This is a genomic window from Enterobacter cloacae complex sp. 6730903 (genome assembly GCF_048283985.1).
GTDB classification, from domain to species: domain Bacteria; phylum Pseudomonadota; class Gammaproteobacteria; order Enterobacterales; family Enterobacteriaceae; genus Enterobacter; species Enterobacter hormaechei_C.
Genome location: NZ_JBLVXX010000007.1, coordinates 1 through 115343, shown reverse-complemented (window position 1 = coordinate 115343; position 115343 = coordinate 1). Strand labels below are relative to the sequence as shown.

Annotated in this window: 101 protein-coding genes, 1 pseudogene, 1 riboswitch and 1 other annotated feature (1 of these 104 running past the window's edge); of the genes and pseudogenes, 37 read left to right on the top strand and 65 right to left on the bottom strand. The window is 56.0% G+C overall.

Going from position 1 to position 115343, the window contains the following annotated elements; all coding sequences use genetic code 11:
- A protein-coding gene (gspE, locus tag ACNQ0W_RS05620) for a type II secretion system protein GspE (RefSeq protein ID WP_047051308.1) crosses the window boundary here: on the top strand, window positions 1–1056 show its 3' portion. The gene continues 324 nt to the left of window position 1, outside the view; only the last 1056 of its 1380 coding nucleotides appear in the window; its start codon lies off the left edge, out of view; the stop codon is at window positions 1054–1056.
- Window positions 1046–2230, top strand: coding sequence for a protein transport protein HofC (gene hofC / locus ACNQ0W_RS05615; protein WP_062932354.1), 1185 nt, complete (start codon window positions 1046–1048; stop codon window positions 2228–2230). Before gspE ends, hofC begins: the two co-directional genes overlap by 11 nt.
- 33 nt (window positions 2231–2263) lie before the next feature.
- On the opposite strand, the gene ACNQ0W_RS05610 is transcribed toward hofC, so the two are convergent.
- Window positions 2264–3307 (bottom strand): GMP reductase, encoded by a 1044-nt coding sequence (locus tag ACNQ0W_RS05610; RefSeq protein WP_062932355.1) that lies wholly within the window; start codon window positions 3305–3307, stop codon window positions 2264–2266.
- Window positions 3308–3535: 228 nt separating this feature from the next.
- Here ACNQ0W_RS05610 and coaE point away from each other — a divergent pair, with 228 nt between their 5' ends.
- From coaE to yacG, 3 genes are read left to right on the top strand one after another with little or no spacing between them, the layout of a single operon-like run.
- Window positions 3536–4156, top strand: coding sequence for a dephospho-CoA kinase (coaE, locus tag ACNQ0W_RS05605; protein ID WP_017694512.1), 621 nt, complete (start codon window positions 3536–3538; stop codon window positions 4154–4156).
- The gene (gene zapD / locus ACNQ0W_RS05600) at window positions 4156–4899 is read left to right on the top strand and encodes a cell division protein ZapD (protein WP_015572676.1); all 744 of its coding nucleotides are present in this window, start codon (window positions 4156–4158) and stop codon (window positions 4897–4899) included. The genes coaE and zapD overlap by 1 nt, the downstream gene beginning before the upstream one ends.
- 9 nt (window positions 4900–4908) lie before the next feature.
- Entirely contained in the window at window positions 4909–5103 is a 195-nt protein-coding gene (yacG, locus tag ACNQ0W_RS05595; protein WP_003856332.1) for a DNA gyrase inhibitor YacG, read from the top strand.
- Between the two features lie 34 nt (window positions 5104–5137).
- Here the strand turns inward: yacG and mutT are convergent, their stop codons facing one another.
- The 23 genes from mutT to leuO form a co-directional block, all read right to left on the bottom strand.
- Complete coding sequence (mutT, locus tag ACNQ0W_RS05590; protein ID WP_062932496.1) at window positions 5138–5530, bottom strand: 8-oxo-dGTP diphosphatase MutT; 393 nt, start codon at window positions 5528–5530, stop codon at window positions 5138–5140.
- A 57-nt stretch (window positions 5531–5587) separates the two neighbouring features.
- Window positions 5588–8293: a preprotein translocase subunit SecA gene (gene secA, locus ACNQ0W_RS05585; RefSeq protein ID WP_015572673.1), complete on the bottom strand. Its 2706-nt coding sequence runs from the start codon at window positions 8291–8293 to the stop codon at window positions 5588–5590.
- Window positions 8294–8351: 58 nt separating this feature from the next.
- Window positions 8352–8855: a secA translation cis-regulator SecM gene (secM, locus tag ACNQ0W_RS05580; RefSeq protein WP_047051373.1), complete on the bottom strand. Its 504-nt coding sequence runs from the start codon at window positions 8853–8855 to the stop codon at window positions 8352–8354.
- 280 nt (window positions 8856–9135) lie between these two features.
- Window positions 9136–10053, bottom strand: coding sequence for a UDP-3-O-acyl-N-acetylglucosamine deacetylase (gene lpxC / locus ACNQ0W_RS05575; RefSeq protein WP_003856337.1), 918 nt, complete (start codon window positions 10051–10053; stop codon window positions 9136–9138).
- 101 nt (window positions 10054–10154) lie between these two features.
- Complete coding sequence (gene ftsZ / locus ACNQ0W_RS05570; protein WP_062932356.1) at window positions 10155–11306, bottom strand: cell division protein FtsZ; 1152 nt, start codon at window positions 11304–11306, stop codon at window positions 10155–10157.
- Window positions 11307–11369: 63 nt separating this feature from the next.
- A complete protein-coding gene (gene ftsA, locus ACNQ0W_RS05565) occupies window positions 11370–12626 on the bottom strand; it encodes a cell division protein FtsA (RefSeq protein ID WP_003856340.1) in 1257 nt (418 codons plus the stop codon).
- Complete coding sequence (gene ftsQ, locus ACNQ0W_RS05560; RefSeq protein ID WP_047051312.1) at window positions 12623–13465, bottom strand: cell division protein FtsQ; 843 nt, start codon at window positions 13463–13465, stop codon at window positions 12623–12625. Before ftsQ ends, ftsA begins: the two co-directional genes overlap by 4 nt.
- Window position 13466: 1 nt before the next feature.
- The gene (locus ACNQ0W_RS05555; RefSeq protein WP_062932358.1) at window positions 13467–14387 is read right to left on the bottom strand and encodes a D-alanine--D-alanine ligase; all 921 of its coding nucleotides are present in this window, start codon (window positions 14385–14387) and stop codon (window positions 13467–13469) included.
- Window positions 14380–15855: a UDP-N-acetylmuramate--L-alanine ligase gene (gene murC / locus ACNQ0W_RS05550; RefSeq protein ID WP_003856345.1), complete on the bottom strand. Its 1476-nt coding sequence runs from the start codon at window positions 15853–15855 to the stop codon at window positions 14380–14382. Before murC ends, ACNQ0W_RS05555 begins: the two co-directional genes overlap by 8 nt.
- Before the next feature lie 59 nt (window positions 15856–15914).
- Window positions 15915–16979, bottom strand: a complete 1065-nt coding sequence (gene murG, locus ACNQ0W_RS05545; RefSeq protein ID WP_062932359.1) for an undecaprenyldiphospho-muramoylpentapeptide beta-N-acetylglucosaminyltransferase — start codon at window positions 16977–16979, stop codon at window positions 15915–15917.
- On the bottom strand, window positions 16976–18220 hold the full coding sequence (gene ftsW, locus ACNQ0W_RS05540) for a cell division protein FtsW (protein WP_003856348.1): 1245 nt from the start codon (window positions 18218–18220) through the stop codon (window positions 16976–16978). Before ftsW ends, murG begins: the two co-directional genes overlap by 4 nt.
- A complete protein-coding gene (gene murD, locus ACNQ0W_RS05535; protein ID WP_062932360.1) occupies window positions 18220–19536 on the bottom strand; it encodes a UDP-N-acetylmuramoyl-L-alanine--D-glutamate ligase in 1317 nt (438 codons plus the stop codon). The genes ftsW and murD overlap by 1 nt, the downstream gene beginning before the upstream one ends.
- A 2-nt stretch (window positions 19537–19538) precedes the next feature.
- Window positions 19539–20621, bottom strand: a complete 1083-nt coding sequence (gene mraY, locus ACNQ0W_RS05530; protein ID WP_003856353.1) for a phospho-N-acetylmuramoyl-pentapeptide-transferase — start codon at window positions 20619–20621, stop codon at window positions 19539–19541.
- Entirely contained in the window at window positions 20615–21973 is a 1359-nt protein-coding gene (gene murF, locus ACNQ0W_RS05525; protein ID WP_062932361.1) for a UDP-N-acetylmuramoyl-tripeptide--D-alanyl-D-alanine ligase, read from the bottom strand. Before murF ends, mraY begins: the two co-directional genes overlap by 7 nt.
- Window positions 21970–23457: a UDP-N-acetylmuramoyl-L-alanyl-D-glutamate--2,6-diaminopimelate ligase gene (gene murE / locus ACNQ0W_RS05520; protein ID WP_062932362.1), complete on the bottom strand. Its 1488-nt coding sequence runs from the start codon at window positions 23455–23457 to the stop codon at window positions 21970–21972. The genes murF and murE overlap by 4 nt, the downstream gene beginning before the upstream one ends.
- Window positions 23444–25210: a peptidoglycan glycosyltransferase FtsI gene (ftsI, locus tag ACNQ0W_RS05515; RefSeq protein ID WP_003856361.1), complete on the bottom strand. Its 1767-nt coding sequence runs from the start codon at window positions 25208–25210 to the stop codon at window positions 23444–23446. Before ftsI ends, murE begins: the two co-directional genes overlap by 14 nt.
- Before the next feature lie 15 nt (window positions 25211–25225).
- Window positions 25226–25591, bottom strand: a complete 366-nt coding sequence (gene ftsL, locus ACNQ0W_RS05510; protein ID WP_003856363.1) for a cell division protein FtsL — start codon at window positions 25589–25591, stop codon at window positions 25226–25228.
- On the bottom strand, window positions 25588–26529 hold the full coding sequence (gene rsmH / locus ACNQ0W_RS05505) for a 16S rRNA (cytosine(1402)-N(4))-methyltransferase RsmH (protein ID WP_062932363.1): 942 nt from the start codon (window positions 26527–26529) through the stop codon (window positions 25588–25590). Before rsmH ends, ftsL begins: the two co-directional genes overlap by 4 nt.
- A gap of 2 nt (window positions 26530–26531) precedes the next feature.
- Window positions 26532–26990, bottom strand: a complete 459-nt coding sequence (gene mraZ, locus ACNQ0W_RS05500; protein WP_014830641.1) for a division/cell wall cluster transcriptional repressor MraZ — start codon at window positions 26988–26990, stop codon at window positions 26532–26534.
- A gap of 591 nt (window positions 26991–27581) precedes the next feature.
- Window positions 27582–28586 (bottom strand): catabolite repressor/activator, encoded by a 1005-nt coding sequence (gene cra / locus ACNQ0W_RS05495; protein ID WP_003856369.1) that lies wholly within the window; start codon window positions 28584–28586, stop codon window positions 27582–27584.
- A 179-nt stretch (window positions 28587–28765) separates the two neighbouring features.
- Window positions 28766–29257: an acetolactate synthase small subunit gene (ilvN, locus tag ACNQ0W_RS05490; RefSeq protein ID WP_003856371.1), complete on the bottom strand. Its 492-nt coding sequence runs from the start codon at window positions 29255–29257 to the stop codon at window positions 28766–28768.
- Window position 29258: 1 nt separating this feature from the next.
- Window positions 29259–30983, bottom strand: a complete 1725-nt coding sequence (gene ilvI / locus ACNQ0W_RS05485; protein ID WP_062932364.1) for an acetolactate synthase 3 large subunit — start codon at window positions 30981–30983, stop codon at window positions 29259–29261.
- Between the two features lie 376 nt (window positions 30984–31359).
- Window positions 31360–32304: a transcriptional regulator LeuO gene (leuO, locus tag ACNQ0W_RS05480; RefSeq protein WP_047051322.1), complete on the bottom strand. Its 945-nt coding sequence runs from the start codon at window positions 32302–32304 to the stop codon at window positions 31360–31362.
- A 628-nt stretch (window positions 32305–32932) separates the two neighbouring features.
- On the opposite strand from leuO, the gene leuL reads away from it, so the two are divergent.
- The 5 genes from leuL (at window position 32933) to leuD (ending at window position 37792) form a co-directional block, all read left to right on the top strand.
- Entirely contained in the window at window positions 32933–33019 is an 87-nt protein-coding gene (leuL, locus tag ACNQ0W_RS05475; protein ID WP_057979999.1) for a leu operon leader peptide, read from the top strand.
- 91 nt (window positions 33020–33110) lie between these two features.
- Window positions 33111–34682: a 2-isopropylmalate synthase gene (leuA, locus tag ACNQ0W_RS05470; RefSeq protein ID WP_047051323.1), complete on the top strand. Its 1572-nt coding sequence runs from the start codon at window positions 33111–33113 to the stop codon at window positions 34680–34682.
- Window positions 34682–35773, top strand: coding sequence for a 3-isopropylmalate dehydrogenase (leuB, locus tag ACNQ0W_RS05465; RefSeq protein ID WP_116329839.1), 1092 nt, complete (start codon window positions 34682–34684; stop codon window positions 35771–35773). The genes leuA and leuB overlap by 1 nt, the downstream gene beginning before the upstream one ends.
- 2 nt (window positions 35774–35775) lie before the next feature.
- Window positions 35776–37176: a 3-isopropylmalate dehydratase large subunit gene (gene leuC / locus ACNQ0W_RS05460; RefSeq protein WP_062932365.1), complete on the top strand. Its 1401-nt coding sequence runs from the start codon at window positions 35776–35778 to the stop codon at window positions 37174–37176.
- A gap of 10 nt (window positions 37177–37186) precedes the next feature.
- Entirely contained in the window at window positions 37187–37792 is a 606-nt protein-coding gene (gene leuD / locus ACNQ0W_RS05455) for a 3-isopropylmalate dehydratase small subunit (RefSeq protein WP_032670569.1), read from the top strand.
- Window positions 37793–37884: 92 nt separating this feature from the next.
- Here leuD and ACNQ0W_RS05450 read toward each other — a convergent pair whose 3' ends face one another.
- From ACNQ0W_RS05450 to sgrT, 3 genes are all read right to left on the bottom strand, one after another.
- Window positions 37885–38037: a Hok/Gef family protein gene (locus ACNQ0W_RS05450; RefSeq protein ID WP_010427008.1), complete on the bottom strand. Its 153-nt coding sequence runs from the start codon at window positions 38035–38037 to the stop codon at window positions 37885–37887.
- A 217-nt stretch (window positions 38038–38254) separates the two neighbouring features.
- Entirely contained in the window at window positions 38255–39433 is a 1179-nt protein-coding gene (locus ACNQ0W_RS05445; protein ID WP_062932366.1) for a sugar efflux transporter, read from the bottom strand.
- Window positions 39434–39554: 121 nt separating this feature from the next.
- The gene (sgrT, locus tag ACNQ0W_RS05440) at window positions 39555–39707 is read right to left on the bottom strand and encodes a glucose uptake inhibitor SgrT (protein WP_023303076.1); all 153 of its coding nucleotides are present in this window, start codon (window positions 39705–39707) and stop codon (window positions 39555–39557) included.
- An 88-nt stretch (window positions 39708–39795) separates the two neighbouring features.
- Between sgrT and sgrR the strand changes: the two genes are divergently transcribed.
- From sgrR to thiQ, 4 genes are all read left to right on the top strand, one after another.
- A complete protein-coding gene (sgrR, locus tag ACNQ0W_RS05435) occupies window positions 39796–41451 on the top strand; it encodes an HTH-type transcriptional regulator SgrR (protein ID WP_048982950.1) in 1656 nt (551 codons plus the stop codon).
- Between the two features lie 36 nt (window positions 41452–41487).
- Window positions 41488–41588: riboswitch (TPP riboswitch) on the top strand.
- Window positions 41589–41619: 31 nt separating this feature from the next.
- A complete protein-coding gene (gene thiB / locus ACNQ0W_RS05430; protein ID WP_062932367.1) occupies window positions 41620–42603 on the top strand; it encodes a thiamine ABC transporter substrate binding subunit in 984 nt (327 codons plus the stop codon).
- Window positions 42579–44189: a thiamine/thiamine pyrophosphate ABC transporter permease ThiP gene (gene thiP, locus ACNQ0W_RS05425; protein ID WP_062932368.1), complete on the top strand. Its 1611-nt coding sequence runs from the start codon at window positions 42579–42581 to the stop codon at window positions 44187–44189. The genes thiB and thiP overlap by 25 nt, the downstream gene beginning before the upstream one ends.
- A complete protein-coding gene (thiQ, locus tag ACNQ0W_RS05420; protein ID WP_047055968.1) occupies window positions 44173–44874 on the top strand; it encodes a thiamine ABC transporter ATP-binding protein ThiQ in 702 nt (233 codons plus the stop codon). The genes thiP and thiQ overlap by 17 nt, the downstream gene beginning before the upstream one ends.
- 43 nt (window positions 44875–44917) lie before the next feature.
- On the opposite strand, the gene ACNQ0W_RS05415 is transcribed toward thiQ, so the two are convergent.
- Window positions 44918–45685, bottom strand: a complete 768-nt coding sequence (locus ACNQ0W_RS05415; RefSeq protein WP_015572658.1) for a DedA family protein — start codon at window positions 45683–45685, stop codon at window positions 44918–44920.
- A gap of 118 nt (window positions 45686–45803) precedes the next feature.
- On the bottom strand, window positions 45804–46649 hold the full coding sequence (gene araC, locus ACNQ0W_RS05410; RefSeq protein ID WP_003856402.1) for an arabinose operon transcriptional regulator AraC: 846 nt from the start codon (window positions 46647–46649) through the stop codon (window positions 45804–45806).
- Window positions 46650–46986: 337 nt separating this feature from the next.
- Between araC and araB the strand changes: the two genes are divergently transcribed.
- The 6 genes from araB to rluA all read left to right on the top strand — a co-directional run bounded on the left by araB (window position 46987) and on the right by rluA (window position 57171).
- Complete coding sequence (gene araB / locus ACNQ0W_RS05405; RefSeq protein ID WP_047051335.1) at window positions 46987–48696, top strand: ribulokinase; 1710 nt, start codon at window positions 46987–46989, stop codon at window positions 48694–48696.
- A gap of 10 nt (window positions 48697–48706) precedes the next feature.
- Window positions 48707–50209: an L-arabinose isomerase gene (gene araA, locus ACNQ0W_RS05400; RefSeq protein WP_062932369.1), complete on the top strand. Its 1503-nt coding sequence runs from the start codon at window positions 48707–48709 to the stop codon at window positions 50207–50209.
- Between the two features lie 86 nt (window positions 50210–50295).
- The gene (gene araD, locus ACNQ0W_RS05395) at window positions 50296–50991 is read left to right on the top strand and encodes an L-ribulose-5-phosphate 4-epimerase (RefSeq protein WP_061856021.1); all 696 of its coding nucleotides are present in this window, start codon (window positions 50296–50298) and stop codon (window positions 50989–50991) included.
- Window positions 50992–51107: 116 nt separating this feature from the next.
- A complete protein-coding gene (gene polB, locus ACNQ0W_RS05390) occupies window positions 51108–53465 on the top strand; it encodes a DNA polymerase II (RefSeq protein ID WP_116329840.1) in 2358 nt (785 codons plus the stop codon).
- A 127-nt stretch (window positions 53466–53592) separates the two neighbouring features.
- A complete protein-coding gene (rapA, locus tag ACNQ0W_RS05385; RefSeq protein WP_032652548.1) occupies window positions 53593–56499 on the top strand; it encodes an RNA polymerase-associated protein RapA in 2907 nt (968 codons plus the stop codon).
- Window positions 56500–56511: 12 nt separating this feature from the next.
- Window positions 56512–57171 carry a bifunctional tRNA pseudouridine(32) synthase/23S rRNA pseudouridine(746) synthase RluA gene (gene rluA / locus ACNQ0W_RS05380; protein ID WP_062932371.1) on the top strand — a complete coding sequence of 220 codons (660 nt, stop codon included), beginning with the start codon at window positions 56512–56514 and terminating at the stop codon, window positions 57169–57171.
- 31 nt (window positions 57172–57202) lie between these two features.
- Here the strand turns inward: rluA and djlA are convergent, their stop codons facing one another.
- A complete protein-coding gene (djlA, locus tag ACNQ0W_RS05375) occupies window positions 57203–58018 on the bottom strand; it encodes a co-chaperone DjlA (protein WP_015572652.1) in 816 nt (271 codons plus the stop codon).
- A 239-nt stretch (window positions 58019–58257) separates the two neighbouring features.
- Between djlA and lptD the strand changes: the two genes are divergently transcribed.
- Genes lptD through apaH form a run of 6 tightly spaced genes read left to right on the top strand, consistent with a single transcriptional unit; the run spans window position 58258 to window position 64993 of the window.
- Window positions 58258–60615, top strand: a complete 2358-nt coding sequence (gene lptD / locus ACNQ0W_RS05370) for an LPS assembly protein LptD (protein ID WP_062932372.1) — start codon at window positions 58258–58260, stop codon at window positions 60613–60615.
- A 53-nt stretch (window positions 60616–60668) separates the two neighbouring features.
- Complete coding sequence (surA, locus tag ACNQ0W_RS05365) at window positions 60669–61955, top strand: peptidylprolyl isomerase SurA (protein ID WP_047051347.1); 1287 nt, start codon at window positions 60669–60671, stop codon at window positions 61953–61955.
- Entirely contained in the window at window positions 61955–62941 is a 987-nt protein-coding gene (gene pdxA, locus ACNQ0W_RS05360) for a 4-hydroxythreonine-4-phosphate dehydrogenase PdxA (RefSeq protein WP_017694531.1), read from the top strand. Before surA ends, pdxA begins: the two co-directional genes overlap by 1 nt.
- The gene (gene rsmA / locus ACNQ0W_RS05355) at window positions 62938–63759 is read left to right on the top strand and encodes a 16S rRNA (adenine(1518)-N(6)/adenine(1519)-N(6))-dimethyltransferase RsmA (protein ID WP_003856423.1); all 822 of its coding nucleotides are present in this window, start codon (window positions 62938–62940) and stop codon (window positions 63757–63759) included. The genes pdxA and rsmA overlap by 4 nt, the downstream gene beginning before the upstream one ends.
- 3 nt (window positions 63760–63762) lie before the next feature.
- A complete protein-coding gene (gene apaG, locus ACNQ0W_RS05350) occupies window positions 63763–64140 on the top strand; it encodes a Co2+/Mg2+ efflux protein ApaG (protein WP_003856425.1) in 378 nt (125 codons plus the stop codon).
- 4 nt (window positions 64141–64144) lie between these two features.
- Window positions 64145–64993, top strand: a complete 849-nt coding sequence (apaH, locus tag ACNQ0W_RS05345; protein ID WP_116329841.1) for a bis(5'-nucleosyl)-tetraphosphatase (symmetrical) ApaH — start codon at window positions 64145–64147, stop codon at window positions 64991–64993.
- A gap of 38 nt (window positions 64994–65031) precedes the next feature.
- Here apaH and folA read toward each other — a convergent pair whose 3' ends face one another.
- The 13 genes and pseudogenes from folA to ACNQ0W_RS05280 form a co-directional block, all read right to left on the bottom strand.
- Window positions 65032–65511 carry a type 3 dihydrofolate reductase gene (folA, locus tag ACNQ0W_RS05340; protein ID WP_003856431.1) on the bottom strand — a complete coding sequence of 160 codons (480 nt, stop codon included), beginning with the start codon at window positions 65509–65511 and terminating at the stop codon, window positions 65032–65034.
- Between the two features lie 114 nt (window positions 65512–65625).
- Window positions 65626–67491 carry a glutathione-regulated potassium-efflux system protein KefC gene (kefC, locus tag ACNQ0W_RS05335; protein WP_417933174.1) on the bottom strand — a complete coding sequence of 622 codons (1866 nt, stop codon included), beginning with the start codon at window positions 67489–67491 and terminating at the stop codon, window positions 65626–65628.
- Window positions 67484–68014 (bottom strand): glutathione-regulated potassium-efflux system oxidoreductase KefF, encoded by a 531-nt coding sequence (gene kefF, locus ACNQ0W_RS05330; protein ID WP_062932375.1) that lies wholly within the window; start codon window positions 68012–68014, stop codon window positions 67484–67486. Before kefF ends, kefC begins: the two co-directional genes overlap by 8 nt.
- Before the next feature lie 105 nt (window positions 68015–68119).
- Window positions 68120–68353, bottom strand: a complete 234-nt coding sequence (locus ACNQ0W_RS05325) for a YgdI/YgdR family lipoprotein (RefSeq protein WP_003856439.1) — start codon at window positions 68351–68353, stop codon at window positions 68120–68122.
- Window positions 68354–68535: 182 nt separating this feature from the next.
- Window positions 68536–71760, bottom strand: coding sequence for a carbamoyl-phosphate synthase large subunit (gene carB / locus ACNQ0W_RS05320; protein ID WP_023315370.1), 3225 nt, complete (start codon window positions 71758–71760; stop codon window positions 68536–68538).
- 18 nt (window positions 71761–71778) lie between these two features.
- On the bottom strand, window positions 71779–72927 hold the full coding sequence (gene carA / locus ACNQ0W_RS05315; protein WP_062932376.1) for a glutamine-hydrolyzing carbamoyl-phosphate synthase small subunit: 1149 nt from the start codon (window positions 72925–72927) through the stop codon (window positions 71779–71781).
- Between the two features lie 454 nt (window positions 72928–73381).
- Window positions 73382–74203, bottom strand: a complete 822-nt coding sequence (gene dapB / locus ACNQ0W_RS05310) for a 4-hydroxy-tetrahydrodipicolinate reductase (RefSeq protein WP_062932377.1) — start codon at window positions 74201–74203, stop codon at window positions 73382–73384.
- Window positions 74204–74408: 205 nt separating this feature from the next.
- Window positions 74409–75359 carry a 4-hydroxy-3-methylbut-2-enyl diphosphate reductase gene (gene ispH / locus ACNQ0W_RS05305; RefSeq protein ID WP_028015471.1) on the bottom strand — a complete coding sequence of 317 codons (951 nt, stop codon included), beginning with the start codon at window positions 75357–75359 and terminating at the stop codon, window positions 74409–74411.
- 1 nt (window position 75360) lies between these two features.
- Entirely contained in the window at window positions 75361–75810 is a 450-nt protein-coding gene (gene fkpB, locus ACNQ0W_RS05300; protein ID WP_003856450.1) for an FKBP-type peptidyl-prolyl cis-trans isomerase, read from the bottom strand.
- 116 nt (window positions 75811–75926) lie between these two features.
- Entirely contained in the window at window positions 75927–76427 is a 501-nt protein-coding gene (lspA, locus tag ACNQ0W_RS05295) for a signal peptidase II (RefSeq protein ID WP_013095527.1), read from the bottom strand.
- Window positions 76427–79243 carry an isoleucine--tRNA ligase gene (gene ileS, locus ACNQ0W_RS05290; RefSeq protein ID WP_062932378.1) on the bottom strand — a complete coding sequence of 939 codons (2817 nt, stop codon included), beginning with the start codon at window positions 79241–79243 and terminating at the stop codon, window positions 76427–76429. The genes lspA and ileS overlap by 1 nt, the downstream gene beginning before the upstream one ends.
- A 45-nt stretch (window positions 79244–79288) precedes the next feature.
- Window positions 79289–80215 carry a bifunctional riboflavin kinase/FAD synthetase gene (ribF, locus tag ACNQ0W_RS05285; protein WP_003856456.1) on the bottom strand — a complete coding sequence of 309 codons (927 nt, stop codon included), beginning with the start codon at window positions 80213–80215 and terminating at the stop codon, window positions 79289–79291.
- Between the two features lie 7 nt (window positions 80216–80222).
- A pseudogene (locus ACNQ0W_RS05280) lies at window positions 80223–80428 on the bottom strand (DUF2575 domain-containing protein); the annotation flags it as partial.
- Between the two features lie 115 nt (window positions 80429–80543).
- Between ACNQ0W_RS05280 and rpsT the strand changes: the two are divergent.
- A complete protein-coding gene (gene rpsT, locus ACNQ0W_RS05275) occupies window positions 80544–80807 on the top strand; it encodes a 30S ribosomal protein S20 (RefSeq protein ID WP_003856458.1) in 264 nt (87 codons plus the stop codon).
- Between the two features lie 58 nt (window positions 80808–80865).
- Here rpsT and nhaR read toward each other — a convergent pair whose 3' ends face one another.
- From nhaR to dnaK, 4 genes are all read right to left on the bottom strand, one after another.
- Window positions 80866–81765 (bottom strand): transcriptional activator NhaR, encoded by a 900-nt coding sequence (gene nhaR / locus ACNQ0W_RS05270; RefSeq protein ID WP_003856462.1) that lies wholly within the window; start codon window positions 81763–81765, stop codon window positions 80866–80868.
- 59 nt (window positions 81766–81824) lie between these two features.
- The gene (nhaA, locus tag ACNQ0W_RS05265) at window positions 81825–83000 is read right to left on the bottom strand and encodes a Na+/H+ antiporter NhaA (protein WP_062932379.1); all 1176 of its coding nucleotides are present in this window, start codon (window positions 82998–83000) and stop codon (window positions 81825–81827) included.
- A gap of 173 nt (window positions 83001–83173) precedes the next feature.
- The gene (gene dnaJ / locus ACNQ0W_RS05260) at window positions 83174–84319 is read right to left on the bottom strand and encodes a molecular chaperone DnaJ (protein ID WP_008502040.1); all 1146 of its coding nucleotides are present in this window, start codon (window positions 84317–84319) and stop codon (window positions 83174–83176) included.
- An 87-nt stretch (window positions 84320–84406) separates the two neighbouring features.
- Window positions 84407–86320 (bottom strand): molecular chaperone DnaK, encoded by a 1914-nt coding sequence (gene dnaK / locus ACNQ0W_RS05255; protein WP_006810169.1) that lies wholly within the window; start codon window positions 86318–86320, stop codon window positions 84407–84409.
- Window positions 86321–86615: 295 nt separating this feature from the next.
- Between dnaK and satP the strand changes: the two genes are divergently transcribed.
- Window positions 86616–87182, top strand: coding sequence for an acetate uptake transporter (satP, locus tag ACNQ0W_RS05250; protein ID WP_003856474.1), 567 nt, complete (start codon window positions 86616–86618; stop codon window positions 87180–87182).
- Here the strand turns inward: satP and ACNQ0W_RS05245 are convergent.
- From ACNQ0W_RS05245 to tal, 3 genes are all read right to left on the bottom strand, one after another.
- Entirely contained in the window at window positions 87159–88481 is a 1323-nt protein-coding gene (locus tag ACNQ0W_RS05245; protein ID WP_417933173.1) for an MFS transporter, read from the bottom strand. The genes satP and ACNQ0W_RS05245 overlap by 24 nt on opposite strands.
- Window positions 88482–88603: 122 nt before the next feature.
- Window positions 88604–89191 (bottom strand): molybdopterin adenylyltransferase, encoded by a 588-nt coding sequence (gene mog, locus ACNQ0W_RS05240; RefSeq protein WP_047052506.1) that lies wholly within the window; start codon window positions 89189–89191, stop codon window positions 88604–88606.
- Window positions 89192–89301: 110 nt separating this feature from the next.
- A complete protein-coding gene (gene tal, locus ACNQ0W_RS05235; RefSeq protein WP_003856481.1) occupies window positions 89302–90255 on the bottom strand; it encodes a transaldolase in 954 nt (317 codons plus the stop codon).
- Window positions 90256–90517: 262 nt separating this feature from the next.
- On the opposite strand from tal, the gene ACNQ0W_RS05230 reads away from it, so the two are divergent.
- Both ACNQ0W_RS05230 and yaaA read left to right on the top strand, forming a co-directional pair.
- Window positions 90518–91951: an alanine/glycine:cation symporter family protein gene (locus ACNQ0W_RS05230; protein WP_062932381.1), complete on the top strand. Its 1434-nt coding sequence runs from the start codon at window positions 90518–90520 to the stop codon at window positions 91949–91951.
- A gap of 66 nt (window positions 91952–92017) precedes the next feature.
- Window positions 92018–92791: a peroxide stress protein YaaA gene (yaaA, locus tag ACNQ0W_RS05225; RefSeq protein ID WP_022650381.1), complete on the top strand. Its 774-nt coding sequence runs from the start codon at window positions 92018–92020 to the stop codon at window positions 92789–92791.
- Window positions 92792–92822: 31 nt separating this feature from the next.
- Here yaaA and ACNQ0W_RS05220 read toward each other — a convergent pair whose 3' ends face one another.
- From ACNQ0W_RS05220 to yjjY, 7 genes are all read right to left on the bottom strand, one after another.
- Complete coding sequence (locus tag ACNQ0W_RS05220) at window positions 92823–93110, bottom strand: DUF2502 domain-containing protein (protein WP_062932382.1); 288 nt, start codon at window positions 93108–93110, stop codon at window positions 92823–92825.
- Between the two features lie 246 nt (window positions 93111–93356).
- Window positions 93357–94643 (bottom strand): threonine synthase, encoded by a 1287-nt coding sequence (gene thrC / locus ACNQ0W_RS05215; RefSeq protein WP_047727834.1) that lies wholly within the window; start codon window positions 94641–94643, stop codon window positions 93357–93359.
- 3 nt (window positions 94644–94646) lie between these two features.
- Complete coding sequence (gene thrB / locus ACNQ0W_RS05210; protein ID WP_022650380.1) at window positions 94647–95576, bottom strand: homoserine kinase; 930 nt, start codon at window positions 95574–95576, stop codon at window positions 94647–94649.
- Between the two features lies 1 nt (window position 95577).
- Complete coding sequence (thrA, locus tag ACNQ0W_RS05205; RefSeq protein WP_062932383.1) at window positions 95578–98040, bottom strand: bifunctional aspartate kinase/homoserine dehydrogenase I; 2463 nt, start codon at window positions 98038–98040, stop codon at window positions 95578–95580.
- 24 nt (window positions 98041–98064) lie between these two features.
- Window positions 98065–98182, bottom strand: a sequence feature (Thr leader region).
- The gene (thrL, locus tag ACNQ0W_RS05200) at window positions 98121–98189 is read right to left on the bottom strand and encodes a thr operon leader peptide (RefSeq protein WP_015572623.1); all 69 of its coding nucleotides are present in this window, start codon (window positions 98187–98189) and stop codon (window positions 98121–98123) included. It overlaps the preceding feature by 62 nt.
- Before the next feature lie 211 nt (window positions 98190–98400).
- Window positions 98401–99087, bottom strand: a complete 687-nt coding sequence (locus ACNQ0W_RS05195) for a tRNA/rRNA methyltransferase (RefSeq protein WP_062932384.1) — start codon at window positions 99085–99087, stop codon at window positions 98401–98403.
- Between the two features lie 399 nt (window positions 99088–99486).
- A complete protein-coding gene (gene yjjY / locus ACNQ0W_RS05190) occupies window positions 99487–99627 on the bottom strand; it encodes a protein YjjY (RefSeq protein ID WP_001541509.1) in 141 nt (46 codons plus the stop codon).
- A gap of 95 nt (window positions 99628–99722) precedes the next feature.
- Here yjjY and arcA point away from each other — a divergent pair, with 95 nt between their 5' ends.
- Window positions 99723–100439, top strand: a complete 717-nt coding sequence (gene arcA / locus ACNQ0W_RS05185; RefSeq protein ID WP_003856501.1) for a two-component system response regulator ArcA — start codon at window positions 99723–99725, stop codon at window positions 100437–100439.
- A gap of 48 nt (window positions 100440–100487) precedes the next feature.
- On the opposite strand, the gene creA is transcribed toward arcA, so the two are convergent.
- The gene (gene creA, locus ACNQ0W_RS05180) at window positions 100488–100958 is read right to left on the bottom strand and encodes a protein CreA (RefSeq protein WP_003856503.1); all 471 of its coding nucleotides are present in this window, start codon (window positions 100956–100958) and stop codon (window positions 100488–100490) included.
- Window positions 100959–101173: 215 nt separating this feature from the next.
- Here creA and robA point away from each other — a divergent pair, with 215 nt between their 5' ends.
- Window positions 101174–102043, top strand: coding sequence for an MDR efflux pump AcrAB transcriptional activator RobA (gene robA, locus ACNQ0W_RS05175; protein ID WP_062932385.1), 870 nt, complete (start codon window positions 101174–101176; stop codon window positions 102041–102043).
- Here the strand turns inward: robA and gpmB are convergent.
- Window positions 102040–102687, bottom strand: coding sequence for a 2,3-diphosphoglycerate-dependent phosphoglycerate mutase GpmB (gene gpmB, locus ACNQ0W_RS05170; RefSeq protein ID WP_047052512.1), 648 nt, complete (start codon window positions 102685–102687; stop codon window positions 102040–102042). The genes robA and gpmB overlap by 4 nt on opposite strands.
- A gap of 48 nt (window positions 102688–102735) precedes the next feature.
- On the opposite strand from gpmB, the gene yjjX reads away from it, so the two are divergent.
- On the top strand, window positions 102736–103251 hold the full coding sequence (gene yjjX / locus ACNQ0W_RS05165; RefSeq protein ID WP_015572619.1) for an inosine/xanthosine triphosphatase: 516 nt from the start codon (window positions 102736–102738) through the stop codon (window positions 103249–103251).
- 27 nt (window positions 103252–103278) lie between these two features.
- On the opposite strand, the gene trpR is transcribed toward yjjX, so the two are convergent.
- Both trpR and sltY read right to left on the bottom strand, forming a co-directional pair.
- Window positions 103279–103608: a trp operon repressor gene (gene trpR / locus ACNQ0W_RS05160; protein ID WP_003856511.1), complete on the bottom strand. Its 330-nt coding sequence runs from the start codon at window positions 103606–103608 to the stop codon at window positions 103279–103281.
- 55 nt (window positions 103609–103663) lie between these two features.
- Window positions 103664–105601, bottom strand: coding sequence for a murein transglycosylase (sltY, locus tag ACNQ0W_RS05155; RefSeq protein WP_062932386.1), 1938 nt, complete (start codon window positions 105599–105601; stop codon window positions 103664–103666).
- 226 nt (window positions 105602–105827) lie between these two features.
- Between sltY and ettA the strand changes: the two genes are divergently transcribed.
- A complete protein-coding gene (ettA, locus tag ACNQ0W_RS05150; protein WP_003856515.1) occupies window positions 105828–107495 on the top strand; it encodes an energy-dependent translational throttle protein EttA in 1668 nt (555 codons plus the stop codon).
- 128 nt (window positions 107496–107623) lie between these two features.
- Here the strand turns inward: ettA and ACNQ0W_RS05145 are convergent, their stop codons facing one another.
- Window positions 107624–108523, bottom strand: coding sequence for a LysR family transcriptional regulator (locus ACNQ0W_RS05145; RefSeq protein ID WP_015572618.1), 900 nt, complete (start codon window positions 108521–108523; stop codon window positions 107624–107626).
- Window positions 108524–108631: 108 nt separating this feature from the next.
- On the opposite strand from ACNQ0W_RS05145, the gene ACNQ0W_RS05140 reads away from it, so the two are divergent.
- Window positions 108632–109633 (top strand): zinc-binding alcohol dehydrogenase family protein, encoded by a 1002-nt coding sequence (locus ACNQ0W_RS05140; RefSeq protein ID WP_062932387.1) that lies wholly within the window; start codon window positions 108632–108634, stop codon window positions 109631–109633.
- 83 nt (window positions 109634–109716) lie between these two features.
- Here the strand turns inward: ACNQ0W_RS05140 and nadR are convergent, their stop codons facing one another.
- The 3 genes from nadR to serB form a co-directional block, all read right to left on the bottom strand.
- The gene (nadR, locus tag ACNQ0W_RS05135; protein ID WP_062932388.1) at window positions 109717–110949 is read right to left on the bottom strand and encodes a multifunctional transcriptional regulator/nicotinamide-nucleotide adenylyltransferase/ribosylnicotinamide kinase NadR; all 1233 of its coding nucleotides are present in this window, start codon (window positions 110947–110949) and stop codon (window positions 109717–109719) included.
- A 35-nt stretch (window positions 110950–110984) separates the two neighbouring features.
- Window positions 110985–112370 carry a DNA repair protein RadA gene (gene radA, locus ACNQ0W_RS05130; RefSeq protein ID WP_047052516.1) on the bottom strand — a complete coding sequence of 462 codons (1386 nt, stop codon included), beginning with the start codon at window positions 112368–112370 and terminating at the stop codon, window positions 110985–110987.
- Window positions 112371–112445: 75 nt separating this feature from the next.
- Window positions 112446–113414 carry a phosphoserine phosphatase gene (gene serB / locus ACNQ0W_RS05125; protein WP_032647175.1) on the bottom strand — a complete coding sequence of 323 codons (969 nt, stop codon included), beginning with the start codon at window positions 113412–113414 and terminating at the stop codon, window positions 112446–112448.
- A gap of 117 nt (window positions 113415–113531) precedes the next feature.
- On the opposite strand from serB, the gene ACNQ0W_RS05120 reads away from it, so the two are divergent.
- Both ACNQ0W_RS05120 and lplA read left to right on the top strand, forming a co-directional pair.
- Complete coding sequence (locus ACNQ0W_RS05120; protein ID WP_015572615.1) at window positions 113532–114176, top strand: YtjB family periplasmic protein; 645 nt, start codon at window positions 113532–113534, stop codon at window positions 114174–114176.
- 39 nt (window positions 114177–114215) lie between these two features.
- Complete coding sequence (gene lplA / locus ACNQ0W_RS05115) at window positions 114216–115232, top strand: lipoate--protein ligase LplA (protein WP_062932390.1); 1017 nt, start codon at window positions 114216–114218, stop codon at window positions 115230–115232.
- Window positions 115233–115343 lie beyond the last annotated feature (111 nt).

Below are 115343 nucleotides of genomic sequence, written 5' to 3'. Positions count from 1 at the left end.
ATCCGTTTGCGAATCGACGGTGTTCTCTACCCGCAACCGCCGATTTCCACCGCCCTCGGAACGACGCTTGCCGCACGCCTGAAGGTGCTGGGCCAGCTGGATATTGCGGAGCGCCGCCTGCCGCAGGACGGTCAGTTTACGGTGGAGCTGGCAAGCGTCCCCGTCTCTTTTCGTATCGCAACCCTTCCCTGTAGCGGTGGAGAAAAAATCGTGCTTCGTCTGCTTCACCAGGTACAGCAGGCGCTGGAGCTTGAACAGCTGGGGATGAGCGCAGACCAGCAGGCCCGTTTTGCCGCGGCGCTTAACAGCCCTCAGGGGTTGATTCTGGTCACCGGCCCGACCGGTAGCGGGAAAACGGTGACGCTGTACAGCGCGTTACAGGCGCGAAATACCCCTGACGTCAATATTTGCAGCGTGGAAGATCCCGTTGAAATCCCGCTTGCTGGCTTAAACCAGACGCAGATTAATCCGCGCGCGGGGCTGACCTTCCAGAGCGTGCTGCGTGCCCTGCTCAGGCAGGATCCTGACATCATTATGGTGGGTGAAATTCGTGACGGCGAAACGGCAGAAATTGCCATTAAGGCGGCGCAAACCGGGCATCTGGTGCTGTCCACCCTGCATACTAATTCGACGACTGAAACGCTGGTGCGGTTGCAACAGATGGGCGTCGCGCGCTGGATGATCTCGTCGGCGCTCTCGATGGTGATTGCCCAGCGGCTGGTGCGCCGTTTATGCCCGTACTGCCGACAGGAAGCCAGCCGCCACACCGAATTACCCCGCACGCTGTGGCCCCGGCCGCTTCCTCGCTGGCAACCCACCGGCTGCGATCGCTGCTACCACGGTTTTTATGGTCGCGTAGCCATTTTTGAAGTGCTCGTCATCGACGACACGCTGCGGCAGGCCATCGCCAGCGGAGCAAGCACGGAGGTGATTGGGTCCAGCGCTCGTCAGGCGGGAATGACCTCTTTGTTTGAGCATGGCTGCATGGCCGTAGAGCAAGGGCTGACTACGCTCGAAGAGCTGTTGCGCGTCCTGGGAATGCCCGATGGCTGTTAATTCGCTCTGGCGCTGGCGTGCCCTGACCACCGAGGGGGAGGTGCAAACCGGCACCCTCTGGGCCATCGACCGTAACGCAGCTTACACGGCTCTGGTGCTTAAACAGCTGCACCCGCTGGCGCTGAAACGCTGCCAGCAGCGCCACCGATGGCAGGTGCAGCACTGCTACGATATTTTTCGCCAGCTCGCCACGCTGCTACAGGCCGGACTCACGCTGTCCCAAAGCCTGCACATGCTGGCGGAACAGCATCCTTTGCAGCACTGGCAGGCCCTGCTGCACAGTCTTGCTGATGACCTGAGCGAAGGTTGCGCCCTGTCAGAGGCCATGAAGAAATGGCCAGAGGTGTTTAGCCCCCTTTATGTCTCAATGGTGAAGACGGGTGAGCTGACGGGTAAGCTCGAAGCCTGCTGCCGTCAGCTTGCGCAGCAACAAAAATCCCAGCAGCAGCTCAGTGCGAAGGTGAAGAAAGCGCTGCGCTATCCGCTGATCATCCTGACGCTGGCCGTTTTCGTGGTGCTGGCGATGGTCACGCTGGTTTTGCCTGAGTTTGCTGCAATCTACAAAACGTTCAACACCCCGCTCCCTTTGCTCACGCAGGCAGTCATGGGGCTGGCGGCCCTGGTTCAGGCGCATATCCTCACCCTTTTGACCCTGCTCGTGGCAATGGTTGTCATCGCCTGTAAGCTGCGGCGGCATCCACGCTGGCAGTATGTCTTGTTACACGTACCGGTGATGGGCACGCTGACGCGCGGGCAAAAACTGGGGCAGATTTTTACCGTGCTGTCATTAACCCAGCAGGCCGGAATTGCCTTTTTACAAGGACTGGAGAGTGTGGAGGAGACCGTTGAGAGGGGCTACTGGCAGGAGAAAATCCGTGAGATACGCAGCGATATCAAACAGGGGACGCCCGTGTGGTCCTCCTTCCAGAAGGCCTCTGTTTTTACGCCACTGTGTATTCAGCTCATTCGCACCGGAGAAGTGTCGGGTTCACTGGATGTGATGCTGATGAATCTGGCCCGCCACCATACGGAACAGACATTTCAGCAGGCAGACAATCTGGCGGCGCTTCTTGAGCCTTTGCTACTGGTCGTGACGGGACTGATTATCGGCACGCTGGTGGTGGCAATGTATCTGCCGATTTTCCATCTGGGAGATGCAATGAGCGCGGGGTAATGCTGGCGCACGGGCGCGCGCCAGCTGTAGCCGTCAGAGGCTATTGAATACGCGGTTTTCCTGCTCCTGAACGCGGATAAACGTCGTGCGTTTCGTCAGCTCTTTCAGGCGGTAAGCACCAACGTAGGTGCAGGCAGAACGCAGACCGCCGAGGATATCGCGCGCGGTGTTTTCGACCGGACCACGCAGTGGCAGCTTAACGGTTTTGCCTTCCGCCGCACGGTATTTTGCGACACCACCCACGTGACGGGTCATCGCAGATTCAGAGCTCATTCCGTAGAACAGCATGAATTTCTCGCCGTTCTCTTCCACCACGGTACCGCCGCTCTCTTCGTGGCCTGCCAGCATGCCGCCGAGCATCACGAAGTCCGCGCCGCCGCCGAAGGCTTTCGCGACATCACCTGGCATAGTGCAGCCACCGTCGCTGATGATCTGGCCGCCCAGACCGTGTGCAGCGTCAGCGCATTCAATTACCGCAGACAGCTGCGGATAACCCACACCGGTTTTCACGCGCGTGGTGCAAACGGACCCCGGGCCAATGCCCACTTTCACAATGTCGGCCCCGGAGAGGATCAGCTCTTCACACATTTCACCGGTCACCACGTTGCCCGCGATGATGGTTTTGGTTGGCCAGGCCTCACGTGCCTTGCTGACGAACTGAACGAAATGCTCGGAATAACCATTTGCCACGTCAATGCAGACAAAATTCAGCGCCGGATTGGCGTTCAGGATCTGTTTGGTTTTCTCGAAATCTGCATCAGACGTACCGGTCGAGACCATCACATGCTTCACCACGTCGGCCGAGGCGGAGGCGACAAACGCATCCCACTCTTCAGCGCTGTAGTGTTTGTGTACCGCAGTAAGGATGTCGAATTGCGCCAGTGCGGTCGCCATCTCGAAGGTCCCGACGGTGTCCATGTTGGCCGCGATAATCGGCACGCCAGACCACGTCTGACCGGAATGCTTAAAGGTGAATTGACGTTCGAGTTCAACGTCTGAGCGACTTTTCAGTGTAGAGCGTTTAGGGCGGATAAGAACGTCTTTGAAACCTAACTTCAGATCTTCTTCGATACGCATGTGCGGATTCCTGGGGTTAGAGGCAAATATATTAAAAGCACAACTCCAGTGACGCTATCATACGCACTAATACCTGCTCCGCAAGACTGCGAAATTCTCTTTTTTTACGCTACAATCCTATAAATTTACCTGGTAAAAAGCGGGTAAAGAGAGCTAAACATTGGCTGTTGTAAGTTTGAATTTTAAGCAACTGATTTTAAAACTGAATAATTCCCAGGATCTGATTTAATGGGGTATATCGTCGCATTAACCGGCGGCATCGGTAGTGGTAAAAGCACCGTTGCGCACGCGTTTGCTCGTCTCGGCATCACGATTATCGACGCCGATATCATTGCCCGTCAGGTGGTAGAACCCAATACACCCGCCTTAAACGCCATCGAAGCGCATTTTGGTCGCCGTGTGATACAGGCTGACGGCACCCTGAATCGTCGGCAACTGCGTGAGTGCATATTTTCTGATTCTTCGGAAAAAGCCTGGCTTAATGCCCTGCTCCACCCCATTATCCACCAGGAAACTCAGCGTCAGATTGCCGCAGCCCGCTCGCCCTATGTGTTGTGGGTGGTCCCGTTACTGGTGGAAAATCAGCTTCAGCATAAAGCAGACAGAACGCTGGTGATTGACGTTTCCCGCGAAACGCAAATCCAGAGAACCATGGCGCGTGACCATGTTTCACGCGAGCATGCTGAACAAATTCTTGCCGCACAGGCCACGCGCGAAGCGCGCCTCGCCGTTGCGGATGATGTTATTGATAATAACGGCGCACCAGATGCCATTGCATCGGATGTTGCTCGTCTGCACGCGCAGTATCTGACCTTCGCCGCGCAGGCCGTTGCACAGGAAAAACCATAATGTCGACTCATATCCTTTTTGAGCACCCGCTTAACGAAAAAATGCGTACCTGGCTACGCATAGAATTTCTTATTCAACAGCTTTCACAACATCTGCCTGTCAACGATCACGCCACCGCGCTGCATTTTTTCCGCAACGTGGGCGATCTGCTTGATGTGATTGAACGCGGCGACGTCCGCACTGAGCTGTTGAAAGAGCTGGAGCGCCAGCAACGAAAATTACAGGCCTGGGCCGAAGTACCGGGCGTGGATCAAAGTCGAATTGACGCTTTACGCCAGCAGCTGAAAAACAGCAGCACGACCCTGATGGCCGCGCCGCGCGTTGGCCAGTTTTTACGAGAGGATCGTCTGATTGCGCTGGTGCGCCAGCGCCTGAGCATACCGGGCGGATGCTGTAGCTTTGACCTGCCGACGCTGCATATGTGGCTGCACATGCCGCAGGAACAGCGCGATCGCCAGGTGAACAGCTGGCTGGGCAGCCTGGAGCCGATGAATCAGACGTTATCGCTGATCCTCGATCTTGTGCGTAACTCGGCCCCGTTCCGCAAACAAACCAGTCTCAACGGTTTCTATCAGGATAACGGCGACGACGCCGATCTTCTGCGCCTGAACCTGTCTCTTGGCGAGCAGCTTTACCCGCAAATTTCCGGACATAAAAGCCGTTTCGCGATCCGCTTTATGCCGCTGGACAGTGAACATGGCACCGTGCCGGAACGCCTCGATTTTGAACTGGCCTGTTGTTAAGGAGTGCCAATGTCTGACGTAACCACCGTAAACTGCCCAACCTGTGGGAAAACTGTCGTCTGGGGAGAAGTGAGTCCATTTCGCCCATTCTGCTGCAAGCGCTGTCAGCTTATAGACCTGGGCGAATGGGCGGCGGAAGAGAAACGCATTCCGAGCGAAGGCGATCTCTCGGATAGCGATGACTGGAGCGAAAACCAGCAGTAACGTTCAAAGCCTGCTGGCGCTTCGCTTAGCAGGCCTACGGTTGTGCGACCAGCCGGAGGATCACAGGCTCATTGGCAGGCGGGAATTTTTCCGCATCGCTGGCCTGAAGCTCAATCCAGTTACCCGGCTGCCCCTCTTTTCCCCACGGCTCACCTTCCCAGCTTTCCACCAGCCAGAACCACAGCGTTATATGACGATCCGGAAACTGGTACTCCAGCTTATCGAACAGCGTTGCGCCAATCGGGGTGATCCCCACCTCTTCCTGAAGCTCACGCACCAGCGCCTGTTCCGGCGTTTCACCTGATTCGATTTTCCCGCCGGGGAATTCCCATTTGTTGGCCATATGCGCATCGGCGGCACGTTGGGTTATAAAGATCTGGTTTTGCGGGTTGCGAATGATCCCGACAGCAATTTGCAGTGTTTTCATCATGTCACTTCCATAAAAAAGGCGCAGATATCTGCGCCTTTTCAGTTTGTTATGTTCTTAGCTCAGGCGGCCGTGGCACGCCTTGTATTTTTTGCCGGAACCGCATGGGCACGGATCGTTACGACCGACTTTACGATCGCCCGTCTGCGCTGCGATTGCCGCTGCGGCTTCGCTTTCATCGGTCTGATGGCTCAGCTGCTGCATCTGTGCCAGACGCTCAGCTTCTTCACGACGCTGCTGCTCCATCGCTTCCACTTCTTCCGGCATACGCACCTGAACTTTGCTCAGGGTGCTGATGACTTCATACTTCAGCGACTCCAGCATGGCAGCAAACATGGAGAAGGATTCACGCTTGTACTCCTGCTTCGGATCTTTCTGCGCATAACCACGCAGGTGGATACCCTGACGCAGGTAGTCCATTGCCGCCAGGTGCTCTTTCCACAGGGAGTCCAGGGTCTGCAACATTACGCCTTTTTCGAAGTGACGCATCATCTCTGCGCCAACCACTTCTTCCTTACGCTTGTAGACGTCCAGCGCAGTTTCGTAGATACGCTCGCGCAGGGTCTCTTCGTGCAGCTCAGGCTCTTTGTCCAGCCACTCTTTGATTGGCAGTTCGAGATCGAAGTCGTTTTTCAGACGTTCCTGCAAACCTTCGATATCCCACATCTCTTCCAGAGACTGCGGTGGAATGTGCGCGTCGATAGTGGCCTTGAACACATCTTCGCGAATGCTGTTGATGGTTTCGCTCACGTCGGACACGTCCAGCAGTTCGTTACGCTGGGTGTAGATCGCACGACGCTGGTCGTTGGCAACGTCATCATATTCCAGCAGCTGCTTACGAATATCAAAGTTGCGGCTTTCCACTTTACGCTGGGCGTTGGCAATCGCTTTGGTAACCCACGGGTGCTCGATCGCTTCGCCAGGTTTCATGCCCAGTTTACGCATCATGCCGGACACACGGTCAGAGGCGAAAATACGCATCAGCGCATCTTCCATAGACAGATAGAAGCGGGAAGAACCGGCATCACCCTGACGACCTGCACGACCGCGCAGCTGGTTATCGATACGACGAGATTCATGACGCTCGGTACCAATGATGTGCAGACCACCGGATGCCAGCACCGCGTCGTGACGCACCTGCCAGTCGGCTTTGATCTGCGCGATTTGCTCTGGGGTTGGGTTTTCCAGCTCTGCCACTTCGGCCTGCCAGCTACCGCCGAGCATAATATCGGTACCACGACCCGCCATGTTGGTGGCGATGGTTACGGCAGCCGGGTAACCCGCCTGCGCAACGATATCTGCTTCTTTAGCGTGGAACTTGGCGTTCAGAACGTTGTGTTTGATGCCTGCTTTGGTCAGCTCGTTAGATACCACTTCGGATTTCTCGATGGAGATGGTCCCCACCAGTACCGGCTGGCCCTTCGCGGTACGTTCGCGAATATCTTCAATGATCGCCTGAATTTTTTCCGCTTCGGTCATGTATACCAGGTCCGGCATATCCTTACGGATCATCGGACGGTTGGTAGGTACTACCACGGTATCCAGCTTATAGATGGAGCTGAACTCAAACGCTTCGGTATCGGCGGTACCGGTCATCCCTGCCAGCTTCTCGTACAGACGGAAGTAGTTCTGGAAGGTGATGGATGCCAGCGTCTGGTTTTCATTTTGAATATCCACGCCTTCTTTCGCTTCCACGGCCTGGTGCAGGCCATCGGACCAGCGACGCCCCTGCATGGTACGGCCGGTGTGTTCATCGACGATGATGACTTCGCCGTCTTTAACGATGTAGTCAACGTCGCGGGTGAACAGGGCGTGCGCGCGCAGTGCAGCCGTTACGTGGTGCATCAGCATGATGTTGCTCGGGGAGTACAGAGACTCGCCCTCTTCCATAATGCCTTCAGCCACCAGCAGCTCTTCGATTTTCACCAGGCCGCGTTCGGTCAGGTTGACCTGACGCGCTTTTTCATCCACGGAGAAGTGACCTTCACCCTGGAAGGTATCGGAGTCTTCTTTCTCCTGACGCAGCAGGTGAGGAATGATTTTGTCAACTTTACGGTACATCTCGGAGCTGTCTTCAGCCGGGCCGGAGATGATCAGCGGGGTACGCGCTTCATCGATCAGAATGGAGTCAACCTCATCCACCAGCGCATAGTGCAGCTTACGCTGCACACGCTCTTCCGGGCTGAACGCCATGTTGTCACGCAGGTAGTCGAAGCCGTATTCGTTGTTGGTGCCGTAGGTGATATCCGCGTTATACGCTTCACGCTTGGCAGGTGCCGGCAGGCCGGACATGTTAATGCCCACGGTCATGCCGAGGAATTCGAACAGCGGACGGTTGTTTTCGGCGTCGCGCTGCGCCAGATAGTCGTTGACGGTAACAACGTGAACGCCCTTACCCGTCAGCGCATTCAGGTAAGCCGGCAGCGTTGCAGTCAGGGTTTTACCTTCACCGGTACGCATTTCCGCGATGCAGCGCTCGTTGAGCACCATCCCGCCCAGCAGCTGCACGTCGAAGTGACGCATGCCGAACACGCGTTTACTGGCCTCACGTACAACGGCGAAGGCTTCCGGGATCAGGCTTTCTAAGGTTTCACCTTTCTCCAGACGCGCACGGAACTCCGCGGTTTTCGCTTTCAGCTCATCATCAGTGAGCTTTTCCATCGCCGGTTCCATACCGTTGATGACGTTCACAGCTTTGCGCATGCGGCGCAGGGTACGATCGTTACGACTACCAAAAACTTTGGTTAACAATTTGATTAGCATAATAAATTCTCAAACGCCCCAGTCGGGCAGATAAATTAAGGTATTGAAAAAGGTTAATTTAGCTGAGGCGTTGAGGCCCGGCACGGATGCCGTGAACCTGGCTAATCCATGTCGAAACAGAGAAGGATGCAGGGGAAACAAAATCCGTTTTCGCCGTCTGATTCACGGTCACTGGCGGCTGGTTGTCCTGCGTCAGCAGCGCATTAAGCGTATCGAGCAGGGCAAGATGCTGCGCCTGGACCGGCAGAGTTTCCTCCGCAACAGGCATCGTCTGCGGCGCCATCGCGAACGACAGATGGCGGATAACCGTGCGAATCGCGTGTTGCTGCCAGTAATCAACGGAGAAATTGGGACGACGGCTGGCTTCAAGCCATGCGAGATTAGTGAAGTTAACCCGCGTGGTGAGATCGTGTTTGGTCGTCGTGGAACGTGCTGGCGTGGCCGCGTCTGCGCTGTTGCTGAGCACAGGCAAGCCGAAACTCGCCGCGACCATCCCCAATAAGAGATGCGGCCAGAAGTAACGTCTGCCAAATTGTCGCCAGCGCGTCAGTATTCCGCTCACTTGCTCCACCACGTTCGCCCGCCAGTGCAGGCTGAGTTCAGTTATTCTTTTTTAGCGCCCAGATATTACCACTAAAGCCAATACACGACAGCAGGAATGACACCTTGCAGCAGGTAAAAACGGTCAATAATGCAGCGAACACACCGTTATTCGGCACCCGACACAAGCCAGGGGTGAGAGGGACAAATTAAAGAAGGGCAGAAATAAAAACGACTGGCTTCCCTGGTCGGAGAGAGTACCAGGTGAACCAGTCGCTTTTCTTACGAAACGGCTTTAACCGTTACGCCAGGACCATAGTCGGGGCTTTGAACGCCAGCGGCAGTTCAGCCTCGTCTTCGAAGGTCACATATTCCCAGGCTTCCTGTTTTGCCAGGACGGCCTGCAACAGTTTGTTATTCAGTGCATGACCGGATTTAAACGCGGTAAATGCACCAATGATGTTGTGACCACACATGAAGAGGTCGCCGATCGCGTCCAGCATTTTGTGACGAACAAATTCATCTTCAAAACGCAGGCCGTCTTCGTTCAGTACGCGATAATCGTCAACAACGATGGCACAATCGAAGCTGCCGCCCAGGCACAGGCCGCGGGATTGCAGATATTCGATATCACGCATAAAGCCGAAGGTACGTGCTCGGCTGATCTGACGCATGAACGCATCCGCAGAGAAGTTCATCGCATAGCGCTGGGTGCTGGAGTCAATCGCCGGATGGTTAAAATCGATGGTGAAGTCCAACGAGAAACCATTGTACGGTTTGAATTCAGCCCATTTGTCGCCATCTTCGACGCGAACGGTCTCTTTAATGCGAACAAATTTCTTCGCGCAGTTCAGTTCTTCGATGCCGGCATCCAGCAACAAATAAACGAACGGAGCAGCACTCCCGTCCATGATCGGGATTTCTGGCGCATCGACTTCAACCATAATGTTGTCGATACCCAGACCGGCCAAGGCGGCGTTCAGGTGCTCTACGGTAGAAATCCGCACGTCATGCTCGTTCACCAGACAAGTACAGAGCATAGTATCACGCACAGATTTGGCATCGGCCGGAAAATCTACCGGTGGATTCAAGTCGGTGCGACGATAGATGACCCCGGTATTGGCCGGCGCAGGGCGTAACGTCAGTGTGACTTTCTTGCCGGTATGTAAACCGACACCCGTCGCCTGAACGATACGTTTAAGTGTCCTTTGTTTGATCATCGTATAATCTCGCCAAATTAACTATCCAACCGAGAGTGTATATCACTAACGGTGGGCCAGTTTAGCACAAAGAGCGCAAATCCCCAAATTCCAGCCAATTCTTAGTCAGCTTGCTTACGCAGGAACGCCGGGATATCCAGATAATCTGGCTCTTTTGCCGTTTGTGGAGTCGAGTCGTTCACCACTTTCGCAGCGGGTTTTTGCTCCTGAGTCAGAGGCGCCATACCGTGCTGCTGGTAACGATCCATCACCGGCTGCTGAGTCTGTTTGTTGGTTACCAGGGTGATCTCAGGACGCTTGTCCATACCGATACCGGTGGCCACAACGGTCACACGCAGTTCGTCGTTCATTTCCGGGTCAAGGGACGTACCGATAACGACGGTCGCGTTGTCAGAGGCGAATGCACGGATGGTGTTACCCACGGTTTCGAACTCATCCAGACGCAGATCAAAGCCAGCGGTAATGTTGACCAGCACGCCGCGCGCGCCAGACAGATCGATATCTTCCAGCAGCGGAGAAGAGATCGCCATTTCAGCGGCTTCTTCCGCGCGGTCTTCACCGCTCGCCACGCCAGAGCCCATCATCGCGTAGCCCATCTCGGACATCACGGTGCGAACGTCTGCAAAGTCAACGTTCATCAGGCCAGGACGGGTAATCAGTTCAGCGATACCCTGAACCGCGCCTTTCAGCACGTCGTTTGCCGCGCCAAAAGCGTCCAGCAGAGAGATACCGCGACCCAGTACTTTCAGCAGCTTGTCGTTCGGGATGGTAATCAGAGAGTCCACGTGCTTGGACAGCTCGGTGATACCCTGCTCCGCGAAAGCCATACGCTTCTTACCTTCAAAGTTGAAGGGCTTGGTCACGACAGCAACGGTCAGAATACCTAAATCTTTAGCGACTTCCGCCACAACGGGTGCTGCACCGGTACCTGTACCGCCGCCCATACCCGCTGCGATGAAGACCATGTCTGCACCGTCCAGTGCAGCGCGCAGCGCTTCACGATCTTCTTCAGCCGCGTTGCGGCCCACTTCCGGGTTAGCCCCTGCTCCCAGACCTTTAGTGATGCCACCACCGATCTGAATCGTCTGGCCAACAGCCGTTTTACGCAGTGCCTGCGCATCGGTGTTCACCGCGAAGAATTCAACACCTTCGATGCGCTCGCGCACCATGTGCTCTACGGCGTTACCGCCGCCGCCACCGACGCCGATGACTTTAATCACCGCGTCGTTGGTTAATTCCATAGGTTCAAACATAATCTCTCTCTCCGTTGTGCCTGTCGCCCGAGACCGCTAATTCTCTCCGGTCTCTTAAAAAAATTAAAATTCTTTTCGCAGCCAGGTGTTAAGTCGTTTGACCCACGACCCCACCGAGACGCGTTTTTCCACTTCTGCCTCACCACTTAAATGGGACTCTTTCCCGTAGTGCAGCAGGCCCACCGCCGTTGAATAGTACGGCTCCTGAGCATAATCCGTTAAACCGGTGATATTCAGCGGCGCACCAATACGCACCTGCGTATGGAACACGCGCTGAGCGCAGGCCGCAAGACCTTCAATTTGCGCTGCCCCGCCGGTTAATACAATCCCCGCCGCGAGATGATGTTTCACACCCTGCTGGCGAAGCTGTTCCTGTAACTGCAAAATCTCTTCGTTGACCAGGTTAAGCAGCTCGGTATAACGCGGCTCAATTACCTCTGCCAGCGTCTGGCGTTGCAGGCTGCGCGGCGGTCGCCCGCCTACGCTCGGCACTTCAACGCTCTCGTCTTTGCCGACGATAGAGCCCAGCGCGCAACCATGGCGCACTTTAATCGCCTCTGCATCGCTCGGTGGCGTACCAAAGGCGTAAGCGATATCGCTGGTCACCACATTCCCGGCGTACGGGATTACTTTGGTGTGGCGTAACGCACCGCCGGTATAGACAGCCATGTCCATTGTACCACCACCAATATCGACCACACAGACGCCCAGTTCACGTTCGTCTTCGGTCAGCACGGAATAGCTCGCGGCAAGACCGGCGAAAATAAGTTGGTCAACTTTCAGGCCACAACGTTCAACGGCTTTTACAATGTTCTTCGCCATATCGTTGTGACATGTGATCAGGTGCACTTTTGCCTGCATACGCACGCCCGACAGGCCGACCGGATTCTTGATACCTTCCTGGTAGTCGATCGCGTATTCCTGCGGGATCACATGCAGCACACGGTGCTCGTCGCGAACACGCACGGATTTCGCCGTGTGGACAACGTTCTCAACGTCTTCCTGCGTCACCTCTTCTTCGGAAATCGGCACCATACCGATTTCATTCTGGCAGCTGATATGCTTACCAGAAAGGGCCAGATAGACAGAGGAAATCTGGCAATCTGCCATCAATTCAGCCTGGTCGATGGCGCGCTGAACGCATTTCACCACCGACTCAAGGTCGTTTACCCCACCTTTATCCATACCACGGGAGGGGCAGCTGCCCACGCCAATGATATTGACCATACCGTCGGGCAGAACTTCCCCTACCAAAGCGGCAACCTTCGCGGTGCCAATCTCCAGTCCTACTACCAATTTTCTGTCCGTCGACTTGATCATTGTTGTTCTGCCTGTACCTGTGCCTGATTTTGTTGCTGATTAGGTTCCTCGACCGGAGCCGGCTCCCAACCGACTGCTGCGCCTGAGTCATAGCGCAAATCAACGTAGCTTATCCGTTTGCCATCCGTCTGCGCCTGCTGCTGTAAAACCGGGTAAAGTTCTACAAAACGCGCCAGACGTTTCATTGTGTCGCCGCGGCCAAGATTGAGCTTAATGCCATTCGTTAAGGTCAACTGCCAGGAACGGCGCGCCGTCATCGCAGCATCTTTTAACGTAAAGCGATTCTTAGCCAGCACCTGCCCCATCTCACGAAAACCCTGCAATACTTCGTTTTCGCTGCCTTCCGGGCCATACAACATCGGTAAATTCTGCTTGTTGACACGATCGCTCGGGACGCTGAACGAATTTCCGTCTACGTCAACCATATGCTGATCATTCCAACGCGCAATCGGCACATATTCAACCAGATGAATCTTCAATTCATCAGGCCATTGCTTTCTGACACTCGCCTGTTTTATCCACGGCAGACGTTCAATCTGACTCTGAATAATGTTGACGTCCTGCGTCATAAAGGTGCCAGGCGACCCAAGCGCCAGAATCGACTGGCGAATGTCATCGTTACGCGTGTAGTGTCGCTCCCCGGTCACCACCAGCTTCGACAGCGGCAACCGCTGCGCGTCTTCCATCCAGCCCAGCACCATCCAGCCGCTGATAAACACGGTGCACAGCACCCCGAGCAGGAAGATGATCCCTGCAAGACGCGTTCCATTACTCCGGCGCGAAGAGGAATATTCTTCTTCGTCATCGCGGTTGCGCGTGTTCAATGCAGCCTGAGACATATCAGCCCGCCTGGTCCAGAATACGTACGACTAATTGCGAGAAGCTCATTCCCGCCTGACGCGCCGCCATCGGCACAAGACTATGGCTGGTCATACCCGGAGACGTGTTTGCTTCCAGCAGATAAAATTGCCCGTCACCGTCAAGCATCACGTCAATGCGTCCCCAGCCACGACATCCCAGAACATTCCAGGCTTTAAGCACCAGAGACTGTAATTCGGCTTCACGCTCTGCTTCAAGACCCGCTGGGCAGAAATATTGCGTCTCATCAGAGAGATACTTCGCCTCATAATCATAGAAGACTCCGGCGGGTTGGATGCGAATTGACGGTAAAATTTCTTCGCCAAGCATCGCGACGGTAAATTCCGGCCCGCTAAGCCATTTTTCAATCAGAACTTCTTCATCATGTTGAAATGCCAGTGCTAAAGCGTCAGCCAAATCTACAGCATTATCGACTTTGGACATTCCCACGCTCGACCCTTCACGGCTCGGCTTAACAATAACCGGTAAGCCCAGTGCCGCAATGCGTGTATTAACGCTGTCCGACAGGCCCAATTCATATTCACGACGCGTCAGTGCAACCCATGGCGCAACGGGCAGACCCGCCCCCTGCCACAGCAGTTTGCTGCGCAGTTTATCCATGGAGATGGCGGATGCCATCACGCCGCTGCCGGTGTATGGCATGCCGATCAGCTCCAGCAGCCCCTGCAACGTGCCGTCTTCACCGCCGCGACCGTGCAACGCGATAAAGGCTTTATCGAAGCCCATCGCTTTCAGCTGCGTGACGTCCACCTCTTTCGGATCAACCGGATGCGCGTCCACGCCGCCTTCACGCAGGCCTGCCAGCACGGCAGCGCCCGAATTCAGAGAAACCTCGCGTTCGGCGGAAGTGCCGCCAAACAGGACAGCAATCTTATCAGCCATGACGCTCGTCCTCCTGAGTTTGCGGCTTCAGTTTGATTTCAGCTAAGGTACGGGCGATTTTGCCGATATTTCCCGCGCCCTGAATCAGGATCAGATCGTTACCCGTCAGGACCGGGGCAAGCATCTCAGCTACCTGCGCCGGGTCGGGAACCAGAATAGGATCCACTTTACCGCGTCCACGGATGGTACGACATAAAGAACGACTGTCCGCACCCGGAATCGGCGTTTCACCCGCAGCATACACATCCAGCATCAGCAGGGTATCGACCTGCGAAAGGACGTTGGCAAAATCGTCATACAGATCGCGGGTACGCGTGTAACGGTGCGGCTGGAAAATCATGACCAGATTCTTTTCCGGCCAACCCGCGCGTGCCGCTTTAATGGTTGCGTCCACTTCCGTCGGATGGTGACCGTAGTCGTCCACCAGCATCGCTGACCCTGGCTTACCGTTTACCGGCTCCAGTGGGAATTCACCGAGGAAGTCGAAGCGACGACCCGTCCCCTGGAAGCTCTCCAGTGCGCGCAGGATCGCCTCATCGTCAATGCCTTCTTCTGTCGCTACAGCCACCGCCGCCGCCGCATTCAGGGCGTTGTGACGTCCCGGCGCGTTCAGGGTGACATGCAGCAGGTCTTTATCCTGACGCGCCAGGGTGAAATGCCCCTGCGCACCAATCTGCTTGTAATCTTCTACGCGTACATCCGCGTCTTCGCTGAAGCCGTAGGTCGTAATTTGACGCCCGACGCGCGGCAGCAGTTCGCGAATAACCGGATCGTCCACGCACATCACCGCACGGCCATAGAACGGCAGGTTGTGCAGGAAGTTAATAAAGGTCTGCTTTAAGTTCTCGAAGTCGCCCTGGTAAGTGTCCATATGGTCAGCTTCGATGTTGGTGACGATCGCCACCATCGGCTGTAGATGCAGGAACGACGCATCGCTCTCATCCGCTTCCGCAATCAGATAACGGCTGTGGCCCAGACGCGCATGCACGCCAGCGGCTTTCACCAGACCACCGTTAACGAACGTCGGGTCGAGACCCGCTTCCGCATAAATGCTGGAGACCATCGCTGTTGTGGTGGTTTTACCGTGCGTACCGGCCACCGCAATGCCGTGACGGAAACGCATCAGTTCCGCCAGCATTTCCGCGCGACGGATCACCGGAATGCGCGCCTCATGCGCCGCAACGATTTCCGGGTTATCTGCGGAGATAGCGCTGGACACCACAACCACGCTCGCATCGCTCACGTTTTCCGGGCGATGATTGAAATAGATAGTCGCCCCCAGCGACGCCAGCTGCTGCGTAACAGGGTTTGGCGCCAGGTCAGACCCGCTGATCTGATAGCCTTCGTTAGCTAACACTTCGGCAATACCGCCCATGCCAGCACCACCGATGCCGACAAAGTGAATGTGCCGGACGCGACGCATCTCGGGCACGATAGAACGCAGTTTTGCCAGTTGTTGTGTATTCATTCTCTAAACGCCATCGACTTCTTCAAAAAAATCGTGCAGCGCAACACGCGCTGCGAGAGTTATGCCTGGGCTGCCAGGCTCACTTCTTTTGCCACCCGTTCCGTTGCATCCGGGATAGCGGTCGCGCGTGCGCGTTGCGCCATCTCCAGTAATACATCCCGGTTCCAGCCCGCCAGGGTAGTGGCGACCGCATCAGCGGTAAATTGTGGCTGCTCAAAAATCTTCGCGGCCCCCGCTTTCTCAAGCGGCAGCGCATTCCAGTACTGCTGTCGGTCTTTGTGCTGGAACGGCACAAACAGCGCCGGCAAACCGGCGGCGGCGATTTCGCTCACCGTCAGCGCGCCCGAACGACAGACCACGACATCGGCCCAGGCATAGGCTGCGGCCATATCATCAATAAATTCAGTCACTTTATGCTGAGGCTGACCTTCCTGCGCGTAGGCCTGCTCAACGGTCTGCTGAGCGCCCTTCCCGCTCTGGTGCCAGATGGTCACCGAATCACCCAGTTTTGCCGCAACCTGCGGCATCGTCTGGTTTAAAATACGTGCGCCCTGGGAACCGCCGACGACCAGCACGCGCACCGGCCCTTCGCGACCCGCCAGACGCGTACCTGGCAGCGGCAGCGCCAGCACGTCCACACGTACCGGATTCCCTACGACATCCGCTTTCGGGAATGCCCCGGGGAAGGCCTGCATAACTTTGGTGGCGATTTTTGCCAGCCATTTGTTGGTCAACCCGGCAATACCGTTCTGCTCATGCAGAACAACGGGGATGCCCAGTGACCACGCCGCCAGTCCGCCAGGACCGGAAACGTAACCGCCCATGCCCAGAACGACGTCAGGCTTAAAACGCTTCATAATGGCGCGCGCCTGACGCCAGGCATTGAAAATGCGCACCGGCGCCAGCAGCAGCGCCTTGATCCCTTTGCCACGAAGGCCAGAAATACGAATAAAGTCGATCTCGATACCGTGTTTAGGTACCAGGTCGGCTTCCATGCGATCTGCGGTTCCCAGCCAGCGTACCTGCCAGCCCTGTTCCATTAAATGGTGCGCAACCGCCAGTCCCGGGAACACGTGTCCGCCGGTACCGCCTGCCATCACCATTAACCGCTTCGGTTGATTCATCGTGAACCTCGTGTAAACGCCTGAGCTTTCTCCAGACGCGTTTCATAATCTATGCGTAACAAAAACATGATGGCCGTCGACATGATCAACAGACTCGAACCACCATAACTGATCAACGGCAACGTCAGACCTTTGGTCGGCAGCATACCCGCTGCCGCCCCAACGTTTACCAGCGCCTGGAAGCTAAACCAGATACCAATTGAGCAGGCCAGGAAACCGGAGAAGCGGTGATCGATCTCCAGCGCTTTCCGGCCAATCGACATGGCGCGGAAAGCGACGAAGAATACCATTAATAGCGCCAATACCACACCGATATAACCCAGTTCTTCCCCAATAATGGAGAAGATGAAGTCGGTGTGCGCCTCCGGTAAATACTCCAGTTTTTGCACCGAGTTGCCCAGGCCTTGACCCCAGACTTCGCCGCGGCCAAACGCCATCAGCGACTGCGTCAGCTGGTAACCGCTGCCGAACGGATCTTCCCATGGGTTCCAGAACGAGGTCACACGGCGGATACGGTAGGGTTCGGCGAGGATCAGCAGCACCACCGCCGAAATCCCCATCCCGATGATGGCAATGAACTGCCACAGTTTTGCGCCCGCCAGGAACAGCATCGCCAGCGTAGTGACAAACAGTACGACTACCGTACCGAGGTCGGGCTGCGCCAGCAGCAGGATGGCGAGGACCAGAATCACGCCCATCGGTTTTAAGAAGCCGCGAAGGTTGTTACGAACTTCGTCAACTTTACGCACCAGGTAGTTAGCCAGGTAGCAGAACAACGACAGTTTGGTGAACTCCGCCGGCTGAATACGCAGTGGGCCAAAGGCAATCCAGCGTGATGCCCCGTTAACGGAGCTACCGACGACCAGCACGATCAACAGCATGATGATTGAGGCGATGAGCATGGCCGTACTGTGCCGCTGCCAGAACGACATCGGCAGGCGTAAGGTGATCAGCGCCAGGCAGAACGCGAGAATGATGTACAGCCCGTCACGCTTGGCAAACAGGAACGGGTCGTTTGCCAGACGCTGTCCGACAGGCATTGACGCCGAGGTGACCATAATAAAGCCGATCGCTGCCAGCCCCAGCGTGAGCCAGAACAGCGTGCGGTCGTACATGATCAGGCTGTCGGAATCTTTATCCCGTGAAGCCATCACCCAGCCTTTCAGCGCCGTAAACAGCCATACCAGGATACCAAATCCTGGCAGGCGCGGCATTTTCAGGCGAGGGAGAGATAAACGCATCAGCCTAACTCCTTCGCCAGGCGGGTAAAGACATCACCCCGCTGTTCGAAATTCTTGAATTGATCGAGGCTGGCACAGGCTGGCGAGAGCAGCACCATATCGCCGGGCTTCACGCGTGGGGCGATGAGGCGCATCGCCTGCTCCATGGTCTCGGTTTGTTCGGCGACCTCAGGACGCAACGCTGCCAGCTCGCTGCCATCGCGGCCAAAGCAATACAGGCGCACGTTATCACCGTTGAGGTACTGCTTCAGCGAGGAGAAGTCAGCCGATTTACCGTCGCCGCCCAGCAGCAGGTATAGCGTGCCATCAACGTGCAAACCGTTCAGTGCCGCCTCGGTGCTACCCACGTTGGTCGCTTTGGAATCGTTAATCCAGCGTACGCCGTTGTGCTCCAGCGCCAGCTGGAAGCGGTGCGCCAGGCCGGTAAAGGTGGTGAGCGCCTTCAGGCTTGAAGATCGCGGCAGGCCAACGGCATCCGCCAGCGCCAGCGCCGCCAGAGCATTGGTGTAGTTATGCTGGCCGGAGAGCATCATCTCTTTCACGTTCAGCACTTTCTCACCTTTCACGCGTAGCCAGGTTTCGCCCTGCTGACGATTAAGGTGATAGTCACCCATATTAATACCGAAGCTAATGCAGCGATCGTCTGCGCCGCGCACCGGCATGGTAAGTGCATCATCGGCATTTACTACGCAAACTTTGGCATTTTCATAAACGCGCAGTTTGGCCGCACGGTACTGCTGCAAGCCGAACGGGTATCTGTCCATATGATCTTCGGTGACGTTTAGGATCGTCGCCGCCGCCGCTTGCAGGCTTGAAGTGGTTTCCAGCTGGAAGCTGGAAAGCTCAAGGACGTACAGCTCACACCCTTTATCAAGCAGCATCAGAGCGGGCAGACCAATGTTACCGCCCACGCCGACATTTTTGCCCGCCGCCTTCGCCATTTCCCCCACCAGCGTGGTGACGGTGCTTTTACCGTTTGAACCGGTAATGGCGACGATCGGGGCCTGCGCCTCCCGGCAGAACAGTTCGATATCGCCGACAATCTCAACGCCTGCATCCGCGGCGGCGCTCAGGGAAGGATGCGCCAGCGCCATACCGGGGCTGGCAACAATCAGATCGGCGGCCAGCAGCCACTCATCATTCAGACCACCCAGGTGGCGTTCAACCTGCTCCGGCAGCTTGTCCAGACCCGGCGGAGAGACGCGCGTATCCATCACGCGCGGCGTCACGCCACGCGCAAGGAAAAAGTCCACGCAGGAGAGGCCGGTGAGGCCCAACCCGATGATAACGACTTTTTTGCCCTGGTAATCTGCCATGATTAACGTACCTTCAGCGTTGCCAGGCCAATCAGCACCAGCATCAGCGAAATAATCCAGAAGCGCACAATGACGCGCGGCTCCGGCCAGCCTTTCAGTTCATAGTGGTGGTGAATCGGTGCCATACGGAAGATGCGCTGACCGCGCAGCTTGAAGGAACCGACCTGCAAAATCACAGACAGCGTCTCAACCACAAACACACCGCCCATGATCACCAGCAGGAACTCCTGACGCAGCAGCACGGCGATAATGCCCAGCGCGCCGCCCAGCGCCAGTGAACCGACGTCGCCCATAAAGACCTGCGCCGGATAGGTGTTGAACCACAGGAAGCCCAGCCCCGCCCCGACAATCGCCGTACAGACGATCACCAGTTCACCCGCGTGTCGCAGGTACGGAATGTGCAGGTAGTTTGCAAAGTTCATGTTACCGGTTGCCCACGCCACCAGCGCGAAACCGCCCGCGACAAACACGGTTGGCATAATCGCCAGGCCATCCAGACCATCGGTCAGGTTGACGGCGTTGCCGGTGCCGACGATCACAAAGTAAGCCAGCAAAATGTAGAACAGCCCCAGTTGCGGCATCACGTCCTTGAAGAACGGCACCACCAGTTCGGTGGCCGGGGTGTCTTTTCCTGCCAGGTAAAGGGCGAAGGCCACCCCCAGCGCAATCACCGACATCCAGAAATACTTCCAGCGGGCGATCAACCCTTTAGTGTCTTTGCGCACGACTTTGCGGTAGTCATCAACAAAACCGATGATCCCGTAGCCAACCAGAACGGTCAGCACGCACCAGACGTAGGGGTTAGACGGATACGCCCACAGCAGAACGGACACCACAATCGCGGTCAGGATCATGATCCCGCCCATGGTCGGCGTACCGCGCTTGCTGAAGTGCGATTCCGGACCATCGTTGCGTACAACCTGGCCGAAAGAGAGTTTTTGCAGACGGGCAATCATGCGCGGGCCCATCCACAGCGAGATGAACAGCGCAGTCAGCAGGCTGACGATGGCGCGAAACGTCAGATAGGAAAAGACGTTAAAGCCTGAGTAATATTTGACCAAATGTTCGGCCAGCCAAACTAACATGTCCCGTTCTCCTGTAATGCGTGCACAACCTCTTCCATGGCGGCACTACGTGAACCTTTAACTAAAACAGTCACAATCTGTTTTTCTGTAATCAATGCCTTCAGGCGTTCGATCAGTGCAGATTTATCGGCAAAATGTTCGCCAACTTCACTGGCATCGGAAATAGCCTTGCTCAGCGTGCCTGCGCTCAACACGCGGTCAAGCCCGGCGGCTTTCGCCGCTTCACCCACCTGAACATGGCAGGCTTCGCTTTCATCACCCAGCTCAGCCATATCGCCCACAACCATCACGCGATAGCCCGGCATCTCAGACAAGACCTGCACCGCCGCCGTCATGGAGCCGACGTTAGCGTTGTAGGAGTCATCCAGCAGAAGTTTGTTTTCAGCCAGCTGGATCGGGAAAAGACGCCCCGGCACGGCTTTTAAATTTGCCAGACCTGCTTTGATCGCCGCGTGTGAGGCACCTACCGCCATTGAGAGCGCTGCCGCAGCAAGCGCATTGGCGATGTTATGTCGACCGGGCAGGGGCAGCAGCACCTCGATATTGCCCGTTGGGGTCGTGAGGGTGAACTCGGTGCCGTGTGACGTCACATGAATGTTGGTCGCCGAAAAATCACTGTTTGCCGCATTCGGTGAGAAGCGCCAGGTTTTGCGTGAACCAATGATGCTCTGCCAGTTCAGCCAGTCGTTGTTATCGGCGTTCATAATGGCGATGCCGTCATCCGGCAGGCCGGTATAAATTTCACCTTTCGCTTTCGCCACACCGGCCAGAGAACCAAAACCTTCAAGATGTGCCGCCGCCAGGTTATTCACCAGCGCCGCTTCCGGACGCGTCAGGCTCACGGTCCAGGCGATTTCGCCCTGATGGTTGGCCCCTAACTCAATCACCGCATATTCATGCTCGTGGGTCAGGCGCAGCAGCGTCATCGGCACACCGATGTCATTATTAAGGTTGCCCGCCGTATAAAGCGTGTTACCGCACTGGCTAAGGATCGCCGCCGTCATCTCTTTAACGGAGGTTTTGCCCGACGAGCCCGTCAGCGCTACGACGCGTGTTGGCACCTGCTGGCGAACCCATGCCGCCAGCTCGCCAAACGCCAGGCGCGTATCTTTCACCACAATCTGCGGCAAATCGATATCGAGCTTACGGCTGACCAGTAGCGCGCCCGCGCCGTTATCTTTAGCCTGTTGCGCAAAATCGTGGGCGTCAAAACGTTCACCCTTCAGCGCCACAAACAGGCAGCCCGCCGTCACCTTACGGGTGTCGGTGGTCACAGCCTCAATGGTCAGATCCTGACCATGCAGCATCCCCTGCAATACCGCAGCGGCCTGGCTTAACGTAATGCTAATCATGCCACCACTCCCAGCAGACGCGCTGCCGTCACGCGGTCGGAGTAATCCAGACGACGATTGCCGACGATCTGATAATCTTCATGACCTTTACCGGCCAGCAGAACCACATCGTTCTCCTGCGCCTGCATAATGGCGTTAGTCACGGCCTCCGCGCGGCCTTCGACTACGCGCGCACGACCCGCATCCAGCATGCCCGCCAGAATGTCATTGATAATGGCGCGCGGCTCTTCGGTACGCGGGTTGTCATCGGTTACCACGGGAATATCCGCGAACTGCTCAGCGATGGCGCCCATCAGCGGACGTTTGCCCTTGTCGCGATCGCCACCGCAGCCAAATACGCACCAGAGCTTGCCTGCGCAGTGCAGACGCGCCGCTTCCAGCGCTTTTTCCAGCGCATCCGGCGTGTGGGCGTAATCCACAACCACCGTCGGCTTGCCCGGCGCGCTGAACACTTCCATGCGGCCACAGACCGGTTGCAAACGCTCAGCCGTTTTCAGCAGATCCGCCATCGGGTAGCCCAGCGCCAGCAGCGTCGCCAGCGCCAGCAGCAGGTTACTGACGTTAAAGGCCCCCATCAGGCGGCTTTCAATCTCACCTTCGCCCCAGGTGGAAGCAAAGCGGATCGTCGCCCCGCTATCGTGGTAGTTCACCTCGACCGCCTTCAGCCAGCGGCCACGGCAGTTCGGATTAATGCGATCTTCCATCGACACCGCCACCGCATCCGGCAGTTTTTCCAGCCAGCGGCGACCGACTTCGTCGTCGGCGTTAATGATCGCCTGTCCGTGGTGGTGAGTGGAATAAAGCAGCCATTTCGCCGCTTCGTAGTGTTCCATATCTCCATGATAATCAAGGTGATCGCGGCTCAGGTTAGTAAAGACAGAGGCAGCAAATTTCAGGGCCGCCACGCGATGTTGTACCAGACCATGGGAAGAGACTTCCATCGCAGCGAAGGTCGCCCCCTGCTCAGCGAGGCCCGCCAGCACACGCTGCACGTCAACCGCCGAGCCTGTGGTGTTTTCCGTCGGGCTTACTTTGCCCAGAAGACCGTTCCCCACCGTGCCCATGACGGCACCGGTTTCGCCCAGCAGTTGCGCCCACTGCGCCATCAGCTGAGTGGTGGTGGTTTTTCCGTTGGTTCCTGTCACGCCAACCAGCTTTAACTGGTCGGAAGGTTCATTGTAAAAACGTCCTGCCAGCGCGGAGAGACGCTCATTCAGTTGGCTGAGATAGATGACCGGCACGCCGTGCATTTCACGGATCTCACCGTCTGTTGCCTCATCTTTAGCCTCAGCAATAATGGCAGCAACACCTTGCGCAATCGCCTGCGGGATATAACGACGCCCGTCCGCCTGATGACCCACCACTGCCACAAAAAGATCGCCAGCAGCCGCTACGCGGCTGTCCAGTACCATCTCTCGCAGTGCTCGCGCAGGTAGCATAGGCACCCACGGAGCAAGAAGGTCGCGCAAATTACGATCTGCCACCTGTTCCCTCGCCTTGATTAATTACAAATTCACTTTTTTCGCCCGTCGCCAGCGCATCCGGTTCAATGTTCATGGTGCGCAACACGCCGCCCATAATAGCCCCGAACACAGGCGCGGAGACGGCGCCGCCGTAGTATTTACCCGCCTGCGGATCGTTGATGACGACCACCAGTGCAAAACGCGGATTGCTTGCAGGCGCTACGCCTGCGGTATAGGCAATGTATTTGTTGATATAGCGGCCGTCCGGCCCCACTTTTTTCGCTGTACCGGTTTTAATGGCGATACGATAGCCCTTAATCGCGGCCTTCACGCCGCCACCGCCAGGTAACGCGACGCTTTCCATCATATGCACGACGGTCCGAACGATAGATTCCGGGAAAACGCGTTCCCCCGGAACCGGTGGATCAACTTTGGTGATCGACAGCGGGCGATAAATGCCATAGCTGCCAATCGTTGCGTAGACTCGCGCTAACTGTAACGGGGTTACCATTAGCCCGTAGCCGAAAGAGAAGGTGGCCCTCTCTATGTCAGACCACCGTTGTTTTTGAGGATATAAGCCACTGCGTTCTCCGACCAACCCCAAATTGGTCGCCTTTCCCAGCCCAAAACGTGAGTAAGTATCTACTAACGCTGAGGACGGCATCGCTAACGCCAGTTTTGACACACCGACGTTACTCGACTTCTGCAAGACCCCGGTCAGGGTCAGTTCGCTGTAACGTGCCACGTCTTTGATTTCGTGACCGTTAATTCGATAAGGGATCGTATTCAGAACGGTATTTTCGTTGACGATGCCTCGCTGTAGAGCCGTCATCACCACCATAGGTTTTACGGTTGAGCCGGGTTCAAACACATCGGTGATGGAGCGGTTACGCATTGCATCTTTTGCTGTACCGGCAAAATTATTCGGGTTGTATGAGGGGCTACTGGCCATCGCCAGCACTTCACCTGTTGCCACATCCACCAGCACGGCGCTGCCCGATTCCGCCTTGTTAAACGCGACGGCGTTGTTCAGCTCACGATAGACCAGCGCCTGCAAGCGCTCATCAATACTCAGGGCCAGGTTGTGCGCGGCCTGGCTGTCTGTCGAGGAAATGTCTTCAATAACGCGACCATAGCGGTCTTTACGCACGATTCGCTCGCCAGGCTGGCCGGTAAGCCACTTGTCGAAGCTTTTTTCAACGCCCTCAATCCCCTGGCTATCCACGTTGGTAAAACCAATCAGGTGCGCGGTGACTTCGCCCGAAGGATAGTAACGGCGGGATTCTTCCCGCAGATGAATGCCCGGCAGCTTCAGTTTCTTAATGTAGTCAGCCATGTCAGGATTCACCTGACGGGCAAGGTAGATGAAGCGCCCTTTCGGGTTGGCGTTAACGCGTGACGCCAGCTGATCCAGCGGCATTTTCAACGCGTCTGACAGCGCCTTCCAGCGGTTATCAAGGGTGATCCCGCCTGCGTCGTGTAACTCTTTCGGATCGGCCCAGATCGCCTTCACCGGCACGCTCACCGCCAGCGGACGGCCGGAACGATCGGTGATCATCCCACGAGAGGTGGAAACTTCCTGCACGCGCAGAGAACGCATATCACCCTGACGCACCAGCATGTCAGGCGCGATGATTTGCAGCCACGCCACGCGTCCCAGCAGGAAACCCAGCGCCAGTAAAATGCAGCCGCAAAGCAACGCAAAACGCCAACTGACAAAGTTGGCCTGTTCTTCCTGGCGTTTTGGTTTTAGCGTTTTTGCCGCTGCTTTCATGCGTCGCGTTTTCCCTTATTTTTGTACTACGATATTTTCCTGCGAAGGATCAACATGCTGTAATTGCAGTTTTTCCGTTGCGATCCGTTCAACCCGGCTGTGATCGCCGAGCGCGTTTTCTTCAAGGATCAGATTTCGCCATTCAATATCCAGCGCATCGCGTTCCAGTACCATCTGTTCGCGCTGCGCAGTTAATAAACGGGTATGGTGAGCGGTGGTGACCACCATAACTGCCGTCACAATGATGCAAATGAACAAGCAGAGTGGCAGCTTCCCAAACCGCAAAAGATCGTCGCCGATCACGCCAGGCAAGGCATGGCGCTCGTTGCTTCCTAACGATCCCTTAACTTTGCTTAGGGTCTCTGTCACTCTGCTGATCATGCGTTCGTCCTCTCTGCAATACGCAGCACTGAACTACGGGCACGTGGATTCTCTGCCACCTCTTCTTCGCCCGGCATCAACTTGCCTAATGCTCGCAACTGACGGCCTCCCAGCTTTCTGAGTTGTTCTTCCGTCATCGGCAGCCCAGCTGGAACCTGCGGACCGCGGCTCTGTTCACGCATAAAGCGTTTTACGATGCGATCTTCCAGCGAATGGAAGCTGATGATGGATAACCGCCCACCCGGGGCCAGCACGTCGAGCGAGCTTTTTAGCGCCAGCTCTATTTCCTCCAGTTCACTGTTTACCCAAATACGAACCGCCTGGAAGGTACGGGTCGCAGGATGTTTGTGCTTGTCCTTCACCGGCGTTGCCGCCGCGATGACTTCTGCCAGCTCTTTGGTGCGGGTCATTGGCTCAACGCGGTTGCGCTCCACGATGGCGCGCGCAATACGTTTGCCAAAGCGTTCTTCACCGAAGGTTTTGATTACCCAGGCGATATCCGCTTCGTCAGCAGTTTGTAACCATTCAGCGGCAGACTGGCCGCGAGTGGGGTCCATACGCATATCCAGCGGTCCATCTCGCATAAAGGAGAAGCCGCGTTCTGCATCATCAAGCTGTGGTGAAGAGACGCCAAGATCGAGGAGAATCCCGTCGATCTTGCCGGTCAGGCCGCGCTCAGCGACATACTCCGCAAGCGCAGAGAAAGGTCCATGGACGATGGAAAAGCGAGGATCATCGATGGTTTGCGCAACGGCAATCGCCTGCGGATCGCGGTCAATTGCCAGCAGGCGTCCTTCCGCTCCAAGCTGGGAGAGGATCAAACGCGAGTGACCACCGCGACCAAAAGTGCCATCAATATAGATGCCGTCTAGACGAATATTCAGGCCGTTAACGGCCTCATCCAGCAGCACCGTTGTATGTTTATAATTTTCCATCATATTTATAGAGACAAGTCCTGCAGCCGTTCCGATAATGTTGCGGAATCAGACTGCTCAGCGTCGATATCTTCCTTGACCTGTTGATACCAGGTCGTTTCGTCCCACAGTTCAAACTTGTTGAACTGCCCGACCAGCATCACTTCTTTAGTCAGACCGGCATGTTGTCGCAACACAGGCGCAATCAATAATCGCCCGGCGCTATCCATCTGACATTCACTGGCATGTCCCAATAACAACCGCTGCACGCGGCGTTCTTGCGGATTCATGCTCGACAGTCGCGACAGCTTTTGCTCAATGATTTCCCATTCAGGCAAAGGGTAAAGCAGCAGGCAGGGGGAGTTGATGTCAATGGTGCAAACCAGTTGACCCGAAGCGTTCTCAATCAGCTGGTCGCGGTATCGGGTTGGTACCGATAAACGCCCTTTGCTGTCGAGATTGACTAACGTTGCTCCACGGAACATGCCAGCCTCACCCCTCCTCACCACTTTAACCCACAAATTCCCACCTGAAGGAGTTTACGGAGCGAGGGAAAAGCTTGTCAAGCCAGGACTCTCTCTATACCGGCGCGAAAGCACCGTATTTACAGAGCAAGAGTGACCTGGCTAATAACTACACAACTGGCGAGGCAAAATTAACGTTATGAATATTTGTAAGAAAAAAACCGAATATGCACACGAGCGTTAAGACTCACTCAATATCATCGCAGGGAAATATAAAGTGTCAGTTTGCGACGCGGGCAGCATTTTAAGGCATATCGCCGGGGGATAACAGCACCAGATTAAGCGCAAGGCAATATGGATTCGTTCGTGTACATTGAGGGCTGAAGGGGAGTGTAAAAAATGGCTGAATATTCATCGGCTGGCGGCTGTTTGTAACAAAACAATACAAAAGAATGCCCGTTAAAAATTATAATTGCGCTTTTTAACGCCAAAACGGATTCAGAAAAATAGCCAGCTAAGAATCTTAGAGATAAATCCTAATTTTTATCCGGGAATTATTTCCCGCAATAAATGCACCGCAAAAGGGGCAGTTTTACCGCCCCTGTGGAAATATTAATGGCGACTCAAAATTCCGCGCCGATAGAGATTACGTTTGATACGCGTAAGCCCGGGTTTCGGTTTGCGGGGTTCATCCAGGCTTGCGAGAACAATCTCAAGCACGCGCTCGGCGACGTCGCGGTGGCGCTGGGCCACGGCCAGCACCGGACATTGCAGGAAGTCGAGCAGTTCGTTATCGCCGAAGGTCGCAATCGCCAGATCGGATGGCAGTTTGCCATCGCGACGTAACGTCACATCCATCACTCCCTGCAACAGGGCAAACGAGGTGGTAAACAACGCCTGCGGCATCGGGTGCGTTTCCAGCCATTTCTCGAACAGCTGAGCAGCCGCTTCGCGCTCATAGCTGTTGGCATACAGATAATGAACGTCACGCGGATCGTCTTTCCACGCCGTACGGAACCCTTGTTCACGCAGGAAGCTTACGGACAGTTCAGGCAACGCGCCAAGATAGAGCACCGTTTCCGCCGGGAAGGTACGCAGCTCGGCAGCCAGCATTTCTGCATCGTCCTGATCGGCACCGACGACGCTGGTGAAATGTTCACGATCCAGCGCACGATCCAGCGCCACAATCGGGAACGGATCGTTCGCCCAGCGCTGATAGAAAGGATGCTCGGGTGGTAAAGAGGTCGACACGATGATGGCGTCAACCTGACGTTGCAGCAGATGCTCAATACAGCGCATCTCGTTGTCGGGCTGATCCTCGGAGCAGGCAATCAACAGCTGATAGCCCCGCTGACGCGCCTGACGTTCCAGATAGTTGGCGATGCGGGTATAGCTGGTGTTTTCCAGGTCCGGGATCACCAGGCCAATCGAGCGGGTGCGCCCGGCACGTAAACCAGCGGCGACAGCATTCGGATGGTAATTATGCTCACGAACGACTGCCATCACTTTCTCAACGGTCTTATCGCTGACACGATACTGCTTTGCTTTACCGTTAATCACATAGCTGGCCGTGGTTCTCGACACGCCGGCGAGCCGGGCGATTTCATCCAGTTTCACAATTGCCCCTCAAAAAAAGAAAAAAGTCCATGGCCCTGTCAAGGTTATGGTTAAATATTTTAACATCTAAACGCAGAATAGCTTTCACGGCAACCGCTTTTGTCCGCGTTGTCGGTGAATTACGCAAAAAAAAGCCCGGCTTTGGCTACCGGGCTGAAAGAGGCGAACCTTTTGCGCAACTAACGCATGATTTTATCGCCGCGCGAGAGGCCAACAACGCCAGAGCGCGCAACTTCAACAATTTTTGCCACATCCCTGACGGAGGCCAGGAACGCATCCAGCTTATCGCTCGTTCCGGCAAGCTGCACAGTATATATAGAAGGCGTGACGTCGATGATCTGCCCACGGAAGATATCCGTGTTGCGCTTGACCTCTTCCCGACCGTAACCGCTCGCCTGAATCTTCACCAGCATCACTTCACGTTCAACGTAAGCCCCCTGCCCCAGCTCGCTGACGCGCAACACGTCCACCAGCTTGTGCAACTGCTTTTCGATCTGCTCAAGCACTTTCGCATCGCCGACGGTCTGGATCGTCATGCGGGAGAGCGTCGGGTCATCGGTCGGCGCAACGGTCAGGCTTTCAATGTTATAGCCGCGCTGCGCAAAAAGCCCAATGACGCGTGACAGTGCGCCCGACTCATTTTCCAGTAATACAGATAATATCCGGCGCATATCAGGTTCTCTCCGTTTTGCTTAACCACATTTCATCCATACCGCCGCCACGGATATGCATCGGATAAACGTGCTCTGTGCCGTCGACGATGACGTCCATGAAGACGAGGCGATTGTTTTTAACGTGCTCAAGCGCTTCGCCGAGCTTCGCTTCCAGCTCTGACGGATCGGTTACCCGCATGCCAATATGACCATAGGCTTCAGCCAGACGGACAAAGTCCGGAAGTGACTTCATATAAGACTGAGAGTGTCGGCCAGAATAAATCATATCCTGCCACTGCTTCACCATACCGAGGTAACCGTTATTCAGGTTCAGCACCAGCACTGGCAACTCATATTGCAGCGCAGTAGAAAGCTCCTGAATATTCATCTGTATGCTGCCATCACCCGTCACGCAGATAACCGTTTCGTTCGGCAACGCCAGCTTCACCCCCAGCGCGGCGGGCAGACCAAAGCCCATCGTGCCGAGCCCGCCAGAGTTGATCCAGCGACGCGGTTTATCAAACGGGTAGTACAGCGCAGCGAACATCTGATGCTGGCCCACGTCAGAAGTGACATACGCATCGCCATTGGTCAGACGCCAGATCGTCTCGATCACCGCCTGCGGCTTGATGTTCTCACTCTGCGTGTCGTATTTAAGGCACTGACGGCCACGCCATTGTTCGATTTGCTGCCACCAGTCGCGGATCTCGTCCAGCGGTTGAGACGCGGTCTCCTGCGCCAGCAGATCCAACATTTGATCCAGCACCTGTCGTGCATCCCCCACGATCGGCACATCCGCCGGCACCGTTTTAGAGATTGAAGTCGGATCGATATCAATGTGCAGCACCGTCGCATTCGGACAGTATTTCGCCAGGTTATTGGTGGTACGATCGTCAAAACGCACGCCGACGGCAAAAATCACATCAGAATGGTGCATCGTCATATTGGCTTCATAGGTGCCGTGCATACCCAGCATGCCCAGCGCCTGACGGTGGGTAGCCGGAAATGCCCCCAGCCCCATCAGCGATGACGCGACAGGAAGATTCAGCTTCTCAATCAGTTCACGCAGTTGCGTTTCACAGGCTGCATTGACGGCGCCGCCCCCTACATAGACTACGGGCTTTTTCGCAGCCAGCAGCGTTTGCAGCGCACGCTTAATCTGGCCTTTGTGCCCTTGCGTCGTCGGATTATATGAACGCATGCTCACCGACTCAGGCCACAGGTAAGGCAGTTTATTTGCGGAATTGAGAATATCTTTTGGCAGATCGACAACCACAGGCCCAGGACGACCGCTGGCGGCCAGCCAGAAGGCTTTTTTCAGTACGCCCGGAATGTCTTCCGTTTGCTTAACCAGAAAGCTGTGCTTCACCACGGGGCGTGAGATCCCCACCATGTCGCATTCCTGAAACGCATCATAGCCAATCAGTGACGTCGCCACCTGTCCGGAGAGAATGACCAGTGGAATGGAGTCCATATACGCAGTCGCAATGCCGGTGATGGCATTGGTCGCTCCCGGTCCGGAAGTGACCAGCACAACACCCACCTCGCCCGTGGCGCGGGCCAGGCCGTCAGCCATATGCACAGCAGCCTGTTCATGACGAACCAGAACATGATCAATACCGCCTACCGTGTGCAGCGCGTCATAAATATCAAGAACCGCGCCTCCGGGATAGCCGAACACTTGCTTCACGCCCTGATCGATAAGCGATCGGACGACCATTTCCGCGCCAGACAACATCTCCATGCTTTGCCTCCAGGCTTTTGTTATAGACGGACAGCAGAATTCATTTCCGCGCCGTCTTCTGACAGGGTGAACCCATCTTATAATGTGCAGAGTGATGAATACCTTAACCGCTCGTTATGAGGCAGGCAATTATCAAACGGAATGCGGGAATGGGTAATAAAAGCAGAAAAAACAGCTGTCAGACACGAATATGGTGAATTCGTCTGGTATGAGGGGAGACGCTAATAATTCATCTCTTAAAAAGAGGATGGATCAGGAAATCATCTATTTTTAAGCCGCCCTGAGCGTCTGGAAAAATTAGAACAGAACAAAATATTGCCCACATAAAAAATCACAGAATAAACCGCATGGCGCCATGCGGTTTATTCACCCTGACTTATCGACGACAAATATTGATCAGCAGCTCTTCCATCCACTGATGCCCTTTATCACGACCCGCGGCTTCATGCCAGGAAAGATAACAGGTACGGCTGTTCAGCTTGAGCGGCAGAGGTAAAATTTGCAGGCTCAGCGATTCGGAGAACTCTTCAGCAAGCCAGCGCGGTGCAATAGCGACTAGCTGCGTCTGAGAGACGACATTTAATACGCTGACCATCGCCATTCCCTGATAGGCCACGCTGGCTTGTTTATCGGCTGTGTCATACCACGGCTGACTGAACGAAGCATATCTGTCCAGAGCAACAACGGCATGCTGCTCGCTGTAAACATCGCTTTCACGCAGCGGTGAATTCATGCGTGGATGTTTTTTGCTGGCGACTAGCACCATTTCATCTTTAAACAACGGAACACAGGCAAACTCTGGACGGCGAAACTCTTCATAGCCCAGAACGAACTCCGTTTCCTGATAACGTAGCTGGTGCTCGGTATTTTGATTTAATGATGATTTAAAAACGAGATGAATATTAGGGGCAATCTGTTCAACTTTATTATATATAACAGACGTCAAATAATTGTCTAACGGACTGCAAACACAGAGATGGAAAACTCGTTCACTGCTTAAAGGTTCAAAACCCGAGCCGGGAAGCTCATTTTGTACCAGCTGTAGCGCCTGACGAATCGAACCGAATAGCTGGAATGCACGCGCCGTGGGCTGGATACCTCTTCCATACCGGACGAATAACTCGTCGTTAAACATCACCTTAAGTCTGGCTACGGCATTACTCACGGCAGGTTGAGACATTCCCAGAGATTGCGCTGCTCGCGTAATATTCTGCTCCTGCATAACGGCATCAAATACAGTTAACAGGTTGAGATCCACTGTGCGTAACTGAGGCTTAACCCCATCATAAGGCTGTGGTTGGTTAATATTATTTTCTGGCATTTCTGACTCCACTGTCACGCTAAATTCCCTTTGCCAAAGTACAGTAATAACTTCGAAAAATATGATTTACCATGCATATACAACAAGCGAAAGGGAATTATTTAAAATTCGGAATATATAAAGAACCCCCATTTAAGAGATGGCATTTCGCATCCCATAAATGAAGAGCTAAAAATCGTTCAAATGATATCTATAACTTTAATGTAGGCATGAAACCATAAACCAGGGAAATATACAATCACCGCCTTCGTTAATAATAACTTAAGTATTATTAAACTATGAAGGGCAGACACCGCGATTTCATTAACAAAATGATATCAATATTGATAACTTTCCCACTCGCGACTCATTCATGAAACTTATAACTCAATGAAATGAAACACATTCCGTTTCACGGCATATCGGTAAAAATACTGTGTTCAATTGCTACCAATTATATTCAAATTATTCCAGAGATGAATCGCCAGTCCAATAATAGACAATTAAAGCGGTTAGCTACGTAAAAACCAGCACAATTAGCTAATGTGTTTATCCTGTGCTGAGTGGCCGTTTTGCCTGAGAGGGGTTGACATGCGCCAGCGTATCCAGTACCACTAAAAGCATATCGCATTCACCTGGAGCACGATTCATGATTCGCACCCTTCGTTTCACCGGTCTACTACTACTAAACGCATCCACTGTGCGCGGTAGACTGGCGGGCGAAATTCAGCGTTGAATCGTCTTCAGTAAAACTAAAAACCCGCGCCACTGCGCGGGTTTTTTTATGCTCGTAGCAAGGCGCCCTAAGACTGACAAGGACCTAACCCATGAGCCAGCAAGTCGTTATTTTCGATACTACTTTACGTGACGGTGAACAGGCATTACAGGCGAGCCTGAGTGTTAAAGAAAAACTGCAAATTGCGCTGGCCCTCGAACGCATGGGTGTAGACGTAATGGAAGTCGGTTTTCCCGTCTCCTCGCCGGGTGATTTCGAGTCAGTACAGACCATCGCCCGCACCATCAAAAACAGCCGCGTGTGCGGTCTGGCTCGCTGCGTAGAGAAAGATATTGATGTGGCCGCGGAATCCCTGAAAGTTGCAGAAGCTTTCCGTATCCATACATTCATTGCCACCTCCCCCATGCACATTGCGACCAAGCTGCGCAGTACGCTGGATGAAGTGATCGAACGTGCGGTGTATATGGTCAAACGCGCGCGTAACTACACTGATGACGTCGAATTCTCCTGTGAAGATGCAGGCCGCACGCCGATTGACGATTTGGCCCGTGTAGTGGAAGCCGCGATTAATGCCGGAGCCAGAACCATCAACATCCCGGACACCGTCGGCTACACCATGCCGTTTGAGTTCTCCAGCATCATCACCGGTCTGTACGATCGCGTGCCAAATATTGATAAAGCCATCATCTCCGTGCATACCCATGACGATTTGGGCCTGGCTGTGGGCAATGCCATCGCCGCCGTCCACGCCGGCGCGCGTCAGGTAGAAGGGGCAATGAATGGCATTGGTGAACGTGCCGGCAACTGCTCGCTGGAAGAAGTGATCATGGCGATCAAAGTGCGCAAAGACATTATGAACGTGCACACTCGCATCAATCACAACGAAATCTGGCGCACCAGCCAGACCGTGAGCCAGATTTGCAACATGCCGATCCCGGCGAACAAGGCGATTGTTGGGGCTGGCGCGTTCGCTCACTCCTCCGGTATTCACCAGGATGGCGTGCTGAAGAACCGTGAAAACTACGAAATCATGACTCCGGAATCCATCGGTCTGAACCAGGTTCAGCTGAACCTGACCTCACGCTCTGGCCGCGCGGCGGTAAAACACCGTATGGAAGAGATGGGTTATAAGGACAGCGATTACAACATGGATCAGCTGTACGACGCATTCCTGAAGCTGGCTGACAAAAAAGGCCAGGTCTTCGATTACGACCTGGAAGCGCTGGCATTCATCAATAAACAGCAGGAAGAGCCAGAGCACTTCCGTCTGGACTACTTCACCGTTCAGTCAGGTTCAAGCGATATCGCTACCGCCTCCGTCAAGCTGGCCTGCGGCGATGAAATTAAAGCGGAAGCCGCCAACGGTAACGGCCCTGTGGATGCCATTTACCAGGCGATTAACCGCGTCACTGAGTACGACGTAGAGCTGGTGAAATACGACCTGACGGCAAAAGGGCACGGTAAAGACGCCCTGGGCCAGGTTGATATCGTCGTCAACTACAACGGTCGCCGCTTCCACGGTGTGGGTCTGGCGACAGATATCGTCGAATCCTCCGCGAAAGCGATGGTGCATGTCCTGAATAACATCTGGCGCGCCGCCGAAGTCGAAAAAGAGTTGCAACGCAAAGCTCAGAATAAAGAGAACAACAAGGAAACCGTGTGATGTCGAAGAATTACCATATTGCTGTGTTGCCGGGTGACGGTATTGGCCCGGAAGTGATGGCACAGGCGCTGAAAGTACTGGAAGCTGTTCGTTCGCGTTTTGCGATGAAAATTACCACCAGCTACTACGACGTGGGTGGTATTGCGATTGATAACCACGGTACTCCCCTGCCGAAAGGGACTGTAGAAGGCTGCGAAAATGCCGATGCCGTTCTGTTTGGCTCCGTGGGCGGCCCAAAGTGGGAACACCTGCCGCCAGCAGAGCAGCCGGAGCGCGGTGCGCTGCTGCCGCTGCGTAAACACTTCAAACTGTTCAGCAACCTGCGTCCGGCGAAGCTGTACCCGGGGCTGGAAGAATTTTGCCCGCTGCGCGCGGATATCGCGGCCAACGGTTTCGACATCCTGTGCGTGCGTGAGCTGACCGGCGGCATCTACTTCGGTCAGCCAAAAGGTCGCGAAGGCAGCGGTCAGCATGAGAAAGCATTTGATACCGAGGTTTATCACCGTTTTGAAATTGAACGTATCGCCCATATCGCGTTTGAGTCAGCGCGCAAACGCCGCCGTAAAGTGACCTCGATTGATAAAGCAAACGTGCTCCAGTCGTCCATTTTGTGGCGCGAAATCGTCAGTGAAGTCGCTAAGCAGTACCCGGACGTTGCGCTGTCGCATATGTATATCGACAACGCAACGATGCAGTTGATCAAAGATCCGTCCCAGTTTGACGTGCTGCTGTGCTCCAACCTGTTCGGCGATATTCTCTCGGATGAATGCGCGATGATCACCGGCTCCATGGGCATGCTGCCATCCGCCAGCCTGAACGAAGAAGGCTTTGGTCTGTATGAGCCTGCGGGCGGCTCCGCGCCGGATATCGCAGGCAAGAACATCGCCAACCCGATTGCGCAGATCCTCTCCCTGGCTCTGCTGCTGCGCTACAGCCTGGATGCAGGCGAAGCAGCAACCGCAATTGAAAACGCCATTAACCGGGCGTTAGAAGAAGGCGTCCGTACCGGTGATTTAGCACGCGGCACGGCGGCAGTCAGTACCGATGAAATGGGCGACATCATTGCCCGCTATGTCGCTGAAGGGGTGTAATCATGGCTAAGACGTTATATGAGAAGTTGTTTGATGCGCACGTTGTCTACGAAGCACCAAACGAAACCCCACTGTTGTATATCGACCGTCATCTGGTACACGAAGTGACCTCTCCTCAGGCATTTGACGGCCTGCGCGCGCATAAGCGCCCGGTGCGTCAGCCGGGTAAAACCTTTGCCACGATGGATCACAACGTATCCACTCAGACCAAAGACATCAATGCATCTGGCGAGATGGCGCGTATCCAGATGCAGGAGCTGATTAAGAACTGTAACGAGTTTGGCGTGGAGCTGTACGATCTGAACCATCCCTATCAGGGCATCGTCCACGTAATGGGGCCTGAGCAGGGGATTACGCTGCCGGGCATGACCATCGTCTGCGGCGACTCCCACACCGCGACGCACGGCGCATTTGGCGCCCTGGCGTTCGGGATTGGCACCTCTGAGGTTGAACACGTTCTGGCGACACAGACCCTGAAGCAGGGCCGCGCCAAAACCATGAAGATTGAAGTGAAGGGTAAAGCCGCGCCGGGTATCACCGCGAAAGATATCGTGCTGGCGATTATCGGCAAAACCGGCAGCGCAGGCGGCACTGGTCACGTCGTTGAGTTCTGCGGTGACGCTATCCAGGCGCTGAGCATGGAAGGTCGTATGACCCTGTGCAACATGGCCATAGAGATGGGCGCCAAAGCAGGCCTGGTGGCCCCAGACGAAACCACCTTCAACTATGTGAAGGGCCGTCTGCATGCGCCGAAAGGTCAGGATTTTGACGACGCGGTAGCGTACTGGAAAACCCTGAAAACGGACGAGGGGGCAGTTTTTGATACCGTTGTGACGTTGCAGGCGGAAGAGATCGCCCCGCAGGTCACCTGGGGAACCAACCCGGGTCAGGTGATGTCCGTCAACGACGCCATTCCCGATCCGGCTTCCTTCGCCGATCCGGTCGAGCGCGCCAGTGCGGAAAAAGCGCTGGCTTACATGGGGCTGAAACCCGGCATACCGCTGACCGACGTGAGCATTGATAAAGTATTCATCGGCTCCTGTACCAACTCCCGTATTGAAGATTTACGCGCTGCGGCAGAAATCGCTAAAGGCCGCAAAGTGGCGCCGGGCGTGCAGGCGCTGGTTGTGCCAGGCTCCGGTCCGGTGAAAGCCCAGGCGGAAGCCGAGGGTCTGGATAAGATCTTTATCGACGCAGGCTTCGAGTGGCGCCTGCCGGGTTGCTCCATGTGCCTGGCGATGAACAACGACCGCCTGAATCCGGGTGAGCGCTGTGCTTCCACCAGCAACCGTAACTTTGAAGGCCGTCAGGGCCGCGGTGGGCGCACCCACCTGGTCAGCCCGGCAATGGCCGCCGCTGCGGCAGTCACCGGTCATTTCGCCGATATTCGCAGCCTGAAATAAGGAGACAATCATGGCAGAGAAATTTACCCAACATACGGGCCGGGTTGTCCCGCTGGACGCCGCTAACGTCGATACCGACGCGATCATTCCTAAGCAGTTTTTGCAGAAAGTGACGCGCACGGGTTTTGGTGCGCATCTGTTCAACGACTGGCGTTTCCTCGACGATAAAGGCGAAGTGCCGAACCCGGAATTCGTCCTGAACTTTCCGGAATACAAAGGCGCCTCCATTTTGCTGGCGCGGGAAAACTTTGGCTGCGGATCGTCGCGTGAACATGCGCCATGGGCATTGACCGACTACGGCTTTAAGGTGGTTATCGCCCCAAGCTTCGCGGATATCTTCTACGGCAACAGCTTCAACAACCAGCTGCTGCCGGTGACGCTGAGTGACGAACAGGTCGATGAACTGTTTGCGCTAGTGCAGGCAAATCCGGGGATTTCATTTGAGGTGGATCTGGAAGCAGAAGTGGTGAAAGCCGGTGACAAGTCCTACCGCTTCAGCATTGATGCGTTCCGTCGCCACTGCATGCTGAACGGTCTGGACAGCATTGGCCTGACGCTGCAACACGAAGAGGCTATCTCCGCCTACGAGAAAAAACAGCCTGCGTTTATGGGCTAAAGGCAATGGCCCGCAGGGCGCGGGCCATTGATAAGGGTGCGTTGAGGCTCAACCACTCTGGAGAGGCGGGGAAACTTTCCCCGCCAATACCGCTAACGTTTCGCTTCGTAAGCCAACACTGCCGCCAGCTCTGTTTTCTCCTGTCTGAAGTGCAGCTCACACAGCGAGTCGCGCACCATCCAGGTGAAGATCAACAGCGTCGTACAGATCAGAAACAAACCTAACAGCAGAGTACGTTTTGGCATTCCAGCCTCCTTATTGCTTTTCGGCAATGAAGAGACTAACCTCGCAATGTGGGTTGTGAAGTTAATCTCCCCATCAGTTTTTTTGATGTGGGACTCTCCACTGTTTGCCTCTTGCGAAAGCCTGAGGCAAACAGCCTCAAGCACCCGTCACGCACTCTATGCGCCTTCTCGGCGCCTGTCAGAAAGTCGTTTCATTTCGTGAAGCCGCCTTCCAGAATCAAACGTCTTTTACCCGGCACGTCAGTATCAGCGTGACAAGCGAAATCGCTGCGATCACCCAGTACACGGATGGATGCCCATAGCTTTGCGACAGCGCCCCCTGAATTACCCCTGCCAGAATCACGCCGGTAGAGATACTGTTGGTAAACAGCGTGGTCGCGGAGCCTGCGCGCCCCGGCATTAAATCCTGGAACCAGAGCATGCCTATCCCGGCAACGATGCCGATAAATACCGCGTTAAACAGCTGTAACGCCAGCAAAGCTTCACGCGAATGGAACAGGATCAGCCCCGCGTAGAACGCCACCCCAGCCGCCACGGCGACGACCATCATCCGACGCTTTCCGAAACGTTTTACGTAGTAACCCGCCAGAATCATCGCCGGGATCTCCAGCCCGGCAGCGGTGCCCATCAGGATCCCCGCGAGCTTGTCGGGCAGCCCCAGATCGCTGCTGATCCACAGCGGCATATCGATGATGTACATGGTGTTGCATGTCCACATCAGCGTGGAGGCGATAAACAACATGCGGACGTTTTTATCCTGCCAGCCGCTCACCTGGGTGATGGGCTTGTCCGTCACCTGCTCTACGCGCGCCACCGATGGCAGCGCAAAGGCTATCAGCGCCAGGCTGATGACAAAAATCCCCGCCGCGATGGAAAACATGGTGGTGAAGCCGTAGTTCAGCGCCAGCATAAACGCCAGCGGCGGACCGATGACCCACGCGAGAGAGAGCTGCGCACGCATCACCGAGCTGAACATCACCACTTCCCTCGCCGAGCTGTCGGCGTACTCCCGGGCCAGGGCGAACAGTTGCGGCATGGCGGTGTTCGCCAGAGAGGCCAGCAGCACGCCGCAGGTAATGAGCGTCAGGTAATGGCGGTTGAAGGCAAACAATAACGCGTTGCCCACGGCCATGGCGCAACAAAAGAGGATCAGCTTGCGGCGATCGCCCTGGCTGTCGGATCGTTTCGCCAGCCACAGGCTGACGAGGATCCCGGCAATGGCGTTGACGGTGTAGAACAGGCCCACCCAAAACGGCTGCGCCCCCACCTCGCGGCTGAGAAACAGGCTCAGCGTCGGCGCCTGTAGCGCGCCGGCTACGCCCATCATGAAGGCCACCAGCATAAAAGCGGCGTACACGCCGTTCAGGCGTCGCCCCATCGTCATCAACCAGAGCATGCGCAAGTCCTTATGAAAGCGAATCGAAATTGGGTGAAATAGTAAACGAAAAAAGCCAGCAAAAAACATTTTGCTGGCGGGTGATTAGCACCAATACTCAGTCACACATGATCGAGGCGAGTTAGCGAGAAGAGGTCGATTTCGTAACGTCCCACTGCATCAGATCTTCCAGTATTCTCAGCCGCTGCTCTGCGCACTGGCGGGCCAGCCAGGACACTCCCTTTGTCGCTGAAAAATAGTGCTGATAAAACTGACGTGCGGTAGACCTCTTCATAATTTACCTCCTCGCTTCATCGATAAGGATTATTGGCTTAATATAGGGATTAATAAATTGCTGATTTTTTGTCAGGAGTTCCCCTTTTATGCCTTCCGGTCGTCTGCAACAACAATTTATCCGCCTCTGGCAGTGCTGCGAGGGGCAATCGCAGGAGACCACGCTGAACGAGCTGGCTGAGCTCCTCAACTGCTCCCGGCGTCATATGCGCACGCTCCTTAATACCATGCAGCAGCAGGGCTGGTTAAACTGGGAGGCCGAAGCCGGACGCGGCAAGCGTTCGCGCCTGACTTTCCTTTATACCGGCCTGGCGCTACAGCAACAGCGGGCGGAGGATCTGCTGGAGCAGGACCGCATCGATCAGCTGGTCCAGCTGGTGGGCGACAAAGCCGCCGTGCGCCAGATGCTGGTCTCGCATCTGGGACGCAGCTTTCGTCAGGGACGCCACATTCTGCGGGTGCTTTACTACCGCCCAATGAAAAATCTGTTGCCCGGTACGGCGTTACGTCGCTCTGAAACCCACATGGCCCGGCAGATTTTCAGCGGCCTGACGCGGATAAATGAGGAAAACGGGGAACTGGAAGCGGATATTGCCCATCACTGGCAGCAGGTATCCCCGCTGCACTGGCGCTTCTTTTTACGCCCCGGCATTCATTTCCACCATGGACGCGAGCTGGAGATGCGCGACGTTATCGATTCTTTAGAGCGCGCCCGCACGCTGCCGCTCTATTCGCATATCGCGCGGATCCACTCCCCAACGGCCTGGACGCTGGATATTGAGCTATCGCAGCCGGACAAATGGCTTCCGTGGCTTCTGGGCTACGTCCCCTCAATGATCCTGCCTGCCGAGTGGCGATCCCTGAACAATTTTTCCAGCCAGCCGATTGGTACGGGCCCCTACTCCGTTACACGAAATAACAGTAATCAACTGAAGATCCGCGCCTTTGATGACTATTTTGGCTATCGGGCGTTGATCGACGAAGTGAACGTCTGGGTGTTACCGGATCTCAACGAAGAGCTGAGCGCAGGCCTGACCCTGGAAGGGCCAACAGCCGGTGAAAAGGCGTTCGAAAGCCGCCTGGAGGAGGGTTGCTACTACCTGCTCTTTGATAGCCGCAGCCATCGCGGCGCAAACCACGACGTCCGCAGGTGGATAAGCCATATTCTGGCGCCCGCTAACCTGATTTATCACGCAGAGGAGCAATACCAGACCTGGTGGTTCCCGGCCTATGGCCTGCTCCCACGCTGGCACCATGCGCAGCCCGTCCGCAGCGAAAAGCCTGCCGGACTGGAGACCATCACCCTCAGCTACTATCGCGACCACATTGAGCACCGTTTTCTGGCGAGGATCATGAGCACGCTGCTGGCAGCCGAAGGCGTGACGCTGGCGATACAGGAAGTCGATTATGATGAATGGCATCGCGGAGACGTCATCAGCGATATCTGGCTCAACAGCGCGAATTTTACGCTGCCGCTGGATTTCTCGCTCTTTTCTCACCTGTACGAAGTGCCCCTGATTCAGCACTGTATCAACCGGGACTGGCAACAGGACGCCGCGCGGTGGCGGGCGGGAGAAATGGATCTGGCCGCCTGGTGTCAGGAATTACTGACCGGGCAGACGATCGTACCGCTGATTCACCACTGGCTGCTGATCCAGGGGCAGCGCAGCATGCGCGGTCTGCGGATGAATACCCTCGGCTGGTTTGATTTTAAATCCGCCTGGTTTGCGCCGCCGGAGCCATAACCCTTTCGTAATATTCACCAAATCATTACAATAGCGCCGTTCTCAACGGGGTGCTGCATCACTGATGTGCGCTGAGATAATACCCGTCGAACCTGATCCGGATAACGCCGGCGAAGGGATTTGAGGCTGTCTCTCAAAATCCTTTGCCACTCAACCCTGAGGTGCAAAGTGTTAAAGAACGTTCTTCCTCTGCTGGCGCTGGTTGCGCTGCCTGTTTTTGCAAAGCCTGTTCTGACGGTCTACACCTACGACTCCTTCTCCGCCGACTGGGGCCCCGGCCCGGTGGTAAAAAAAGCCTTTGAAGCCGACTGCAACTGCGAGCTGAAATTCGTGGCGCTGGAAGATGGCGTCTCGCTGCTCAACCGTCTGCGCATGGAAGGCAAAAACAGCAAAGCCGACGTGGTGCTCGGGCTGGATAACAACCTGCTGGAAGCCGCCACCCAAACCAGACTGTTCGCCAAAAGCGGCGTGGCGGCAGATGCCGTCAACGTACCGGGCGGCTGGAAGAACGACACCTTCGTTCCCTTTGATTACGGTTACTTTGCGTTTGTCTACGATAAAAACAAGCTGAAGAATCCGCCTAAAAGCCTGAAAGATCTGGTTGAAAGTGACCAGAAGTGGCGCGTGATTTACGAAGATCCGCGCACCAGCACGCCGGGTCTGGGGCTGCTGCTGTGGATGCAGAAAGTCTACGGGGATAAAGCGCCGGAAGCGTGGCAGAAGCTGGCCGCCAAAACCGTTACCGTCACCAAAGGCTGGAGCGAAGCCTACGGCCTGTTCCTGAAAGGCGAAAGCGATCTGGTGCTGAGCTACACGACCTCTCCGGCCTACCACATTATCGCCGAGAAGAAAGACAACTACGCCGCCGCGAACTTTGCTGAAGGGCATTATTTGCAGGTGGAAGTGGCCGCCCGCACCGCTGCGAGCAAACAGCCGGAGCTTGCCGAAAAATTCCTGAAATTTATGATCTCCCCGGCTTTCCAGAACGCTATTCCGACAGGCAACTGGATGTACCCGGTCACTGACGTTGCGCTGCCGGCGGGCTTTGAGCAGCTAAACAAACCGCAAACCTCTCTGGAATTTACGCCGCAGCAGGTTGCCGCCCAGCGTGCCGCATGGATAAGTGAATGGCAACGCGCCGTCAGCCGCTGATCCCCGGCTGGTTAATTCCCGGGCTGCTCGCCGCCATACTGATGGTGGTCGTCAGCCTGGGTGCATTCCTTGCGCTGTGGTTTAACGCGCCCGAGAGCGATCTGCTTGCCCTCTGGCACGACAGCTATCTCTGGCACGTCATCCGTTTCTCCTTCTGGCAGGCGTTTCTCTCCGCGCTGCTGTCGGCGATCCCGGCCATTTTCCTCGCGCGCGCCCTCTATCGCAGACGTTTCCCCGGCAGGCTTGCCCTGCTGCGGCTGTGCGCGATGACGCTGATCCTGCCCGTACTGGTGGCGGTGTTCGGCATTCTGAGCGTCTACGGTCGGCAGGGCTGGCTGGCATCCCTCTTCAACCTGCTTGGTCTGGAATGGACCTTCTCCCCTTACGGCCTGAAAGGCATTCTGCTGGCGCATATTTTTTTCAATATGCCGATGGCGACGCGCCTCTTTTTACAGGCGCTGGAAAACATTCCCGGTGAGCAGCGCCAGATTGCCGCCCAGCTTGGCATGCGCGGCTGGTCGTTCTTCCGCTTTGTCGAATGGCCGTGGCTGCGACGCCAGATTGCCCCGGTGGCCGCGCTAATCTTTATGCTCTGCTTCGCCAGCTTCGCGACCGTGCTTTCTCTCGGCGGCGGGCCGCAGGCTACCACCATTGAGCTGGCGATCTATCAGGCCTTAAGTTACGACTATGATCCGGGCCGCGCCGCGCTGCTGGCGATGGTGCAGATGGTCTGCTGTCTGGCGCTGGTGTTACTCAGCCAGCGGCTAAGTAAAGCGATCCCCACAGGCAGCAACAACTTGACGGGCTGGCGCGATCCGCAGGACAGCCTGCACAGCCGCATCGCGGATTTTATGCTAATCGCACTGGCACTCCTGCTTCTGTTGCCCCCGCTGCTGGCCGTTATCGTTGATGGCCTGAATCGCAATGTGTTGTCGGTACTGCAACAGCCTGTCCTGTGGCAGGCGACGTGGACCTCATTGCGCATCGCGCTGGCAGCCGGGATCCTGTGCGTGATCCTGACCATGATGCTGCTCTGGAGCAGCCGCGAGCTGTACGCGCGTCATGCCCGTAAAGCCGCACACGCGCTGGAGCTGACGGGTATGCTGATCCTGGCGATGCCGGGCATTGTGCTGGCGACCGGATTCTTTTTACTGTTCAACAGCACCATCGGCCTGCCGGAAAGCGCCGACGGCATCGTCATTTTTACCAACGCACTGATGGCCATCCCTTACGCGCTCAAGGTGCTGGAAAACCCGATGCGCGACGTCAACAGCCGCTACAGTTTGCTGTGTCAGTCGCTGGGCATGCAGGGCTGGCAGCGTCTGAAGGTGGTCGAACTGCGCGCGCTAAAGCGTCCGCTGGCCCAGGCGCTGGCGTTTGCCTGCGTGCTGTCGATTGGCGATTTTGGCGTTGTGGCCCTCTTTGGCAACGAGGATTTCCGCACGCTGCCGTTCTGGCTTTATCAGCAAATTGGCTCCTATCGTAGCCAGGACGGCGCCGTCACGGCACTTTTACTGCTGGTGCTGTGCTTTGCGTTATTTACCGTTATCGAAAAACTTCCGGGGCGTGATGTTAAAACTGACTGATGTAACCTGGCTTTATGAGCACCTGCCAATGCGTTTTACCCTCTCCGTTCGTCAGGGAGAGCGAATCGCAGTGCTTGGCCCCAGCGGGGCCGGAAAAAGTACCCTGCTCAATCTGATTGCCGGTTTTTTGCAGCCTGCCAGCGGGTCGATCGTCATTGATAATGGCGAATATACCTACGCTCCGCCGGCTAAGCGCCCGGTGTCGATGCTGTTTCAGGAAAACAATCTGTTCAATCATCTTACGGTGTGGCAGAACATCGCGCTGGGTATGGATCCGGGGTTAAAACTCAGTGTTGCGCAGCGTCAGACGCTGGAGGCGATCGCCGAACAAATGGGCCTGGCTGCGTTTATCAACAGACTACCGGGTGAGCTTTCCGGCGGCCAGCGCCAGCGCGTGGCGCTGGCGCGCTGTCTGGTGCGCAAGCAGCCGCTGCTGCTGCTCGACGAACCCTTTTCGGCGCTCGACCCGGCCCTGCGTCAGGAGATGCTCTCGCTGGTTGAGGAGGTTTGCGAGCGCGAGCAACTGACGATGCTGATGGTTTCGCATAGCATCGAAGATGCCGCACGCATCGCGCCGCGATCGGTGGTGATCGCGGAGGGACGTATTTTGTGGGATGGGGAAACAGAAGAACTTCTGAGTGGTAAGGCGGGGGCGTCTTCATTGTTGGGTATTCGTGCGGTCTGATGCCCTCACCCTGGCCCTCTCCCACAGGGAGAGGGAAAACACCTTAACGGCTCACCACCTTCAACAGGATCTCACCGTACACCGGCATCAGCGGGTGGCGAATCAGCGCCACCAGCGCCACGACAGCCACCCCCAGCGTCAGCGGGGCCAGCCAGAGCAGGCGAGAGCGCGGAAGATAGCGCGTCAGGCGATCAACACTGGCTTTCGCGCTGCGCCACAGGCGCCAGCAGAGCCAGACCGCCAGCCACAGCAGCACCGCCGTGCCCAGCAGCAGCCACTTGAACTCACCGCTTTGCATACCGTCAGGAATATCGATGGCCGCGCCTGCGAGGATCCCCGGCAGGAAGTAGAACGGCGGCCAGAAGACACAGCCGATGATGTTCGGCACCACAAACTTCGCGACGGGCAGATCCAGCATCCCGGCCACCATCGGCACCAGCGGGCGTGTTGGGCCAACAAAGCGCCCCACAAGGATAGTGAACATGCTGTGCTGGTGCAGCGCGTGCTCGGTTTTATCCAGCAGTGCTTTGTTCTTTTTCATGAACGACCAGCGGTGCAGCGGCTTCTTAAAGCGCCAGCCCAGCCAGAAGGAGATCCAGTCCCCAAGCAAACAACCGATGATACCGGCCATCCACGCCTGCCAGAAATTGACCTCTCCGCTGCCGATAAGCGCCCCAAGCCCCGCCATCATCACGGTGCCGGGCAGGATCAGCCCGACCAGCGCCAGCGACTCCAGAAACGCCACCAGCGCCACGGCGATGAGCGAATACATAACGGACTGGGTAATAAAATGTTCCAGCAATGCCTGCATAACTATTCCGGTCAGAAAACGAATCAGCGATTCTGCTTAGCGCCCTGCACCGCGTCAAGGCATCAATTGTCTGAATAGTTTACAAGATGCGCCTGAAGTTCACCTGAATGTTTACCGATTATTCACATCCCGCACGGAATTCGCTCGGGCTGGCACCGGTGCACTTCTTAAACACGCGAGAGAAATAGAGCTGATCTTCAAAGCCGACGTTACGCCCGACGGTGGCGATAGGCATTCGGGTGGTGCTGAGCAGCAGTTTCGCCTGGCTGATGCGCTGATCCTCACGCCAGCTGAGTACGCTCACGCCAAGCTGCTGGCGGAACAGATGAGAGAGCCGTGACGGCGACAGGCACACATGCTGGGCGACGCTGGCAATATCAAACTGGCTGTCGGCAAGGTGGTCGCTGATGTACTGGCAGGCGTCGCGGACGCGGTTGTCCAGCGGCGGATTAAGCGACTCGTTAATGGCCTCCATGCGGCGCAGCAGCACCTGTTCAAGCAGGTTGATCGCCAGCAGTTCGGCGTAGCGCCCGCCCGCCTGCCCTGCCTCAATAATCTGTGCGAACAGCTCACGGAACTGCGCCAGATGCGCCTCATCCGGGCGATATAAACCGGTATGGGCGAAAATGGCCGGCCACGAGAGCCACTCCTGCCAGTAGGCGCGCGGACGGAAATAGACCCACTGGTGATACCACTCTTTGGCATCCGGGTGGCGCCCGTAGTGGTGGATCTCCCCCGGCGGGAACAGCAGCATATCACCGGGGCGGCAGATAAACTGCTGATCCCCGTTTTTGACGACCCCTTCTCCGCGTACGGTCAGGTTCAGGATATATCCCTTCATGCCAAGAGGGCGATCGACGTAAAAATCGAGATATCCCTCGGCCTCAATTGGCGTCAGCCCCGCCACCAGATGGGCGTTAAATGAGTAGCCCGGCAGTAAGGGATCGTTTTGCGGTTCGGCCATAGATTCAGTTCTCCCAAGGGTCCTGAAGGAAACCAATTGTCCATATCGATAAAAGCAGTATAAAAATGGCTCGTGAAAAGATCCAAAAAGCAACACGCCTCTTTTACGTCCGCCATGTTTCAGCCTTTTCCCCTGATTTCTCCGCCAGTACTGGCAGATAAGCAGTAACAAAAGTGTCTATAAGTGCGGCAGAAATGTCCACATAGAATATTTGCACGGCGTCACACTTTGCGTGGCTACAGCAATTTAGTCCATAAGATTAGCGGATCCTGCCTGACGATTTTTGTCCCCAGTCTCTAATGTTCTTCCATACCTGTTTTTTGGATGGAGCAACACCATGGCAATTGCAATTGGCCTCGATTTTGGCAGCGACTCAGTTCGCGCGCTGGCAGTGGACTGTACGACTGGCCAGGAGATAGCAACCAGCGTTGAGTGGTATCCGCGCTGGCAAGAGGGGCGCTACTGCGATGCGCCGAACAACCAGTTCCGCCACCACCCGCGTGATTACATTGAATCAATGGAAGCGGCGATCAAAACCGTGCTGGCAGAGCTGACGGACGCCCAGCGGGCCGATGTCGTGGGGATTGGCGTCGACAGCACTGGCTCAACGCCTGCCCCTGTCGATGCCGAAGGCCGCGTATTGGCGCTGCGACCGGAGTTTGCCGACAACCCGAACGCCATGTTTGTGCTGTGGAAAGACCATACCGCCGTGGAAGAGGCGGAAGCCATCACCCGCTTATGCCATCAGCCGGGCAAAACTGACTACTCACGGTATATCGGCGGGATTTACTCCAGCGAGTGGTTCTGGGCCAAGATCCTGCACGTTACCCGCGCGGATGCGTCGGTCGCACAGGCAGCGGCGTCATGGATTGAGCTGTGCGACTGGGTTCCAGCTCTGCTCTCCGGCACCACGCGTCCGCAGGATATTCGCCGGGGCCGTTGCAGCGCCGGGCATAAATCGCTGTGGCATGAAAGCTGGGGCGGTCTGCCTCCGGCAGCGTTCTTCGATGAACTCGACCCGATCATCAACAAAAACCTGACATACCCGCTGTTTACCGACACCTTCACCGCCGATATTCCGGTCGGCACGCTCTGCGAAGAGTGGGCGAAACGCCTCGGTCTGCCGCAAAACGTGACCATTTCCGGCGGCGCGTTCGACTGCCATATGGGGGCCGTGGGCGCGGGTGCGCAGCCCAACACGCTGGTAAAAGTTATCGGCACCTCCACCTGTGACATTCTGACGGCAGATAAAGCCAGCGTCGGCGACCGCGCGGTGAAAGGCATCTGCGGTCAGGTTGACGGCAGCGTGGTGCCTGATTTTATCGGCCTCGAAGCGGGCCAGTCTGCCTTCGGCGATATCTACGCCTGGTTTGGCCGCGTGCTCGGCTGGCCGCTGGATCAGCTGGCTGCCGCGCATCCTGAACTGAAAACGCAGATTACGGCGAGCAAAAAACAGCTCCTGCCGCAGCTCACCGACGCCTGGGCAAAAAATCCGTCTCTCGACCACCTGCCGGTGGTGCTGGACTGGTTCAACGGGCGTCGTACGCCGTTTGCCAACCAGCGTCTGAAAGGAGTGATTACCGATCTCAACCTGGCGACCGACGCGCCCGCGCTGTTTGGCGGCCTGATCGCTGCCACCGCGTTCGGCGCGCGCGCCATCATGGAGTGCTTCATCGACCAGGGCATTGACGTGAACAACGTGATGGCGCTGGGTGGGATCGCCCGTAAAAACCCGGTGATTATGCAGGCCTGCTGCGACGTGCTGAACCGGCCGCTGCAAATTGTGGCCTCCGATCAGTGCTGTGCGCTGGGCGCCGCGATTTTCGCTGCCGTGGCCGCAGGCGTCCATGCAGATATCCCGACCGCGCAACAGCATATGGCGAGCGCCGTCGAAAGTACGCTCCATCCGCAGACTCAGCAGGCACAACGCTTTGAACAGCTTTATCAGCGCTACCAGCAATGGGCAAAAAGCGCCGAACTTCACTATCTCCCTGTCGCCGCCCCGGCCAAAAGCACCGCGGACACTACGGCAACCCTGACACATTAAGGACACGATAATGACCATTTTTAATAATTATGAAGTGTGGTTTGTGATTGGCAGCCAGCATCTGTACGGACCGGAAGCGTTGCAGCAGGTGACGAAACACGCGGAGCACGTTGTGAATGCGCTGAACGCGGAAGCCAAACTGCCGTGCAAACTGGTGCTGAAGCCGCTGGGTACCACCCCGGACGAAATCACTAACATCTGCCGCGATGCCAATTACGATGACAAATGCGCTGGCCTGGTGGTGTGGCTGCACACCTTCTCGCCAGCAAAAATGTGGATCAACGGCCTGGCTATCCTCAACAAACCGCTGCTGCAATTCCACACGCAGTTCAACGCCTCCCTGCCGTGGGACAGCATCGACATGGACTTCATGAACCTGAACCAGACCGCGCACGGCGGCCGCGAGTTCGGCTTCATCGGCGCGCGCATGCGTCAACAGCATGCCGTGGTGACCGGCCACTGGCAGGACGGCCAGGCACAAAAACGCATTGGCTCCTGGATGCGTCAGGCGGTCTCTAAGCAGGACACCCGCTACCTGAAAGTGGTGCGTTTCGGCGACAACATGCGCGAAGTGGCAGTCACCGACGGTGATAAAGTGGCCGCGCAGATTAAATTTGGCTTCTCCGTCAACACCTGGGCGGTGGGCGATCTGGTGCAGGTGGTGAATGACATCAGCGATGGCGACGTTAACGCGCTGGTGGACGAGTACGAAAGCAGCTACCGCCTGACGCCTGCGGCACAGGTCAACGGCGACAAGCGCCAGAACGTGCTGGATGCCGCACGTATTGAGCTGGGCATGAAGCGTTTTCTGGAACAGGGCGGCTTCCATGCCTTCACCACCACCTTTGAAGATCTCCACGGCCTGAAACAGCTCCCGGGTCTGGCGGTACAACGTCTGATGCAGCAGGGCTACGGCTTTGCGGGCGAAGGCGACTGGAAAACTGCCGCTCTGCTTCGCATCATGAAGGTGATGTCGACCGGTCTACAGGGCGGCACCTCTTTTATGGAGGACTACACCTACCACTTCGAGAACGGCAACGATCTGGTGCTCGGCTCGCACATGCTGGAAGTGTGTCCATCCATCGCGGTGGAAGAGAAACCGATCCTCGACGTGCAGTACCTCGGCATTGGCGGCAAAGCGGATCCGGCCCGTCTGATCTTCAACACCCGTACCGGCCCGGCCATTAACGCCAGCCTGATCGACCTCGGCGACCGGTTCCGCCTGCTGGTGAACTGCGTCGATGCGGTTGAAACCCCGCATTCTCTGCCGAAGCTGCCGGTCGCCAACGCTTTGTGGAAAGCGCAGCCTGACCTGCCAACCGCGTCGGAAGCCTGGATCCTGGCCGGCGGCGCGCACCACACCGTATTCAGCCACGCGCTTGACCTGAACGATATGCGCCAGTTCGCCGAGCTGCACGACATCGAACTGACCGTGATTGATAACGACACCCGTCTGCCAGCCTTTAAAGACGGGCTGCGCTGGAACGAAGTCTATTACGGTTCAAAACGCTAAGCCCTGAATGCCCGGTGGCACTTCGTTTACCGGGCCTACGGTTCTGTAGGCCGGATAAGCGCAGCGCCATCCGGCAGGAGACGACAATGTTAGAAGATCTCAAACGTCAGGTACTCGAAGCCAACCTGGCGCTGCCAAAACATAACCTCGTAACCCTGACCTGGGGCAACGTCAGCGCCGTTGACCGGGAAAAAGGGGTGTTCGTGATCAAGCCTTCCGGCGTGGATTACACGGTAATGACCGCAGAAGATATGGTGGTGGTCAGCATCGAAACGGGTGAAGTGGTTGAAGGCAATAAAAAGCCCTCCTCCGATACGCCAACCCATCGCCTGCTCTACCGCTCATTCCCAACCATCGGCGGGATTGTGCATACCCATTCGCGTCACGCGACCATCTGGGCGCAGGCGGGCCAGCCTATTCCGGCCACCGGCACCACCCACGCGGACTACTTCTACGGCACCATTCCCTGCACACGTCTGATGACCGATGCGGAGATCAACGGTGAGTACGAATGGGAAACAGGGAACGTGATTGTCGAAACCTTCGAAAAACAGGGAATCGACGCGGCGCAAATGCCCGGCGTGCTGGTGCACTCCCACGGCCCGTTTGCCTGGGGTAAAAACGCGGAGGACGCGGTGCACAACGCGATCGTGCTGGAGGAAGTCGCCTACATGGGGATCTTCTGCCGCCAGCTTGCGCCGCAGCTGCCGGATATGCAGCAAACCCTGCTGGATAAGCATTACCTGCGTAAGCACGGCGCGAAGGCGTATTACGGGCAATAGATTGTAGGCCGGATAAGCGCAGCGCCATCCGGCTAAACAGACACTGTATAAAACCCCAGCAAACACCCCTCAACCAGGCTATAATCAGGCCTGGTTTTGTTTTATGGGATATCGGCGTGACGCAGGCGCAAGAAGGCTTTTTACTGACCAGACACTGGCGGGATACCCCTCAGGGTACTGAGGTTGAATTCTGGCTGGCAACGGACAACGGCCCGCTAAACGTTACGCTCCCGCCGCAGGAGTCCGTGGCCTTTATTCCTGAAGCTCACGTCGAGAAAGTGAAGCAACTGCTGCACGGCGAAAACAACTGGCGCCTTACGCCGCTTCAGCTGAAAGATTTCCATCGCCAGCCGGTTTATGGCCTCTACTGCCGCGCCCATCGCCAGTTAATGCGCTATGAAAAACTGCTCCGTGAAGCGGGCGTGACGCTTTACGAGGCCGACATCCGCCCGCCTGAACGCTTTCTGATGGAGCGGTTTATCACCGCCCCCGTCTGGGTAGATGGCGCCGCGCAAAACGGCAGGATCGTTAACGCGCGCCTGAAGCCTAATCCGCACTATCGCCCGCCGCTAAAGTGGGTGTCGCTGGATATTGAAACCACCCGCCACGGCGAACTGTACTGCATCGGTCTGGAAGGCTGCGGGCAGCGGGTTGTCTATATGCTCGGGCCGCCGAACGGCGATGCGTCCGCGCTGGATTTTCATCTGGAGTACGTCAACAGCCGCCCGCAGCTGCTGGAGAAGCTTAACCAGTGGTTTGCCGAGCACGATCCGGACGTGCTGATCGGCTGGAACGTCGTGCAGTTTGACCTGCGCGTGCTGCAAAAACATGCCGAGCGTTACCGTATCCCGCTGATTCTGGGGCGCGGCAACAGCGAGCTGGAGTGGCGTGAGCACGGCTTTAAGAACGGTGTTTTCTTCGCGCAGGCCAATGGTCGCCTGATTATCGACGGCATCGAGGCGCTGAAATCCGCCTTCTGGAACTTCTCTTCCTTCTCGCTGGAAGCGGTCGCCCAGGAACTGCTCGGCGAAGGTAAATCCATCGACAATCCCTGGGACCGAATGGACGAGATCGACCGGCGTTTTAATGAAGATAAACCCGCGCTCGCCACCTATAACCTGAAAGATTGCGAGCTGGTGACGCATATCTTCCACAAAACCGAGATCATGCCCTTCCTGCTGGAACGCGCAACGGTGAACGGCCTTGCGGTCGACAGGCACGGCGGCTCGGTAGCGGCCTTCAGCCACCTCTATTTCCCACGGATGCACCGGGCGGGTTATGTCGCCCCTAACCTCGGCGACGTGCCGCCGCAGGCCAGCCCCGGCGGTTACGTGATGGATTCACGGCCCGGGCTGTATGACTCGGTGCTGGTGCTGGATTATAAAAGCCTGTACCCGTCCATTATCCGCACGTTTCTGATTGATCCGGTGGGGCTGGTGGAGGGGATGGCGCAGCCAGACGATGCGCACAGCACCGAAGGTTTTCTTGGAGCACGCTTCTCGCGGGAAAAACACTGCCTGCCCGAAATTGTGGGAAACATCTGGCACGGCCGCGACGAGGCGAAACGCCACGGCAACAAGCCGCTATCACAGGCGCTGAAAATCATTATGAACGCCTTTTACGGCGTGCTGGGTACCAGCGCCTGCCGCTTCTTTGATCCCCGTCTGGCGTCGTCCATCACCATGCGCGGGCACGACATTATGCGCCAGACCAAAGCGCTGATTGAATCCCGGGGCTATGACGTGATTTATGGCGATACCGACTCCACCTTTGTCTGGCTGAAAGCGGCCCATTCAGAGGACGCCGCCGCGCAAATCGGCAAAGAGCTGGTCGCCTACGTGAACGACTGGTGGCGCGAAAATTTGCAAAAAGAGCGGTTAACCAGCGCGTTAGAGCTGGAGTTTGAGACCCATTTTGCCCGCTTTTTAATGCCGACCATTCGCGGAACCGACCAGGGCAGCAAGAAGCGCTACGCCGGGCTGATTCAGGAAGGTGACACGCAGCGGATGGTCTTTAAAGGGCTGGAGACGGTGCGCACCGACTGGACGCCACTGGCGCAGCAGTTCCAGCAGACGCTCTACCTGCGGGTGTTTCGCAACGAGCCCTATCAGGACTACGTGCGCGAAACCATTGCCAGCCTGATGGCCGGTGAGCTGGATGACCAGCTGGTGTATCGCAAGCGCCTTCGCCGCCCGCTGGCGGAATATCAGCGTAATGTTCCCCCCCACGTACGCGCCGCGCGGCTGGCGGACGAAGAGAACGTTCGCCGGGGCCGTGCGCCGCAGTATCAAAACCGGGGGACGATCAAATACGTCTGGACAACTAACGGCCCGGAACCCGTTGATTACCAGCAGTCTCCGCTTGATTACGATCACTACCTGACCCGCCAGCTTCAGCCGGTAGCGGAGGGAATTTTACCGTTCATCAATGACGACTTTGCTACACTAGTGACAGGACAACTTGGGCTATTTTGACGCGTGACGAAACCGTTGCCATCCAGTACCATAGCGCCCTTTCCATTCCCGGACCCATTTTTCGACGACCGTCTTTTTTGACGGGGTCGAACTATTGCCTGCAATTAAAGATTAGAGCCGAACAACTATGCCTTTTACACTTGGTCAACGCTGGATCAGCGATACAGAAAGCGAACTTGGATTAGGAACCGTCGTTGCCGTCGATGCGCGCATGGTTACCCTCCTTTTCCCTGCTACCGGTGAAAACCGCCTGTACGCTCGCAATGACTCCCCTGTTACCCGCGTAATGTTCAATCCGGGCGACACCGTGACCAGCCACGAAGGCTGGCAGCTGAAGGTTGAAGACGTAAAAGAAGAGAATGGACTGCTCGCCTACATCGGTACGCGTCTTGATACCGACGAGACGAATGTTATCCTGCGTGAAGTGCTGCTCGACAGCAAACTGGTTTTCAGCAAGCCGCAGGACCGTCTGTTTGCCGGGCAAATCGACCGAATGGATCGCTTCTCCCTGCGCTACCGCGCGCGTAAGTTCCAGAGTGAACAGTACCGCATGCCGTGGAGCGGCCTGCGCGGTCAGCGTACCAGCCTTATTCCCCATCAGCTGAATATCGCCCATGACGTGGGCCGTCGCCATGCGCCTCGCGTGCTGCTGGCTGACGAAGTGGGCCTGGGTAAAACCATCGAAGCAGGCATGATCCTGCACCAGCAGCTGCTCTCTGGCGCTGCCGAGCGCGTGCTGATTGTGGTGCCGGAAACGCTGCAACACCAGTGGCTGGTCGAGATGCTGCGCCGCTTTAACCTGCGCTTCTCCCTGTTCGACGACGAGCGCTATGCCGAAGCCCAGCACGACGCGGACAACCCGTTTGAAACCGAACAGCTGGTCATTTGTTCCCTGGACTTCGTGCGCCGCAGCAAGCAGCGCCTGGAGCACCTGTGCGACGCAGAATGGGATCTGCTGGTCGTCGACGAAGCACACCACCTGGTCTGGAGCGAAGATGCGCCAAGCCGTGAATACATGGCGATTGAGCAGCTTGCCGAGCGCGTACCGGGCGTTCTGCTTCTGACCGCCACTCCGGAGCAGCTGGGTCTTGAGAGCCACTTCGCCCGTCTGCGCCTGCTCGATCCGAACCGTTTCCACGATTTTGAGCAGTTTGTTGAAGAGCAGAAAAACTACCGTCCGGTGGCGGACGCCGTCGCGCTGCTGCTGGCCGGTAATCGTCTCTCTAATGATGAGCTTAACACTCTCAGCGATCTGATCGGCGAGCAGGATATTGAGCCGCTGCTTCAGGCCGCGAACAGCGACAGCGATAATGCGGGATCCGCGCGTAAAGAGCTGATCGACATGCTGATGGACCGTCACGGCACCAGCCGCGTGCTGTTCCGTAACACCCGTAACGGCGTGAAAGGCTTCCCGAAACGCGAGCTGCACACCATCAAACTGCCGCTGCCGACCCAGTACCAGACGGCGATTAAAGTCTCCGGCATTATGGGCACCCGTAAATCTGCGGAAGATCGCGCGCGCGACATGCTCTACCCTGAGCAGATTTATCAGGAATTTGAAGGCGACACCGGCACCTGGTGGAACTTCGATCCGCGCGTGGAGTGGTTGATGGGTTATCTGACCGCGCACCGTTCCCGGAAGGTGCTGGTGATCTGCGCCAAGGCAGCCACCGCCCTGCAACTTGAACAAGTGCTGCGCGAGCGCGAAGGTATTCGCGCCGCCGTGTTCCATGAAGGCATGTCTATTATCGAGCGCGACCGCGCTGCGGCGTGGTTTAGTGAAGAGGACAGCGGCGCGCAGGTTCTGCTGTGCTCCGAAATCGGTTCTGAAGGCCGTAACTTCCAGTTCGCCAGCAACCTGGTGATGTTCGATCTGCCGTTTAACCCGGATCTGCTGGAGCAGCGTATCGGCCGTCTGGATCGTATCGGTCAGGCGCACGATATTCAGATCCACGTTCCGTATCTGGAGAAAACCGCCCAGTCCGTTCTGGTTCGCTGGTACCACGAAGGCCTGGATGCGTTTGAACATACCTGCCCGACGGGCCGCACCATTTACGATCAGGTGCATGCGGATCTGATCGGTTACCTCGCGGCGCCGGAAAACACCGAGGGCTTTGATGAGCTGATCAAATCCTGTCGAGAGAAGCACGACGCGCTGAAAGCTCAGCTGGAGCAGGGGCGCGATCGCCTGCTGGAGATCCACTCCAACGGCGGTGAAAAAGCGCAGCAGCTGGCCGAAAGTATCGAAGAACAGGACGATGACACCAGCCTGATCAGCTTCTCCATGAACCTGTTCGACATCGTCGGCATTAACCAGGACGATCGCGGCGAGAACATGATCGTGCTGACCCCGTCCGATCATATGCTGGTGCCGGATTTCCCGGGCCTGCCGGAAGACGGCTGCACCATCACCTTTGAGCGTGATGTGGCGCTTTCCCGCGAAGATGCACAGTTCATCACCTGGGAGCACCCGCTGATCCGCAACGGTCTGGATCTGATCCTCTCCGGCGATACCGGCAGCAGCACCATCTCCCTGTTGAAGAACAAAGCCTTGCCTGTGGGCACGCTGCTGGTGGAGCTGATCTACGTTGTGGAAGCGCAGGCGCCGAAACAGCTTCAGCTTAACCGCTTCCTGCCGCCAACCCCGGTGCGTCTGCTGCTGGATAAAAACGGTACGAACCTGGCCGGCCAGGTGGAGTTTGAAAGCTTCAACCGTCAGCTGAGCGCGGTGAACCGCCATACCGGCAGTAAGCTGGTGAATGCGGTGCAGCAGGACGTGCATGCCATTCTGCAACTGGGTGAAGCCCAGGCCGAAAAAGCGGCCAGAGTGCTGATCGATGCGGCGCGTAGCGAAGCCGATGAGAAGCTTTCTGCCGAGCTGTCGCGTCTGGAAGCGTTGAAAGCAGTGAACCCTAACATTCGTGACGATGAGCTGGCCGCCATTGAGAGCAACCGCCAGCAGGTGCTGGAAAGCCTGAATCAGGCGGGGTGGCGTCTCGACGCCCTGCGTCTTATCGTTGTGACGCATCAGTAAGCGGAGCGCAAGATGGTAATGGAGCCCTACAATCCCCCGATGGATCCGTGGCTGGTCGTTCTGTATCAGGACGAGCACATTATGGTGGTTAACAAGCCGAGCGGCTTGTTGTCCGTGCCGGGGCGTCTGGAAGAGCATAAAGACAGCGTGATGACGCGTATCCAGCGTGATTATCCCCAGGCCGAGTCAGTCCATCGTCTGGATATGGCGACCAGCGGCGTGATTGTGGTGGCTCTGAATAAAGCGGCAGAACGTGAGCTGAAGCGTCAGTTCCGCGAGCGCGAGCCGAAGAAGCAGTATGTCGCCCGCGTCTGGGGCCATCCGGCGCAGGCGGAAGGGCTGGTGGATTTACCGCTGATTTGCGACTGGCCGAATCGGCCAAAGCAGAAGGTATGTTATGAAACCGGCAAGGCCGCGCAAACCGAGTATGAAGTGCTGGAGTACGCGCCGGATAACACCGCGCGCGTCCTGCTGAAGCCGATTACCGGGCGCTCCCACCAGCTGCGTGTGCATATGCTTGCGATGGGTCATCCGATTCTGGGGGACAGATTCTATGCGCCGCCGGAAGCGCTGGCGTTAGCGCCGCGCCTGCAACTGCATGCGCAGACGCTCACCATCACCCACCCTGCTTTCGGCAACGCCATGACGTTCAAAGCCCCGGTGGACTTCTGAAAAAATGGCCCGACTGTGTCGGGCCATTTTTTTATTTAAAACCTTTCTGCTCTTTAATCAGCTCGTAGGCTTTCTGGATTTCCTGCGCTTTTTGTTTCGCCATCTCCATCATCTCTGGCGGCAGGCCTTTCGCCACCAGCTTATCCGGATGGTGCTCGCTCATCAGCTTACGATAGGCGCGTTTGATGGTCGTGACATCGTCAGACGGCTTCACGCCGAGGACGTTACAGGCATCTTCAAGCGTAGGGCCACGCTGCGCCTGCTGCCAGCCGCCGCCGGACGATTGCTGCTGATAACCGCCGCCAAAGTGCGCGCCGCCCTGCATCATGCGCAGGAACTGATCGAACTGCATGCGGGAAATGCCCAGCTCTTCAGCAATCACATACAGGACGTCCCGTTCATTCGGATGCAGAGAGCCATCCGCGAAGGCGGCCTGGATTTGAATTTCCAGAAACATCCGAATTAAATCAAAACGCCCGAAACAGATGCTACGGAACTGCCGCATTTTTTCACGCAGCGGGTAGTGATCTGATTTACCAATCCGAAACGCATTCTGCGCCGCGATGCGGGATTCGCCGTGCAGATTCATGCGATCCATAAAGACGCTGGCCACCTGAATATCGGCTTCCGTTACGCGTCCTTTTGATTTGGTTAAGTGCCCCATCACCTCAAAGGTGGTGGAGAAAAAGAGTGACTGGCGCTCGCGCTGGTTGGCAAACCAGGCCATTTTGCGGCTGCGTGCTTTATCAAACATATGGCCGATAATGAGGCCAAGAACGACGCCCCAGAATCCGGCACCCATAATAATTGCGAACGCAACGCCGATTATTTTACCCCAATACTGCATATACTCCCCGAATGGTCATGTTCCTGGCCGACGCAACGCCATCATTACAGTGGTCGCGCCACGGTCAATTGAGGGACATCGCCTATAATTTGCATTATCATACTCGTCATTCGATAGCGAGCCTAACACTCTGGCGCGCAAACGGGCAGGATTAACGCTGGTACTGCGCTGATGAGTAAGATAGTCTCTGAGCGTTTGTAAGCCGTAGCCACTGATGACGGAACAATAAAATACAACGTATGAAAAAACGTATCCCCACCCTTCTGGCCACAATGATTGGCACCGCCCTGTATAGCCAACAGGGGCTCGCAGCCGATCTCGCCTCGCAGTGTATGCTTGGCGTCCCAAGTTACAATCGCCCACTGGTGAAAGGCGATACGAATGACTTACCCGTCACCATTAATGCCGACAGCGCAAAAGGTAATTATCCTGACAATGCGACCTTTACAGGCAATGTCGATATTAACCAGGGCAACAGTCGCCTGCTTGCTGACGAAGTGCAATTGCACCAGAAGCAACCGGAAGGTGCTCAGGCGCCTGTCCGTACGGTGGATGCGCTGGGTAATGTGCACTATGACGACAATCAGGTCATCCTGAAAGGTCCGAAAGCTTGGTCGAATCTGAATACCAAAGACACCAACGTCTGGGAAGGTGATTACCAGATGGTCGGTCGTCAGGGGCGCGGTACCGCAGACCTGATGAAGCAGCGCGGCGAAAACCGCTACACCATTCTCGAAAACGGCTCGTTTACCTCCTGTTTGCCAGGGTCAAATACCTGGAGCGTGGTGGGCAGTGAAGTGATCCACGACCGTGAAGAACAGGTTGCAGAGATCTGGAACGCCCGTTTTAAACTCGGCCCGGTGCCTATTTTCTATAGTCCTTACCTGCAACTGCCTGTGGGTGACAAACGTCGTTCAGGTTTCCTGATCCCGAACGCCAAGTACAGCACGTCGAACTACTTTGAGTTCTACCTGCCGTACTACTGGAACATTGCGCCCAACATGGACGCCACGATCACGCCGCACTATATCCATAAGCGCGGTAACATCATGTGGGAGAACGAATTCCGCTATCTGACCAAGGCGGGCACGGGTCTGATGGAATTTGATTATCTGCCATCAGATAAGGTGTTCCAGGACGAGCATCCGAGCGAAGGTGATAAGCACCGCTGGATGTACTACTGGAAGCACGCCGGGGTATTGGATCAGGTGTGGCGCTTCAACATCGACTACACCAAAGTCAGCGATCCGTATTATTTCAACGACTTTGATTCAAAATACGGCTCCAGTACCGACGGTTACGCCACGCAGAAATTCAGCGTGGGCTACGCCATTGAGAACTTTGACGCGACGGTGTCGACCAAACAGTTCCAGGTCTTTGATACGCAAACAAACAGTACCTACGGTGCAGAGCCGCAGCTGGACGTGAACTGGTACCAGAACGATGTGGGTCCTTTCGACACGCACGTTTACGCTCAGGCGGTCCATTTCGTCAACACCAACTCGGATATGCCGGAAGCTACGCGTCTGCATATCGAGCCGACGATCAATCTTCCGTGGTCAAACGACTGGGCGAGCCTGAATACTGAAGCCAAGATGATGGCCACCCACTACCAGCAGAAAAATATTGATAAATACAATGCGAACCCGAACAACGCGAACGATCTTGCAGATTCAGTAAACCGTGTACTCCCTCAGTTTAAAATGGACGGCAAGCTCATTTTCGAACGCGATATGGGCATGCTCGCGGATGGATATACCCAGACACTTGAGCCACGTATGCAGTATCTGTACGTGCCTTATCGCGATCAGAGCAAGATTCAAAACTACGACTCGTCCTTACTGCAATCTGACTATAGCGGCCTGTTCCGCGATCGTTCCTACGGCGGCCTTGACCGTATTGCGTCAGCTAACCAGTTAACGACCGGCGTCACAACGCGCATATATGATGATGCTGCCGTTGAACGTTTTAACGTTTCTGTTGGTCAAATCTACTATTTCACAGAATCACGCACTGGCGATGATAAAATTCAGTGGGAGAAAGACAACAAAACGGGCTCACTGGTATGGGCGGGCGACACTTACTGGCGCATGACGGATCGTTGGGGTCTGCGCGGTGGTGTTCAGTACGATACACGACTGGACAATATCGCGACGGGCAGCGCTGCCATCGAGTATCGTCGTGATGAGGACCGTATGTTGCAGTTGACATACCGTTACGCCAGCCCGGAATACATTCAGGCGACACTGCCTAATTATTCCGCTTCCGACCCATACAAAGACGGTATTTCACAGGTGGGTACCGCCGCGAGCTGGCCGATTGCCGATCGTTGGTCAGTCGTCGGAGCCTACTACTATGACACGAATGCCCAAAAACCTGCTGACCAGATGCTGGGTCTGCAATATAACTCCTGCTGTTACGCAATACGTGTCGGTTACGAACGCAAACTTAACGGCTGGGATACGCAAAACAGTCAGGGCAAATACGATAACGTGATTGGCTTTAATATCGAATTGCGCGGCCTGAGTTCTAACTACGGTCTGGGCACGCAGCAGATGCTGCGCTCGAACATTCTGCCGTATCGTAGTTCATTGTAATGTGCTTGATTTACAACGTAATCCGCTTTGCGGTTAATTGAAATGGAAAAAGTATGAAGAACTGGAAAACGCTGCTACTCGGTGTCGCTATGGTTGCGAATACCAGCTTCGCGGCCCCACAGGTTGTCGATAAAGTCGCGGCTGTGGTTAACAACGGCGTCGTGCTTGAAAGTGACGTTGACGGTTTGATGAAATCTGTAAAGCTCAACTCGGGCGAAGCAGGTCAACAGCTTCCGGATGACGCTACGCTGCGCCACCAGATCCTGGAACGTCTGATCATGGATCAGATTGTTCTTCAGATGGGCCAGAAAATGGGTGTGAAGATCTCTGACGAGCAGCTCGATCAGGCGATCGCCAACATTGCAAAGCAGAACAACATTACCCCGGACCAGATGCGTAGCCGCCTGGCCTATGACGGCATCAGCTACGCCACCTACCGTAATCAGATCCGTAAAGAGATGCTGATTTCAGAAGTGCGTAACAATGAAGTCCGCCGCCGCGTCACCATCCTGCCGCAGGAAGTGGATGCCCTGGCAAAACAGGTGGGGAATCAGAATGATGCCAGCACCGAGCTTAACCTGAGCCACATCCTGATCCCACTGCCGGAAAACCCAACCTCCGATCAGGCGGCTGAGGCGGAAAGCCAGGCGCGCGCTATCGTTGAGCAGGCGCGCAATGGCGATGACTTTGGCAAGCTGGCGATCACCTATTCCGCTGACCAGCAGGCGCTGAAAGGCGGCCAGATGGGCTGGGGCCGTATTCAGGAGCTGCCATCCCTGTTTGCCCAGGCGCTGAGCACGGCGAAGAAAGGCGACATCGTCGGTCCAATCCGTTCCGGTGTGGGCTTCCACATTCTGAAAGTGAATGACCTGCGCGGCCAGAGCCAGAACATTTCGGTTACCGAAGTACATGCGCGTCATATCCTGCTTAAGCCGTCTCCGATCATGACTGACGATCAGGCTCGTGCGAAGCTGGAACAGATCGCCGCAGACATCAAGAGCGGTAAAACCACCTTCGATAAAGCGGCAAAAGAGTTCTCTCAGGATCCTGGCTCTGCAAACCAGGGCGGTGACCTGGGTTGGGCGGCAGCGGATATTTACGATCCGGCTTTCCGCGATGCGTTAATGAAGCTGAATAAAGGCCAGATGAGCGCGCCGGTACACTCCTCCTTCGGCTGGCATCTGATCCAGCTGATGGACACGCGCAACGTGGATAAAACCGACGCGGCGCAGAAAGACCGTGCGTATCGCATGCTGTTTAACCGTAAGTTCTCTGAAGAAGCCGCAACCTGGATGCAGGAACAACGCGCCAGCGCTTACGTGAAAGTGTTGAGCAACTGATGATACCGCATCGTGTTGTGATCACCCCCGGCGAACCCGCCGGGATTGGGCCTGACCTTGTGGTTCAGCTCGCCCAGCGCAGCTGGCCGGTAGAGTTGGTTGTCTGCGCAGATGCAACACTGTTACAAGACCGGGCAGCCTTGCTCGGTCTGCCTTTAACGCTCCTCCCTTACGTTGAAGGCCAACAGCCCGCACCGCAGCAGGCGGGTACTCTCACCCTGCTTTCTGTTCCGCTCCGTGCGCCTGTTGTCCCCGGTGAGTTACACACTGAAAACGGCCACTACGTTGTCGAGACGCTGGCGCGCGCCTGTGACGGTTGCCTTCAGGGCGAATTTGCCGCCCTGATCACCGGTCCGGTGCATAAAGGCGTGATCAATGACGCGGGCATTCCGTTTACCGGGCATACCGAATTTTTCGAAGAGCGTTCGCACAGCCCGAAAGTGGTGATGATGCTGGCAACCGAAGCAATGCGCGTTGCGCTGGTAACAACGCACCTGCCGATCAAAGCCATTCCGGATGCCATTACGCCTGAACTCCTGCGTGAGATCATTGGCATTTTGCATCACGATCTGCAAACCAAATTCGGCATTCCGCAGCCGCATGTGCTGGTTTGCGGCCTGAATCCGCACGCGGGTGAAGGCGGACATATGGGCACCGAAGAGATCGACACCATCATTCCGGTGCTTGAGGAGATGCGGGCGAAGGGGATGAACCTCAGCGGGCCACTGCCTGCCGACACCCTTTTCCAGCCCAAATACCTGGATAATGCCGACGCCGTACTCGCGATGTACCACGATCAGGGTCTGCCCGTGCTAAAATACCAGGGCTTTGGCCGCGGGGTGAATATCACCCTCGGTTTACCCTTTATTCGAACGTCCGTTGACCACGGTACTGCGCTGGATCTGGCAGGCCAGGGAAAAGCGGATGTCGGCAGTTTTATTACGGCGCTTAATCTCGCCATCAAAATGATTGTTAATACTCAATGACTAATCGAGTCCATCAGGGCCACTTAGCCCGTAAACGCTTCGGGCAAAACTTCCTCAACGATCAGTTTGTGATCGACAGTATCGTTTCTGCCATTAATCCGCAGAAAGGCCAGGCCATGGTCGAAATCGGCCCGGGTCTTGCCGCGCTGACCGAGCCGGTAGGCGAACGCCTCGACGAACTGACCGTTATCGAACTCGACCGCGATCTGGCCGCGCGTCTGCAAACACACCCGTTCCTCGGGCCGAAGCTGACGATTTATCAGCAGGATGCGATGACCATGAACTTCGGCGAACTGTCAGAAAAAATGGGACAGCCGCTGCGCGTGTTCGGTAACCTGCCGTACAACATCTCCACCCCGCTGATGTTCCATCTGTTTAGCTATACTGATGCCATTGCCGACATGCACTTCATGTTGCAAAAAGAGGTCGTTAACCGTCTGGTTGCAGGGCCGAACAGTAAAGCGTATGGTCGTTTAAGCGTGATGGCGCAATATTACTGCAACGTGATCCCGGTATTAGAAGTACCGCCTTCCGCGTTCACGCCGCCGCCAAAAGTAGATTCTGCGGTTGTGCGCCTGGTGCCACATAAAACGATGCCGTACCCGGTCAAAGACCTGCGCGTGCTGAGCCGTATCACGACAGAAGCCTTTAACCAGCGCCGTAAAACGATTCGTAACAGCCTTGGCAATCTGTTTACCGTTGACGTATTAGCTGAGCTGGGCATCGACCCGGCAATGCGTGCGGAAAATATTTCCGTAGAGCAGTACTGCAAGCTGGCTAATTACATCAGCGACAATGCGCCGCCGAAGGAGAGCTAAGCCATGATTGATTCGCCCCGCGTCTGTGTTCAGGTTCAAAGCGTCTACATTGAGTCCCAATCCACACCGGATGAAGAACGCTTTGTCTTTGCTTATACCGTAACCATTCGCAATCTGGGGCGGATGCCTGTGCAACTGCTCGGGCGCTACTGGCTTATCACCAACGGCAATGGCCGTGAAATTGAAGTCCAGGGCGAAGGCGTGGTCGGTGAACAACCCCATATCGCCCCTGGCGAAGAGTATCAGTACACCAGCGGCGCGGTAATTGAAACGCCGCTGGGTACCATGCAAGGCCATTATGAAATGGTCGATGCCGACGGCAATGCTTTCCGCATTGCTATTCCCGTATTCCGTCTCGCCGTACCTACACTTATTCATTAATCTAATGTCTACATATCTGATTGGCGACGTTCACGGTTGCTACGATGAACTGATCGCATTATTAAAACAGGTCGACTTCACCCCCGGGCAGGACACGCTCTGGCTGACGGGCGACTTAGTGGCGCGCGGTCCCGGTTCCCTGGACGTCCTCCGCTATGTCAAATCGCTGGGTGACAGCGTGCGCATGGTGCTGGGCAACCACGATCTGCATCTGCTGGCCGTATACGCCGGGATCAGCCGTAATAAGCCGAAAGATCGCATTACCCCCCTGCTGGAAGCACCGGATGCCGATGAGTTGCTCAACTGGCTGCGTCGCCAGCCGCTGCTACAGATTGACGAAGAGAAAAAACTGGTGATGGCGCATGCCGGCATCACGCCTCAGTGGAATCTTGAGACGGCAAAAACCTGCGCGCGCGACGCCGAAGCGGTGCTGGCGAGCGACTCCTACCCGTTCTTCCTTGATGCGATGTACGGCGACATGCCAAATAACTGGAGTGATGACCTCAGCGGCCTGGCACGACTGCGTTTTATCACCAATGCTTTTACGCGCATGCGCTACTGCTTCCCGAACGGGCAGCTGGATATGTATTGCAAAGATACGCCGGAAAATGCGCCTGCGCCGCTTAAGCCGTGGTTTGCCATTCCTGGCCCCGTGACTGACGAATACAGCGTGGTATTTGGCCACTGGGCCTCGCTGGAAGGAAAAGGCACCCCGGAAAATATCTACGCGCTGGATACCGGATGCTGCTGGGGTGGGGATTTAACCTGCTTACGCTGGGAAGATAAAACTTACTTTGTGCAGCCATCCAACCGACAGCTGGACTTAGGTGAGGGTGAAGCGGTCGCTTCCTGAGGATGTTTATCCTCTCCCACCGGGAGAGGATAAAACCATTAACGACGTTCCAGAATTTCGAAGCAGTAGCTGTGCGAGTTCTGCGCATCCGCATCGTGAAACTCACTGAATACGGACTCCCACTCGTCCGGATCGTAATCCGGGAAATGGGTATCCCCTTCCACTTCCGCATCAATGTGCGTCAGATACAGTTTCTGCGCTTTAGGCAGGAACTGCTCATACACACGCCCCCCGCCGATCACCATGATCTCTTCGGCATCGCCGCAGGCGGCAATTGCTTCATCAACGGACTTAACCCACTGAACGCGATCGTCAGTGCCCGGCTGGCTACTGATCACAATATTCTTACGACCCGGCAGTGGACGACCAATCGACTCCCAGGTAAGGCGGCCCATCACTACCGGCTTGTTTAACGTAGTACGTTTAAACCATGCGAGATCGGCAGGCAGGTTCCACGGCATGGCGTTTTCCATGCCGATAACGCGGTCTACCGCCAGCGCTGCAATCAGACTGATCATTGAAAATTTCCCGGATGCAAAAAATTGCCGCCACTATACGGAAAGCTTAATCTTTCGTCGACTGGCGGCAGGGTAAAGAATTAGAAATTTTTTAATATTGCTGGCAACTCCACTTCACGCAGAGGGTTTACTCTCTGGTTCATCCGCAGGATCACCGGTATGCTTGCCCTCTTCCGTTCCTTGCCAGCCGTGGCGCTGAACCAGCGACAGGTGATTTCGATCCTCGTTGATGATCTCCGTCAGCATGGTGCTGGTGCGTTTAAACACCGCAGCGCGTTCGGTTGCCGTACTGCTCGCCATCGCCACCATCTCTTCCACCATCTCATGATTAAAACGGCGGAACAGATCGGCACGCTCACGCGCTTCATACGCGCCAAGTCCCAGGCTTTCCAGCGCCATGCGGCCAGATTTAAGCGCCCCTTCGAAGGTTTCACGTTCAGGGGCTGCCACACCCGCCTGACGCAGCTGGATGTAATGATCCACATCGCGCGCACGGGAGATAATGGTCAGATGCGGAAAATGCTCTTTAACCAGCTCAACCATCTGCATACTGGTCTCTGGATCGTCAATGGCATTAATCAACACCTCGGCTTTCGCCGCCCCGGCGGATTCCAGCAGATCAACTCGGGTCGCATCACCGTAAAACACTTTCATATCGAATTTACGCAGCGTATCGACATGGTCAGGATCGTGATCGAGGATAACCATTTTGACTCCGCTGGAGAGCAGTAAACGGCCAGTAATCTGCCCGAATCGGCCAAATCCGGCGATGATCACCCGCGGCTGCTCCTCGTCGATCTCATCGGCTTCTCGCTCCTGTTCGCTTCCCGCTTTCTCCAGACGCGTCAGCAGCACCAGCAGGATCGGCGTTGCGGCCATCGACAGCGCAACCGCCAGCGTCAGCGCTTTTGCCCATTCCGGATCAAGTACATTTGCCATCTGCGCTGCGCCAAAGACCACGAAAGCAAACTCACTCACCTGCCCCAGCAGCACGGCAAACCAGCGGCGTTGCGGTTTTGGCACATTTAACGGGCGGGCAATCAGCCACAGCATCGCCATTTTAATGACCAGGAAACCCACCAGCAGAATGATGATGCGCAGCGGATGGGTTACCAGCGTCCCAAAGTCGATAGACATCCCGACGCCGATGAAAAACAGCCCCAGCAGCAATCCTTTAAACGGCTCGATATCGCTTTCCAGCGCGTGACGGTATTCGGAGCTTGCCAGTAAGACCCCCGCGAGGAAGGCGCCCATTGCCATCGACAGCCCGGCCTCTTCCAGCAGCAATCCAAAACCAAACACCAGGAATAACGCAACGGCGCTGAATACTTCGCGCAGGCCAGAGCGAGCCACAAAGCGCAGCAGCGGACGCGTTACGTAGCGACCAAGCAGAACAACCAGCGCCAGCGCACCGGCAACCTTCAGCGCTGATAAGGCAAATGCTCCCAGCGTCGTTGATGCGCCGCTGGCTGCCAGCAGCGGGATCATCGCCACCAGCGGGATGGCGGCAATATCCTGGAACAACAGTACGGAGAAGGTGCTGCGCCCCATTTGCGACACCGTCAGATTACGCTCGTTCATTGCCTGCATGGCAATCGCCGTCGAGGAGAGCGCCAGCGTCATGCCGATCAGCTCTGCGACTTTCCACTCCATCCCCAGCAGAATGCAGAACCCGCCCAACAGCAGACCGCAGGCCAGCATTTGCAGGGCGCCTCCGCCAAACACCGAGGCGCGCAGTTTCCACAGCCGCTGCGGATCCAGCTCCAGACCAATCACAAACAGCATCAGCACCACGCCGATCTCCGCAAAATGCAGGATCGACTCGGCGTCCGTCACCAGCCGAAAGCCCCAGGGGCCAATCACACATCCGGCAATCAGGTAGCCGAGCACCGAGCCCAGCCCCAGACGAACCGCCACGGGCACAATTAATGCCGCCGCGCCGAGGTAAATCAGCGCCTGTATCAGCGTATGGCTATCCATTGTGCGCCTCCTGCCACTCAAGTAAGCGTTGTTTGTAGTGACGAGCCTGCGCCTGCAAGGTTTCATCGTCGCAGACAAAGGTACAGTGCATCGTAAAAGGCGGAAGCCAGTTCAGACCGCAGTACAGGGCAGTAGCCTGGAGCGGCTGCGCCAGCACGTCAAATCCGGGGAAGGTGCCAATCTCAAAGTGGCTTTCCCCCCCGCCGGTGGTAACAGCCCACATCAGGCTTTTGCCATGAAGCGCGTTGCCGTTGTGTCCGTATGCCCAACCGTGGGAGAAAACTTTGTCGATCCACAATTTCAGCAGCGGAGGGGTGCTGTACCACTGCATCGGATGCTGCCAGACGATCAGATCGGCACGGGAGAGCGCCTCCTGTTCGGCGGCGACATCGATATTAAAATCGGGATAGAGTTGATAGAGGGAACGTATCTCTACGTTTTCGAGCGTCCTTGCCTGCTCAAGCATCCGCTTATTCGCATGCGAATGCTGCGGATAGGGGTGCGCATAAATTATCAGAATCATTGAGTAGCCTGTTGTTTTACCGCTTTCTTTTACCAGAAGAGTGTAGACAGTAATTCAACAGGCTAATAGTGAATATTATTGACGGGCTAACGTCAGAAATCTGAATTAGTTATCCAGCTCGCCCATTGATTTAACCTGGTCACGGTTAATCTGTTCAGTTTGACCGGTTTCGGCGTTTTTGTACGATACCAGACCGGTATCGTCATCCACCTGCGGTTTCCCGTCAGTAACAATCGTTTTGCCATCGGTGGTTTTTACGGCCTGATTGGACGAACAGCCCGCCACGGTGAACATTGCGGTGGCAGCCAGAACGGAAGCGATCAGTAGTTTATTTTGCATGGTGTTTTCCCCTGCTCTCAGTTGAATTTTCGTTATCGACCTAACCATTTTAGGCTAACTGACTGAAAGCGGATGAAAAACCAGAAGGTTCTTAAGATGGGTAAAGAAAACCACAGGGCGGGTAAGCGAAGCGCCACCCGCCATTTGCCCGGCGGCGCTAACGCTTGCCGGGCCTGTGCAGATTACTTGCTAATCTGAGCGTGCATTTCCTGCACCGAAATCACCTTCTCGGTGGCATCCGCATTCAGCGCCATGGCCGTCGCGAAACCGCCGTTCAGGGTGGTGTCGTAATGCACTTTGTACTGGAGCGCGCTGCGGCGAATCAGCTTGGAGTCTTCAATCGCCTGGCGACCTGCGGTGGTGTTAATGATGTAGGTGTACTCGCCATTCTTAATGCGGTCCTGAATGTGCGGACGACCTTCATGCACTTTGTTCACCAGACGCGGGTTGATACCCGCTTCACCCAGCACAATCGCCGTACCGTGAGTGGCGTCCAGCTCGAAGCCCTGTTTCAGCAGCTTGGCGGCCAGGTCAACCACGCGCTCTTTATCGCCTTCGCGAACGGAGAGCAGCGCACGGCCTGATTTTCTCATGGTGGAGCTACTGCCCAGCTGCGCTTTGGCAAACGCTTCGGCGAAGGTACGGCCCACGCCCATCACTTCCCCGGTAGAGCGCATCTCTGGCCCTAACAGCGGGTCAACGCCCGGGAATTTGTTGAACGGCAGCACCACCTCTTTCACCGAGTAGTACGGCGGGATGATTTCTTTCGTGACGCCCTGCTGAGCCAGCGTCTGGCCAGCCATCACGCGCGCCGCCACTTTCGCCAGCGGAATACCGGTCGCTTTAGAGACGAACGGCACGGTACGCGCCGCACGCGGGTTGACTTCAATCAGATAGACTTCGTTGTCTTTAACCGCGAACTGAACGTTCATCAGGCCGCGAACCTGAAGCTCGAAGGCCAGCTTCTGCACCTGCTGGCGCATCACGTCCTGAATCTCCTGGCTCAGGGTGTACGCTGGCAGAGAACAGGCGGAGTCACCGGAGTGCACGCCCGCCTGCTCGATGTGCTCCATGATGCCGCCAATCAGCACCATTTCGCCGTCGCAGATGGCATCCACGTCGACTTCAACCGCGTCGTCGAGGAAGCGGTCGAGCAGCACAGGCGCATCGTTGGAAACGCTCACCGCCGTCTGGAAGTAGCGACGCAGGTCCGCTTCGTCGTAAACGATTTCCATCGCGCGACCGCCCAGTACGTAGGATGGACGCACCACCAGCGGGTAGCCAATCTCTTTCGCTTTCTCAACGGCCATTTCAATTGCGGTCACGGTGGCGTTCGCCGGCTGTTTCAGCTTGAGACGGTCAACCGCCTGCTGGAAACGCTCGCGGTCTTCCGCACGGTCAATCGCGTCCGGGCTGGTGCCGATAACCGGTACACCTGCTGCTTCCAGCGCGCGCGCCAGCTTCAGCGGAGTCTGGCCGCCGTACTGCACGATCACGCCTTTTGGCTTCTCGATGCGCACGATTTCCAGCACGTCTTCCAGGGTAACCGGCTCGAAGTAGAGGCGGTCGGAGGTATCGTAGTCGGTCGAAACGGTTTCCGGGTTACAGTTGACCATGATGGTCTCGTAACCGTCTTCACGCAGCGCCAGTGAGGCGTGTACGCAGCAGTAGTCAAACTCGATGCCCTGGCCGATACGGTTTGGACCGCCGCCCAGCACCATAATCTTGTCGCGGTCGACGGACGGGTTCGCTTCGCACTCGTCTTCATAGGTGGAGTACATGTACGCGGTATCGGTCGAGAACTCTGCCGCACAGGTGTCCACACGCTTGTAAACCGGGTGCAGGTCATACTGGTCGCGCAGCTTGCGGATTTCCGCTTCACGCACGCCCGCCAGCTTAGCCAGACGCGCATCGGCGAAGCCTTTACGCTTCAGCATGCGCAGGAAGTCTGCGTCCAGGCCGTTGATGCCCAGCTCCGCCACTTTCTCTTCCAGACGCACCAGCTCTTCAATCTGCACCAGGAACCAGCGGTCAATGTTAGTCAGGTTAAATACGCCGTCGACGGACAGGCCCGCGCGGAAGGCATCGGCGATGTACCAGATACGCTCTGCGCCCGCGTCTTTCAGCTCGCGGCGGATTTTGGTCAGTGCTTCCGGGTCGTCCAGGCTGACTTTCGGGTCAAAGCCGGTCGCGCCCACTTCCAGGCCGCGCAGCGCTTTTTGCAGGGATTCCTGCTGCGTGCGGCCAATCGCCATGACTTCACCAACGGATTTCATCTGGGTGGTCAGACGGTCGTTGGCGCCGGCGAATTTCTCGAAGTTAAAGCGAGGAATTTTAGTCACAACGTAGTCGATGGACGGTTCGAAGGACGCAGGGGTGCGGCCACCGGTGATGTCGTTCATCAGCTCGTCGAGGGTATAACCCACCGCCAGTTTCGCCGCCACTTTCGCAATCGGGAAGCCGGTGGCTTTGGAGGCCAGCGCGGAGGAACGGGACACGCGCGGGTTCATTTCGATAACAATCAGACGGCCGGTTTTCGGGTTCACCGAGAACTGCACGTTAGAGCCGCCGGTTTCCACGCCGATTTCACGCAGTACCGCCATCGAGGCGTTACGCATGATTTGGTACTCTTTGTCGGTCAGCGTCTGAGCTGGCGCAACGGTGATGGAGTCGCCGGTGTGGATCCCCATCGCGTCGAAGTTTTCGATGGAGCAGACGATGATGCAGTTGTCGTTTTTATCACGCACCACTTCCATCTCGTACTCTTTCCAGCCAATCAGCGATTCATCAATCAGCAGCTCTTTGGTTGGGGAGAGATCCAGGCCGCGCTCGCAAATCTCTTCAAACTCTTCGCGGTTGTAGGCAATGCCGCCGCCGGTGCCGCCCATGGTGAAGGAAGGGCGGATGATGCACGGATAACCCACTTCAGCCGCAACGGCCAGCGCTTCTTCCATATTGTGCGCGATACCGGAACGTGCGGTGTCGAGGCCGATTTTCTTCATGGCCACGTCGAAGCGGCGACGGTCTTCTGCTTTATCAATCGCGTCGGCGGTCGCCCCGATCATGGTCACGCCAAACTCTTCCAGCACGCCCTGACGCTCCAGCTCCAGCGCACAGTTCAGCGCCGTCTGGCCGCCCATGGTCGGCAGCACCGCGTCCGGACGCTCTTTCTCGATAATTTTGCGTACCACTTCCCAGTGAATCGGCTCGATGTAGGTCGCATCCGCCATTTCCGGGTCGGTCATGATGGTGGCCGGGTTAGAGTTCACCAGGATGACGCGGTAACCCTCTTCACGCAGGGCTTTACACGCCTGCGCGCCGGAGTAGTCAAATTCACAGGCCTGGCCGATGACAATCGGGCCAGCGCCAAGGATCAGGATGCTTTTTATGTCTGTACGTTTTGGCATGGTCTTCTCAGCTCCTGATTATTTAGCGGTCTTACGGTATTGCTCGATAAGTTCGATGAAGTGATCGAACAGCGGTGCGGCATCGTGTGGGCCCGGGCTGGCTTCAGGGTGACCCTGGAAGCTGAACGCAGGCTTATCGGTGCGATGGATACCCTGCAAGGTGCCATCGAACAGTGATTTGTGCGTCACGCGCAGGTTAGCCGGCATCGTCGCTTCATCCACAGCGAAGCCGTGGTTCTGCGCGGTGATCATCACCGTGTTGTTGTCGATATCTTTCACCGGGTGGTTACCACCGTGGTGGCCGAACTTCATCTTGACGGTGTTCGCTCCGCTCGCCAGCGCCAGCAGCTGATGACCGAGACAGATGCCGAATACCGGGATATCGGTTTCCAGGAAGGACTTGATGGCGTCGATAGCGTAGTCGCACGGCGCCGGGTCGCCAGGACCGTTAGAGAGGAAGATGCCGTCCGGGTTCATCTTCAGAACCTCTTCCGCAGATGTTTGTGCCGGGACGACCGTCAGGCGGCAGCCACGGTCAACCAGCATACGCAGGATGTTGCGCTTGGCGCCAAAATCATAGGCCACCACGTGGAACGGCAGCTCGCTTTCCGGTTTCGCTTCCGGCAGGTCGCCTTCCAGCGTCCAGCTTCCCTGCGTCCAGCTGTAGGCTTCAGCGGTGGTCACTTCTTTCGCCAGGTCCATACCGTTCAGTCCCGGGAAGGCTTTCGCTTTTTCCAGCGCCAGCGTCGCATCGAGGTTATCCCCTGCGATGATGCAACCGTTTTGTGCACCCTTCTCGCGCAGCAGACGCGTCAGCTTACGGGTATCGATATCGGCAATCGCCACAATGTTATGGCGCTTCAGGTAAGAAGAGAGGTCTTCGGTGTTGCGGAAGTTGCTGGCAATCAGCGGCAGGTCACGAATGACCAGGCCTTGCGCATGTACCTGAGAGGATTCTTCGTCAGCCGCATTGGTGCCGACATTGCCGATATGAGGATAAGTAAGAGTAACGATTTGGCGAGAATAGGAAGGATCAGTGAGGATTTCTTGATAACCGGTCATTGAAGTATTGAAAACGACTTCCCCAACCGCCGAACCCGTTGCCCCTATGGCCCGACCGATAAACTGGGTTCCGTCTTCCAGAACCAATAGCGCTGACTTAATCAAAACACCCTCCAGAGAATATTCACTCACTTTATTTGCATATTAATTCATAACCATGTCATGGATCAATGCAAATGTGTTGCCAGCGGATTTTTGGCAAACGGCGGCATTCTGGGGATTTGCTATGTAAAAGTCAACTTAAAACGGGAGTTTTGTATATTCTTTTGCAAGCCTGGCATCTGGATTGGGGTTTAATGGACAAAAAGATCAGGTAAATCATTCCGGAAAACGCTTGCGCGGCAGGTTTGTTAGAATTTTAGAGAGATGCGCGACAAAAAGTGGACCAGATGGTCAAAATTTACATATATTTCACAGAAAAATGGCACAACAATAAGCTTTATGCCGTCTAAGCGTTATTTTTTATCTAAAACGGATAAAATAAGAGGGCAATAAATTATTGCCCTATGCAATCAAGGAATTACGACTGCAATAACCACATCACGATGGGTAATATCGCTTACAAATTATTGAGATCAAGCACATCTCGCATATCAAAAAGACCCTTTTCCTTCGCATTAAGCCACAAAGCGGCACGAACTGCACCATTCGCAAACGTCATGCGGCTTGACGCTTTATGGGTGATCTCAACACGCTCGCCAATATCGGCGAACATCGCTGTATGTTCGCCGACGATATCGCCTGCACGAACGGTTGCGAAACCAATTGTCCCAGGCACGCGTTCGCCGGTATGTCCTTCACGGGTATAGACCGCGCACTCTTTTAAATCTTTATCAAGTGCATGAGCAATCGCTTCGCCCATCGCCAGCGCCGTGCCTGATGGAGCATCAACTTTATGGCGGTGGTGTGCTTCAACAATCTCAATGTCGGTATAGTTGCCCATCACCTTCGCTGCCTTTTCCAGCAGTTTCAGCATGACGTTAACGCCGACGCTAAAGTTCGCAGCGAAGACAATCGCAATCTCAGTGGACGCGTCCTGAATGGCCTGTTTACCGGCATCATCGAAACCAGTGGTACCAATCACCATCCCTTTACCGTGCTGACGGCAAAACGCCAGATGAGCCAGCGTGCCTTCCGGACGGGTAAAGTCGATGAACACGTCAAAGTCTTCTTTCACCGCCTCAAGGCTGCTCTGCACGGTGACGCCTGTCTTGCCCGCGCCCGCCAGCTCGCCTGCATCGGCTCCCAGCAGGGATGAACCTTCACGCTCCAGCGCCGCGCCGAGTGCCACGCCATCCATCTGTAGTGCCGCCTGAATCAGCTGGCGGCCCATACGTCCACCCGCGCCCGCAATAGCAACGCGGATCTGTGCATCATGCATAGTTATTCTCTTACGTTAAAATGATGTAAACCGTTTTCAGATTAACCAGCCTTGGCAAAGCCTGCCAACTGAAAACACCGATAATTAGAATTTAACGTGAAACCGACTTAAATATCAGTAAAAGACATGATTTTGTCGTCACGATAAAGTTTGGGGCAAAAAAAAGGCCAGCACAGGAGGTGCTGGCCTTTCATCAGATAAAGAACTATTCCACTTCTCGCGCGTCAATACGCAGCTCTTTCGGCACTTCGAAGACAATGTTCTCTTCACGGCCTTCCAGCGGCACCGCTTCGCCACCGCCCAGCTCTTGCAGACGGGCAATGACGTTCTGCACCAGAATATCCGGCGCTGAAGCGCCTGCGGTAACACCGACGCAGGCCGCGTTTTTCACCCACGCTTCCTGAATGTCCGTTGCGTCGTCGATCAGAAACGCCGCTTTCCCCATACGCTGCGCCAGTTCGGCCAGACGGTTGGAGTTAGAGGAGTTTTTCGAGCCGACCACCAGCACTACGTCCGCCTGTTCAGCCAGCGCGCGCACGGCTTCCTGACGATTGGTGGTTGCGTAGCAGATATCATCTTTGCGCGGCCCGACGATTTTCGGGAAGCGCTGACGCAGAGCGTCAATCACGTCTGAGGTGTCGTCCACGGAAAGCGTCGTCTGGGTCATAAACGACAGACGCGCTTCGTTTTTCACGTTCAGCGTCAGGACGTCTTCCGGTGACTCAACCAGATACATCCCCCCTTCCGGGTTGCTGTACTGGCCCATGGTGCCTTCCACTTCCGGGTGGCCGGCGTGACCAATCAGAATTGACTCTTCACCACGACGGCTGGCGCGCGCCACTTCCATATGCACCTTAGTCACTAACGGACAGGTGGCATCGAATACGGTCAGATCGCGGCTTTTCGCCTCGTTGCGTACCGCCTGAGAGACGCCGTGCGCGGAGAAGATGAGGATTGCGCCGTCCGGCACTTCGCTGATCTGCTCGATAAAAATCGCACCGCGCTCGCGCAGGCTGTCGACCACGTAGCGGTTGTGCACCACTTCGTGACGCACATAAATCGGCGCGCCGTAAATCTCCAGCGCGTTTTCAACAATGCTGATAGCGCGGTCTACACCGGCGCAAAAACCGCGCGGGTTAGCCAACAGGATCTGCATTTCAGGCCTCCAGCGCCGGATCGATCTCCAGCACTTCTACATCAAAATGAACGGTACGCCCGGCAAGCGGATGGTTGAAGTCAACGGTAATGGAGTCACCGTTGATTTCGCGGATCACGCCAGGCATTTCGCTGCCGTCCATAGCGGTAAAGAGCATAATCGCCCCGATTTCCGGTTCACCCGCATCCATAAACTCACGGCGCGAGAAGTACTGGATCAGATCCGGGCTTGGCACACCGAATGCCGCATCCGGCTCCAGTGAGAACGCTTTTTTCTCACCCTCTTTCAGACCGAGAAGCTGCTGTTCGAGGCCTTCAGACAGGGAGGTATCGCCCAGACGAAACAGCGCCGGTTTGCCATTGTTGCGGGTGGATTCGGCCGTGGAGCCGTCATCCAGCTTCAGCGTGAAATGAACGAGAACCGCGCTGTTGCTCTGTACGGATTTAGACATGCAAATTGCTCGCTTGTTTTGGGTCACCTGTTGCTCGGTGGCGCTACGCTTACCGGGCCAACGGGGGCCACAAATTCTGTAGGCCGGGATCGCTACGCATCACCCGGCTGGTTTTGTTACGCCTGCTCTTTCGCAGCCGGTTTAGGCAAGAAGCCTTCCAGCACGATTAACGCCGCACCGATGCAAATGGCGCTATCGGCGAGGTTAAAGGTCGCGAAGTGCCAGTCGCCGACGTAGAAGTCGATCATATCGACCACAAAGCCGTGCCACAGGCGGTCAAACAGGTTGCCCAGCGCGCCGCCAATGATCAGCGCGTAGGCGATGTTATTCAGCTTTTGCGTGGCCTTCGAGCGGTACATCAGCACCGCCAGCACGACGCAGATACCGATAGCGATACCCGCGAAGAACCAGCGCTGCCAGCCACCGCTGTCGGCAAGGAAACTAAACGCCGCACCATAGTTGCGGGCATAGTGCAGGTTAAGCGACGGGAACAGCGGGACCGTATCCCCCAGAGCGAAATTCTGGAGGATCAGGAACTTGCTGCCCAAATCAATAATCAGCACCACTACCACCAGCCACAGCCAGCGCAGTCCTGTTGAACAGAGAGTTTTACTCATCAGGCAAACTTACGTTTTTCGCCGTCACCGGCGACGTTGCTTACACAGCGTCCGCAGATGTCTGCGTGTTCCGCCACCTGACCGACATCGGTAGTGTAATGCCAGCAACGCGGGCATTTTTCACCGTCGGCTTTGCTCAGTGCGACCTTCAGTCCTTTGAGCAGTTCGCTCTGCTGAGCATCAGCAGACGCCTCGGCATAATCCGCAACTTTCGCACCGGAGGTCAACAGGACAAATCGTAATTCATCGCCCAGCGCGGTCAGTTTGGCCGCCAGCTCCGGTTCGGCGTACAGGGTCACCGTCGCTTCCAGAGAGCCACCGACTTTCTTGTCAGCGCGCGCCTGCTCGATAACCTTGTTCACTTCGCCACGCACTTTCAGCAGCTCGTCCCAGTAGGCATCGTTCATCGCTTCGGTGCTGGAGAGATCGAACAGACCTTCGTACCACTCGCCGGTGAAGACATACTTCTCGCGGTCGCCCGGCAGGTAACCCCAGATTTCATCCGCAGTGAAGGACATGATCGGCGCCATCCAGCGCACCAGCGCCTCTGCGATGTGGAACAGCGCAGTCTGGCAGCTACGACGCGCCACGCTGTCCGCTTTCGCGGTGTACTGGCGGTCTTTGATGATGTCGAGGTAGAACGAGCCCATCTCGATGGAGCAGAAGCGCATCAGGCGCTGCACCACTTCGTGGAAGTCGTAAGATTCGTACGCTTTAACAATGTCTTCCTGCGCCGCTTTCGCGCAGCCCACCGCCCAGCGATCGAGCACGACCATCTCTTCCGGCTTCACCATGTCTTTTACCGGATCAAACCCGTTCAGGTTCGCCAGCAGGAAGCGCGCGGTGTTACGGATACGACGATAGCTGTCGGCAGCACGTTTCAGGATCTCATCAGACACCGCCATTTCGCCGGTGTAGTCGGTAGATGCTACCCACAGGCGCAGGATGTCCGCGCCCAGTTTGTTCATCACGTCCTGCGGAGAAACGGTGTTACCGATAGATTTGGACATCTTACGGCCCTGGCCATCCACGGTGAAGCCGTGGGTCAGTACCTGACGGTAAGGTGCTTTACCCTTCATGGCGGTGGAGATCATCAGGGATGACATGAACCAGCCGCGGTGTTGGTCGGAGCCTTCCAGATACATGTCGGCAGCGTGACCGGCGAACTCAGGGCGCACGTCAACGACAGAGGCGTGAGTTGAACCGGAGTCGAACCACACGTCCAGGGTATCTGGCACTTTCTCGTAGTTGTCCGCGTCCGCGCCCAGGATGTCGCGGGCGTCGAGATCCCACCACGCCTGAATGCCGTCAACTTCGACGCGCTTCGCCACTTCTTCCATCAGTTCCAGCGTATTCGGGTGCAGCTCCTGCGTCTCTTTATGCACGAACAGCGACATCGGCACGCCCCAGGTGCGCTGACGGGAGATACACCAGTCAGGACGGTTAGCCACCATGGATTCGATACGCGCCTGGCCCCAGTCCGGGATCCACTGCACGCCTTTGATCTCTTTCAGAGACTGCTCGCGCAGGCCTTTCTGGTCCATGCTGACGAACCACTGCGGGGTCGCACGGAAGATGATCGGCGACTTGTGACGCCAGCAGCACGGGTAGCTGTGTTGCATTTTCTCAACGTGCAGCAGCGCGCCGCTGGTGCGCAGCATGTCAACGATGATGTCGTTGGCTTTAAAGACGTTAATACCGTCCAGCGCCGGGTAGGTGCCAGGCAGGTAAGAGCCATCCGGACCGACCGGGTTGGCGATTTCCAGACCGTATTTCAGGCTGATGTTGTAGTCGTCAGGACCGTGGCCACCGGCGGTATGCACCGCACCAGTACCTGCGTCCAGCGTGACGTGGTCGCCCAGGATCGCCGGAACGTCGAAGTCCAGGAACGGGTGTTTGAAACGCATCAGTTCCAGCGCGTCGCCTTTAACGGTGCCCAGCACGGTGTAATCAGTGATGTTCGCGCGTTTCAGCACGCTTTCGACCAGGTCTTTCGCCAGGATAACCGCACGGCCATCAATCTGCACCAGCGCATACTCAAACTCGCCAGAGAGGGAGATCGCGCGGTTAGCAGGCAGCGTCCACGGGGTGGTGGTCCAGATAACCAGCGAGACTGGACCGCTTACGCCAGGCAGACCAAATTTAGCTTTAATCGCATCCTGATCGACCGCTTCGAACGCCACATCGATAGAAGGCGAGGTTTTGTCGTAATACTCAACTTCCGCTTCTGCCAGCGCAGAACGGCAGTCGACGCACCAGTGCACCGGCTTAGCGCCTTTGTGCAGGTGACCGTTGCCGATGATTTTACCCAGCGCACGGATGATGTTGGCTTCGGTTTTGAAGTCCATGGTCAGGTACGGATGCGACCAGTCGCCCAGCACGCCCAGACGGATAAAGTCAGCGCGCTGACCGTCAACCTGGGTGGCAGCGTATTCGCGGCATTTCGCGCGGAATTCTGCGGCGGTGAACTTCTCACCCGGCTTACCATACTCTTGCTCAACTTTCAGCTCGATTGGCAGACCATGGCAGTCCCAGCCCGGAACGTAAGGCGAGTCATATCCCGCGAGTCCTTTGGACTTCACGATAATGTCTTTCAGAATCTTGTTTACAGAGTGACCAATATGAATGCTGCCATTCGCATATGGAGGGCCATCATGCAGAATGAAGGTTTTTTTGCCTTTTTTGGCTGCACGAATGATGCCGTACAGGTCATCATCGGTCCAACGCGCCAGCATTCCCGGTTCACGCTTGGCGAGATCGCCGCGCATCGGGAACCCTGTTTCCGGCAAATTCAGGGTTGATTTATAGTCACTCATCAGATTCTCGGTTCCGTATTTATCACGTAGGCAGTTAAGCCGGTTCTAAAGCCCAAAAAACTCGCGGGCCGTTAATTCATCTCGCGCGATTTGCGCCTTAAGTTCATCCAGCGAAGCGAATCGCTGTTCATTGCGTATTTTTTTACGCAGTATCACATCTATATGGCGACCGTAGAGGTCCATTACAACGTCCAGCAGGTGTACTTCTAACTGTTGACGCACACCGGCAACTGTTGGACGTGTGCCAATGTTGGCGACGCCGTAGAAAGGCTTCTCGCCCAGTCCTGCCACTTCCACCGCATAGACCCCTTTAACCGGGGAGACCTGACGACGCAGCGGTATATTCGCCGTCGGGAAACCTATCGTGCGGCCCAGCGCATCGCCATGGACCACGCGACCTGAAATTGTGAACGGGTGACCCAGCAGCGTTTCTGCCGTGTCCAGTTCATCGTTCGCCAGCGCCTGACGTACCGCGGTGCTGCTGACGCGCACGCCGCCCTCACAGAAGGTCATCGTGCTGGTGACGTCAAACCCGTACTCCAGGCCAGCCTTCTGTAATAACAAGAAATCGCCCTGACGACCAGCGCCAAAGCGGAAATCATCGCCCACGGCGAGAAACTGCACGCCAAGCTGCCTGACCAACAGGTCGCTGACAAAATTTTGTGCGGTCAGCGCGGCAAAACGACGGTCGAACCGTACGCACAGAACGTAGTCCACCCCTGACTCCGCCAGGTAGCGTAACTTCTCGCGCAGACGCGTCAGCCGAGCGGGGGATTTCTCGCCTGCAAACAGCTCCAGCGGCTGAGGCTCGAAAATCATCACCACGACGGGCAGGCCTCGCGCCTCGCCTTCTTTACGCAATCCCTGCAACAGCGCCTGATGCCCACGATGCACGCCGTCGAAATTACCAATGGTCAGCACGCACCCGTGCGGGGCTTGACTGAGATTATGTATGCCGCGTATCAGCTTCATGACTGGCTCAAAACAGTGAAAATCGCCAAAGTATACCTTGTACAGCGGTTAAGGTTAACCGGCGATTGTTCACGCTAAACAGAAAGCCGTATGATTTCATCACGCTGACCTTTCACAGCAAAAAAATCTGCCCGCGAACTGCGATTTTTACGCCGAAAAGCTGTATTCACGAACGACAAGCTGGTAGAATCCTGCGCCATCACTACGTAACGTAGCGTCGCCACATTAACGGCGCTTATTTGCACAAATCCATTGACAAAAGAAGGTATAGAGGGCATATTCCTCGGCCTTTGAATTGTCCACATAGATCATATTTGGGAGTTGGACCTTGGCTAATATCAAATCAGCTAAGAAACGTGCCGTTCAGTCTGAAAAGGCTCGTAAGCACAATGCAAGCCGTCGCTCTATGATGCGTACTTTCATCAAGAAAGTATACGCAGCAATCGAAGCTGGCGACAAAGCTGCAGCGCAGAACGCATTTAACGAAATGCAACCAATCGTGGATCGTCAGGCTGCTAAAGGTCTGATCCACAAAAACAAAGCAGCGCGTCATAAAGCAAACCTGACCGCGCAGATCAACAAACTGGCTTAATCGCCACTTGTTGTTGCTTGTTTGAAAGAACCCGCTTAACGCGGGTTTTTTTATGTCTTCAGATTGCTGGCGGCGTAAACAGCGCCGAGTAGTCGCGGTTGCAGATTCGCTGCACCGCCGGATGCTGAATCATCCTTTCGGCGAATATGGCGTGATACTCTTCCATCACGTTATCCACCCTGCCAATCTCGGTAATCTTGTCGTCTGAATAGAGATCGTGCGCATACAGCGTCGGGGCAACGAAGATAGCGTTGTGCGCCTCGCCAAAGGCTTTCATCAGCGCCGCATCGTCGAACTCACCGAGAATTTCTACGTTCAGCCCCTGCGAGTTAAACCAGTTCAGCAGCTTACGTCCGAGCATGGATCGTCTCCCCGGAACCAGCAAGCGGCGCTCTTCCAGACAGGCCGGAAACGGTTTTTCCGGCGGCGGATTGATGCACCAGAAACTGACGCCGCATTCGCCAATTTTCACCGAGAACAAGCCTTCCTGCTGCGTGGAGTCGATTGGGCAGTCCGAGATAATCATATCCAGCTTATGCTGGCTCAGCTGTTCCAGCAGCATCTCGTGGGTGGACTCAAAGCAGCGCAGATGAATTTGCTCATCCTCAACGACGGCGGCATCCAGCACGCCGCTTACCAGCCGTTTCGACAACGCATCCGCCACGCCCACGTCAAAGAGGAGGTTAGACTCTTTGCGATAGTTAACGATATCCAGCATCTCCTGGCTCAGGGTGAACATCTTGTCCGCATAGCGGAACACCAGCTCACCCAGCTCGCTCGGCTCAATGCCACGCCCTTTCCGCTTAAAAAGCTTTCCCTGCAAGCGCTCTTCCAGGGCTTTGATTTGCCCGGTAATAGTCTGTGGCGTCAGGTAAAGCGCTTCTGCCGCCCCCACGACCGAGCCCTGTTTATAAACGTGCCAGAAGTAATAAAGATGGTTGTAATTCAAATGAGACATCGCGTGTTCTCTCCCTGAGTGTGTATCGGGAGAAGGAGCCCCCTCCTCCCGGTTTTCCGTTATGCCTGGACAGCCTGTCCGGATAATTTCACCTTCAACAAGGTATAACCAATGACTGCGGCCAGTAATGACCCGATGAGAATGCCGAGTTTTGCCCAGACGATAAGCTCAGGCGCGTTTGCGCCAAACGCCAGCGTCGAGATAAAGATCGACATGGTGAATCCAATACCGCACAGCACGCCGACGGCCATAATCTGGCTAAAGGTGGTCCCGTTTGGCAATGACGCCAGCTTCAGCTTCAGCGCCAGCCAGCAGAACAGGCTGATGCCCAGCGGCTTACCGATAAACAGACCGGCGATGATACCCAGCGGCAGCACGGAGGTGAGTCCGTCCAGGGTAACCCCGGCCAGGGAAACACCCGCGTTGGCAAACGCAAACAGCGGCAGGATCATAAAGCCCACCCACGGATGAAGCACATGCTCCAGCTGTCTGGCAGGCGATTTGCCGTCCTGCTCCTTCAGCGGAATAAAGAAGCCAACGATGACGCCCGCCAGCGTGGCATGCACGCCAGACTTCAGCACCGCCGTCCACAGTACCATGCCCACCAGAATATAAATCCCCGTGCGTCGGACGTTGAAGACGTTCAGCAACGCCAGCACCGCAATAGCCACGGCCGCCACGCTCAGCGACAGAACCGACAGATCGCTGGTGTAGAACAGCGCGATAATCACGATAGCGCCCAGGTCATCGATAATCGCCAGCGCCATCAGGAAAATTTTCAGTGCTACCGGGACGCGGCTACCGAGCAAGGCTAAGACCCCGAGCGCAAACGCGATATCCGTTGCGGCCGGGATCGCCCAGCCGCCACGCGCAACCGGATCCTGCCACGCAAACGCGAGAAAGAGCAACGCCGGAACGATCATCCCGCCAATCGCCGCGATCACCGGAAACGCCGCGCGCTGACGGCTGGCAAGCGAACCGATCACCAGCTCACGTTTAACCTCCAGGCCCACCAGCAGGAAGAACACCGCCATCAGCGCATCGTTGATCCACAGCAGCATGTTCTTGTTAATTTCCAGCGCCCCGACCTTCAGCTCGACGGGCGTTTCCAGAAATGCGTGATAGAGATCGCGCGTCATGCCCATATTGGCGAGCAGCATGGCGGCCGCAGCAGCAATAATCAGGATGACGCCGCCGGATGCCTCACTGCTAAAGAAACGGTGTAGTAATTTCACGTTTAAACTCTCTTTTACAACAATACCTCGGTAAAACCATAATATCAGCGCAAACAGATCGGTAAAAACAGATTAATATTGGTTATAGATTCAGTTTAACCGAGGTATAACGCTATAAAGCAAAAAGCCCGGAATCGCTTCCGGGCTTTAAAGGATAGTAACCAGCTGGCGGGTTAGCGGGTTAAATCGTCGAAGAATTTTTTGACGCCATCGAAGAAGCTTTTGGAGCGCGGGCTGTTTTTCTCACCCGTCGGGCCGCCAAAGCTTTCCTGAAGCTCTTTCAGCAGCTGTTTCTGCTTATCGTTCAGGCCGACCGGCGTTTCCACGACCACGCGGCATAACAGGTCACCCTGCGCGCCACCGCGAACGGATTTAACGCCTTTGCCGCGCATGCGGAACAGCTTGCCGGTCTGGGTTTCGCCAGGGATTTTCAGGTTAACGCGACCGTCCAGCGTCGGCACTTCGATTTCGCCGCCCAGCGCCGCCATCGCAAAGTTGATCGGCACTTCACAGTACAGGTTGTTACCTTCACGCTCGAAGATGGCGTGCTGCTTCACCTGAACCTGAACGTACAGATCGCCTGCCGGTGCGCCGTGCTCGCCGGCTTCACCCTCACCTGCCAGACGGATGCGGTCGCCCGTATCCACGCCTGCCGGGATCTTAACGGACAGCGTTTTGGTTTTCTCCACGCGACCGTGACCGTGACATTTGGTGCACGGATCTTTAATCAGCGTACCGCGACCATGACAGTGCGGACAGGCCTGCTGCACCGCGAAGAAGCCCTGGCGCATCTGCACCTGACCGGAACCGTGACAGGTTGGGCAGGTCTGTGGCTGAGTCCCCGCTTTCGCGCCGCTGCCGTGGCAAACGTCACACTCTTCCAGCGTCGGGATACGGATCTCTTTGGTTACGCCACGAACCGCTTCTTCCAGCGTCAGGTCCATGTTGTAGCGCAGGTCTGCGCCGCGCGCCGCGCGCTGACGACCACGCCCGCCGCCGAAGATATCGCCAAATACATCACCAAAGATATCGCTGAAATCAGCGCCGCCGCCGAAGCCGCCGCCACCAAATCCACCGCCGCCCATGCCGCCCTGTTCAAAGGCCGCGTGACCATACTGATCATAGGCCGCACGTTTTTGTGCATCGGTCAGGACTTCGTAGGCTTCTTTAATCTCTTTAAATTTGGCTTCAGCCTCTTTGTCACCCTGATTACGGTCAGGGTGGAATTTCATGGCCAGGCGCTTATACGCCTTTTTGATTTCACGCTCTTCCGCAGTTTTCGGAACGCCTAAAATCTCGTAATAGTCTTGCTTTGCCATTGGTTTTTTTAAGCCCCTTAACATGCGAGCACGGGCGTGGAGAATTCTCCTACGCCCGTGCCGATTACTTACCCTGCATCAGGGCGATTATTTTTTGTCTTTCACTTCTTCGAACTCAGCGTCGACAACATCGTCGTCTTTCGCGTTGTTCTGGGAAGCATCAGCGCCCGCCTGCTGCTGTGCGTGCTGCTGCTGAGCGATTTCCATCAGCTTCTGAGAAACCTGTGCCAGCTCCTGCATCTTCGCTTCGATGTCCGCTTTGTCTTCGCCTTTCAGAGACGTTTCCAGCGCGCTCAGTGCAGTTTCGATCGCAGTTTTGTCTTCCGCTGGCAGTTTATCGCCCGCTTCTTCAACCTGCTTACGGGTGCTGTGCAGCAGATGGTCACCCTGGTTACGGGTCTGAACCAGCTCTTCGAACTTACGGTCGGATTCCGCGTTAGCTTCGGCATCACGAACCATTTTTTCGATTTCCGCTTCGTTCAGGCCAGAAGATGCCTTGATGGTGATCTTCTGCTCTTTACCGCTGTTTTTGTCTTTCGCAGACACGTGCAGGATACCGTCAGCATCGATGTCGAAGGTGACTTCGATCTGTGGCATGCCGCGTGGTGCCGGGTTAATACCGTCCAGGTTGAACTGACCCAGAGATTTGTTATCCGCCGCGCGCTTACGCTCACCCTGAATCACATGGATGGTTACCGCAGACTGGTTGTCTTCAGCGGTAGAGAACACCTGGCTGTGTTTCGTCGGGATAGTGGTGTTCTTGTTGATGAGCGGAGTCATCACGCCACCCATGGTTTCGATACCCAGAGACAGCGGGGTAACGTCCAGCAGCAGAACGTCTTTCACTTCACCGGTCAGTACACCACCCTGAACCGCAGCACCGATAGCAACCGCTTCGTCCGGGTTCACGTCTTTACGTGGCTCTTTACCAAAGAATTCAGCAACTTTCTTCTGAACCATTGGCATACGAGTCTGACCACCTACCAGGATAACGTCCTGAATGTCAGACACGGACAGGCCAGCGTCCTGCAATGCAACTTTCAGTGGCTCGATAGAACGGTTCACCAGGTCTTCTACCAGGCTTTCCAGTTTCGCACGGGTCACTTTGATGTTCATGTGTTTTGGACCGGTCGCGTCTGCGGTGATGTACGGCAGGTTCACGTCGGTCTGCTGAGCGGAAGACAGCTCGATCTTCGCTTTCTCAGCGGCTTCTTTCAGGCGCTGCATAGCCAGCGGGTCGTTACGCAGGTCAATGCCCTGATCTTTCTTGAACTCGTCAACGAGGTAGTTGATCAGACGGGTATCGAAGTCTTCACCACCCAGGTGAGTATCACCATTGGTTGCCAGAACTTCGAAGGTTTTTTCGCCGTCAACATCGTCGATTTCGATAATAGAGATATCGAAGGTACCACCACCCAGGTCGTAAACCGCGATAGTACGGTTGCCAACTTCTTTATCCAGACCGTAAGCCAGTGCTGCTGCGGTTGGTTCGTTGATGATACGTTTTACTTCCAGACCTGCGATACGGCCAGCATCTTTGGTTGCCTGACGCTGAGCATCGTTGAAGTAAGCAGGTACGGTGATAACAGCTTCAGTTACCGGTTCACCCAGGTAATCTTCCGCGGTTTTCTTCATTTTCTTCAGCACTTCAGCAGAGATCTGCGGAGGTGCCGTTTTGGTGCCTTTCACATCAAGCCATGCATCGCCGTTATCGGCTGCGATGATTTTGTAAGGCATGATGGAAACGTCACGCTGAACTTCTTCGTCCTGGAAGCGGCGGCCAATCAGGCGTTTGATCGCAAACAGGGTGTTTTGCGGGTTTGTCACTGCCTGACGTTTAGCCGGCTGACCAACCAGAGTTTCACCATCCTGGGTATAAGCAATGATAGAAGGCGTGGTGCGATCGCCCTCGGCGTTCTCCAGCACACGTGCAGTAGTGCCATCCATAATCGCTACACAAGAGTTGGTAGTACCCAGGTCGATACCAATAATTTTACCCATCTAAACGTCTCCACTAAAAATTCAGTCAACATGTGGTTGTGTACCTGTAATAAGGGCAGAACGTGCTTTTTCAACTGCCCAGATTTGATTTTTTTCAGGTCCACACACTGCGGTTGCTTACAAGATGGGGTCACAACGGCATCCATCAAGGGGGAAGGATAAAAAATTTTTTAATTTCACCCCGATGAGATCATAGACGGCGTCGATGCCGCCCATTATGATGCCGCGCCCCGTCAGGGAGAACTGGCGCGGGTTTAACCATTTCACCATATTAATGATGATTTTTTGAGGACTTATGGGCAACACTAAGTTGGCTAATCCGGCTCCGCTGGGCCTGATGGGTTTTGGCATGACCACCATTCTGCTGAACCTGCACAATATCGGGATGTTCCCGATGGACGGCATTATCCTGGCGATGGGCATTTTTTACGGCGGTATCGCACAAATCTTTGCGGGCCTGCTGGAATATAAGAAAGGCAACACCTTCGGCTTAACCGCCTTTACCTCTTACGGTTCCTTCTGGCTGACCCTGGTCGCGATTCTGCTGATGCCTAAAATGGGCCTGGCGGAGGCGGCAAACGCCCATTTCCTGGGCGTATACCTGGGACTGTGGGGCGTGTTCACCCTGTTCATGTTCTTCGGTACCCTTAAGGCGAACCGCGCGCTGCAATTCGTCTTCCTGAGCCTGACCGTCCTGTTCGCCCTGCTGGCCATCGGTCACCTGGCGGATAACGAAGGCATCGTTCACGTTGCCGGATGGGTCGGTCTGGTGTGCGGCGCAAGCGCAATCTACCTGGCGATGGGTGAAGTGCTGAACGAGCAGTTCGACCGCACCATTCTACCGATTGGTGAAAAACACTGATCCCTCTGTCGTGGCCGCGGGGGGGGGCCGCGGGGCCCCTGTCTGGCGTAGCCCCCCTCCCAAAACCACCCCCCACAGCGCTAAACCCCGCCCCGCCCACGCCGGTGCAAGGGGTGACACACCCATCAACACCGTCACCACAATCGGCGTCAGCCCACCGAAAATGGCATACGAGACGTTATAAGAGAAAGAGATCCCGGTGAAGCGTACCTCTGGCGGGAAGGCGCGGACCATCACGTACGGTACGGCGCCAACGACGCCCACGCACAGCCCGACGACACCGTACAGCAGGAACAGCTGTTCAGGATGGGAGCCCGCAAGATGATAAAATGCCCAGCTCGACGCGGCCAGCAGCAGGCTGCCGACAATAAAGGTCGCGCTGGCGCCGAAACGATCCGCCGCCAGCCCGGCGGCCAGACAGCCAAAGCAGAGCATAATTGTCGCGATACTGTTCGCCTGTAACGTCACGGCAGGCGCAAAACCGTACTGTTTTTGCAGCCAGACCGGCGACATCAAAATGACCACCACGATACCCGCAGACAGCAGCCAGGTCAGAAGCATCGACACCACTACCGCTTTTTTATGCCGCACCACCACGGTTTTCACCGGCAGTTCTTGCGCCAGCGCCTTCCGCTGCTGCATCTCCAGAAATATTGGCGTCTCCTGCAACCAGCGTCGCAGGTACATTGCCACCAGCCCGAACGCCCCGCCCAGCAGGAACGGAATGCGCCAGCCCCAGTCGTGAACGGCCTGTTGCGTCATGCTGGTATTGATGATGGTTGCAACCACGGAGCCAAGCAGGATCCCGATCGTCAGCCCTGCGGTCAGCGTTCCGCACGCAATGCCGATGCGGCGCACCGGGACGTGCTCAGCGACAAACACCCACGCGCCAGGCACTTCCCCGCCGATGGCCGCGCCCTGGAGGATACGCATCAGCAGCAGCAATAACGGGGCGATAATGCCCATCGACTCATAGGTAGGCAAAAGGCCAATCGCCAGCGTCGGCACGGCCATTAGCAGGATGCTGAGGGTAAACATCTTCTTGCGCCCAACCAGATCGCCAAAGTGCGCCATGACAATGCCGCCCAGCGGACGCGCCAGATACCCGGCAGCGAAAATGCCGAAGGTTTGCACCTGACGCAGCCATTCCGGAATATCAGCCGGGAAAAATAGCGCCCCCACGACGGCGGCGAAGAAGACAAAGATGATGAAGTCGTAAAACTCCAGCGCGCCGCCCAGGGCAGCGAGCGTGAGGGTTTTGTAGTCCTGGCGATTCAGAGGTCGGGTGTTATGTGACATAGCGAACCATTGTGCATGTGTTGTGGATTATTTTTTACAGCAATCGTAAAGAAAAAATTACTATATCGTAAATCCATTTACACGCTACTGCGGCTGGCGCTAATGTCACATTTTAATGATTTTCAGGAGATTGTTTCGCGGCGAGCGCTTTTAGGGCGAAATGCTGCTACCACGTTGCCGTCAGTTTCCACGTACGGACCGTCAAGCAGCTGTATACAATACGGTACACTTGCAAAGATACCGTGGACAATAACGCTGCCGTCTTCCGCTTTAAGCCCTTCGAGGGTCTCTTTGATCGACTTCGGCTGGCCCGGCAGATTCAGGATCAGCGCCTGTTTGCGGATCACCCCTACCTGACGGGAAAGAATGGCCGTCGGGACAAAGTGTAGACTGATCTGGCGCATCTGTTCACCGAAGCCCGGCATTTCACGATCGGCAATAGCCAGCGTCGCGTCCGGCGTCACATCGCGGCGCGCGGGGCCGGTTCCGCCCGTCGTCAGCACAAGGTGGCAGCTCATCTCATCCACCAGTTCACACAGGGTTTGCTCGATGATCGGCTGCTCGTCCGGGATCAGGCGAGTCTGGATCTCAAACGGGGTAGTGAGCGCGCTGCCCAGCCACGCTTCCAGAGCAGGGATGCCTTTATCCTGATAAACACCGCTGGAGGCGCGGTCAGAAATCGACACTAAGCCGATGCGTAAGGTATTCATATCCATTCCATTCAAAAAGTACTGATTAAAGGGAATGATACACGCAGAGAGAAAATTCAGACAGAGGCGGGGGAAAGACGCGTGACCGGGAACCCGGTCACGCAGAATGATTACAGCAGGTCGCCGATCATTTTTTCCAGTTTTTCCTGGTCGATAGCAAACTTACGGATACCGTCCGCCAGTTTATCTACCGCCATTGGATCCTGGTTGTGCTGCCACAGGAACTCGGACTCGGTGATGCGCTCAGGGCGTGCTTTCACTTCGCCGGTGTAGGACAGTTTACGCTCGATAGCACCTTCGCTTTCTGCCAGCTCTTTCAGCAGCGCAGGAGCGATGGTCAGGCGGTCACAGCCAGCCAGCTCGATGATTTCGCCGACGTTACGGAAGCTTGCGCCCATAACAACGGTCTCATAGCCGTGCTGTTTGTAGTATTCGTAGATTTCAGTCACAGAAATCACGCCTGGATCTTCAGACGCCGCGTACTCTTTCTTGTCGGTGTTGGCTTTGTACCAGTCCAGAATACGGCCCACGAACGGAGAAATCAGGTATACGCCAGCTTCGGCACATGCACGTGCCTGCGCGAAGGAGAACAGCAGAGTCAGGTTACAGTTGATGCCTTCTTTTTCCAGCTGCTCAGCGGCGCGGATGCCCTGCCAGGTAGAGGCCAGTTTGATCAGGATACGGTCGTTGCTGATGCCCGCATCGTTGTACAGCTTGATCAGGCGTTTTGCTTTGGCGATAGAGGCTTCGGTGTCGTAGGACAGGCGAGCATCAACTTCGGTTGAGATACGGCCAGGAACGAGCTTCAGGATTTCCAGACCGATGTTCACTGCCAGTTTGTCAGTGGCATCCACAACCTGCTGCGCGCGGTCATTGCTCTGTGCTTTTGCCCAGGTCACCGCCTCGTCGATCAGTTTGCGATACTCAGGGATCTGCGCGGCGTTAAGGATCAGAGAAGGGTTGGTTGTGGCATCCTGCGGCTGGTACAGCTTCATTGCCGCGATATCTCCGGTGTCAGCGACGACAGTGGTGAACTGACGAAGGGAGGTCAATTTATCCGTCATGATAGTGTTTCTCTTTTAACGTGCCCTGGATAATTCACACTACCGACAGCTTGCCAGCAGCGGAAAAATGACAGGTTTACTTGTTAGGGGGATGTAACCGGTCTGCCCTGATGATAACACGAGTGAGAGGCAGCGCAACCGCAGACAGTGCGCTTAGGCAGAGTATGATAAACTCAGAATATTAACAGGCTGCTAAGTAACAGCATGCACAATCAGTGGTAGCGCTTACATATTCACTTTGGCATCAACAAGAGGGACGTTAGTGCCTGATTTCTTTTTCTTTATTAACGAAGTCCTCTGGGGTTCGATCATGATATACCTGCTTTCTGGAGCAGGTATCTGGTTTACGTGGCGCAGCGGTCTGATTCAGTTTCGCTATATCCGCAAATTTGGCAGAAGTCTGAAAAACAGCGTCACCCCACAGCCGGGCGGCCTGACCTCGTTTCAGGCGCTCTGTACCAGCCTGGCCGCACGCGTCGGCAGCGGTAACCTGGCCGGTGTCGCGCTGGCGATCGGCGCGGGCGGTCCGGGCGCGGTATTCTGGATGTGGGTGACGGCGATTATCGGTATGGCCACCTCCTTTGCTGAATGCTCGCTTGCCCAGCTCTACAAAGAAAAAGACGGCAAAGGTCAGTTTCGCGGCGGTCCCGCCTGGTATATGGCTCGCGGGCTGGGAATGCGCTGGATGGGCGTCCTGTTCTCGATCTTTTTGCTGATTGCCTATGGCCTTATTTTCAATACCGTTCAGGCAAATTCCGTCGCGCACGCGCTGCGCTTTGCCTTCAATTGTCCGGAGTGGCTGACGGGCGGCGCGCTTGCCCTTCTCACCCTGCTGACCATTGTGACCGGGCTCAAAGGGGTTGCCCGCCTGATGCAGTGGCTGGTTCCGCTGATGGCGCTGCTGTGGGTGTCCACCAGCCTGATGGTCTGCGCGATACATATTGACGAGGTGCCGAACGTTATCGTCACCATTTTCCAGAGCGCGTTCGGCTGGCGCGAAGCGGCTTCCGGCGCGCTGGGTTACACCCTTAGCCAGGCACTCACTGCGGGTTTTCAGCGGGGTATGTTCTCCAACGAAGCGGGAATGGGCTCCACGCCGAATGCCGCCGCAGCCGCCGCATCATGGCCTCCGCATCCCGCCGCGCAGGGCATTGTACAGATGATTGGCGTCTTCACAGACACCATTGTTATCTGCTCCGCCAGCGCGATGATCATGTTGCTGGCCGGTGCCGCTGAACAACCGTCCGGTAGTACGGCAGGCATTCATTGGGTACAACAGGCGCTGGTCTCCCTCGTCGGCGGCTGGGGCGCGGGCCTTGTCGCACTTGTCGTGGGACTTTTTGCCTTTAGTTCCATTGCGGTGAACTATATCTATGCCGAAAACAACCTTATCTTCCTGAAAGTCGATTCGCGTCTGGCCCGCAACGTCCTTCGCGCGGGTGTGCTGGGAATGGTTTTCGTCGGCTCCCTGCTCAGCATGCCGTTGGTCTGGCAAATAGCGGACGTCATTATGGCGCTGATGGCCATCACGAACCTGACGGCGATTTTGCTTCTTTCACCGGTTGTGGCGCTAATTGCGCGCGATTATCTGCGTCAGCGCAAGCTTGGCGTACAGCCCGTCTTTGACGCCTCACGCTATCCCGAAATCGAGTCACAAATTGCCCCTGGCACCTGGGATGATTTGCCGCGGCAATAACAGCTATCGATCAATTCAGGGCGATTTTTTGTTAAAGTCGCTCTAAATTTCCTGCAAGGACTGGATATGCTGATTCTGATTTCACCTGCCAAAACGCTCGACTACCAGAGCCCGCTCGCCACTGAGCGTTATACCCAGCCGGAATTGCTGGATTACTCGCAACAGCTGATCCACGAGGCGCGTAAGCTTTCGGCTCCGCAAATCGCTTCGCTGATGAGCATCAGCGATAAACTCGCCGACCTGAACGCCACCCGTTTTCATGAGTGGCAGCCTGACTTCACGCCCGCTAACGCCCGCCAGGCGCTGTTGGCCTTTAAAGGTGACGTCTACACTGGCCTGCAAGCAGAAACGTTTAGCGAAGCCGATTTCGATTTTGCCCAGCAGCATCTGCGCATGTTATCCGGCCTGTACGGGGTGCTGCGCCCGCTGGATCTGATGCAGCCGTATCGGCTGGAGATGGGTATCCGCCTGGAAAACGCCAAAGGCAAAGATCTGTACCAGTTCTGGGGCGATGTCATTACCGACAAGCTTAACGCGGCGCTGCAAGCCCAGGGGGACAACGTGGTGATCAACCTGGCCTCCGATGAGTACTTCAAATCGGTGAAGCCGAAAAAGCTGGATGCGGACATTATCAAGCCGGTGTTCCTCGACGAGAAAAACGGCAAATTTAAAGTGATCAGCTTCTACGCCAAAAAAGCGCGCGGTCTGATGAGCCGCTTCATCATTCAAAACCGCCTGACGAAGCCAGAGCAGCTCACCGGCTTTAACAGTGAAGGGTATTTCTTCGACGAGGCATCGTCAGGAAAAAACGAGCTGGTGTTTAAGCGTCACGAGCAATAAAAGACAACCCCGCCAGCTGGCGGGGTTTGTGTTAATGGTGCTTCCGGTCCGGGCCCGGGCGGCGCTCGTCATGACGGTGATGATCGTCACGATCGCGATGTTCATCGTGCGGACGCCAGTGGTTATCGCGCCAGTCATAGTGTGCTTTCCACCAGTCATGGTCGCGCCAGCGGCCGCCATCCCAGTAGTGCCCGTTATTATCCCGATCGCCAATTTGCAGTTTTACCGCGGGCACGAGGGTGATCTCAGCTGCCTGCACCACCATGGGAGCGACCAGCATCAGTGAAAGCGCGATAAGTGCAGGTTTCAGGGTAGACATAGGTGACTCCTTATTCTTCTTGCCCAACGTGGGCCGATGTAAGGAGAGTACGTGATGGGAACGGGGGATGTTATTCTCTGCAATCCTAAACGCTAAGTGACCGCATTTATTGGGAATTTCTGCTTTTTTCCTGCTGTTTTTCTCCTTAATTTCTCCATAAAAAAGCCGGGTGGCGCAGCGCTTACCCGGCCTACATTCTGAGCCGTTGTAGGCCCGGTAAGGCGTAGCCGCCACCGGGCAACAAACTTACGCTCGGGTCATCATCAGCTTACGCAGCGCGGCAAAGTCTGCGGGCAGTTCATGAGACAGCAGCGGCAGGTCGGCGCGCTCTGCCAGCTCTTTTGGCAGCGGCAGCGTTTCCCCCAGGATCGCTTCCACGCTCTCTTTGAACTTGGCCGGATGGGCGGTGCCGAGGAACAGGCCATACTCACCCGGTTGAAGCTGATCGCGCAGGGCACGATAGGCGATCGCCGCGTGCGGCTCAGAGGTATAGCCCACCGCTTTCAGCTCGCGCATGGTGGCTTTCGTGGTTTCGTCCGTCACCGCTGCGTAACCCAGATCGCCCAGACGCCAGACCTTACGGCGGAACAGCTCTTCCACACGCGGCCAGTTGTTAGGTTGTGACACATCCATCGCATTGGAGAGCGTGGCCTGCGTCGCGTTTGGCGCCCACTTCCCGTCTTTCAGGAAGCGTGGCACGGTGTCGTTGGCGTTGGTGGCGGCGATAAAGCGCTTCACCGGCAGGCCGAGGGATTTCGCCAGCAGGCCTGCCGTCAGGTCGCCGAAGTTGCCGCTTGGCACGGAAACCACCAGCTGATTGCGCGCCTCCTGCGGCAGCTGCGCCACCGCTTCGAAGTAGTAGCAGATCTGCGCCAGCAGACGGCTGATGTTGATGGAGTTGGCAGAGTTCAGCCCCAGCGCCGCCTTCAGCTCTTCGTCATCGAAGGCCTGCTTCACCAGCGCCTGACAGGCATCGAAATCGCCGTCGATCGCCACGGTTTCAATGTTGCCCCCAAGGGTGCAGAACAATTTTTCCTGAAGCGGGCTAATTTTGCCTTTCGGATAGAGGATCACCACGCGGACGTTTTTCAGGCCGTAGAACGCATGGGCCACCGCCGCACCGGTATCGCCTGAAGTCGCGGTCAGAATGGTCACCGGTTTGTCGCCGCTGATGTGGGTCAGCATCTGCGCCATAAAGCGACCGCCGAAATCTTTGAACGCCAGCGTCGGGCCGTGGAACAGCTCCAGACAACCAACGTCAGGCTCCACCTGCTTCACCGGCGCCGGGAAAGCAAACGCCGCACGCACGCGCTCTTCGAGCAGCTCCTGCGGGATTTCGTCGCCGATAAACGCAGACAGAATTTTGGTGCTGCGGGTGACAAAGTCCTGCTTCAGCAGCTCATCGATGTCGGTCAGTTGAAATTCCGGCAGGTCGTGGGGGAAGAACAGCCCCTGATTTTTGCCCAGCCCCTGCGTTACCGCCTGCGCAAAGCTGACCTGCTCGTTATGATCTTTAAGGTTGTAGAGTTTCATTCGTTATCCCAGTACTCGTGCGCCAGCCGTGTCCAGACGGCAGATATGAACAAAGCCTTCCTGATTTTGCAGGTAGTGTTTAGAGAGCCAGTCCGCCACGCGCTGCGCGGTGTCTGGCTTGTCGCATAAGGCGAACAGCGTCGGGCCGGAGCCGGAGATGCCGCACGCCTGTGCGCCGATATCCATGGATGCCTGTCGCGCTTCGTTAAAGCCCGGCAGCAGCTTCGTGCGATACGGCTCGGCAATAACGTCTTTCATCAGCTTCGCCGCCAGCTGCGGCTGACGGGTGTAGCAGGCGTGAATAAAGCCCGCCAGATGACGGCCGTGGGCGATACAGTCCTGACGACGATACTGCGCCGGCAGGATCGCACGCGCTTCGGCGGTAGAAACTTTAATACCCGGATAGGCCAGCACCCACAGCCACTCATCAAACCCTGGCACCTGCTGGCTGATGATGCCATTTTCTTCGATCATCAGCTGCATGCCGCCGAGGAAGCACGGCGCAACGTTATCGTAATGAATGCTACCGGAGATGCGCCCTTCCAGCTCGCCCATCAGCGCCAGCAGACGGCTGTTGTTCAGCGGCTTGCCGCAGTGCTCATTCATCGCCACCAGCGCGGCGACCACCGAGCAGGCGCTCGAGCCCAGCCCCGAACCAATCGGCATGCTCTTTTCCAGCGTCATGGCGACCGGCACGTTTTTGCCGATCTCCTGACAGAAGCGTTCCCAGCACTGATAAACGATATTCTCGCGCGGTTCAGACGGCAGCTTACTGGCGAAACGGCCGATGTTATTCAGGCTGAAGCGCTCTGCCGCCTCAACCGTAACCGTATCGCCCAGCAGCGAACCGTCCACCGGCGTTACCGCCGCGCCCAGCACGTCAAATCCGACGCTCATATTGGCGCTGGAAGCCGGGGCATATACTTTAACCATCTTAAACTCCTAACTTCCATGACAGGGTACGCAGCAGATCGGCAAACACGCCTGCCGCCGTCACATCATTCCCTGCGCCATAGCCGCGAAGCACCAGCGGCAGTGGCTGATAATAATGGCTGTAGAACGCCAGGGCGTTCTCGCCGTTTTTCACCTTGTACAGCGGATCGTTGCCATCCACTTCGGCAATCTTCACCCGGCAGACGCCATCTTCTTCAATGTTGCCAACATAGCGCAATACCTTACCTTCATCACGGGCTTTCGCAACGCGTGCGGCAAAGGCGGCGTCAAGCTGCGGCAACCTGGCCATAAAGGCGCTGACGTCACCGCTGTCATCAAATTCTGCTGGCAGCACCGGCTCAATCACGATATCCGAAAGCTCCAGCTCGCGGCCGGTTTCGCGCACCAGGATCAGCAGCTTACGCGCCACGTCCATACCGGAGAGGTCGTCACGCGGATCCGGCTCGGTGTAGCCCAGCTCGCGCGCGGCGCGGGTGGCTTCCGACAAGCTCATCCCTTCGTCCAGCTTGCCGAAGATAAACGACAGGGAGCCGGAGAGGATGCCGGAGAAACGCTGTAGTTCGTCGCCCGCGTTCAGCAGGTTTTGCAGGTTCTCGATGACCGGCAGGCCCGCGCCCACGTTGGTGTCATACAGAAACTTACGGCGCGACTTACTCGCCGCCAGCCGCAGCTGGTGATAGTAATCCATCGACGAGGTGTTGGCCTTTTTGTTCGGCGTCACCACGTGGAACCCTTCGCGCAGGAAATCCGCGTACTGATCGGCCACCGCCTGGCTGGAGGTACAGTCAACGATCACCGGGTTAAGCAGGTGATATTCTTTCACCAGGCGGATCAGGCGGCCCAGGTTAAATGGCTCTTTCGCCTCTTCCAGCTCCGCCTGCCAGTTTTCCAGATTCAGACCGTGGACGTTAGTCAGCAACGCTTTCGAGTTCGCAATGCCGCAGACGCGCAGATCGATATGTTTCTTCTTAAGCCACTCCTGCTGGCGCTTTACCTGCTCCAGCAGCGCGCCACCGACGCCGCCGACGCCCACCAGGAACAGCTCAATCACCTGGTCGGTGTTGAACAGCATCTGATGCACCACGCGCACGCCGGTAGTGGCGTCATCGTTATCCACAACAACGGAAATGGAACGCTCGGATGAGCCCTGGGCAATCGCCACGATATTGATATTAGCCCGAGCCAGCGCGGCAAAGAATTTGGCGGAGATACCGCGCAGGGTGCGCATTCCATCGCCGACCACAGAGATAATCGCCAGACGCTCCTGAATCGAGAGCGGCTCCAGCAGCTCTTCTTTCAGCTCCAGGTAGAACTCTTCTTCCAGCGCGCGACGGGCGCGCAGGCAATCGCCCTGCGGGACGCAGAAGCTGATGCTGTATTCGGAAGAAGACTGCGTGATCAGCACCACGGAGATCCCGTTGCGGGACATAGCGGCAAAAACGCGTGCCGCCATGCCGACCATCCCCTTCATCCCCGGGCCGGAGACGCTGAACATCGCCATATTGTTGAGGTTAGAAATGCCTTTCACCGGCAGGTCATCTTCATCCGCGCTGGCGCCAATCAGCGTGCCCGGCGCCTGGGGGTTACCGGTGTTTTTAATCAGGCAAGGGATCTGGAACTGGGCAATCGGGGAGATGGTACGCGGGTGAAGAACTTTAGCGCCGAAGTAGGAGAGCTCCATCGCTTCCTGGTACGACATCGACTTCAGCAGCCTGGCGTCCGGTACCTGGCGCGGATCGCAGGTATAAACGCCGTCGACGTCAGTCCAGATCTCACAACAGTCTGCGCGTAAACAGGCCGCCAGCACGGCAGCGGAGTAGTCAGAGCCGTTACGCCCCAGCACCACCAGTTCACCCTTCTCGTTCCCGGCGGTGAAGCCTGCCATCAGGATCATATGGTCAGACGGGATTTTGCTCGCCGCAATACGGCGTGTCGACTCGGCAATGTCGACGGTGGATTCAAGGTAGTGGCCCACAGCCAGCAGTTTTTCAACCGGATCGATGACCGTCACGTGGTGACCGCGCGCTTCCAGCACGCCTGCCATGATGGCGATAGAGAGTTTTTCACCCCGGCAAATCAGCGCCGCGTTGATGCTGTCCGGGCATTGGCCAAGCAGGCTGATACCGTGAAGAACGTGTTTAATCTGGGCAAATTCGAGTTCAACGGTGCTTTTCAGCTGCGCCAGCGGGAAACCAGGCTGGGCGTCGGCCAGCCCCTGAAGCAGATCGGCGAAGATACGCTCGGCGTCGCTGATGTTCGGCAGTGCATCCTGACCACCGATGGTTTTTTCAATCATCGCCACCAGGTGGTTCGTGATTTTGGCCGGGGCAGAGAGCACGGTGGCAACCTGCCCCTGCCTGGCGTTGCTTTCCAGGATATCGGCAACACGCAGAAAACGTTCTGCATTTGCCACTGACGTACCGCCGAACTTCAACACTCGCATGGTTCTACCTCATTTCCTTTAGCCGAAAAAAAAGCCCGCACTGTTCAGGTGCGGGCTTTTTTCTGTTTTTCCTGTACGCGTCAGCCCGCATCGTTACCTGTGGTAATGATGATGGTTGTAGTAATGGTGGTGATGCTGATGCGTTTCATGGATGTTGTGTACTCTGTCATTATTATCTGTCTGTGCTCTATTCTTTTAGGGTTAAAGGATCGAGCCCCTTAAGTCAATGAATTTTTAATTTGATCACAATTCGGGACATTCTCACGTCCCGCTGCGGGCAGATTTATTTTCATCGGAATACCCCAGATGCAACCCCAGACATCAGCAGGATCGGCCATAATAAAAACCTATGACACTATTTTACTCGGCTAATTTTTTTTCAATATCATGAAGCAATCGGTGCAGCATTGCCGTGTCGCGCTGTTCAAGACGCCCCAGGCGCTGCTGTAACCAGTCCACCATTTTTTGATCGTCAGCGACGCCCAACTGCTCAAGAAGCTTATCTGCACGAACACGCAGTGCCGCCAGCTGGTTTTCATCCGAAACTGTCGCCGGTGGCTGAGAAATTTGTATTAAGGATGCTAATTGATAGCAATAGACCATCACCGCCTGCCCCAGATTGAGTGACGGATAATCCGCCACCATTGGCGCGCCCGTCAGCACGTCAGCCAGCGCCAGCTCTTCGTTAGTCAGCCCGGAATCTTCTCGCCCAAACACCAGCGCGGCTTTCTCCAGCCACTGGCTTTTTTCTTCCAGCATCGGCACCAGTTCAGCAGGCGTGGCGTAATAGTGAAACTTCGCCCGGCTGCGCGCGGTCGTCGCGACGGTAAACGAAATATCGTGTAGTGCGTCGGCGAGCGTAGCGTAAGTGGTTATATTATCAAGAATATCACCCGAACCGTGCGCCACCCAGCGCGCAGCAGGCTCCAGATGTGCGGTGCTGTCCACAATACGCAAATCGGTAAAACCCATAGTCTTCATGGCACGCGCCGCAGCGCCAATATTTTCAGCTCTTGCTGGCGCCACCAGCACAATCGACAGATGCATTTACGTTCTCTTTTTAATCAGTTAGCAGGTAAAAATGTGATTCAGTTCAACATATTACGCAGCACGAATTTACAATTTTGCAACACAAATCACCGAAATAGCGTTTCACAACAATTAAAAAAAGCTAAACTATTTTGTGACTGAACAATCAGTTAGAATGTTAACAGAAGTCCATTATCCTTATGTTTTGTAATGATAATGACCATATGAATACTCTTTTCGGATTGGATTCGTACCGTTTATCAATCAATGTCCGCAACTAGTTGGTTTATTGAAAAATTGTGACAAAGGCTAGCATTCAGCTACGATGATTTCATCAAACTGTTAACGTGCTACAATTGAACTTGATATATGTCAACGAAGCGTAGTTTTATTGGGTGTCCGGTGTCACTTAGCCTGTTATGTTGCTGTTAAAATGGTTAGGATGACAGCCGTTTTTGACACTGTCGGGTCCAAAGGGAAAGTACCCACGACCAAGCTAATGATGTTGTTGACGTTGATGGAAAGTGCATCAAGAACGCAATTACGTACTTTAGTCACGTTAGGCCGATCATGTTAATTTGCGACATGCATCAGGCAGGTCAGGGACTTTTGTACTTCCTGTTTCGATTTAGTTGGCAATTTAGGTAGCAAACATGCAGACCCCGCACATTCTTATCGTTGAAGACGAGTTGGTAACACGCAACACGTTAAAGAGCATTTTCGAAGCAGAAGGCTACGATGTCTTTGAAGCGACCGATGGCGCAGAGATGCATCAGATCCTTTCTGAAAATGATATCAACCTGGTGATTATGGATATCAACCTGCCGGGCAAAAACGGGCTTCTTCTGGCGCGCGAACTGCGTGAACAGGCGAACGTCGCGTTGATGTTCCTGACAGGCCGTGACAACGAGGTTGATAAAATTCTTGGTCTGGAAATCGGCGCGGATGACTACATCACCAAGCCGTTCAACCCTCGCGAGTTAACCATTCGTGCACGCAACCTGCTGTCCCGCACCATGAATCTGGGTACGGTCAGTGAAGAGCGTCGTAGCGTCGACAGCTACAAATTCAACGGCTGGGAACTTGATATCAATAGCCGTTCGCTGATTAGCCCGAACGGTGAGCAGTACAAACTGCCGCGCAGTGAATTCCGCGCGATGCTGCACTTCTGCGAGAACCCGGGCAAGATTCAGTCTCGTGCAGAACTGCTGAAGAAAATGACCGGTCGTGAGCTGAAGCCACACGATCGTACCGTTGACGTAACCATCCGTCGTATTCGTAAACATTTCGAATCTACGCCTGATACGCCGGAAATCATCGCCACGATCCATGGTGAAGGCTATCGTTTCTGCGGTGACCTCCAGGAGTAATTCTCCCGTCACGCAGTAAAAAACGGCGCTTTTGCGCCGTTTTTTTTATCAATGCCACGGCATAATCGGCACCGCGCTAATCGCGTTTTTCGGTGAGCCTTCCACGACTTTGTCCGAGTAGGCCAGATAAGCCAGGGTGTTACGCTTCGCGTCATAAAAACGGACCACCTGTAGCTTTTTGAACACCAGCGAGGTCCGTTTCTGGAATACGACATCGCCCTGCGCTTTGCCGTTTTTGATTTTGTCACTCAATTCCACCGGACCAACCTGCTGGCAGGAGATGGCCGCGTCAGACGTGTCTTCAGCCAGCCCCAGGCCGCCTTTAATCCCGCCGGTCTTCGCCCGGCTGACATAGCAGGTGACGTTTTTAACGTCCGGATCGTCAAAGGCTTCCACCACAATTTTGTGGTCCGGCCCAAACATTTTAAACACGGTATCCACGGAACCAATTTGCTCCGCCTGCGCCACGCGCCCTGCCATCAGCGCCAGTGCTGCAAAGACTAAAACCTTGTATTTCATATTGTTACCATTCATAAAAAATTACGCTGAGCGATTATTCAACAGGTTAGATAAAAATGTAGCAAGATCACAGGATTAGAATATATCCGCACATAAATCACCACAAAAAGCATTTATGCGCAAAAAAAACACTGAATGCTAAAACGTCAGAAAATGCTATTATCCGCTAACCTGTAAACAGGCACCTGCGGCAGTTTTAAGGATGAGGATAGTATATGGATCAGGCTGGAATTATTCGCGACCTGCTCACCTGGCTGGAAGGTCATCTCGACCAGCCTTTGTCACTGGATAATGTGGCGGCAAAAGCAGGCTATTCCAAGTGGCATCTGCAAAGGATGTTCAAGGATGTCACCGGTCATGCTATCGGTGCCTATATTCGCGCACGTCGTTTATCAAAGTCTGCTGTTGCGTTGCGCCTGACCGCGCGACCAATCCTGGATATTGCCCTGCAATATCGTTTCGATTCGCAGCAAACCTTCACCCGCGCCTTTAAAAAACAGTTCTCGTTAACGCCAGCGCTTTATCGCCGCTCGCCGGACTGGAGCTCCTTTGGTATGCGTCCGCCGCTGCGTCTGGGCGAGTTCGCGATGCCAAAATATGAAATCATCTCCCTGCCGGAAACGCACCTGGTCGGCACCACGCAGAGCTACTCCTGCTCCCTGGAGCAGATCTCCGAGTTCCGCCATCAGATGCGCGTTCAGTTCTGGCGCGAATTTTTAAGCCACGCTCCGGCGATCCCGCCGATTCTGTATGGTTTGAACGAAACGCATCCAAGCCAGGAAAAAGATGACGAGCAGGAGGTGTTCTATACCACGGCGCTGACGCCTGACATGGCGAACGGTTACATTCATGGCTCGAAGCCTGTCGTGCTGGAAGGCGGCGAGTATGTGATGTTCTCATACGAAGGTTTAGGAACGGGCGTTCAGGAGTTCATCCTGACCGTTTACGGGACCTGCATGCCGATGCTGAATCTGAATCGCCGTAAAGGTCAGGACATTGAGCGCTACTATCCGGCGCAAGATGCTAAACCGGAAGAAGGCCCTATCAATCTGCGTATGGAATTCCTGATTCCGGTACGTCGTTAACGCTGCAATTCGTCCAGTGCAGGGGCATCAAGATGCGAAATGTCCCCTGCCATCTCAACCACCCACCCCGATGCCAGCCAGGCACTTTCCTGATAGTCGATACGGGAAATGGAGCAGTTGCGCAGACGCAAACGACGCTCGGCGTAAGCCGGCAGTCCCAGAATGGTGCTTACCAGACAACCCAGCGCGATACCGTGGCTCACCAGCAGCGGTCGGCTACCTGCCGGGAGTTTCAGGCACTCGGCCAGCGCGGCATGCATGCGCACGCTCAGCTCCTGCATGGATTCCCCCTCAGGGATGCGACCATCTTCAGTGCCGTTCACCAGCGTGCGACGCCAGCCTTCTTCGGTTTCCGTCAGCGTATCGATAGGACGTTTTTCCAGCACACCCATATCCAGCTCGCGCAGGCGCGGTTCGAGGATCACGTCGCAGCCACAGGCATCGGCGATGATGCGTGCCGTCTGCTGCGTGCGGCCTAAATCACTGGAGATGACGTGAGTGATACCCAGCGTTCTGGCGCGCTCTGCCACCTGCCACGCTTGCTGCACACCTTTGTCGGTGAGAGGACTGTCTGACTGGCCTTGAATACGTCGCTCGGCGTTCCACTGCGTTTCACCGTGGCGAACAAGGTATACCTGTAACATGCTTTTTTTCCGTTATACTGCGATGAATTTTTTAAATCGAGCTTAATTATGCACCATGTTGTCTCTGCTACCACCAATCCTGCCAAAATTCAGGCAATTCTAAGGGCATTTGAAGAGATCTTCGGCGAAGGATCCTGCCATATTGACGCCGTCGGCGTCGAGAGCGGTGTGCCGGAACAGCCGTTTGGCAGCGAGGAAACACGCGCTGGCGCACGAAATCGCGTGGCGAATGCGAAAGCCGCCGCGCCAGACGCTGACTTCTGGGTCGCGATTGAAGCAGGTATCGACGAAGGGGCGACCTTCAGCTGGGTTGTCATTGAAAGCCGTGAGCAGCGCGGCGAAGCGCGTTCAGCCACGCTGCCGCTACCGGAAGTCATACTGGAGAAAGTCCGCGCGGGTGAGGCGCTGGGGCCGGTAATGTCGCACTACACCGGCATTGATGAAATTGGTCGTAAAGAGGGGGCGATTGGCGTCTTTACGGGTGGCAAGCTTACGCGTTCAGGCGTTTACCACCAGGCCGTTATTCTGGCGTTAAGTCCTTTTCATAACGCGATTTATCGTTAAGTTTGTAGGCCGGATAAGCCGAAGCCGTCATCCGGCGTTTTTCAGCAATACCGCTTCCAGCCACTGACGCAGTTCAACCGGCGCCGACTTCAGGCTGTTTGAACCCCGGGTGATGGTCGCGATACCCGCGCCCAGCTCGTTTTTCAGCTCGCGCTGGCTCATTTCGCCGCGCAGCAGTTCCTCAATAATGCGTACCCGCGTGCCCAGCGCTTCACGTTCGTCTGGCGTCAGCATCAGCTGTAGCAACGGTAAATGCAGATCTTTGTCATAAGACTGGCGGAGCAACTCCACAAAACGAAGCCACTCCTGATGACGCTGTTCGGCCATGGCCGAGGAATACGGGGAATGCTGGGTCATGTTATGCTGCCTCTTGTACTCATTAGCGAGTACAGCATAACACAACCCGCGCCGATCAGTAACGTCTCTGCCACTCGGCATCGCTCATCAGGGTATCTTTCTGCCCCATGAAGTAGCGATAGTAGGCGTCATACGCCAGCACGTTCTTCACATAGCCGCGCGTTTCCGAGAATGGAATGCTCTCGACAAACGCCACGGCGTCGATGCGCCCTGCGCTGTTGCCAAGCCATGTCCGCACGCGGCCAGGCCCGGCGTTGTACGCCGCTGACGCGAAGATACGGTTATTACCGAACTGCTGATAGACGTACTGCAAGTAGCTGGTACCGATGTTGATGTTGGTCTCCGGATCCAGCAGCTGGGACGGGCTACTGTAGCCTGGAATATTAAACATCTTCACCGTGTGCGTCGCGGTGCCCGGCATAATCTGCATCAGGCCGCTGGCACCCACCGGAGAACGCACTTTCGGGTTCCAGGCGCTCTCCTGACGGGCGATCGCCATCGCGTAGCTTTGCGGAATATCTTTGCCGCTGGTGTAGCGATCGAACAGATCCTTGTAAGCCAGCGGGAAACGCTCTTCGAGATGATCCCACAGCTTGCCGGCGATCGTCGCCTGCACGCTCAGATCCCACCAGCGATTATCAAACGCATAGCGGGCAAGCTGCGCTTTCTCATCGGTGGTACGGCTGGTAACCAGATTCGCCCACTCGCTGCGCGCGGTATTATCCAGATTCCAGTACATCAGCTCGCGCACGCGCGCCATTTCCGGCCCCTGCGTCAGCGCCGGGTTCGCGTTGGCTGGCGCTTTGTCGATCTTCAGGGTGTACTCCTCGCCCAGACGCTGCGCTGCCGCCATCGGGTAGAATCCGCGCTGCTGCATCAGGGAGTGGAGGATCTCTTTGGCTTCATCGTCACGCCCACGCTCCAGCAGCAGGTCCGCCTGCCAGTAACGCCATTCATCTTTCTCTTTGGCATCCATCGGCAGACGCGCCAGCCAGGTATTGAGGCCACGACGATCGCCTGTTCCCAGCGCCATGCGCACGCGACGCTCCACCAGCGAGACAGAGTTTGAACGCATCACCGCATCGTCACGCCAGCGCGCCTGTTCGTCGGTGACATCTGTTCCCATCAGTCGCCACGCCACGATATCGCGCAGCTCCTGGGTTTGATCGTCATTAAGCTGCTGGGCCTGCACCAGTTGCGGGATCATCAGCCGGGCGTTTTCCACATCATCACGCGCCACGCTGGCAAAGGCCACCGCCGCCATCTGGCGGGTAAAATCGGTCGCGCCGGTGGAACGCGCAAACGTCAGCACGGTATTAGGATCGTTTGCCAGACTGATAACGGCCGAGGCAATGGTCTGATAATCCGCGGGCATCTGGCCCGCCAGCACGGAGACCAGCCGGGTGTTTCCGGCCTTCATCGCCAGGCGAATACGTTCCAGGTAAGAGAGCGGATCCTGCTTGCCCGAGGCGCGCCAGGCGCTGAACAGCGGGTCACAGGCGTTTGGCTGGCTTTTGCCCGTCAACCACAGCTCTTTCGCACCGGCCCAGGCTTCCTCCTGCTGACCGGTCGCCCATTTCGCATAATAGTAATTACACTGCGCTTCCGTCGCGCCCGGTTTATCCGGGCTGAAAGCCAGCAGGCCGCGCCAGTCTTCGCGACGGGCCAGCTCGTTCACAAACCGGGACTTCAGGGTGCGCGCAGGCGGTAGGGTCGGGTTCGCCTGAATGAAGTTATTCACGGTGACGGTCGGTTGATTCATGAGATCGTCCGTGATCTGGCGATACTCAAGATACGGATACAGCGGATAATCCTTCAGCGTCGGCATCAGCGCCTGAACGGTATCCATCTGCTTGTTGTCCCATGCCTGTTTAATCTGGGCATAGCGGTTACGTTGTTCATCCAGTGAATCGGCATGCACCGCCTGGCTTACCGCCATTACGCATACGCTGGCAGCCAGCAGACGCCAGACCACCCGTTTGGCTTTTTCCACAAGCTCTTCCTCATTGTTTTTCGTCAGTTGCAGCGTCTTGCCACGTCAAAGTTACATCAACTTATGCTAACCAGGCATCCCACAACGCGCCACGTCATGGACACTTTTTTACCTTTCTTGCGCGTTTTAACACTCCCGACGTTCCTGGCTGGGATTAGGGCGTGAAAAAGGCTACACTTCGAGGCTGAAATTCATTCTCATCACGATAAAAGAGGCGAAGTCCAACGTGGCTCAATTCGTTTATACCATGCATCGTGTCGGCAAAGTTGTCCCGCCGAAACGTCATATTCTTAAAAATATCTCGCTGAGCTTCTTCCCGGGCGCAAAAATCGGTGTTCTGGGTCTCAACGGTGCCGGTAAGTCCACCCTGCTGCGCATCATGGCCGGCATCGATACAGACATCGAAGGTGAAGCCCGTCCGCAGCCTGGCATCAAGATCGGCTACCTGCCGCAGGAACCTCAGCTGAACCCGGAACACACCGTACGTGAATCCGTTGAAGAAGCGGTATCCGAGGTGGTTAACGCCCTGAAAGGTCTGGATGAAGTGTATGCCAAATACGCCGAGCCGGATGCGGACTTCGACAAGCTTGCTGCACAACAGGGCAAGTATGAAGAGATTATCCAGGCGCACGACGGTCACAACCTGAACGTGCAGCTGGAGCGCGCGGCCGATGCCCTGCGTCTGCCAGACTGGGATGCGAAAATCGCTAACCTGTCCGGTGGTGAACGCCGCCGCGTGGCGCTGTGCCGTCTGCTGCTGGAAAAACCAGACATGCTGCTGCTCGACGAACCTACCAACCACCTGGATGCCGAATCCGTGGCGTGGCTGGAACGCTTCCTGCACGACTTCGAAGGCACCGTGGTGGCGATTACCCACGACCGTTACTTCCTTGATAACGTGGCAGGCTGGATCCTGGAGCTGGACCGCGGCGAAGGTATTCCGTGGGAAGGCAACTACTCTTCCTGGCTGGAGCAGAAAGACCAGCGTCTGGCGCAGGAAGCGTCTCAGGAAGCCGCCCGCCGTAAGTCTATTGAGAAAGAGCTGGAGTGGGTGCGTCAGGGCGCGAAAGGCCGTCAGTCTAAGGGCAAAGCCCGTCTGGCACGCTTCGAAGAGCTGAACAACACTGAATACCAGAAACGTAACGAAACCAACGAACTGTTTATTCCACCTGGCGCACGTCTGGGGGATAAAGTGGTGGAAGTGACTAACCTGCGTAAGTCCTACGGCGACCGTGTGCTGATCGACGATCTGACCTTTTCCGTACCGAAAGGCGCTATCGTCGGCATCATCGGTCCGAACGGCGCGGGTAAATCCACCCTGTTCCGCATGATGTCCGGTCAGGAACAGCCTGACAGCGGCTCCATCACCCTGGGTGAGACTGTGAAGCTGGCCTCCGTGGACCAGTTCCGCGACGCAATGGATAACAGCAAAACCGTGTGGGAAGAGGTTTCCGGCGGTCTGGATATCATGCGTATCGGCAACACCGAGATGCCAAGCCGCGCCTACGTTGGCCGCTTTAACTTCAAGGGCACCGACCAGGGCAAACGCGTGGGCGAGCTGTCCGGCGGTGAGCGCGGTCGTCTGCACCTGGCGAAACTGCTCCAGGTTGGCGGCAACGTTCTGCTGCTTGATGAACCTACCAACGATCTGGACATCGAAACCCTGCGCGCGCTGGAAAACGCCCTGCTGGAGTTCCCGGGCTGCGCGATGGTTATCTCGCACGACCGCTGGTTCCTGGACCGTATCGCAACCCACATCCTGGACTACCAGGACGAAGGTAAGGTGGAGTTCTTCGAAGGTAACTTCACCGAATACGAAGAGTACAAGAAACGCACGCTGGGCGCAGACGCGCTGGAGCCGAAGCGTATTAAGTACAAGCGTATTGCGAAATAAAAGCAAAACGGCAACTTCGGTTGCCGTTTTTTATGTTTGTACCCTCTCCCCGTGGGAGAGGGCCAGGGTGAGGGCATCAGGCCGCACAGTGTGTAGGCCGGGTAAGGCGAAGCCGCCACCCGGCTTTTTTATTTGCCCACGTAATACCGCTTCACCTCATCAAACTGCATCGCAAAGTCGATATAGCTCATCAGCGCAGGCGAATTGAGCTTACGGCTCGGGTAGGCCAGCCAGAGATCGTTTCCCTCAACGCTCCACGCCGGCAGCACCTTCACCAGCGCGCCCTTTTCGATCTTATCTTCCAGCAGGAATGCGGGTAACAGCGTGATCCCCGCCCCGGCAATGGCGCATTCCCGGGCGTACACCAGGTTATCGGTCATATGGGCGTTATCCGGCAGATACCGATAATCCTCACTCTCGCTTCGCAGAAGCCACTCCGACCATGCCCGGTGCGTAATGCAGCGGTGCTCCACCAGCTGTCGGGGATGGATTAACGGCGCCCGACGCGCCAGGTAGTGGGGCGAGGCCAGCATGTAGCGCGGACAGTGCCCAATCATGCGGCCAATCAGGGAAGAATCCTGCGGTTTGCCGGTGCGCAGCGCCACGTCAAAGCCAGACTCGACCAGATCCACCACGTCGTCAGAGATCGACACATCCAGCGACACATCAGGATAGCGAAGCTGAAACTCGGCATTCATATGCGCCAGCAGCGTCGCACCAATTCCCGCCGGACAGGTGATCCGCAGCCGCCCGCTGGGGTTTTCGCGCAGCCGCTGAATGGCATACTCCGCACGCTCGCTGGCCGCCAGCATCTCACGACAGTGCACCAGATAGTGTTCGCCCGCAAACGTCAGGCTTATTCTGCGCGTGGTGCGATTCAACAGGCGGATCCCCACCTGTTGCTCCAGCTGGCTAATCCGCTGGCTGACGCTGGATTTCGGCAGTTCCGCCTTCTGCGCCGCCGCGGTAAAGCTGCCCATCTCGGCCACCAGCGCAAACAGCGCCATATCCTGAAGCTGTTTAAACATGATTGTTCACCCTGTACGAACGCTGAGTTCTGGATTGTCCATCTTATCATGCAGCTGACCACTTAATAGACTAGCCTCAACAAAACGCATGCCATTGAGGAGCACACCATGTCAGTGAAAGCCATTGCCGTTAACCCAGAAAATCCCTCCACCTTCGTTGAAATCACCCCGCCGATGCCGCAGCCCGGCGAACACGATCTGCTGGTGGAGGTGAAAGCCGTCTCCGTAAACCCGGTGGACACCAAAGTACATGCAGGCATTGCTAAAAGCGGACTGAAGGAGCCGCGCATTCTCGGGTGGGATGCCAGCGGGATCGTCAAAGCCGTTGGGGCTGGCGTCACCGGATTCAAACCGGGTGACGAAGTGTGGTACGCGGGGGATATCACCCGCCCGGGCAGCAATACCACGCATCAGCTGATCGATGCGCGCATTGTCGGGCACAAGCCTGCAAGCCTCGGCTGGGCGGCAGCCGCTGCACTACCCTTAACCGCGCTCACCGCGTGGGAAGGTCTGTTTGAACGGCTGAAGATTCAGGATGCCGACGCAGATAAAACGCTGCTGATAATTGGCGGCGCGGGTGGAGTCGGATCGCTGGCGATCCCGTTTGCGAAGCACAACAGCAAGGTGAAGATCGTCGCAACTGCCTCACGAGAAGATTCCGCCCGGTGGTGTCGCGATCGCGGCGCTGACATTGTCGTAAATTACCGCGACCTGAAGGGTGAACTGGCGAAACAGGGGCTCACCTTTGTGGATTACATTTTTATCCTCAACGATACCGACGGGCACTGGGATGCGGTCAGCGATCTGATTGCCCCTCAGGGACACATTTGTTCCATCGTTGAAAACGCGCATCCGCTGAACCAGGACAAGCTGAAGTCTAAATCTGCCGCCCTGCACTGGGAGTTTATGTACACCCGCAGCATGTACCAGACCGCGGATATGGCGCGTCAGGGTGAGATTTTAAATGAGGTAGCGAAGCTGGTGGATAACGGCGTGGTGGAAAGCTCGCTCAGCGAAACGCTGCACGGGCTAAGCGTGGAAAGCATTACCGAAGCGCACCGCAAGGTGCTGGAGGGGCATATGCGTGGGAAGGTGGTGGTTGAGTATTGAGTGGGCTGATTCCCTCACCCCGGCCCTCTCCCAAAGGGAGAGGGAGATTAAAGTCCCCTCTCCTGGTGGAAGAGGGGAAGTTATTAACCCTGCTCCCCCATCATCTCCTTCACCAGCTCGACGCAGCGCAGGAAACGGGTGTCGTAATCCGACTCTTCCACATGGACAAACTCAACGTTGTTCTCGTTAAGCATCTCTACCAGCATGGACTGAAATTCCCGCCTGTCCACCGAGCTGCCCAGGCTGCGCATGCCGTCGGCTACCCACGGGGTGTTGTTTTCCAGCAGGATCACCAGGTCAAAGCGGTATTCGTCAATCAGCGCCTGCACAAACGGGTGCTCGCGTCCCTCGTACTTTTTACAGAACGCCTGCGTGGTGACGAAATCGGTATCAATAAAGGCGACTTTATTAGCATATTTCACCGCGAAATCAATGTACTGGGCATGACCGAGCGCGATTTTATCGTAGTCGGAATACTGCAACGCCATCTCGTCGCCGCCAAGGTGTGAGAAGACGTAATCGCGACCATACTCCCACGCACTGGTGGTATTGAAGATGTTAGCCAGCTTATTTACCAGCGTCGATTTCCCGCTCGACTCGCCGCCGAGGATCGCCACCGTACGCACGAAGAACGGCTTCACCTCGGTCGGGATATAGTCCCAGTAGCGGAACGGGTTCTCGCGGATCTGCGCCCCGCTGATGTTCATGAAGGTGCGTTTAGGATCGATCAGCACCGTCTCAATGCCCAGATGCTCGCGGAACTGCGGCGCGTCGGACTCTTCAGAGGTGTAGATCCAGTTAGGCGCAATGCCCTTCTCTTCCATAAACGCTTTGATGCCGTTGCTCCACACGTCCCAGCCGTGCGGGTACGGCTCCATGCCCTCTTCGTTGAAAGCATGAATGCGTATATTTTTCTGGTACTTAAAGGTCTGAAGTAGCCAGCGCAGGCGGTCAGGCACGGTGGGCTGCTGCGACATGGCGCTGTCTTCAAACAGCTGGCGATCGCGGGTTTCATCATAACCCATGATGATATGCAGCTCGTCGACCTGGCTACAGGCGCGCTGGATCAGATAGATATGCCCGGTATGCAGCGGGTAGAACTTACCGAACACCACGCCGATGTTCTTTTGCATCCGCGGAAATTCAAGCCCCAGAAAACGGTGCAGCGCTTCCAGTTTCTGCGCGCTGGGGCTTTTGATTTTGGCATTCAGCAGTTGGCTCAGGTAGCCCTTGGTCATGCCGCTGGCGTCCGCCACCTGCTGCAACGTGCAGCCTTTCTGGCGGATAGCGGTCTTGATGTAGTCAAATGATGACATAAATTACGGTGCCTCCTGCAAAATCGAATACGTAATTATAAGTCGTCAAAGACATTTAACGCATCTGCGAGTTTTTTAACGCCAAAAACCTTCATCCCTTCCGGGATTTTTTTCGGCACGTTGGCGGCCGGAACAATCGCGCGGCGGAAGCCATGTTTTGCCGCTTCGGAGATACGCTCCTGACCGCTCGGCACCGGGCGGATCTCGCCAGCCAGCCCCACCTCGCCAAATACTACCAGATCCTGCGGCAACGGTCTGTCGCGCAGGCTGGAGACCATCGCCAGCAGCAGCGCCAGGTCCGCGCTGGTTTCCGTCACCTTCACCCCACCAACCACGTTGACGAACACATCCTGATCCGCCATTTGCAGACCGCCGTGACGGTGCAGCACCGCCAGCAGGATCGCCAGGCGGTTCTGTTCCAGACCGACCGCCACGCGCCGCGGGTTGCCCATCATCGAGTGATCCACCAGCGCCTGAATTTCAACCAGCAGCGGACGCGTCCCCTCCCACAGCACCATCACCGAACTACCGGACGTGATCTCGTCGCCACGGCTCAGGAAGATGGCCGACGGGTTGCTGACTTCGCGCAGCCCCTGCTCGGTCATGGCAAACACGCCCAGCTCATTCACCGCGCCAAAGCGGTTTTTATGGCTGCGCAGGGTACGAAAACGGGAATCCGCATCGCCGTCGAGCATCACCGAGCAGTCGATACAGTGTTCAAGCACCTTCGGGCCGGCCAGCGAGCCGTCTTTGGTGACATGGCCCACCATCACTATCGCTACGCCGCGCGTTTTGGCAAAGCGCGTCAGGTAGGCTGCGGTTTCACGCACCTGCGCCACGCTCCCCGGTGACGACTGGATATCCGCCATGTGCATCACCTGAATGGAGTCGATCACCATCAGCTTCGGCTGCTCTTCTTCGGCGATCATGCAGATCTGCTCGATGCTGGTTTCCGAGAGCATATTCAGATTGCCGGTCGGCAGGCCGAGGCGGTGCGCGCGCATCGCCACCTGCTGGAGTGATTCTTCCCCCGTGACGTACAGGGTTTTCATCTGTTCGGCGAGCTTGCAGAGCGTTTGCAGCAGCAGGGTCGATTTACCCGCGCCCGGGTTACCGCCGATCAGAATGGCGCTGCCCGGCACTACGCCACCGCCGAGCACGCGGTCAAATTCTTTGAATCCGGTGGAAAAGCGCGGCAGTGCTTCCAGGCTGATATCCGAAAGTTTTTGTACCTTCGACACGCCTGCATTGCCCGCATAGCCGCTCAGCCGTTCATTGCGGGCCACGCTCGGCGAAGCCGCCACACCACGCACTTCGGTGATGGTGTTCCAGGCATGACAGGCGCTGCATTGCCCCTGCCAGCGCGGATAATCCGCACCACATTCATTACAGACAAATGCGCGTTTTGGAGCTTTCGCCACGGTTTACCTCGTTATTTCTGTGCGGTCTGCGCGCCGGGTGGCGCTGACGCTTACCCGGCCTACAAAAGCAGGCCGCTATTTTTGATTAATGCTGCCGGAGAGAATGCAGAACACCCCCATCAGATCAGCATGACGGATAGTGACTTCCGTCTTTTCATTCACTTTCGGCTTGGCATGGTAGGCAATACCCAGCCCGGCAACTTTGATCATCGGCAGATCGTTCGCGCCATCGCCGATGGCGACGGTCTGCTCGACCGGAATGTCATATTTCTCCGCCAGACGCGTCAGCGTATTGGCTTTGTACTGCGCATCCACGATGTCGCCGATGACCTGTCCGGTGAGTTTGCCGTCCATGATCTCCAGCTCGTTTGCCACCACGGTGGTCAGACGCAGCTTGTCACGCAGGTAGTCGGCAAAGAAGGTGAACCCGCCGGAAGCAATCGCCACTTTCCAGCCGAGCGTCTCCAGCTTGAGCACCAGCTGCGTCAACCCCGGCATCAGGGGCAGTTCATCGCGCACCTGACGCAAAATGTTAGCATCGGCCCCCTTCAGGGTCGCCACGCGCTGTCTCAGGCTGGCGGTGAAATCCAGCTCGCCGCGCATCGCGCGCTCGGTGACTTCCGCCACCAGCTCGCCGCTGCCCGCCAGTTTAGCGATCTCGTCAATACATTCGATCTGAATGGCGGTAGAGTCCATGTCCATTACCAGCAGGCCGGGCGTTTTCAGGTGCGGAATTTTGCCGAGCGGGGCAACGTCCAGCCCGGCGTCGTGCGCCAGACGCGTGGCGCGCTGCGTCAGGGAACCCGCCAGGCGAATGACCTGATAATCTTCCACGCACCAGGCCGCAACGATGACCATCGCTGCGCCCAGTTTGGTTTGATACTGGGTGAGGCGTTGCTTATCCAGGCCGCGTCCGTACAGCAGCCAGCCGCTACGGCCAGCGTGGTAATCGAGAGGCATCACCTCATCGCCACTTAAAGAGAGCGGCAATCCTGGCCATAAAGAGACATCCGTTGGCAGGTCGCACCAGGTAATGTTCGGCATTGAAGCTCCTGTAATTTCGTTCGCGCCGGAAGGTTCCAGAGGGAAAATAACGCATGAGGCTACCCTGTAACCATCACTTCTGGCAACATTAAGCCGTAAATTTTAAGCAGGTGGAATATGGCTCGCGCAAAACTGAAATTCCGGCTTCATCGCGCCGTGATTGTCCTGATCTGTCTCGCACTATTAGTGGCGCTTATGCAGGGGGCATCCTGGTTTAGCCAGAATCACCAGCGACAGCGTAACCCGCAGTTTGAAGAGCTGGCCCGTACCCTGGCACGCCAGGTGACGCTCAACGTTGCGCCGTCTATGCGCACCGAAACGCCGGATGATAAGCGGATAGCCCAGGTATTGCGCCAGCTTACGGAAAACAGCCGTATTCTGGATGCAGGCGTGTACGATGAACAGGGCGACCTGATTGCCCGCGCGGGTGAGCATGTTGACGTGCGCGACAGGCTGGCGCTGGACGGCAAAAAAGCCGGGGGTTATTTCAACCAACAAATCGTCGAACCTATTCAGGGCAAGAATGGTCCGCTTGGCTATTTACGTCTGACACTCGACACCCACACCCTGCCAACCGAAGCCAAACAGGTGGACAACACCACCAATATTTTGCGCCTGATGCTGCTGCTCTCGCTGGCGATTGGCGTGGTACTGGCGCGTACGCTGCTGCAAGGCAAGCGCACCCGCTGGCAGCAGTCACCGTTCCTGTTAACCGCCAGCAAGTCGGTTCCCGAAGAGGAAGAGAGCGAGAAGAAAGAATAGTGGTAAAGTAGGCGGATGATTCGGAAAAGGAACTCTGCCATGACGACGTTACGCCTGCTTATCTCTGACTCTCACGATCCCTGGTTTAACCTGGCGGTGGAAGAGTGCATCTTCCGCCAGATGCCCGCCACCCAGCGCGTCCTGTTTCTCTGGCGCAACGCCGATACGGTCGTTATTGGTCGCGCGCAAAATCCGTGGAAAGAGTGTAACACCCGCCGTATGGAAGAGGACAACGTCCGCCTGGCGCGCCGCAGCAGCGGCGGCGGTGCGGTGTTTCACGATCTGGGCAACACCTGCTTTACCTTTATGGCGGGCAAGCCGGAATACGACAAAACCATCTCGACCTCCATTGTGCTTAACGCGCTCAATTCACTCGGCGTGACGGCTGAAGCCTCGGGACGTAACGATCTGGTCGTGAAAACGCCTGAAGGCGACCGGAAAGTGTCAGGCTCAGCCTACCGCGAAACGATGGATCGCGGATTCCACCACGGCACATTATTGCTGAATGCCGATCTGAGCCGTCTGGCAAACTATCTGAACCCGGACAAGAAAAAGCTCCAGGCCAAAGGCATTACCTCCGTGCGCGGTCGCGTGGCGAATCTGGTGGAGCTCCTGCCGGGGATTACCCATGAGCGCATTTGCGATGCGATCCGCGAGGCCTTTTTCAGGCATTACGGTGAACGCGTAGAAGCCGAGGTGATTTCTCCGGATAAAACCCCGGATCTGCCAAACTTCGCGGAAACCTTCGCCCGCCAGAGCAGCTGGGAGTGGAATTTCGGTCAGGCACCGGCGTTTTCACACCTGCTGGATGAGCGATTTACCTGGGGCGGTGTTGAGCTGCACTTTGACGTCGAGAAAGGCCATATCTCTCGTACCCAGGTATTTACGGATAGTCTTAATCCGGCACCGTTAGAAGCGCTGGCTGCACGTTTGCAGGGCTGTCTCTATCGGGCAGATATGCTGCAACAGGAGTGCGAGGCGCTACTGGTTGATTTCCCACAGCAGGAAAAAGAACTGCGGGAACTGTCGGGATGGATTGCCAAAGCGGTACGCTAACAATTTTATGGGAAGTGAATACTTCCTTTATTCCTAAAAACATTTTTAAGCATTTAAAGTAAAGCATATATAATACTGTCTCTTATACACATCTGACGCTGCCGACGACTA

Bases quoted from the DNA above. Each gene is read 5' to 3' on its own strand.
- thrC (WP_047727834.1), bottom strand. From the start codon at position 94,643: ATGAAACTCTACAACCTTAAAGATCATAACGAGCAGGTCAGCTTTGCG.
- leuA (WP_047051323.1), top strand. From the start codon at position 33,111: ATGAGCCAGCAAGTCGTTATTTTCGATACTACTTTACGTGACGGTGAA.
- kefF (WP_062932375.1), bottom strand. From the start codon at position 68,014: ATGATTCTGATAATTTATGCGCACCCCTATCCGCAGCATTCGCATGCG.
- ilvN (WP_003856371.1), bottom strand. From the start codon at position 29,257: ATGCGCCGGATATTATCTGTATTACTGGAAAATGAGTCGGGCGCACTG.
- ribF (WP_003856456.1), bottom strand. From the start codon at position 80,215: ATGAAGCTGATACGCGGCATACATAATCTCAGTCAAGCCCCGCACGGG.
- hofC (WP_062932354.1), top strand. From the start codon at position 1,046: ATGGCTGTTAATTCGCTCTGGCGCTGGCGTGCCCTGACCACCGAGGGG.
- fkpB (WP_003856450.1), bottom strand. From the start codon at position 75,810: ATGTCTAAATCCGTACAGAGCAACAGCGCGGTTCTCGTTCATTTCACG.
- ACNQ0W_RS05555 (WP_062932358.1), bottom strand. From the start codon at position 14,387: ATGGCTGATAAGATTGCTGTCCTGTTTGGCGGCACTTCCGCCGAACGC.
- ftsZ (WP_062932356.1), bottom strand. From the start codon at position 11,306: ATGTTTGAACCTATGGAATTAACCAACGACGCGGTGATTAAAGTCATC.
- murG (WP_062932359.1), bottom strand. From the start codon at position 16,979: ATGAATCAACCGAAGCGGTTAATGGTGATGGCAGGCGGTACCGGCGGA.
- thiQ (WP_047055968.1), top strand. From the start codon at position 44,173: ATGTTAAAACTGACTGATGTAACCTGGCTTTATGAGCACCTGCCAATG.
- nadR (WP_062932388.1), bottom strand. From the start codon at position 110,949: ATGTCATCATTTGACTACATCAAGACCGCTATCCGCCAGAAAGGCTGC.
- folA (WP_003856431.1), bottom strand. From the start codon at position 65,511: ATGATCAGTCTGATTGCAGCGCTGGCGGTAGACCGCGTTATCGGCATG.
- lpxC (WP_003856337.1), bottom strand. From the start codon at position 10,053: ATGATCAAACAAAGGACACTTAAACGTATCGTTCAGGCGACGGGTGTC.
- coaE (WP_017694512.1), top strand. From the start codon at position 3,536: ATGGGGTATATCGTCGCATTAACCGGCGGCATCGGTAGTGGTAAAAGC.
- ACNQ0W_RS05220 (WP_062932382.1), bottom strand. From the start codon at position 93,110: ATGTCTACCCTGAAACCTGCACTTATCGCGCTTTCACTGATGCTGGTC.
- yaaA (WP_022650381.1), top strand. From the start codon at position 92,018: ATGCTGATTCTGATTTCACCTGCCAAAACGCTCGACTACCAGAGCCCG.
- ACNQ0W_RS05140 (WP_062932387.1), top strand. From the start codon at position 108,632: ATGTCAGTGAAAGCCATTGCCGTTAACCCAGAAAATCCCTCCACCTTC.
- mraZ (WP_014830641.1), bottom strand. From the start codon at position 26,990: ATGTTCCGTGGAGCAACGTTAGTCAATCTCGACAGCAAAGGGCGTTTA.
- gpmB (WP_047052512.1), bottom strand. From the start codon at position 102,687: ATGTTACAGGTATACCTTGTTCGCCACGGTGAAACGCAGTGGAACGCC.
- ACNQ0W_RS05325 (WP_003856439.1), bottom strand. From the start codon at position 68,353: ATGCAAAATAAACTACTGATCGCTTCCGTTCTGGCTGCCACCGCAATG.
- dnaK (WP_006810169.1), bottom strand. From the start codon at position 86,320: ATGGGTAAAATTATTGGTATCGACCTGGGTACTACCAACTCTTGTGTA.
- ftsQ (WP_047051312.1), bottom strand. From the start codon at position 13,465: ATGTCTCAGGCTGCATTGAACACGCGCAACCGCGATGACGAAGAAGAA.
- dapB (WP_062932377.1), bottom strand. From the start codon at position 74,203: ATGCATGATGCACAGATCCGCGTTGCTATTGCGGGCGCGGGTGGACGT.
- araC (WP_003856402.1), bottom strand. From the start codon at position 46,649: ATGGCCGAACCGCAAAACGATCCCTTACTGCCGGGCTACTCATTTAAC.
- leuO (WP_047051322.1), bottom strand. From the start codon at position 32,304: ATGCCAGAAAATAATATTAACCAACCACAGCCTTATGATGGGGTTAAG.
- ACNQ0W_RS05415 (WP_015572658.1), bottom strand. From the start codon at position 45,685: ATGCAGGCATTGCTGGAACATTTTATTACCCAGTCCGTTATGTATTCG.
- araB (WP_047051335.1), top strand. From the start codon at position 46,987: ATGGCAATTGCAATTGGCCTCGATTTTGGCAGCGACTCAGTTCGCGCG.
- leuD (WP_032670569.1), top strand. From the start codon at position 37,187: ATGGCAGAGAAATTTACCCAACATACGGGCCGGGTTGTCCCGCTGGAC.
- leuC (WP_062932365.1), top strand. From the start codon at position 35,776: ATGGCTAAGACGTTATATGAGAAGTTGTTTGATGCGCACGTTGTCTAC.
- araA (WP_062932369.1), top strand. From the start codon at position 48,707: ATGACCATTTTTAATAATTATGAAGTGTGGTTTGTGATTGGCAGCCAG.
- lptD (WP_062932372.1), top strand. From the start codon at position 58,258: ATGAAAAAACGTATCCCCACCCTTCTGGCCACAATGATTGGCACCGCC.
- ACNQ0W_RS05195 (WP_062932384.1), bottom strand. From the start codon at position 99,087: ATGCATCTGTCGATTGTGCTGGTGGCGCCAGCAAGAGCTGAAAATATT.
- murC (WP_003856345.1), bottom strand. From the start codon at position 15,855: ATGAATACACAACAACTGGCAAAACTGCGTTCTATCGTGCCCGAGATG.
- ACNQ0W_RS05120 (WP_015572615.1), top strand. From the start codon at position 113,532: ATGGCTCGCGCAAAACTGAAATTCCGGCTTCATCGCGCCGTGATTGTC.
- murD (WP_062932360.1), bottom strand. From the start codon at position 19,536: ATGGCAGATTACCAGGGCAAAAAAGTCGTTATCATCGGGTTGGGCCTC.
- nhaR (WP_003856462.1), bottom strand. From the start codon at position 81,765: ATGTCTCATTTGAATTACAACCATCTTTATTACTTCTGGCACGTTTAT.
- ACNQ0W_RS05450 (WP_010427008.1), bottom strand. From the start codon at position 38,037: ATGCCAAAACGTACTCTGCTGTTAGGTTTGTTTCTGATCTGTACGACG.
- dnaJ (WP_008502040.1), bottom strand. From the start codon at position 84,319: ATGGCAAAGCAAGACTATTACGAGATTTTAGGCGTTCCGAAAACTGCG.
- ispH (WP_028015471.1), bottom strand. From the start codon at position 75,359: ATGCAGATCCTGTTGGCTAACCCGCGCGGTTTTTGCGCCGGTGTAGAC.
- thiP (WP_062932368.1), top strand. From the start codon at position 42,579: ATGGCAACGCGCCGTCAGCCGCTGATCCCCGGCTGGTTAATTCCCGGG.
- ACNQ0W_RS05610 (WP_062932355.1), bottom strand. From the start codon at position 3,307: ATGCGTATCGAAGAAGATCTGAAGTTAGGTTTCAAAGACGTTCTTATC.
- leuL (WP_057979999.1), top strand. From the start codon at position 32,933: ATGATTCGCACCCTTCGTTTCACCGGTCTACTACTACTAAACGCATCC.
- ftsW (WP_003856348.1), bottom strand. From the start codon at position 18,220: ATGCGTTTATCTCTCCCTCGCCTGAAAATGCCGCGCCTGCCAGGATTT.
- ACNQ0W_RS05245 (WP_417933173.1), bottom strand. From the start codon at position 88,481: ATGTCACATAACACCCGACCTCTGAATCGCCAGGACTACAAAACCCTC.
- apaG (WP_003856425.1), top strand. From the start codon at position 63,763: ATGATTGATTCGCCCCGCGTCTGTGTTCAGGTTCAAAGCGTCTACATT.
- yjjX (WP_015572619.1), top strand. From the start codon at position 102,736: ATGCACCATGTTGTCTCTGCTACCACCAATCCTGCCAAAATTCAGGCA.
- pdxA (WP_017694531.1), top strand. From the start codon at position 61,955: ATGATACCGCATCGTGTTGTGATCACCCCCGGCGAACCCGCCGGGATT.
- rsmA (WP_003856423.1), top strand. From the start codon at position 62,938: ATGACTAATCGAGTCCATCAGGGCCACTTAGCCCGTAAACGCTTCGGG.
- kefC (WP_417933174.1), bottom strand. From the start codon at position 67,491: ATGGATAGCCATACGCTGATACAGGCGCTGATTTACCTCGGCGCGGCG.
- murF (WP_062932361.1), bottom strand. From the start codon at position 21,973: ATGATTAGCATTACGTTAAGCCAGGCCGCTGCGGTATTGCAGGGGATG.
- rluA (WP_062932371.1), top strand. From the start codon at position 56,512: ATGGTAATGGAGCCCTACAATCCCCCGATGGATCCGTGGCTGGTCGTT.
- lplA (WP_062932390.1), top strand. From the start codon at position 114,216: ATGACGACGTTACGCCTGCTTATCTCTGACTCTCACGATCCCTGGTTT.
- araD (WP_061856021.1), top strand. From the start codon at position 50,296: ATGTTAGAAGATCTCAAACGTCAGGTACTCGAAGCCAACCTGGCGCTG.
- mraY (WP_003856353.1), bottom strand. From the start codon at position 20,621: ATGTTAGTTTGGCTGGCCGAACATTTGGTCAAATATTACTCAGGCTTT.
- ftsI (WP_003856361.1), bottom strand. From the start codon at position 25,210: ATGAAAGCAGCGGCAAAAACGCTAAAACCAAAACGCCAGGAAGAACAG.
- ileS (WP_062932378.1), bottom strand. From the start codon at position 79,243: ATGAGTGACTATAAATCAACCCTGAATTTGCCGGAAACAGGGTTCCCG.
- ftsA (WP_003856340.1), bottom strand. From the start codon at position 12,626: ATGATCAAGTCGACGGACAGAAAATTGGTAGTAGGACTGGAGATTGGC.
- ACNQ0W_RS05145 (WP_015572618.1), bottom strand. From the start codon at position 108,523: ATGTTTAAACAGCTTCAGGATATGGCGCTGTTTGCGCTGGTGGCCGAG.
- trpR (WP_003856511.1), bottom strand. From the start codon at position 103,608: ATGACCCAGCATTCCCCGTATTCCTCGGCCATGGCCGAACAGCGTCAT.
- djlA (WP_015572652.1), bottom strand. From the start codon at position 58,018: ATGCAGTATTGGGGTAAAATAATCGGCGTTGCGTTCGCAATTATTATG.
- mog (WP_047052506.1), bottom strand. From the start codon at position 89,191: ATGAATACCTTACGCATCGGCTTAGTGTCGATTTCTGACCGCGCCTCC.
- sgrR (WP_048982950.1), top strand. From the start codon at position 39,796: ATGCCTTCCGGTCGTCTGCAACAACAATTTATCCGCCTCTGGCAGTGC.
- yacG (WP_003856332.1), top strand. From the start codon at position 4,909: ATGTCTGACGTAACCACCGTAAACTGCCCAACCTGTGGGAAAACTGTC.
- secA (WP_015572673.1), bottom strand. From the start codon at position 8,293: ATGCTAATCAAATTGTTAACCAAAGTTTTTGGTAGTCGTAACGATCGT.
- rsmH (WP_062932363.1), bottom strand. From the start codon at position 26,529: ATGATGGAAAATTATAAACATACAACGGTGCTGCTGGATGAGGCCGTT.
- satP (WP_003856474.1), top strand. From the start codon at position 86,616: ATGGGCAACACTAAGTTGGCTAATCCGGCTCCGCTGGGCCTGATGGGT.
- ACNQ0W_RS05445 (WP_062932366.1), bottom strand. From the start codon at position 39,433: ATGCTCTGGTTGATGACGATGGGGCGACGCCTGAACGGCGTGTACGCC.
- zapD (WP_015572676.1), top strand. From the start codon at position 4,156: ATGTCGACTCATATCCTTTTTGAGCACCCGCTTAACGAAAAAATGCGT.
- mutT (WP_062932496.1), bottom strand. From the start codon at position 5,530: ATGAAAACACTGCAAATTGCTGTCGGGATCATTCGCAACCCGCAAAAC.
- arcA (WP_003856501.1), top strand. From the start codon at position 99,723: ATGCAGACCCCGCACATTCTTATCGTTGAAGACGAGTTGGTAACACGC.
- ilvI (WP_062932364.1), bottom strand. From the start codon at position 30,983: ATGGAGATGTTGTCTGGCGCGGAAATGGTCGTCCGATCGCTTATCGAT.
- rapA (WP_032652548.1), top strand. From the start codon at position 53,593: ATGCCTTTTACACTTGGTCAACGCTGGATCAGCGATACAGAAAGCGAA.
- carB (WP_023315370.1), bottom strand. From the start codon at position 71,760: ATGCCAAAACGTACAGACATAAAAAGCATCCTGATCCTTGGCGCTGGC.
- surA (WP_047051347.1), top strand. From the start codon at position 60,669: ATGAAGAACTGGAAAACGCTGCTACTCGGTGTCGCTATGGTTGCGAAT.
- sgrT (WP_023303076.1), bottom strand. From the start codon at position 39,707: ATGAAGAGGTCTACCGCACGTCAGTTTTATCAGCACTATTTTTCAGCG.
- apaH (WP_116329841.1), top strand. From the start codon at position 64,145: ATGTCTACATATCTGATTGGCGACGTTCACGGTTGCTACGATGAACTG.
- thrA (WP_062932383.1), bottom strand. From the start codon at position 98,040: ATGCGAGTGTTGAAGTTCGGCGGTACGTCAGTGGCAAATGCAGAACGT.
- ftsL (WP_003856363.1), bottom strand. From the start codon at position 25,591: ATGATCAGCAGAGTGACAGAGACCCTAAGCAAAGTTAAGGGATCGTTA.
- serB (WP_032647175.1), bottom strand. From the start codon at position 113,414: ATGCCGAACATTACCTGGTGCGACCTGCCAACGGATGTCTCTTTATGG.
- robA (WP_062932385.1), top strand. From the start codon at position 101,174: ATGGATCAGGCTGGAATTATTCGCGACCTGCTCACCTGGCTGGAAGGT.
- leuB (WP_116329839.1), top strand. From the start codon at position 34,682: ATGTCGAAGAATTACCATATTGCTGTGTTGCCGGGTGACGGTATTGGC.
- lspA (WP_013095527.1), bottom strand. From the start codon at position 76,427: ATGAGTAAAACTCTCTGTTCAACAGGACTGCGCTGGCTGTGGCTGGTG.
- tal (WP_003856481.1), bottom strand. From the start codon at position 90,255: ATGACGGATAAATTGACCTCCCTTCGTCAGTTCACCACTGTCGTCGCT.
- creA (WP_003856503.1), bottom strand. From the start codon at position 100,958: ATGAAATACAAGGTTTTAGTCTTTGCAGCACTGGCGCTGATGGCAGGG.
- thrB (WP_022650380.1), bottom strand. From the start codon at position 95,576: ATGGTTAAAGTATATGCCCCGGCTTCCAGCGCCAATATGAGCGTCGGA.